Annotated in this window: 105 protein-coding genes and 1 tRNA gene; 18 read left to right on the top strand and 88 right to left on the bottom strand. The window is 39.9% G+C overall.

Going from position 1 to position 104,510, the window contains the following annotated elements:
• Positions 1 to 244 precede the first annotated feature (244 nt).
• From AC1Z3S_RS11760 to AC1Z3S_RS11740, 5 genes are all read right to left on the bottom strand, one after another.
• Positions 245 to 469 (bottom strand): hypothetical protein, encoded by a 225-nt coding sequence (locus tag AC1Z3S_RS11760; RefSeq protein ID WP_461740521.1) that lies wholly within the window; start codon positions 467 to 469, stop codon positions 245 to 247.
• A 54-nt stretch (positions 470 to 523) separates the two neighbouring features.
• Positions 524 to 703: a hypothetical protein gene (locus tag AC1Z3S_RS11755; RefSeq protein ID WP_461740520.1), complete on the bottom strand. Its 180-nt coding sequence runs from the start codon at positions 701 to 703 to the stop codon at positions 524 to 526.
• Between the two features lie 218 nt (positions 704 to 921).
• On the bottom strand, positions 922 to 1,089 hold the full coding sequence (locus AC1Z3S_RS11750; RefSeq protein WP_461738474.1) for a hypothetical protein: 168 nt from the start codon (positions 1,087 to 1,089) through the stop codon (positions 922 to 924).
• A gap of 21 nt (positions 1,090 to 1,110) precedes the next feature.
• Complete coding sequence (locus AC1Z3S_RS11745; RefSeq protein WP_461740519.1) at positions 1,111 to 1,449, bottom strand: MarR family transcriptional regulator; 339 nt, start codon at positions 1,447 to 1,449, stop codon at positions 1,111 to 1,113.
• 11 nt (positions 1,450 to 1,460) lie between these two features.
• Entirely contained in the window at positions 1,461 to 1,724 is a 264-nt protein-coding gene (locus AC1Z3S_RS11740) for a helix-turn-helix transcriptional regulator (protein ID WP_461740518.1), read from the bottom strand.
• 138 nt (positions 1,725 to 1,862) lie between these two features.
• Here AC1Z3S_RS11740 and AC1Z3S_RS11735 point away from each other — a divergent pair, with 138 nt between their 5' ends.
• The 3 genes from AC1Z3S_RS11735 (at position 1,863) to AC1Z3S_RS11725 (ending at position 4,264) form a co-directional block, all read left to right on the top strand.
• Complete coding sequence (locus tag AC1Z3S_RS11735) at positions 1,863 to 2,543, top strand: LexA family protein (RefSeq protein WP_461740517.1); 681 nt, start codon at positions 1,863 to 1,865, stop codon at positions 2,541 to 2,543.
• A 90-nt stretch (positions 2,544 to 2,633) separates the two neighbouring features.
• Entirely contained in the window at positions 2,634 to 3,035 is a 402-nt protein-coding gene (locus tag AC1Z3S_RS11730; RefSeq protein ID WP_461740516.1) for a lipoprotein, read from the top strand.
• A 92-nt stretch (positions 3,036 to 3,127) separates the two neighbouring features.
• Positions 3,128 to 4,264 carry a site-specific integrase gene (locus AC1Z3S_RS11725; protein WP_461740515.1) on the top strand — a complete coding sequence of 379 codons (1,137 nt, stop codon included), beginning with the start codon at positions 3,128 to 3,130 and terminating at the stop codon, positions 4,262 to 4,264.
• Here the strand turns inward: AC1Z3S_RS11725 and AC1Z3S_RS11720 are convergent.
• The 3 genes from AC1Z3S_RS11720 to tuf form a co-directional block, all read right to left on the bottom strand.
• A complete protein-coding gene (locus AC1Z3S_RS11720) occupies positions 4,261 to 4,674 on the bottom strand; it encodes an RnfABCDGE type electron transport complex subunit D (RefSeq protein ID WP_461740514.1) in 414 nt (137 codons plus the stop codon). The genes AC1Z3S_RS11725 and AC1Z3S_RS11720 overlap by 4 nt on opposite strands.
• On the bottom strand, positions 4,671 to 5,996 hold the full coding sequence (gene rsxC / locus AC1Z3S_RS11715; protein WP_461740513.1) for an electron transport complex subunit RsxC: 1,326 nt from the start codon (positions 5,994 to 5,996) through the stop codon (positions 4,671 to 4,673). The genes AC1Z3S_RS11720 and rsxC overlap by 4 nt, the downstream gene beginning before the upstream one ends.
• 175 nt (positions 5,997 to 6,171) lie before the next feature.
• On the bottom strand, positions 6,172 to 7,359 hold the full coding sequence (gene tuf / locus AC1Z3S_RS11710) for an elongation factor Tu (protein WP_461738465.1): 1,188 nt from the start codon (positions 7,357 to 7,359) through the stop codon (positions 6,172 to 6,174).
• Between the two features lie 349 nt (positions 7,360 to 7,708).
• Between tuf and AC1Z3S_RS11705 the strand changes: the two genes are divergently transcribed.
• Entirely contained in the window at positions 7,709 to 8,062 is a 354-nt protein-coding gene (locus AC1Z3S_RS11705; RefSeq protein ID WP_461740512.1) for a YxeA family protein, read from the top strand.
• 43 nt (positions 8,063 to 8,105) lie between these two features.
• Here AC1Z3S_RS11705 and AC1Z3S_RS11700 read toward each other — a convergent pair whose 3' ends face one another.
• The 3 genes from AC1Z3S_RS11700 to AC1Z3S_RS11690 are packed head-to-tail and all read right to left on the bottom strand — an operon-like array spanning position 8,106 to position 10,635.
• Positions 8,106 to 8,906, bottom strand: coding sequence for a PTS system mannose/fructose/sorbose family transporter subunit IID (locus AC1Z3S_RS11700; RefSeq protein WP_461740511.1), 801 nt, complete (start codon positions 8,904 to 8,906; stop codon positions 8,106 to 8,108).
• Positions 8,899 to 9,699, bottom strand: coding sequence for a PTS mannose/fructose/sorbose/N-acetylgalactosamine transporter subunit IIC (locus AC1Z3S_RS11695; protein ID WP_461740510.1), 801 nt, complete (start codon positions 9,697 to 9,699; stop codon positions 8,899 to 8,901). Before AC1Z3S_RS11695 ends, AC1Z3S_RS11700 begins: the two co-directional genes overlap by 8 nt.
• 12 nt (positions 9,700 to 9,711) lie before the next feature.
• Positions 9,712 to 10,635: a PTS sugar transporter subunit IIAB gene (locus AC1Z3S_RS11690; protein ID WP_461740509.1), complete on the bottom strand. Its 924-nt coding sequence runs from the start codon at positions 10,633 to 10,635 to the stop codon at positions 9,712 to 9,714.
• 231 nt (positions 10,636 to 10,866) lie between these two features.
• Here AC1Z3S_RS11690 and AC1Z3S_RS11685 point away from each other — a divergent pair, with 231 nt between their 5' ends.
• A complete protein-coding gene (locus tag AC1Z3S_RS11685) occupies positions 10,867 to 11,574 on the top strand; it encodes a GntR family transcriptional regulator (protein ID WP_461740508.1) in 708 nt (235 codons plus the stop codon).
• Between the two features lie 15 nt (positions 11,575 to 11,589).
• Here the strand turns inward: AC1Z3S_RS11685 and AC1Z3S_RS11680 are convergent, their stop codons facing one another.
• The 3 genes from AC1Z3S_RS11680 to AC1Z3S_RS11670 form a co-directional block, all read right to left on the bottom strand.
• Entirely contained in the window at positions 11,590 to 13,368 is a 1,779-nt protein-coding gene (locus AC1Z3S_RS11680; protein ID WP_461740507.1) for a glycoside hydrolase family 35 protein, read from the bottom strand.
• Between the two features lie 26 nt (positions 13,369 to 13,394).
• A complete protein-coding gene (locus AC1Z3S_RS11675) occupies positions 13,395 to 14,555 on the bottom strand; it encodes a glycoside hydrolase family 88 protein (RefSeq protein ID WP_461740506.1) in 1,161 nt (386 codons plus the stop codon).
• Between the two features lie 266 nt (positions 14,556 to 14,821).
• Positions 14,822 to 15,826 (bottom strand): nucleoid-associated protein, encoded by a 1,005-nt coding sequence (locus tag AC1Z3S_RS11670; RefSeq protein ID WP_461740505.1) that lies wholly within the window; start codon positions 15,824 to 15,826, stop codon positions 14,822 to 14,824.
• A gap of 125 nt (positions 15,827 to 15,951) precedes the next feature.
• On the opposite strand from AC1Z3S_RS11670, the gene AC1Z3S_RS11665 reads away from it, so the two are divergent.
• Positions 15,952 to 16,191 carry a hypothetical protein gene (locus AC1Z3S_RS11665; RefSeq protein WP_461740504.1) on the top strand — a complete coding sequence of 80 codons (240 nt, stop codon included), beginning with the start codon at positions 15,952 to 15,954 and terminating at the stop codon, positions 16,189 to 16,191.
• Positions 16,192 to 16,303: 112 nt separating this feature from the next.
• On the opposite strand, the gene AC1Z3S_RS11660 is transcribed toward AC1Z3S_RS11665, so the two are convergent.
• Both AC1Z3S_RS11660 and AC1Z3S_RS11655 read right to left on the bottom strand, forming a co-directional pair.
• Positions 16,304 to 16,927 (bottom strand): response regulator, encoded by a 624-nt coding sequence (locus AC1Z3S_RS11660; RefSeq protein ID WP_461740503.1) that lies wholly within the window; start codon positions 16,925 to 16,927, stop codon positions 16,304 to 16,306.
• Entirely contained in the window at positions 16,924 to 18,042 is a 1,119-nt protein-coding gene (locus AC1Z3S_RS11655) for a sensor histidine kinase (protein ID WP_461740502.1), read from the bottom strand. The genes AC1Z3S_RS11660 and AC1Z3S_RS11655 overlap by 4 nt, the downstream gene beginning before the upstream one ends.
• Positions 18,043 to 18,153: 111 nt before the next feature.
• On the opposite strand from AC1Z3S_RS11655, the gene AC1Z3S_RS11650 reads away from it, so the two are divergent.
• From AC1Z3S_RS11650 to AC1Z3S_RS11625, 6 genes are all read left to right on the top strand, one after another.
• Positions 18,154 to 19,086, top strand: a complete 933-nt coding sequence (locus AC1Z3S_RS11650; protein ID WP_461740501.1) for an ABC transporter ATP-binding protein — start codon at positions 18,154 to 18,156, stop codon at positions 19,084 to 19,086.
• A 12-nt stretch (positions 19,087 to 19,098) separates the two neighbouring features.
• On the top strand, positions 19,099 to 20,232 hold the full coding sequence (locus AC1Z3S_RS11645) for an ABC transporter permease (RefSeq protein WP_461740500.1): 1,134 nt from the start codon (positions 19,099 to 19,101) through the stop codon (positions 20,230 to 20,232).
• Complete coding sequence (locus AC1Z3S_RS11640) at positions 20,219 to 21,403, top strand: ABC transporter permease (protein ID WP_461740499.1); 1,185 nt, start codon at positions 20,219 to 20,221, stop codon at positions 21,401 to 21,403. Before AC1Z3S_RS11645 ends, AC1Z3S_RS11640 begins: the two co-directional genes overlap by 14 nt.
• 392 nt (positions 21,404 to 21,795) lie before the next feature.
• Positions 21,796 to 21,927 (top strand): hypothetical protein, encoded by a 132-nt coding sequence (locus AC1Z3S_RS11635; RefSeq protein WP_461738455.1) that lies wholly within the window; start codon positions 21,796 to 21,798, stop codon positions 21,925 to 21,927.
• A 207-nt stretch (positions 21,928 to 22,134) separates the two neighbouring features.
• The gene (locus tag AC1Z3S_RS11630) at positions 22,135 to 23,445 is read left to right on the top strand and encodes a serine hydrolase (protein WP_461740498.1); all 1,311 of its coding nucleotides are present in this window, start codon (positions 22,135 to 22,137) and stop codon (positions 23,443 to 23,445) included.
• Positions 23,446 to 23,818: 373 nt separating this feature from the next.
• The gene (locus AC1Z3S_RS11625) at positions 23,819 to 25,021 is read left to right on the top strand and encodes a YdcF family protein (protein ID WP_461740497.1); all 1,203 of its coding nucleotides are present in this window, start codon (positions 23,819 to 23,821) and stop codon (positions 25,019 to 25,021) included.
• A 66-nt stretch (positions 25,022 to 25,087) separates the two neighbouring features.
• Here AC1Z3S_RS11625 and AC1Z3S_RS11620 read toward each other — a convergent pair whose 3' ends face one another.
• The 4 genes from AC1Z3S_RS11620 to AC1Z3S_RS11605 all read right to left on the bottom strand — a co-directional run bounded on the left by AC1Z3S_RS11620 (position 25,088) and on the right by AC1Z3S_RS11605 (position 27,453).
• Positions 25,088 to 25,441 carry a fluoride efflux transporter FluC gene (locus AC1Z3S_RS11620; RefSeq protein ID WP_461740496.1) on the bottom strand — a complete coding sequence of 118 codons (354 nt, stop codon included), beginning with the start codon at positions 25,439 to 25,441 and terminating at the stop codon, positions 25,088 to 25,090.
• On the bottom strand, positions 25,438 to 25,824 hold the full coding sequence (locus AC1Z3S_RS11615) for a fluoride efflux transporter FluC (RefSeq protein WP_461740495.1): 387 nt from the start codon (positions 25,822 to 25,824) through the stop codon (positions 25,438 to 25,440). Before AC1Z3S_RS11615 ends, AC1Z3S_RS11620 begins: the two co-directional genes overlap by 4 nt.
• A gap of 123 nt (positions 25,825 to 25,947) precedes the next feature.
• Positions 25,948 to 26,442: an HD domain-containing protein gene (locus AC1Z3S_RS11610; RefSeq protein ID WP_461738450.1), complete on the bottom strand. Its 495-nt coding sequence runs from the start codon at positions 26,440 to 26,442 to the stop codon at positions 25,948 to 25,950.
• 240 nt (positions 26,443 to 26,682) lie between these two features.
• Entirely contained in the window at positions 26,683 to 27,453 is a 771-nt protein-coding gene (locus AC1Z3S_RS11605; protein ID WP_461740494.1) for a TrmH family RNA methyltransferase, read from the bottom strand.
• Positions 27,454 to 27,597: 144 nt separating this feature from the next.
• Here AC1Z3S_RS11605 and AC1Z3S_RS11600 point away from each other — a divergent pair, with 144 nt between their 5' ends.
• From AC1Z3S_RS11600 to AC1Z3S_RS11590, 3 genes are all read left to right on the top strand, one after another.
• Complete coding sequence (locus tag AC1Z3S_RS11600) at positions 27,598 to 27,876, top strand: acylphosphatase (protein WP_461740493.1); 279 nt, start codon at positions 27,598 to 27,600, stop codon at positions 27,874 to 27,876.
• Between the two features lie 378 nt (positions 27,877 to 28,254).
• Complete coding sequence (yidC, locus tag AC1Z3S_RS11595; RefSeq protein WP_461740492.1) at positions 28,255 to 29,187, top strand: membrane protein insertase YidC; 933 nt, start codon at positions 28,255 to 28,257, stop codon at positions 29,185 to 29,187.
• A 236-nt stretch (positions 29,188 to 29,423) separates the two neighbouring features.
• The gene (locus AC1Z3S_RS11590) at positions 29,424 to 30,365 is read left to right on the top strand and encodes an AEC family transporter (RefSeq protein WP_461740491.1); all 942 of its coding nucleotides are present in this window, start codon (positions 29,424 to 29,426) and stop codon (positions 30,363 to 30,365) included.
• 52 nt (positions 30,366 to 30,417) lie between these two features.
• Here the strand turns inward: AC1Z3S_RS11590 and yqeK are convergent, their stop codons facing one another.
• From yqeK to AC1Z3S_RS11510, 16 genes are all read right to left on the bottom strand, one after another.
• Entirely contained in the window at positions 30,418 to 31,017 is a 600-nt protein-coding gene (yqeK, locus tag AC1Z3S_RS11585) for a bis(5'-nucleosyl)-tetraphosphatase (symmetrical) YqeK (protein ID WP_461740490.1), read from the bottom strand.
• 252 nt (positions 31,018 to 31,269) lie between these two features.
• Complete coding sequence (locus AC1Z3S_RS11580; protein WP_461740489.1) at positions 31,270 to 32,241, bottom strand: hypothetical protein; 972 nt, start codon at positions 32,239 to 32,241, stop codon at positions 31,270 to 31,272.
• Positions 32,238 to 33,920: an Hsp70 family protein gene (locus AC1Z3S_RS11575; protein WP_461740488.1), complete on the bottom strand. Its 1,683-nt coding sequence runs from the start codon at positions 33,918 to 33,920 to the stop codon at positions 32,238 to 32,240. The genes AC1Z3S_RS11580 and AC1Z3S_RS11575 overlap by 4 nt, the downstream gene beginning before the upstream one ends.
• A 214-nt stretch (positions 33,921 to 34,134) precedes the next feature.
• Positions 34,135 to 37,272, bottom strand: coding sequence for an ABC transporter ATP-binding protein/permease (locus AC1Z3S_RS11570; protein ID WP_461740487.1), 3,138 nt, complete (start codon positions 37,270 to 37,272; stop codon positions 34,135 to 34,137).
• Positions 37,273 to 37,561: 289 nt separating this feature from the next.
• A complete protein-coding gene (locus AC1Z3S_RS11565) occupies positions 37,562 to 37,831 on the bottom strand; it encodes a hypothetical protein (protein ID WP_461740486.1) in 270 nt (89 codons plus the stop codon).
• A 306-nt stretch (positions 37,832 to 38,137) separates the two neighbouring features.
• Positions 38,138 to 40,210 (bottom strand): glycine--tRNA ligase subunit beta, encoded by a 2,073-nt coding sequence (gene glyS, locus AC1Z3S_RS11560; RefSeq protein ID WP_461740485.1) that lies wholly within the window; start codon positions 40,208 to 40,210, stop codon positions 38,138 to 38,140.
• Position 40,211: 1 nt separating this feature from the next.
• A complete protein-coding gene (gene glyQ / locus AC1Z3S_RS11555; protein ID WP_461740484.1) occupies positions 40,212 to 41,132 on the bottom strand; it encodes a glycine--tRNA ligase subunit alpha in 921 nt (306 codons plus the stop codon).
• 316 nt (positions 41,133 to 41,448) lie between these two features.
• A complete protein-coding gene (recO, locus tag AC1Z3S_RS11550; protein WP_461740483.1) occupies positions 41,449 to 42,303 on the bottom strand; it encodes a DNA repair protein RecO in 855 nt (284 codons plus the stop codon).
• Positions 42,304 to 42,373: 70 nt separating this feature from the next.
• Entirely contained in the window at positions 42,374 to 43,273 is a 900-nt protein-coding gene (era, locus tag AC1Z3S_RS11545) for a GTPase Era (protein WP_461740482.1), read from the bottom strand.
• 28 nt (positions 43,274 to 43,301) lie between these two features.
• Positions 43,302 to 43,715 (bottom strand): diacylglycerol kinase family protein, encoded by a 414-nt coding sequence (locus tag AC1Z3S_RS11540; protein ID WP_461740527.1) that lies wholly within the window; start codon positions 43,713 to 43,715, stop codon positions 43,302 to 43,304.
• A gap of 79 nt (positions 43,716 to 43,794) precedes the next feature.
• Positions 43,795 to 44,274: an rRNA maturation RNase YbeY gene (gene ybeY, locus AC1Z3S_RS11535; protein ID WP_461740481.1), complete on the bottom strand. Its 480-nt coding sequence runs from the start codon at positions 44,272 to 44,274 to the stop codon at positions 43,795 to 43,797.
• Positions 44,275 to 46,473 (bottom strand): HD family phosphohydrolase, encoded by a 2,199-nt coding sequence (locus tag AC1Z3S_RS11530; RefSeq protein WP_461740480.1) that lies wholly within the window; start codon positions 46,471 to 46,473, stop codon positions 44,275 to 44,277.
• Positions 46,474 to 46,494: 21 nt separating this feature from the next.
• On the bottom strand, positions 46,495 to 47,472 hold the full coding sequence (locus AC1Z3S_RS11525; RefSeq protein ID WP_461737749.1) for a PhoH family protein: 978 nt from the start codon (positions 47,470 to 47,472) through the stop codon (positions 46,495 to 46,497).
• Positions 47,473 to 47,673: 201 nt separating this feature from the next.
• On the bottom strand, positions 47,674 to 48,120 hold the full coding sequence (locus tag AC1Z3S_RS11520) for a GatB/YqeY domain-containing protein (protein WP_461737750.1): 447 nt from the start codon (positions 48,118 to 48,120) through the stop codon (positions 47,674 to 47,676).
• Between the two features lie 21 nt (positions 48,121 to 48,141).
• Positions 48,142 to 48,318, bottom strand: coding sequence for a 30S ribosomal protein S21 (gene rpsU, locus AC1Z3S_RS11515; RefSeq protein WP_002356740.1), 177 nt, complete (start codon positions 48,316 to 48,318; stop codon positions 48,142 to 48,144).
• A 153-nt stretch (positions 48,319 to 48,471) separates the two neighbouring features.
• Positions 48,472 to 48,903 (bottom strand): Fur family transcriptional regulator, encoded by a 432-nt coding sequence (locus tag AC1Z3S_RS11510; protein ID WP_265459064.1) that lies wholly within the window; start codon positions 48,901 to 48,903, stop codon positions 48,472 to 48,474.
• 120 nt (positions 48,904 to 49,023) lie between these two features.
• Between AC1Z3S_RS11510 and AC1Z3S_RS11505 the strand changes: the two genes are divergently transcribed.
• Positions 49,024 to 49,866 (top strand): pyruvate, water dikinase regulatory protein, encoded by an 843-nt coding sequence (locus AC1Z3S_RS11505; protein ID WP_461740479.1) that lies wholly within the window; start codon positions 49,024 to 49,026, stop codon positions 49,864 to 49,866.
• Positions 49,867 to 49,933: 67 nt separating this feature from the next.
• Here the strand turns inward: AC1Z3S_RS11505 and AC1Z3S_RS11500 are convergent, their stop codons facing one another.
• From AC1Z3S_RS11500 to AC1Z3S_RS11245, 52 genes are all read right to left on the bottom strand, one after another.
• Positions 49,934 to 51,097, bottom strand: a complete 1,164-nt coding sequence (locus tag AC1Z3S_RS11500) for an MFS transporter (protein WP_461740478.1) — start codon at positions 51,095 to 51,097, stop codon at positions 49,934 to 49,936.
• A complete protein-coding gene (locus AC1Z3S_RS11495) occupies positions 51,098 to 53,350 on the bottom strand; it encodes an alpha-galactosidase (RefSeq protein WP_461740477.1) in 2,253 nt (750 codons plus the stop codon).
• Between the two features lie 100 nt (positions 53,351 to 53,450).
• Entirely contained in the window at positions 53,451 to 54,281 is an 831-nt protein-coding gene (locus AC1Z3S_RS11490; RefSeq protein WP_461740476.1) for an AraC family transcriptional regulator, read from the bottom strand.
• Between the two features lie 103 nt (positions 54,282 to 54,384).
• Positions 54,385 to 55,248: a homoserine kinase gene (gene thrB, locus AC1Z3S_RS11485; RefSeq protein ID WP_265459062.1), complete on the bottom strand. Its 864-nt coding sequence runs from the start codon at positions 55,246 to 55,248 to the stop codon at positions 54,385 to 54,387.
• Positions 55,245 to 56,303 carry a threonine synthase gene (gene thrC, locus AC1Z3S_RS11480; protein WP_461740475.1) on the bottom strand — a complete coding sequence of 353 codons (1,059 nt, stop codon included), beginning with the start codon at positions 56,301 to 56,303 and terminating at the stop codon, positions 55,245 to 55,247. The genes thrB and thrC overlap by 4 nt, the downstream gene beginning before the upstream one ends.
• 2 nt (positions 56,304 to 56,305) lie before the next feature.
• Positions 56,306 to 57,604 carry a homoserine dehydrogenase gene (locus AC1Z3S_RS11475; RefSeq protein ID WP_461740474.1) on the bottom strand — a complete coding sequence of 433 codons (1,299 nt, stop codon included), beginning with the start codon at positions 57,602 to 57,604 and terminating at the stop codon, positions 56,306 to 56,308.
• Positions 57,605 to 57,756: 152 nt separating this feature from the next.
• Positions 57,757 to 58,041, bottom strand: coding sequence for an ArsR/SmtB family transcription factor (locus tag AC1Z3S_RS11470; protein WP_265459059.1), 285 nt, complete (start codon positions 58,039 to 58,041; stop codon positions 57,757 to 57,759).
• Between the two features lie 18 nt (positions 58,042 to 58,059).
• Complete coding sequence (locus AC1Z3S_RS11465) at positions 58,060 to 59,787, bottom strand: phospho-sugar mutase (protein WP_461740473.1); 1,728 nt, start codon at positions 59,785 to 59,787, stop codon at positions 58,060 to 58,062.
• A gap of 255 nt (positions 59,788 to 60,042) precedes the next feature.
• The gene (gene trxB / locus AC1Z3S_RS11460) at positions 60,043 to 60,978 is read right to left on the bottom strand and encodes a thioredoxin-disulfide reductase (protein ID WP_461740472.1); all 936 of its coding nucleotides are present in this window, start codon (positions 60,976 to 60,978) and stop codon (positions 60,043 to 60,045) included.
• Between the two features lie 71 nt (positions 60,979 to 61,049).
• A complete protein-coding gene (locus tag AC1Z3S_RS11455) occupies positions 61,050 to 62,429 on the bottom strand; it encodes a hypothetical protein (RefSeq protein WP_461740471.1) in 1,380 nt (459 codons plus the stop codon).
• A 165-nt stretch (positions 62,430 to 62,594) separates the two neighbouring features.
• Positions 62,595 to 63,350 (bottom strand): DUF4811 domain-containing protein, encoded by a 756-nt coding sequence (locus AC1Z3S_RS11450; RefSeq protein ID WP_461740470.1) that lies wholly within the window; start codon positions 63,348 to 63,350, stop codon positions 62,595 to 62,597.
• Between the two features lies 1 nt (position 63,351).
• Complete coding sequence (locus AC1Z3S_RS11445; protein WP_461740469.1) at positions 63,352 to 64,863, bottom strand: MDR family MFS transporter; 1,512 nt, start codon at positions 64,861 to 64,863, stop codon at positions 63,352 to 63,354.
• Positions 64,864 to 65,116: 253 nt separating this feature from the next.
• A complete protein-coding gene (gene yidD, locus AC1Z3S_RS11440; RefSeq protein ID WP_461737761.1) occupies positions 65,117 to 65,392 on the bottom strand; it encodes a membrane protein insertion efficiency factor YidD in 276 nt (91 codons plus the stop codon).
• A 141-nt stretch (positions 65,393 to 65,533) separates the two neighbouring features.
• Positions 65,534 to 65,707, bottom strand: a complete 174-nt coding sequence (locus AC1Z3S_RS11435; protein ID WP_265459052.1) for a DNA-directed RNA polymerase subunit beta — start codon at positions 65,705 to 65,707, stop codon at positions 65,534 to 65,536.
• 15 nt (positions 65,708 to 65,722) lie between these two features.
• Positions 65,723 to 67,021: a UDP-N-acetylglucosamine 1-carboxyvinyltransferase gene (murA, locus tag AC1Z3S_RS11430; RefSeq protein WP_461740468.1), complete on the bottom strand. Its 1,299-nt coding sequence runs from the start codon at positions 67,019 to 67,021 to the stop codon at positions 65,723 to 65,725.
• Positions 67,022 to 67,081: 60 nt separating this feature from the next.
• Positions 67,082 to 67,318 (bottom strand): DUF1146 family protein, encoded by a 237-nt coding sequence (locus AC1Z3S_RS11425; RefSeq protein WP_461737936.1) that lies wholly within the window; start codon positions 67,316 to 67,318, stop codon positions 67,082 to 67,084.
• Positions 67,319 to 67,678: 360 nt separating this feature from the next.
• Positions 67,679 to 68,398: an MIP/aquaporin family protein gene (locus tag AC1Z3S_RS11420; RefSeq protein WP_461737763.1), complete on the bottom strand. Its 720-nt coding sequence runs from the start codon at positions 68,396 to 68,398 to the stop codon at positions 67,679 to 67,681.
• A gap of 597 nt (positions 68,399 to 68,995) precedes the next feature.
• A complete protein-coding gene (locus AC1Z3S_RS11415; RefSeq protein WP_461737764.1) occupies positions 68,996 to 69,421 on the bottom strand; it encodes a F0F1 ATP synthase subunit epsilon in 426 nt (141 codons plus the stop codon).
• A gap of 13 nt (positions 69,422 to 69,434) precedes the next feature.
• Positions 69,435 to 70,841: a F0F1 ATP synthase subunit beta gene (gene atpD / locus AC1Z3S_RS11410; RefSeq protein ID WP_461737765.1), complete on the bottom strand. Its 1,407-nt coding sequence runs from the start codon at positions 70,839 to 70,841 to the stop codon at positions 69,435 to 69,437.
• A gap of 22 nt (positions 70,842 to 70,863) precedes the next feature.
• Complete coding sequence (locus tag AC1Z3S_RS11405; RefSeq protein ID WP_461737766.1) at positions 70,864 to 71,754, bottom strand: F0F1 ATP synthase subunit gamma; 891 nt, start codon at positions 71,752 to 71,754, stop codon at positions 70,864 to 70,866.
• Positions 71,755 to 71,768: 14 nt separating this feature from the next.
• Complete coding sequence (gene atpA / locus AC1Z3S_RS11400; RefSeq protein WP_461740467.1) at positions 71,769 to 73,325, bottom strand: F0F1 ATP synthase subunit alpha; 1,557 nt, start codon at positions 73,323 to 73,325, stop codon at positions 71,769 to 71,771.
• A 17-nt stretch (positions 73,326 to 73,342) separates the two neighbouring features.
• Positions 73,343 to 73,885 carry an ATP synthase F1 subunit delta gene (gene atpH / locus AC1Z3S_RS11395; RefSeq protein WP_461737768.1) on the bottom strand — a complete coding sequence of 181 codons (543 nt, stop codon included), beginning with the start codon at positions 73,883 to 73,885 and terminating at the stop codon, positions 73,343 to 73,345.
• Positions 73,872 to 74,396 (bottom strand): F0F1 ATP synthase subunit B, encoded by a 525-nt coding sequence (atpF, locus tag AC1Z3S_RS11390; protein ID WP_461740466.1) that lies wholly within the window; start codon positions 74,394 to 74,396, stop codon positions 73,872 to 73,874. The genes atpH and atpF overlap by 14 nt, the downstream gene beginning before the upstream one ends.
• 106 nt (positions 74,397 to 74,502) lie before the next feature.
• Complete coding sequence (atpE, locus tag AC1Z3S_RS11385) at positions 74,503 to 74,727, bottom strand: ATP synthase F0 subunit C (RefSeq protein ID WP_265459043.1); 225 nt, start codon at positions 74,725 to 74,727, stop codon at positions 74,503 to 74,505.
• A 32-nt stretch (positions 74,728 to 74,759) separates the two neighbouring features.
• The gene (gene atpB / locus AC1Z3S_RS11380) at positions 74,760 to 75,479 is read right to left on the bottom strand and encodes a F0F1 ATP synthase subunit A (protein WP_265459042.1); all 720 of its coding nucleotides are present in this window, start codon (positions 75,477 to 75,479) and stop codon (positions 74,760 to 74,762) included.
• Positions 75,480 to 75,801: 322 nt separating this feature from the next.
• Positions 75,802 to 76,266 (bottom strand): SsrA-binding protein SmpB, encoded by a 465-nt coding sequence (gene smpB / locus AC1Z3S_RS11375; RefSeq protein WP_461737769.1) that lies wholly within the window; start codon positions 76,264 to 76,266, stop codon positions 75,802 to 75,804.
• Between the two features lie 194 nt (positions 76,267 to 76,460).
• Positions 76,461 to 78,857, bottom strand: a complete 2,397-nt coding sequence (gene rnr / locus AC1Z3S_RS11370) for a ribonuclease R (protein ID WP_461740465.1) — start codon at positions 78,855 to 78,857, stop codon at positions 76,461 to 76,463.
• On the bottom strand, positions 78,858 to 79,613 hold the full coding sequence (locus AC1Z3S_RS11365; RefSeq protein WP_461740464.1) for an alpha/beta hydrolase: 756 nt from the start codon (positions 79,611 to 79,613) through the stop codon (positions 78,858 to 78,860).
• Between the two features lie 131 nt (positions 79,614 to 79,744).
• Positions 79,745 to 79,981, bottom strand: coding sequence for a preprotein translocase subunit SecG (gene secG, locus AC1Z3S_RS11360; protein ID WP_265459232.1), 237 nt, complete (start codon positions 79,979 to 79,981; stop codon positions 79,745 to 79,747).
• A 272-nt stretch (positions 79,982 to 80,253) separates the two neighbouring features.
• Positions 80,254 to 80,526, bottom strand: a complete 273-nt coding sequence (locus AC1Z3S_RS11355) for a GNAT family N-acetyltransferase (RefSeq protein ID WP_265459035.1) — start codon at positions 80,524 to 80,526, stop codon at positions 80,254 to 80,256.
• A 1-nt stretch (position 80,527) separates the two neighbouring features.
• Positions 80,528 to 80,800 carry a (4Fe-4S)-binding protein gene (locus AC1Z3S_RS11350; RefSeq protein WP_265459034.1) on the bottom strand — a complete coding sequence of 91 codons (273 nt, stop codon included), beginning with the start codon at positions 80,798 to 80,800 and terminating at the stop codon, positions 80,528 to 80,530.
• Positions 80,801 to 81,050: 250 nt separating this feature from the next.
• Complete coding sequence (locus tag AC1Z3S_RS11345; protein ID WP_461740463.1) at positions 81,051 to 82,016, bottom strand: alpha/beta hydrolase; 966 nt, start codon at positions 82,014 to 82,016, stop codon at positions 81,051 to 81,053.
• Entirely contained in the window at positions 82,006 to 82,383 is a 378-nt protein-coding gene (locus AC1Z3S_RS11340) for a hypothetical protein (protein ID WP_461740462.1), read from the bottom strand. Before AC1Z3S_RS11340 ends, AC1Z3S_RS11345 begins: the two co-directional genes overlap by 11 nt.
• A gap of 288 nt (positions 82,384 to 82,671) precedes the next feature.
• Positions 82,672 to 82,890 (bottom strand): hypothetical protein, encoded by a 219-nt coding sequence (locus AC1Z3S_RS11335; RefSeq protein ID WP_461740461.1) that lies wholly within the window; start codon positions 82,888 to 82,890, stop codon positions 82,672 to 82,674.
• Complete coding sequence (locus AC1Z3S_RS11330) at positions 82,887 to 83,480, bottom strand: DUF1700 domain-containing protein (RefSeq protein ID WP_461737777.1); 594 nt, start codon at positions 83,478 to 83,480, stop codon at positions 82,887 to 82,889. Before AC1Z3S_RS11330 ends, AC1Z3S_RS11335 begins: the two co-directional genes overlap by 4 nt.
• 29 nt (positions 83,481 to 83,509) lie before the next feature.
• Positions 83,510 to 83,824, bottom strand: coding sequence for a PadR family transcriptional regulator (locus AC1Z3S_RS11325; RefSeq protein WP_265459029.1), 315 nt, complete (start codon positions 83,822 to 83,824; stop codon positions 83,510 to 83,512).
• Between the two features lie 186 nt (positions 83,825 to 84,010).
• Positions 84,011 to 84,604: a TVP38/TMEM64 family protein gene (locus AC1Z3S_RS11320; protein ID WP_461740460.1), complete on the bottom strand. Its 594-nt coding sequence runs from the start codon at positions 84,602 to 84,604 to the stop codon at positions 84,011 to 84,013.
• A gap of 171 nt (positions 84,605 to 84,775) precedes the next feature.
• Complete coding sequence (locus AC1Z3S_RS11315; protein ID WP_461740459.1) at positions 84,776 to 86,101, bottom strand: alpha-L-fucosidase; 1,326 nt, start codon at positions 86,099 to 86,101, stop codon at positions 84,776 to 84,778.
• A complete protein-coding gene (locus tag AC1Z3S_RS11310) occupies positions 86,098 to 87,480 on the bottom strand; it encodes a glycoside hydrolase family 1 protein (protein WP_461740458.1) in 1,383 nt (460 codons plus the stop codon). Before AC1Z3S_RS11310 ends, AC1Z3S_RS11315 begins: the two co-directional genes overlap by 4 nt.
• 262 nt (positions 87,481 to 87,742) lie before the next feature.
• Positions 87,743 to 88,765 (bottom strand): family 20 glycosylhydrolase, encoded by a 1,023-nt coding sequence (locus tag AC1Z3S_RS11305; protein ID WP_461740457.1) that lies wholly within the window; start codon positions 88,763 to 88,765, stop codon positions 87,743 to 87,745.
• An 88-nt stretch (positions 88,766 to 88,853) separates the two neighbouring features.
• Positions 88,854 to 90,506 (bottom strand): extracellular solute-binding protein, encoded by a 1,653-nt coding sequence (locus AC1Z3S_RS11300; protein ID WP_461740456.1) that lies wholly within the window; start codon positions 90,504 to 90,506, stop codon positions 88,854 to 88,856.
• A 26-nt stretch (positions 90,507 to 90,532) separates the two neighbouring features.
• Positions 90,533 to 91,450, bottom strand: coding sequence for a carbohydrate ABC transporter permease (locus AC1Z3S_RS11295; RefSeq protein ID WP_461740455.1), 918 nt, complete (start codon positions 91,448 to 91,450; stop codon positions 90,533 to 90,535).
• A gap of 18 nt (positions 91,451 to 91,468) precedes the next feature.
• Positions 91,469 to 92,422, bottom strand: coding sequence for an ABC transporter permease (locus AC1Z3S_RS11290; RefSeq protein WP_461740454.1), 954 nt, complete (start codon positions 92,420 to 92,422; stop codon positions 91,469 to 91,471).
• Between the two features lie 437 nt (positions 92,423 to 92,859).
• Positions 92,860 to 93,342 carry a hypothetical protein gene (locus AC1Z3S_RS11285; protein ID WP_461740453.1) on the bottom strand — a complete coding sequence of 161 codons (483 nt, stop codon included), beginning with the start codon at positions 93,340 to 93,342 and terminating at the stop codon, positions 92,860 to 92,862.
• On the bottom strand, positions 93,339 to 95,504 hold the full coding sequence (locus AC1Z3S_RS11280) for a helix-turn-helix domain-containing protein (RefSeq protein WP_461740452.1): 2,166 nt from the start codon (positions 95,502 to 95,504) through the stop codon (positions 93,339 to 93,341). The genes AC1Z3S_RS11285 and AC1Z3S_RS11280 overlap by 4 nt, the downstream gene beginning before the upstream one ends.
• A 65-nt stretch (positions 95,505 to 95,569) precedes the next feature.
• Positions 95,570 to 96,187: a YesL family protein gene (locus AC1Z3S_RS11275; RefSeq protein ID WP_461740451.1), complete on the bottom strand. Its 618-nt coding sequence runs from the start codon at positions 96,185 to 96,187 to the stop codon at positions 95,570 to 95,572.
• A 324-nt stretch (positions 96,188 to 96,511) separates the two neighbouring features.
• Entirely contained in the window at positions 96,512 to 97,810 is a 1,299-nt protein-coding gene (eno, locus tag AC1Z3S_RS11270) for a phosphopyruvate hydratase (protein ID WP_265459026.1), read from the bottom strand.
• Between the two features lie 134 nt (positions 97,811 to 97,944).
• Positions 97,945 to 98,700, bottom strand: a complete 756-nt coding sequence (gene tpiA, locus AC1Z3S_RS11265; RefSeq protein WP_461737799.1) for a triose-phosphate isomerase — start codon at positions 98,698 to 98,700, stop codon at positions 97,945 to 97,947.
• A gap of 54 nt (positions 98,701 to 98,754) precedes the next feature.
• Entirely contained in the window at positions 98,755 to 99,945 is a 1,191-nt protein-coding gene (locus AC1Z3S_RS11260; RefSeq protein ID WP_461740450.1) for a phosphoglycerate kinase, read from the bottom strand.
• 116 nt (positions 99,946 to 100,061) lie between these two features.
• On the bottom strand, positions 100,062 to 101,063 hold the full coding sequence (gene gap, locus AC1Z3S_RS11255) for a type I glyceraldehyde-3-phosphate dehydrogenase (protein ID WP_461737801.1): 1,002 nt from the start codon (positions 101,061 to 101,063) through the stop codon (positions 100,062 to 100,064).
• 40 nt (positions 101,064 to 101,103) lie between these two features.
• Positions 101,104 to 102,141: a sugar-binding transcriptional regulator gene (locus tag AC1Z3S_RS11250; RefSeq protein WP_461740449.1), complete on the bottom strand. Its 1,038-nt coding sequence runs from the start codon at positions 102,139 to 102,141 to the stop codon at positions 101,104 to 101,106.
• Positions 102,142 to 102,487: 346 nt separating this feature from the next.
• Positions 102,488 to 102,559: transfer RNA gene (locus AC1Z3S_RS11245), tRNA-Arg, on the bottom strand.
• Positions 102,560 to 102,617: 58 nt separating this feature from the next.
• Between AC1Z3S_RS11245 and rpoN the strand changes: the two genes are divergently transcribed.
• Both rpoN and AC1Z3S_RS11235 read left to right on the top strand, forming a co-directional pair.
• Positions 102,618 to 103,934, top strand: a complete 1,317-nt coding sequence (gene rpoN, locus AC1Z3S_RS11240) for an RNA polymerase factor sigma-54 (RefSeq protein ID WP_461740448.1) — start codon at positions 102,618 to 102,620, stop codon at positions 103,932 to 103,934.
• Positions 103,935 to 103,993: 59 nt separating this feature from the next.
• Positions 103,994 to 104,332 carry a hypothetical protein gene (locus AC1Z3S_RS11235; RefSeq protein ID WP_461737804.1) on the top strand — a complete coding sequence of 113 codons (339 nt, stop codon included), beginning with the start codon at positions 103,994 to 103,996 and terminating at the stop codon, positions 104,330 to 104,332.
• The last annotated feature ends 178 nt before the right edge of the window (positions 104,333 to 104,510 follow it).

The following is a 104,510-nucleotide window of genomic DNA, read 5'->3' as shown; positions in this document are numbered from 1 at the left end:
ATAGCTTCTATACGCTGTTAAATCAAGCATGCTGGGCCCCCTGCGCGACTATTGATTACATTATATAATCAATACTAACCTAAACACCCTAGAAACATTGTTGTAGCAAGGTTTACAGGCGTTTTTTGAAGATTGATTATTTCACTGTTTTTAGTCGTTTCTTTTTTGTTATTTATATGGTAAAATACATACAAATTTACATTTCATTGGACACAACTATGCTTGCAGGCGGTTGTGTCTTTTTTTAGTAGACATTTCCATAATCCCAACTTAAAATCACTTCATCATCAATGTGTTTTACTTCTATCCCAGCATCCATTAATTCATCTTCAAAATCAGCATCAAAACCAATTTCAGATAATGTCAGATGTTTCTTTGTATCTAATGCCGCTTGTAAAATTTGACCTCTTACTTTTCGTTGGTACCCTTTTTTCATGTTTGTTTGGATTAATTCATTCGTTAACATCATTTAGTAAAACTCCCTTCTTCTAATACAATTTGGTTGTACATTTTAAGCCATTCTCTATAAGCTTTTAGCATCTTTACCCTCCGTGTCTTCAATGTCATAGGCAGACCATAAAATACTTGCTAAAGCAGCTAATAGGGCAAGAATCACTCCAATAATCTGTAGTTTGAGCATTTGGCCTAGTGATAATCCAGATAAAATTAAAATCATGAATAAAGCTATTTGTCGTTTTTCCATGTAGCCGGATTCCTCCTTTGGTATAATTTCCTTATCAGCAAGTGGTCTGCTGAAATAACTGATAAAGAGGTGAAACTATATGCCTAAAACTGATAAAGAACTAGCTGTTGATATTGTCAAAGCTTGCATTGAAGCTAATTCCGTTAAACTGGAAATTGCTTCTAATAATGTTAAGCACCAAACTGCACCTATGTCTCTTGAATCAATTAACACCGTTATTAAATCGGTTTATAAAACTCTTCAAGGTTTACCGGAGGAACAATAGCTAAATTCAACTGTATTAAATACGTTTCGTTTAGAACTTCTAGGTCGGCTAGGAGTTCTTTTGCTTTTTCGAAACTGTCAACTTCTTTGGTAATATGAATTGGTGATTTTGGTTCGTTCATGTTGTGCCTCCTTATGTTGATTTATGCCATAGCCCTAGCCCGCCATGAAACTTCATGCTGGTACAAACTAGCGCTATCATGTTCCTGTTTGGCTTCAATCGCTTGTTTAAGCAAAAACTCGTGTTTCTTGCCACGTTTCCCACACGGCTTCACGTTAGAAGCCTCTAAAATCCTGCTTACTGTGCCAATGGAACAATCCCATTTTTCAGCAAGTTCAGCTTTTGTAAATAGGGTTTGTTTTGACTTAGCGAAGAAAGTTTCTTCAACCGCCTTTAGCTGTTGATCGTTGTTCGCTTCAATCATTGCTCTAAGGCTGAAAAGTAGCATTTTCTCATGTTCCGTTACTTCGATTGTCGGCATGGCTACACCTCCTAAGTTGGTTGCCTGTTTTTAAATTTTAGAACAATTTTTTCTTTCTTATTTTTCAAATGTACGAAATTTTCGTATTCGTTTCCTAAAAAAATATCATCATACTTTACATCAAATGCCTCTATATATTTTTTTAAGAGACTATCTTTTATATTTGAAGAATCTCTTTCCATGTTTTGAATCGTTCGTGAAGTAACTCCAAATAAATCAGCTATTTCCTCTTGGGTCAAATTATAACTGATACGTAATTCCTTTAAGGTCTTCATGCTACCACCTCCCGTCTATACAATAACTATAATACGATTTTTTCGTACTGTCAACAACATAATTCGATTTTTTCGTATTTTTATATTTACAAGTTATCGTTTTTTTCGTATAATACGAAATATACAGGAGGTGTTAAAATGGATAATTTAGAAAGGAATAAAATAATAGCGGCTAACATCAAGAGTTTTTTACACGATAGAAATACAACACAGAAAGCTTTAGCTTTAGCAATTGGAATATCACCTTCTACTATGAGTGATTACATGAATTTACGTTCAAATCCCTCTCATGGAGTCATACAAAAAATTGCAGATTATTTTAATGTTGGTAAAAGCGATATCGATACAACTTATAAAGAAATTGATGATATAACATTCATCTATAATCAATTAGAACCACCTCGGCAAGCGAAAGTCTACTCTTTTGCTGAAGCTCAACTAAAACAGCAAAATAACAAAGTCGTTCCTTTATATGGAACAACAGCGGCCAACCCGACAGAACTTGCTTATGGCGACATAGATTTAGATACAACAGTTGAAACTAGCGTTCCGGATAAAGCTGATTGCGCATTGGTGGTCAAAGGTAACTCGATGGAGCCTGAGTATCAAGACGGTGATATCGTCTTTTATAAAGCACAGCCGACTGTTGAAAATGGTGAAATGGCTATCGTTGAGATTGAGGGAACTGGCGTGACATTGAAAAAGGTGTATATGAACTATGACGATAACATGGTTATCTTACGTTCGCTAAATGGTGACTACGACGATAGAGAGTTAGAACCTGAAAAGGTTCGTATTCTTGGTAAAGTCGTGAAATAAAAATACCCCAACCGAAGTTGCACCTTCGGTTAGGGTTACTCATCTCTGAGATTGAGTAAATTAATTATATCAGAGAAATGGGGAATGAAAATGAAAAAAGTACTTTTTTTGTTGGGTATATTACTAATGTTTACAGGTTGTTCCAATAATATATCGCCTGAAGACGTATCGAAAATTTCTTTGGGAATGTCTCCTGAAAAAGTAAAGACCATACTTGGCGAACCAACTAAAGCGACAACCGATAGAAAAGAATTAACTACAGAGTATTTTACCATAGCAACACTGTATGCTGTAGACATAGAATTTGATGAGAATGAAGAGGATAAGTATAGAGGATATGATGAATATTCAGAAGTCCATCAAGCTTTGGACAACAAGGAGAATGTAGAACTATTCGAGTATAAAACAAACGAAGAATCGCGCAACATCTATATTTATTTCGTTAACGATGAAGTGTCTTTCTTTTTTGATTATAATCTCTCGAATGAATAAAAAACACGCCCCACGTGCGACAGTAGGAGCGTGCAATGTAAACAAATGGATAGACTCATTTACATTTCTATTGTATCAAAGGAGTGAATACAATGGCAAACATAAAAAAGTACACAAAAAAAGACGGTTCATCCGCCTACCAGTTTAACGCCTATTTAGGCGTTGACCCGTTGACGGGAAAGTCTAAACGCACTACCCGCAGAGGGTTTAAAACTCAAAAGGAAGCCAAATTGGCGCTGGCACAGTTACAATTGGAAGTTGAAGCAAAAGGGTTTCAAACTCAGACTTTCGCTACTTTTCAAGAACTATACGATTTCTGGTTTCTCCAGTATTCAAACACAGTCAAAAAAAGTACAGCAAACAGAGTAATGTATCTTTTTAAGAATCAAATTTTACCAACTATGGGAGATTGGCGGTTAAATAAAATTTCAATTCAAGCTTGCCAATCGGCCATGAATGATTGGGCTAGTAAATTCCCAGCGACATACAGATCGATGAAATCTTATTCGCAAAGATTATTGAATTACGCCATAGAGATACAACTAATCCAATTTAATCCTATGGAAAAAGTTATATTGCCTAAAATAAAGCGTAAAAGCAAATTAGATAATAAAGGGTACTTAGACAAAGATGAACTGATAAAATTCTTAGAAGAAGTTCAGCAAAATGAGGAATTTTCTGTTTACGCCATATTTCGGATGTTGGCTTTTACTGGGATGAGAAAAGGCGAGCTTTTCGCACTAACGTGGAGTGATTTAGATTTCAAGGAACAGACCATTTCAATATCTAAAACAGCTAGTTACTTAGAGCGTTCTAAAATCTTGACTGACACTAAAACAGAAGGTTCAGAAAGAATAATATCAATTGACGAGGTTACTTTATCTATATTGAAAAAATGGAAATTAGAACAAAAGAAATTACTATTATCTAGAGGGCTAAGAATTGAGTCTGATTTAAATCAGCTAGTATTCAGTAATGATAAAAACGAATTATATTATAATGCATTCCTCAACGGTATATTAAGACGTTACAATGCATACAATATAACTCCACACAGTTTCAGGCATACCCATGCAAGTTTACTATTCGAATCTGGAGCAACTATTAAACAGGTACAAGACCGTCTAGGTCATACTGAGGTCACAACCACATTAAACATCTATACGCATGTCACAAAAACCGCAGAAAAGAATACAGCCATTAATTTCTTGAAATTCATGGAATCTTAAATTTGGTATTCAACGTGGTATTCACTACCTCCAAAAACCTTCTGAAAGCCCATTAAATCAATATATATAAGAAAACTAAATTGTTTAACAATCACAATTGCAATCACACCGCCTAACGCTGCCATCCACAAGGGCAAGCTAACCGGCAGATTTAAAGCTAATAAAATCCCCGTAATGACCGCCGTCAAATCTCTGATAGAATTACTGCGTTTTAAAATTTTACGACTGAGATATTCGCTAATCACACAGGCAGCAACAGTCACAGCGACAAGTAATAATGCCCGTGGCCCAAAAATAATTCCGCTGGCAATAATAGCTGGTACGAGAGCAATCACGACATCCCGCATAATTTTCGGGGTCGAACTGCCATTATGAATATGGGGTGATGCTGACACTTGCAACTGACTCATTTGACCGCCTCCCTTTGCACTAATTTTCCTTGACGCATGTATTGGACTAATTTGCGATTGGAAGGACATACAAACGAACAGCAACCGCACTCCATACAATTTGCAACCTGTAATTTTTCCAAATCAGGAGCGTCCTTGAGCTTGACAGCCCGTTCAATTTGCATTGGTAAAAGAGAAAGTGGACAAGCTTGCCCGCAACGTCCGCAGCGAATACATGGGTATTCCTCTGGCAGTGCAGCGGATTTTTCTTTGAAAGCTAACAAGGCGTTATTTTGCTTGGTAATTGGCAACTCCAAGGAATATTGAGCAATTCCCATCATTGGTCCGCCGAGAATTACTTTGCCTTCTGCTTCTAACATACCTCCGCAGTCTTCGATGATATCGGCAAGCTTCATTCCAATAGGCACTAACACATTTTGTTGCTTTTTAATATTATCACCGGCAATCGTCAAACGCTTGCTAGTTAATGGCTGACTGGTTTCTAAATAATGTTGAAACTGAGAAATCGTGGAAACATTTAAAACGAGACAGCCGGCATGAGAAGGCAGCTTGCCCATCGGTACTTTGCGGCCAGTCGTTGCGTAGATTAGCATTTTTTCAGCCCCTTGGGGATAGCGGCTTGGTAAAGCCATCACCGAAATATTTTTGGCTCCTGTTAAATCAATTGCCGCCTGCAACTCCTCAAGGGCCTGCGGTTTATTTTTTTCAATACCGATAATTGCTTGGTGAATTTCAAGAAATTTCAATACCGTTTTAATGCCGCGAATAATTTGCTTTGGTTCCTCCACCATCTCCCGAAAATCTGAAGTAATAAATGGCTCACACTCGGCTCCATTAATCACTAAAAAATCAATTTGCTGCTCTTTAGGAATTGTTAATTTGGCATGAAGAGGAAAACCAGCCCCGCCAATACCAACTATGCCGCTGTTACGGGACGCAGTGAGTAGCTCAGTTAAGTTTGTGATTTTTTGTGGTTGTTCAGGAGTAAAAAGAGTATTTTCGCCATCGTTTTCGATGTAAATGGCGTCACAGGTCTGACCGTTGGCTAATAAAATCGGTTTAATTTGTTTAACTTTTCCCGAAATAGATGCATGAATTGGTGCCGAAATCATTGCCGAACTTTGGGCGATGACTTGTCCGATTGCTACGATATCTTTTTTCTTGACGATTGCTTCACAAGTCGCACCAATATGCTGCTGTAACGGAAGAATGATCATCTCCGGTGCCGCAATTTTACGAGTTGAAAACTCGGCAGTTTCTTTATGGTGGGGAACCGCTGCCCCGCCCTTAAAAATCTTCAGAGTATTTAATATACTAACCATCTTAAAACCCCTTTCAAACATTTTTTAAAAGAGTAAACGCTTTTATTTTATTATATCCTTATGATTTCTGATTTAGTAGTAAAATTTAAAATTAATTTCACAAATTTTGCAGTACATTTGTTACTTTTTAGCAAAAAAAAATCCTGACTCCATTAAGGAGTCAGGATAAAAATGTTTATTTTTCGATTGAAGTAACGATACCTGAACCAACTGTCCGGCCGCCTTCACGAATTGAGAAGGTCGTTCCGTTTTCAACAGCGATTGGGTGAATTAATTCAACATCAATTGTAACGTTATCGCCTGGCATAACCATTTCAGTGCCTTCAGGTAAAATAATGTTACCTGTTACGTCAGTTGTCCGGAAGTAGAATTGTGGACGGTAGTTGTTAAAGAATGGAGTATGACGTCCGCCTTCTTCTTTGGTCAATACGTAAATTTCTGCAGAAAATTTCGTATGCGGTGTAATTGAACCTGGTTTTGCAATAACTTGACCACGTTGAATTTCATCCCGTTGAATACCACGGAGTAAGATCCCAACGTTATCACCGGCTTCACCGTAATCCAAAGTTTTACGGAACATTTCCACACCAGTTACAACTGCTTTTTTAGTTTCAGGAGCAATCCCTACGATTTCAATTTCGTCACCAGTTTTAACCACACCACGGTCGATACGACCTGAAGCAACTGTACCACGACCAGTGATTGAGAAAACATCTTCGACTGGTAATAATAAAGGCTTGTCAGTGTCACGTTCTGGAGTTGGAATGTAATCATCCACAATATCCATTAAGTCATAGATAATTTTTTCGTAATCGGCATCGCCTTCAAGAGCTTTCAAAGCAGAGCCTTTCACAACTGGAATATCGTCGCCTGGGAAACCATATTCAGTTAATAATTCACGAACTTCCATTTCAACCAAGTCAATCAATTCTTCGTCATCTACTAAATCGATTTTGTTTAAGAAAACGATTAAGTACTTAACGCCAACTTGACGAGAAAGCAAAATGTGTTCACGAGTTTGTGGCATTGGGCCATCTGTTGCGGATACCACTAAGATAGCTCCATCCATTTGGGCTGCCCCAGTAATCATATTTTTAACGTAGTCCGCGTGTCCTGGTGCATCAATATGCGCGTAGTGACGTTTGTCAGTTTCGTACTCAACGTGGGCAGTGTTAATAGTAATTCCACGTTCACGTTCTTCAGGAGCGGCATCAATACTTGCGTAATCTTGTGCGCTGGCTAAACCTTTTTTAGCTAAAGCGTTAGTGATGGCTGCTGTTAAAGTTGTTTTACCGTGGTCAACGTGTCCAATTGTACCAATGTTAACGTGTGGTTTACTTCTATCATAATGTTCTTTTGCCATGATCTAAAATACCTCCTATAAATTGATTCCTTCAAGAATCAGGGTTGGCTTCTCTCCGTAAAATGAAGCTTATGATGTTATTATAGGTCAAAACTAGTCAGAGTCAATTAAAACGACTTTTCAGCAGAAGCTGCCGGCGATTTTGTTTCTTTTACAACCTCAAAGCTACATTAGAAGATTACAGTCCATAGTTTAGCACAAAGCCGCTAATCTACAAACTAAAGACCTTCGTCATAAGAGAATCTAAACAATTTAGTTATTTTCATCTAACAAAATTGTTAGCCAAAAATAGGCTGAGAAGATGGCATTTCGATAGGCTTTGTTTATAATAGTCTACGAGGTGAAGAATGTGAAAAAAATAATTGGCTTTATCGCTATTTTGGCAGTCTTTATTGGCGGCAGCTATTTTGCTTATAATTACTACTACGGCGGCGATACTTATTATACGAAAATTGTGACAGATGGTGAAAGATCAACAGAGACCAGCGACAGCGGCGAAACGTTTACCTTTTATGATTATGATCAAGCGGCTTACGACCAAGATGGTGCTGAAAAAGATGTGACCCTTCATGAAAGCCGGGAAAATCCGTTAAGAAAAGATGCCTACCTGAAATTATTAGTCAATGAACGCAAAGGCGTTATCAGCTGGGAAGAAGTCAGCCAAGATGATGTGCCGGATCAAGCTTTGACACAATTGAATTAGACAAAAAAGCACGCCTTCAAAAAACTGAGAAGGCGTGTTTTCATTATCCTAAAATACCGACTGCACTTAAAACAATCGAAAGTAATAAAATAATCCAGATAACTCTTGTGGAGTTCAATTTCTTTTGCCCCAACATCCAGTAAGTCAGTAAAACCAATAGCACTGGAACTAAAGAAGGCATAATAGCATCTAAAGTATCTTGAATAACTAACTCAACACCGTTATGGGTATAGACAAATGGTACATTGGCTTTAACGACAGAAGGGATTAATGCGCCGATCACAACAACCCCTAAAACGGTTGCGGCATTGGTGAAAGCAGAAAGCTTATCTTTTAAGGTAGTTACCAGTTTAACCCCTTGCTTATAACCAAGCGGCAAAAGGTAAGAGCGCCCCACCATCAAAGCAATATTGGCAATAATCCAAATAATACAACCAACAGTCGAGCCGTTTTGAGCTAAGGTACCGGCCACTGAACCAAACACTGTCCCCCAGATAACGTGAAACAACGAATCTCCAACCCCAGCTAATGAGCCCATCAAGGCCGTCTTTAGAGCGATGATGGTTTCTTTTGCTTTAAAACCATCTTGTTCTTCAATCGCTAAATCAATTCCCAAAATAAGATTTCCAAAATTGGCATTCGTGTTGAAAAATTGGTTATGTGTATGCATCATATCCTTCAACTGGTCAGGGTTATCACCGTAAAATTTATTTAAAGCTGGCAACATAGCATATAGGTAGCCTGAGCTCATCATCCGCTCATAATTCCAGTTCAGTTGGCTACCTAGAATATAGCGCCAGCTGATGGCAGTCAATTCTTGTTTTGTTAATTTTTTACTACTCATCTCCATCAAAGCCTCCTTCAAAGGTTGTGTTGCTATCTGCTTGAGCTGCTACAACAGTATTAGCTTTATCACTGTCTCGTTTGAAGATTAATAATGCACAAACAAGACCGACAATGGTAACCCCCAGCATTGGTACTTGCAGATAAGCTGCAAAGAAAAATCCCAACATTAGAAATGGAATAAACTGTTTTGTTGGCAAGTAGCGTAAGAGAATCCCGACCCCGACAACTGGTAGAACCCCGCCAGCAGTTTTCAGTCCGGTCATCAACCATTCAGGAATATTATTTGTTAAAGCAGTGACAGCTGCATCCCCGACTAACAACATGATTAGAATTGGTACCGCACGGGTTAAGCCCCAAAGAATTGATCCGGAAAGTACCAGTTTGGGGATTTTTTTAATTTTCATAGCATCAATTGCTTTATCAATTTTGTGGAGTAAAAAAACATTACAAAAACGAGCAACTACATCCAATTGCAGCATCAGTAATGAAACAGGAACTGCTAAACCAATCCCATACTCCGCTCCTTCACCCGAGATAATCGCAAAGGCTGTCCCCAGTACAGCTCCGGTAAAATAATCAGGAACGGAAGCACCACCAAATGCTGCAATTCCCAGGCGCATCAATTGAAGAGTTCCCCCTACCATTAAACCAGTTGTCAGATCTCCCATAATCAAACCAGAAATCATACCGGCAATGGCTGGTTGTGTTAGCGTGTTGGAAATCAATGAGTCATTAATTGCAATAAATGCATAAACTGTAATTAAAATAATTTGATAAATTTCTAAATGCATTTTTAGTTCCTCCTAGCCCTTCATTTTCTCAATAAAATTAACAATTGGATCATTTGGCACAAGCTGAGCTGTAATATTAGTACCCTTTTCATGAAGTTGGATAAATACCATTTCTTCTTCTGGCATTACTTGAATACTTTTGGTTACTTCCCGTGCACCCTCTTTATAACTCATATTCCCGACATTTAGATTTGGCAAAGGACCACCAAACTCTAAAAAGCGTAGAGCATCACTTGGATTTTTAAATAAAAGAAACAGCCGTTGTTTGCCATACTTGCCACCAGCAATATTTTTTGCAGCTTCTTCAACGGGCAAAACGGATAAACGCATCGAAGTAGGCGCTGCCATTCTTAGCGATGACTTTTGAAGCGAATCACTGGCAGCTTCATCATTTGCAACAATAATTCGTTGCGTATCCAAGCTGGTCGACCAAATTCCAGCAACTTGCCCATGAATTAAACGCTCATCAATGCGGGCGTTAACAATATTGGCTGAACCAGCGTATTCTTGATATTGCCTCAGATCAATTTTAGTTGCAGTTGCTGCCTGACCTTCAGTTTCAGACAACTTATTTTTAACATCAATAGTGCTACTCCGTGCAATTTCAACTAAATCTTGGGAACTTGCTTCTGGATTCATGACTGCCTCAATTGCTAGGGGCAAAGACAAACCAGCAATGATATCAACATCAGGTGACTCTGAGAATAATTTCACTGCAACATTTGCCGGGGTACCTCCTAATAAATCAGCAATGATTAAAGTTTGTCCGTTAAGGGCTTTCATTTTATCCAATAAATCATGTTCAAACTGGCGATTATCTCCATCAGGCTTTAAAGAAACGACTGTCAGGTGACTTTGTTTACCGATAATCATTTCTAAACTATTTCTGACACCGGCTGCCATTTCCCCGTGGCTGACTAACAAAATGTTTTTCATCGGATTACCTCCTTGTAAAAATTGACCAAGCTAAACAAATTCAACTTAGTATGTTATCTCTCTTGACATAATATATCATGTTTCTGGTTTCTTGTAAACCTAATATTTTAATATATTAAGTTTGTAAGCGAAATTTTTCTTCTTGAAGAGATTATTTTGCTTTCTTACTACAATTGAGAAAAATATGTTAACATGTTATGATGGAGAAAATTAGTAGAAAGGGTCGTTTTGATGATTCCTAAATATGAAAAAATAAAAATTGAATTGCTTGAGGAAATTAAAAATCATAAATTTATTCCTGGAGATAAGTTTTATTCAGAAGCAGATTTAAAAAAGAAATTTTCGGTCAGCTCAATCACGGCTGTGAAAGCCCTAAATGAATTGACCAATGCGGGTTACCTCTATCGCATACAAGGTAAAGGGACCTTCGTTTCAAAAGCAAGAGTCTCAAAAACCGTTAAATTTTCCGATATCGAGCTTCATGCACTGGACACTGAAAAAGTTAAAGTTTTATCAGTTCTCAAAAAAAATGAACCAGAAATATTAGTCAAGTTAGGCCTCCTTCCTCAAGAGAATTATTTTGAGATTAAACGTCTGCGTTACTCTGATGAAACCCCCTTTTTATTTCATCTTTCTTACTTACCGGAAAAATTAGTTAAAGAGCCTTTGCCAAAAGACTTGAATGCTTTTTCAAGTATCTATGAAAAAATCCGTAAAGACTTTGGTATCGATTTATTCTCTGTTTCCTCTGTGGAAACAGATGAGATCACTTTTCCTGAAGATAACGAAATTTTGAGCAGCCTACATTTGAGTTTCAGAGAACCTGCTGTAAAACAGGTAAAAACCTCTTTCTTACCTGATAAAAGTGTTGCAGAATACGTAATTAGTTACAAGCACTGGAAATATTTTAAAACAAAAATAGAAGTAGCAGCTGATTAGCTGCTACTTCTATTTTTATAGATACACCGGTTGGTCACTAAAGTTTAATTTTTCAATTTTTACTCCCTCAGTTTCAAAAATAACAATGTCATTTTTTCCTTGATGCAAGAATTCTTTTGGACAGTAAAGATAACCAGTTGGTCCGATATTCCAATAGCGACCAAGATTGATTCCATTCACAATGATGACACCTTTTCCGTATAGAGAACAATCGATAAAAGTAGCCTCGGGAGCAGCTAATTGGATCTCAAAATGATAAAAGGAAGGCTGCTTCTCATCAACATCAGCTGAGTAATCAATTTTCGCAATTTGCGCAGCTGAAAAATCCAGCGCATACTGACTGAAGCCTTGATGAAAATGAATATCATGCATTAGGCCACCGCGAATGCCTTTACTTTGGCTTGGGGCATTTAGTTTAAAGCCGTAATTCACCCGTCCTAAATTTTCCACTAAAATATCCACTTGGGTCAATTCGTTTAGAGGATTATCCTGATAAGTTATTTCCTGTCCGTTAGTTTCTTGATATTGCGTCGTATGGTGTTTTCCGTTAATAAATATCTGCGAACGATCACTGGTTTCAACTAATTGCAGTCGATTCTCCTTAAGATAATTTTTCAAATCAGCACTATACAATAAATATCCATAACCACTGCCAGCACTTTCAAACGTGAGCGGATAAGCGGTCTCAATTTTTTCAGCAATCTTGTCAACAGTCTGAAACAAGGAAACACTCTCTTTCACTGAATAGCTGCCTAAATTCACTAGAGTTTTATGACGAGGCTGTCCTTGCCAAACATCTGGGCAAACTTCTTTGATTGCTCGCTGAACTGCAAAATATTTTTCAGTCGGTGCCCCCCATTCTGTCAGCAACGCATCGTAGTCATAACTGGTGACCTGTGGCAGATCTTTTTCAACCCTAGCGGAACACCCGTTATAAAACCCGAAGTTTGTTCCACCGTGAAACATATACAAATTAATTGAACCAATCTCTAGCATATCCTTCACTTCAGCAGCTAAATCCTCAGCATCCCGCCGAATAATAGCTTCACCCCAACGATTAAACCAGCCATCCCAAAATTCCATACACATCAAAGGCCATTTTTTATGGTGATGCTCCATAAATTTACGAATTTTAGCGCCATTTTCTTTCGAGTGACTGCCAAAATTACCAGTGACGAAAACATCTTCTTCAATCAAACTACCAGCGTCCAAAACCTCCTGCCAGTCCCCATCCGCTGTGAACAGAGGCACGGTAACGCCACCGTCTTCCATAATTTTTTTCGTTTGCTTCAAGTATTCTTTTTCCATACCATAGGAGCCATACTCATTTTCAAGCTGCATCATAATGACAGGGCCACCTTCAGTAATCTGCAAAGGTAGCAATTTAGGTAGTAGAACTGCAAAAAAATTTTTGACTTTTTCCATAAATATTGCATCGGTTGAACGCAATCGGATATTAGGATAATTTAAGAGCCAAGCTGGTAAACCACCAAAATCCCACTCTGCACATATATAAGCTGAAGGCCGCAAAATAACTAACAAATCCATTTTTTGAGCCAGTCTAACGAAAGCTACAATATCCTTAATACCAGAAAAATCAAAGTTGCCTTCCGTTGGTTCATGAAGATTCCAAGGAATATAAGTTTCAACTGTATTTGCTCCTAAAGCCTTCAAATTATATAGACTATCTTCCCATTGAGCTGGTGTCATACGAAAATAATGGATTGCCCCACTAATAATTTTTAGTGGCTGTCCATCTAATAGGAAGTCTTGTTTTATTTCAAATGTCGCCATAATCTTCTCCTCATTAACTATATTTTTTACCAATAAGGCTGCCACTCTTTGTTTGACAAGCGCATCAAGGATTCAAAATAGAAATAGTCTCCCCATAGGTTAGGCTCATCAATTCCCTTGCCTTGATGATATGCGTAAACCCCATGCAATAGAATTCCCTCATTTTCGGGAAAATTTTCAGCTGTATAATGTTCACCTAGCTGATAAACCATCCCCTTAGCTATGGCCAAAGCATCAGAGTAGGCGTTTAGCTTTTCTGCTTCTAGCAAACCAACAGCGGCAATTGCCAAGGCGGAACTATCTTTTTCAGCCGGCAGTTGATCAGTAAAATCAAAGTCCCAATAAGGAATTAAATCAGCTGGCAGATTTTCCAAAAAAGCATCAACAATTTTAGAATAAATTTGTGGGAATGGCTGCGATTCTCTGAAATTTTCATTCAATGGTATTCCTAAAACACCCCAGCTTTGGCCCCGCGCCCAAATCGAATCATCTTGATTGCCTTGATGGGTAGCACCATAAGTTGGCTGACCTGTTTTTGGATCAAAATAATAAGTGTGATAAGTCGTACCATCGGGCTTAATAACGGTGTTCAACAGTGTCTGATAATGTTTTTCAGCAATTTCTGCATATTGAGAATTTCCTGAAATCTGACTAGCTTCAAAAAGCAACGGTAAATTAATCAGTGAGTCAATAATCAGTCGATATTCATCAGCTTCGCCGTATCTACCCCAAGCTTGAATAAAATTACCCTTTGGCTGAAAACGCTGCGCCAAAACATCAGCCGCTTCTAAGAAAATCTTTTTTGCCCGTGGATCTCCGGTAATTTTGTAGTCTGCTCCCGCTGATAAACTATATAGGAAACCAATGTCATGATGATCTAAAACAAAATGATCTGCCAATCGTTGCTGAAAGCTGATTAGATTTTGTTTGGCTAGTAGATAAAATTTTTTATCAGTGGTCAGCTGATAACTTAACCACAACATGCCAGTCCAAAACCCGTTCGTCCAATCGTCATTCTCTTTTATTCGATAAATACCATTCGTTGCAGATGCCGAGGGAAACTTTTCCTTAAAACGAAGCATATTTTTTTCGGTTTGCGTCACACAATAGGCCAATTTGTCTTCTAGCCAAGCTGCTTCGACATTTTTGCCAAGAGCGATTAATTTTTCCTTGTTTGTTTCCAGCATATCGCCAGCCCCTTAATCTGTTAATATATTAACTTAGATAAGTATAACGAAAAATTGTGCAACAAGCAAGAAAGAAAAAACTTCATTTGTCAGACTATGACAAATAGCGGACAAATTTGTAAAATCCTGAATAAAAAATTTATTTTGCTTACTAGGATGGCCGTCCTTTGTGGACTTCCGCTAATCACAAAATTAATTTATCTTCCAGAAAGAAAATCCGTTCGCTTTGTCAATTTATTCCAATCATTGTTGTTTTTCGATAATTATTACAAACGATTAATAACCTCATCCACATTTTTAATCATGACAGAAACCGTTCCGTCTGGATTATTCATAAATTCAATGAAATCTGGATTGCGGTAAACATCCACTGGCACAATCAATTCAATTCCATTGGAGAGTTTGAATTTTTGTTTGCCAAAGCGCTTTTCGGAAATTTCCTGAATCTCTTTGACCGGCTGTAATTCTTCAACAAAGCCAGCCTCTTTAACCTCTTCTTTGAAGGCCATTTGGGCGGAGATATTATCCTTGAAAACTTTTTGGGCGATTTTTTCGGCTTCAACAAAGCCGGTTTCCTCGATGCTGTCATACATCGCCTCTTTAACATCGGCTAAGATTTCAAATTCATCTTCATCAAATTTTTTACCGATTTGCTTGGCAACTTTTTTTATGACTTTGGTATTTTCCTCAAGGGAAGGCGCTGGTTGCGTTTCAATCACAGATTCAGAAAAATAGGCTTTTTTCTCGCCGGAAAAGGTGTAGCGTTTTTCAATCAGCTCAAAACTTAAATTGCTGACGTTGACAATCAGCGCTTCATCCGCCTTTTGAGTTTTAGAACCCAAAATGCCGCGATTTAAAATCAATTTATTCTCAATCGCCCCAGTCTCGCTATCGACATAATGGGTATAAGCTTCGTGATAGTTGGCCTTTAAGAAAGCCAAATAAAGCTGAGTGTCTTCTTCATAGAGCACGACAAAAATATCGGCACTGGGGCCATCTTCACTCTGTCCATAAAAGCCAAACCAGCGCTCCGTCAATTTTTCGCTGACACTGATAAAATCCTCAGAGACAGTTTGCAATAATTCTGCAACTGAACTGTCTTCTGCTAAAATCCCAGTTTTGGTCTGGGCAGAAGAAACCTTAGTAATTTTTTTCGTTAAAAAATCCCGAATATATTCGGTGGTCAAGTCTAATTCAACTTGAGAAAACACGGGTAAATTACTTTCTCTATCGATTAAATGCATAATTGCTTTTTTTAAATAAATATCCAAAATGAACGACCTTCTTTTCTGTTTTTTACCTAAGAGCTAGTGTACCGAAAAAAGGCTCAATTGTCAGCAAAATTTGTGCAAGAACCAAAAATATCCGTTAAAATAGACTGAGATGGAGGTGTCCAATGCAAGCCAATTATTTAGAAAAATTACCTGAGGCAGTTGCCATTGCCTTAAACCATGACTTTGTTTTTGTTATCAGCGAAAATTTAGTCCAACATTATCCGGCCCGCCAATGGACCGACCAAGAAATTTTGAGCGATTTAAAAAGGCGCTTTGGTGTGGAAGGTCATTTTGTCCAAAAGGAAAATTACCGGATTGTGGAATTGCCGGGAGTCAAGACTGTCAAAATTATTGTTCCCTAACAAGTAAACACCTCAGAAATTACAACGCTGTTACGTGTCTTCAATCAACTAGAATCTTAATCTAACTGTTGAAATCATGTCAGCTGGCTTGTAAAATTTCCGAGGTGTTTTTTTATTTGCTGTATTCTCGATAGTAAAAAACAGCCAGCTGCGTGCGATCCCGCAAGTCCAATTTATCCAATAGACGGCTGATATAATTGCGAACGGTCCCTTCACTGAGAAATAAGGCAGCGGCTATTTCTTTATTATTCAGTCCGTTGGCCACTTGAATTAAAATTGTTTCCTCCTGTTCAGATAAAGAAAAATCAGGATTAGCCGCTGCCGGTTTTAAAATACTCGGCAGCTTTTCGACAATCTGACTGCCAAAGACAACCTGCTGATTGACCACCGCTAAAATTGCCGGCACAATTGCCGACAAATCTTGTTTAATTAAATAGCCCTTGACACCAATTTCTAAAGCTTTTTGTATATATTCCTCATCAGAAAAAGTCGTCAATAATAAAATTTTTGCCTGCTGATTGGCAGTCAAAATATTTTCAGCAGCTTGAATCCCACTGCCTTCTGCCATCCGAATATCCAATAAAAGGACATCTGGTTGCCATTTTTGATAAAGCGCCTCCGCCTCTTGTCCAGAATGGCCGCTGGCAACCACCTGAATCTTGCCCTCAGCCTCAACTATCGTTTTTAAAGAAGTAGTGACTAGATAATCATCGTCAACGACCACAATTTGTATCATTCAACTTCCTCCTCATCTTCTTTGGGTTTATCCAGCTTCGGCAAGATAACCTGTAACGAAAATCCTTTTTCACTGGCGTGAGTATGCAGTTGCCCGGCAAAATCTTCCAAGCGTTTTTGAATACTCAAAAATCCAATGCCCTGTGACTGACTCGTTTTCTGTAAGCTTCCATTATCTTGAATCGTGCATTTGTAAAACGCTGGCAGCTGACTAAACTCAATCGTCACTGTGTCAGCGTTGCTATGCTTCATAACATTCGCTAGAGCTTCTTTAATAATCATTAGCAAAGGCTGAGCATACTCTTGCGGAAAATCGCGATAATTACCGCTAACTTTCACCTCAGCTCCATAAAAATCCTGCAGGAGTAACTGCAAACCGTCAGCTAATGTGACAGAAATTTGATAGGTATTATGTACGCTGTTGCGAATGCTAGACATGCCCTGATTGACTGTGTCGTTCAATAATGACAAGGGCTCTTGTAAATTTTTTTGTTGATTTAAAGTCTGAATAGCTCCCAATTGCAGAAGCGCACTGGATAATAGATGCCCGACATTGTCATGGATGTCTCTAGCAATACGGTTGCGCTCTTTAGTGATTTCCAATTCAATCAATTGTTCTTGGGTGGCCAGCAGCTGGCTATTTTTTTCTGTTAAGATATGCTGTTGCTCCCAACTATCATCTTTTAACCGCAAATAATTTTGCTGAATGTTGGTTTGCAACAGGCGGCGCCAAGTCAAATAGCTACTGGCTACCATCAATAATAAAACTAAAATTTTCAATTGACTGGACAAGTCGGCCAACAAAACTGTCCCGGTCATCAGGACAAGACTGATTTGTTGCCAATTTTTTTGCGGCGTGACGGTTAGATAAAAACCGGTCACCGTTGGTAAAAAAACGATTAATAGCGGATAAAATAATCCCACTGCCAGAAAAAAAGTAACGAGAATTTCTTTTAGAAAGTTCACAGGCTTTAAATAAATCAGTCCACAAAGAATCAGGGTTGCTAATAAGCACAGAACAATGATTCCTGCGGCAACTTGTCCGACTAATAGAAAGACTGCAAAGAGCAGAAAAAAACTATTTTCCCAAATATTTTGATAGGGTAACTGCTTCATAGGGCTCCTTAATGTGACAATTGTCACCTGCTGTTTGGCCTGCAGACACTAGGTTAGCATGATTTTATTTATTATAGTCATAGTAACAAGAAAAAGAAAAGAGGTAGCTGAATGATTATTGAAGTTGAGAATCTCGTGAAACGGTATGGCTCTTTGATGGCTTTAAACCATTTTAACTTGAAGGTCAAAAAAGGAGAACGCCTTGGCCTATTAGGGCCAAACGGCAGTGGTAAAAGTACGGCCATCAACTGCATGCTTTCGCTTTTAAGCTACGACAAGGGTTCGATAAAATTATTTGGCGAAGAGATGGCCCCTGATAAATATGATTTAAAACGGCGTATTGGCGTGGTTCCCCAAGAAGTCGCTGTCTTTTTAGAGCTGACCGCCGAGCAAAATATCGATTACTACTGCGGACTCTATATTGCTGATAAAGCAACTCGTAAACGGCATGTAGCTGAAGTCATCGAGTTAGTCGGCTTAGAGGAATTTCGTAATTTTGTTCCCGCTAAGCTTAGCGGCGGTTTGAAGCGCCGCTTAAATATTGCCTGTGGCATTGTGCATAAACCAGAATTAATTTTTTTAGATGAACCGACTGTCGCTGTCGACCCGCAAAGCCGCAATAAAATTCTCGAAAGCATTCGGATTTTAAATGAGCAAGGTGCGACCATCGTCTACACGACTCATTATATGGAGGAAGTCGAGAGTCTCTGCAATCATATTGTGATTCTTGATCAAGGGGAAGTTATTGCTGAAGGTAGCAAAGAAGAGCTGAAGCAAATGATTCGCACCACGGAAAAATTAGTGATTGAGCTACCTTTTTTCAGCGATTCCTTGAAAAAATATTTAGCTGCCCAACCCGATATTATCGAAACAGAATACGACCAGATTTTTCTGACGTTACACACCACTCATTTAAAGAAAACTTTATTGGAACTGCTGAGTTTTTTCAGCACTCAGCAGCTTGATTTTGGCAGTATTCATACCCAAGAAGTTACTTTAAACGATGTCTTTTTAGAAATTACCGGCAAAGCCTTGCGGGATTAAAGGGGGGATTGGATGTTTCAGCACTTATATCGCTTTCGTTTAAAAATTTTACTGCAACGACGTGACCTACTGTTTTGGACTCTGATGTTTCCGTTGATTCTCGGTTGGTTTTTCCAAGCGGCCTTTGGCAATATTGACAATGCTGAAGTCGTAACTGCTAGTGATGTCGCTTTTGTCGGTCAAGTTACTCCTGAAGAAAGCCCATTTGCAAAAGCCCTCAGCAGCATCGACAATCAAGGGACGGCATTGTTCAAGCCGGTTTCCATGAGCGAAAAAGCTGCACAACAAGCGTTAGAAGAAGGCGAAGTCAGCGGGATTTATTATTTTTCTGATCAGGATATTTCTCTGCAAATTAATTCCGATCAAACGCCACAAAAATTGCTGCAAGCTTTTTTAGATCAATTTTTGCAGCAACAAAATTTGCTGGCACAAATTACTGCAACTGGTCAAACAGTTTCTGATGAACAGTTGGCTAAGTTTTTGGAGCCGACAAATTATTTGCAACCAGATAGAGAACTTTCGGCCAACGATCAAAAAAGTTTTTACTTTTTCACTTTGATTGGCATGGCCTGCATGTTTGGCTTTCTCTGGGGCTTGAAAAATAGCGTGGATGAGCAGGCCGATAAATCAGCTAGCGGCATTCGCTTTTCGCTGATTCCTGCCAATAAGCTTTTGGTCAATACCGCCAACACTTGTGCTGCCTTTACCATATTTTTTGTAGAAATTCTTTTGGTCATTGGCTTTTTCAATCTGGTCTATCAAGTCAACTTTGGTTCCCGTTGGCAATGGATTTTAGTGGTTGCCGCTCTCGGTTCATACAATGCGCTCGTTTTAGGGGCCTTTCTTGCTAATCGTTTGAAGATTCCCCTCCTTCAACAAGAAAATGTCGGCTTAGCCTTCACAATGCTTATGAGCTTATTTGCCGGTATGTTCGGTTCTTATCCACGGGATTTAATTGCCGAATATCTGCCGTTTTTAAACTATTTAAATCCTGTTAATCTAATCAGCGAAAGTTTTTATCAGCTCCTTTACTATCAATCGTTGGATTCCTTTTATGTGAATCTCTTTTGTCTCATCGCTTTGGCAGCCCTGCTCTCCCTCAGCGAATTTCTCTTTAAAAGGCGGGCACAGTATGAGTATCTTTAAAGCCATGCTCTATATCATCAAAAAAAATCGCTGGAGTCTGCTGCTGATTGTTTTAATCAATGTGGTAATCTCCGGTTTTAATGCAAGAAATTTTACGGACAACCCTACCCTGGATTTAACCAATTCAAAAATTACCATCTATAACCACGATCAAGGAGACATCGGCCAAAGCTTATCAGATTATCTGGCGAGCCAGAGCACGCTAGTTACTTTGGCGGATAATCAAAAAGCCCGTGATGACGCGTTATATTTTGGAAAAACAGATTACATTTTAACGATTCCAGTTAACTTTAGTGAAAATTTTCTGCTGGGAAATACGAATGCAACACTAGCAGTCCAAACGCAACCAGGTAGTTTTGGAACAAGCTTTTTAGAAACGCGAGTCAATCAATATCTCAATACTTTGCAGACTTTAAATGAAGTACAGCCAGAGGAGACACTCCCTGTTTTATTAAGACAAACAGCTGAGAATCTGAAAATTACCGGAACACTGGTCAGCGATTCGACTTATGCTGAGAACAACTGGCGCCAAACAGCTGCCAATATCTATAATCTTTTGGCTTATGGACTTTTTGCCACAATCTTTTCCGGGATTGCTACGATTTATTTAAGTTTTAACCGCCCAGAAATCCGTGAACGGAATCGGTTGGCTCCGCTCTCCGCTAAAAATTTTAATGGACAGTTGGGAAAAGGCCTCTTGCTCTTTAGCTTGATTACCCTGTTGGTCTTTTTAACTTATAATTTTGTGATTACTGGTATGGTATTTTCCTTCACTACCTTGCTTTTTTGTCTAAGCAGCGGCCTGTTCTTTTTGACAGCAGTCGCCTTCTCACAATTAATTGCTCAGCTTTCTAAAAGAGACATGGTGATTACCATCGTCAACAACATCTATATTCTGGGCAGCTGTTTTATTAGCGGTGTCTTAGTTCCAGTGGAATACTTGCCGGGCTTTGTTAAAAATATTGCGATGTTCACCCCGACCTACTGGTTTGTTGATTTAAACAGTCAGATTGCCGAAACCAGTCAGTATGATTCTAGTTTTTATCAAGGTGCTGCCGTCAATGCCCTAATTTTAACCACTTTTGCAATTGCCTTTGTCGTCATCAGCCGTGTGTTGCAAAAGGAAAAAAATCAGCAGCTTTGGTCCACTCTAAAGAATAAAGTCGCCTGATTCTACCATTTTTCAAAAATGAAAAATTCACGTTAGATTTTGGCGAAAAGTTGTCATTACAAATTTTTTTCAAATTATTTTTAAGCAACTAACTTATTTTAAGTTTCATTTAAGCTACTTGTTTTATTCTTTTGACATAGGTAATCCCAACCTAATCCAATTATCTTTTTTCATTTTCCTTTGAGGCTAGCACCCATCCTATCGCTAGCCTCTTTAATATCTCTTTCGTAACAATTATTTTCTAAGACGGATTCTTAACATTTTATTAAAACGCTTTTTTCTTCATAAATTACGGGCAAATTCATGTAGAGTTAACAAAAGTCATGTTATAATGTATTTAAGAAATGAAGGACTAGTGAACATTCACTGGAAGATAGAAAGTAGGGAAAGTTATGGAAATTATTTTTAGTGTCTTAAGTTTAGTTGTATTAAGCGGCCTGTCACTTTTCGGACTTGTGCTGTATACCAATCAAGAAAGTCAACGTCAAAAAGTACCTGTTAGAATTAAAAAAGATGACCGTTAAAACGAAAAATAAATAAAAATCTGCAAATGCGGCTTGACTCGTATTTGCAGATTTTTTTGCGTTTTTCCCTAATCTTCTCAAACTTTTTTATTAAGTTTGTTCTCACGGCTTGCCTAGCCCTGTCAGCTTTGATACACTTAAAAACGGTATTTTAAAATAAGTATGTTGTCTGAAAAAAATGGCACGATTCATCTAAGGAGTTTGGAAATGGCCCATAAAAAAATAAAAATTATTGCTTGGTTACTAGCCTTTGTTACGGTATTGTTTGTCAGTCCGCTTGCGGTCAAAGCAGAGGAAAGCGACTTTTCTGTCAATGCTGGCGCTGCGTTTGCTATCGATGCCGAAACCGGCAAAATTTTATATGATCAAAATGGTGAAACCCCAGTGGGCATCGCCTCTGTCACAAAAATTTTAAGCACCTATTTAATTTTAGAGAGTGTGAACAATGGCACGATTTCTTGGGAAGATCAGGTGCCCATTTCTGAATACACCGGCGCCTTGAGTTTAAATTGGGAGCTGTCAAATGTTCCTTTATATACCAATCAGACTTATTCCGTTCAAGAACTTTATCAAGCAGGCTTAATCGCTTCGGCCAATGCCGCAGTTGCCGCAATGGGTGTATATATCGCCGGCAGTGAGTCAAATTTTGTCGATATGATGAAGGCCAAATTAACAGAATGGGGCATTGACGATGCAAAAATCGTCAACAGCTCAGGTCTGAATAATTCTTATCTTGGGGAAAATATTTATCCCGGCAGTGCTGCCGATGATGAAAATATGATGTCCGCTAAAGATGTGGCGATTGTTGCTCAGCATTTAATTAATGATTTTCCGGAAGTCTTAGAAACCACCTCGGTAACTTCAATGGTTTTTTCGGCCGGCACGGCTTCTGAAACAGAAATGACCAATTGGAATTGGATGCTGCCGGGCTTTTTATATGAAAAAGCCGGCGTCGATGGCTTAAAAACCGGCACAACTGATTTTGCCGGCGAATGTTTTGTCGGCACCATGGAACAAAATGGCACTCGTGTTATCACCGTCATTTTAAATGCTGGTGGCACTGATACAGATACCGGCGCCCGTTTTACTCAAACGGGACTGCTGATGGATTATTGCTACAACACCTGGTCCCGTCAGGAAATAAGTCTTGATGATGCAACAGTTCCCGACTTAGAAACTTTGGCTGTACCTGATGGCGAAGAAATGACTGTGCCGATTACCGTTGAAGGTAGCGTAACTTTATGGGTAAAAAATGGCGCCGATTCAAGTAACGTTGCCTATGATGTTAGCTTAGATGACTCATTAGTCACTGACAATGAATTAGCGGCTCCAGTCAGTAACGGCCTGACTGTCGGCACCGCTACTGTCACCAACCCCGATGACACCCTTGGTTATCTCAATGAAGCGGACAATGTCCAAACAGTTGAACTAGTCACCACTCAAGAAGTGCTTAAGGCGAATTTTTTCATCAGAATCGCCCGTAGCCTTACAAACTGGCTCAATGATTTAATTGGTTAAAAGAACTAAACTTAAGCTTTTACACATAGAAAGCAGATGGCAAGCTTGATTGATAAGCTGCTATCTGCTTTTTGTTTGTATGTAAAAATTGAATACTTCACAGAGGATTTTCTTAAACTGACCGTTGGAATCAAAATCCTAAGTCTAGCCTACTGAAAATTTAATCAGGCAATTTTTTTCTAAATTAATCAAATAGCATTAAAAGATGCTCCTAAGAATTTTAGCAACAAAAATGACGAAAAAATATTTTGGCTAAGACATCTGGAAAAAGTCTTGTAGTACACCATTTTTTTATTGTTTCAAAGATTTTTTTGCTATACTATAAAGCAGACAGAGATTTACTTGTCAGTTCATTGAGTACAGGAGCTTGGTTATGAATTTTAATTTAGAAATTATTTTTTTTATCGGATACCTATTGGGTGTCATTGGCATTTATTTTTGGCAGCGAAAGAAACTGATAAATAGCAGCTTCTTTTATATTCTGCTTTTTTCAGGCTTATCGTTGCTGGCTTACACCTTATTTTTGGAATTTCGTGAAGGCAGCTATTATTTCTTGCTGCCGTCAGTTTTTTTCAGCATCTTTGCCTTGAGCTATTTTAGGGAAAAGCGGCGGCTAGTGAATGGCTTACTTTTCAATTTTTTCTTAATGAGTTTTGGTAGCTACCTGCTGTTTGTCATGTTTGAGGCCCAAAGTATTTTTCTCGGCGGGTTGCTGTCAGTGATTGGTCTGGCCATTTTATTTACCTTGGCCTTTGGCATTTACGCCCTGATTCTCTTTTTATATTGGAACAGTTATCTCGTCTTAAAAAAAGAATCCTTTTCTCTAGCGAATCTGCTGACGCTGCTTTTAGGCATTGGTCTGACGGTTTTTCTTTTAATTGAACTCTTTGTCCTCTCCCATCTGCCGGATTGGGTAGCAATTTTATTTTTCATTGTGCCATTGATGCTGGGCTATTTCTTTGTCGTCTTTTACAATTTCCTGACAATATCAGTCCTTTATCAGTTTAACCGCCCAAAATACAATCAAGATTATATTATTGTTTTAGGAGCCGGTTTGATTGATGGTAAAACCGTTACTCCGTTGTTAGCGAAGCGAATTGATAAGGCGATTCAGTTTTATAAAGCCCAAAAGCGGGCGACCATGAAGACCCCGATGATTTTAATGTCTGGTGGTAAAGGTAGCGATGAAAGTGTTTCAGAAGCTGAAGCGATGCGGACCTATGCCATTGAACAAGGGATTGCCGCTGAGGATATCTTGATGGAAACCAACTCACGAACCACCTTGGAAAATATGAAGTTCTCCAAAGAAATTATGGACGCCGGTTCCCAACAACCCTACAATGCAATTTTTACGTCGAATAATTTCCATATTTTTCGGGCGGGCTTATTTGCTCGCCAAGCCCAAATCAAAGCAGACGGCATTGGTGCCAAAACGGCCGGCTATTATCTACCCAATGCTTTTTTGCGGGAGTTTGTCGCCATTGTCGCTTTAAATAAAAAGCGCCATATCGCCGTGTTTTTATTTTTCTTAGTTTTCGTAATACTTTTTGCTTTAATCAGTCTACTCTTTTCATAAAAAAATCCCAGTCCTTATCAAGAATCTGATAAGCGCTGGGATTAATTTTTTTAAATTTTTCAAATGTTAGGCTAAGACTTTTCCAACAACTAAACCGGCGAAACAAAAGACAATTCCCACCACATACGTAATCGTAAAATACCAATAAAATAATTTGCGATTTTCCTTTAATAAAATAAACAGCTCAAAATTTAGCGTCGAAAAAGTTGTGTAGCCCCCCATCAAACCCGTTCCCAATAATAAATATAAGCTATTAGATAAATTCATTCCTGCAAAAATGCCTAATAAAAAGGCCCCGCTAAGGTTAATGATTTGGGTAGCAAAGGGGTAAGGATGCGGCAGCTTTTCAAATAGTAAATTAATACTGTAGCGAATCAAAGCCCCCATCGCAGCGCCAGTGCCGACTAAAAGAAAGTTCATTGGGCTAGCCTCCTTGGTGAGTACATATATTCACCGAGAAATGCCATCAACAATCCCCCAAAAATTGAAGCCACTAAATAAATCACAGCTAACAAATAATGATTTCCCGACAATAATTGTGCTGCATCTAAAGCGAAGGAAGAAAAAGTTGTCAAAGCTCCGCAAAAACCAGTGCCGACGCCAAGAATTAACCGGCCATTCCAATCCCGGTCCACCATAATATGTTTTACCAGCCAGCTAAACAGAAAACAGCCAACAAGATTGACCATCAATGTGCCGATTGGAAAATCACCAATTTTTGGGAAAATAAAGCCGACTAAGTAGCGCACATTTCCGCCAATAAAGGCAAAGGCAGCCACAATTAAATAATTAAGCTCCACCATAATTCCTCCAAACTTTTGAATTCTCCGTCATCTTAAGCTTATTTGTCGAAATTTTCAAGGAAGAATTCTCCAATTAGAACAAAAAAAGAAGAAAATCTCATTCGATTTTCCTCGGTAAACTTTTTAATTTCGGGCAAAAATGTGTTGCCACTTGCTCCGCATATTTTGCGTGAAGGGCTCGGAAGCTTCCTTAATTGCACAGTATTTATCAACCATTGTTACAATATAGCTTTCCTTATAACGAGGCGGTGCAATCGTTGCTCCCCACATGTGTTTCACAATAATGTCTCTTTCTAACGGAGACAATTCTGTGATTTTTTCAGCATTTTTAACGGCAATCCGTGGATGCATATAGGCATGAGAGCCTTCATCAAATTTGGTTGTCCGCCAATCATAATAAAATAAATCGTGCAGTAAACCTGCCCGTGCAGTTGCTCGAGCATCGCCATGCCAGCGTTTAGCCAATTTATAACTATAATAAGAGACACTTAAAGAGTGTTCTAAACGAGTTGAATTCACATGTTGTTTGTAAGTTGCCAGTTTTTGCACTTCGTCAGTTGCTAACAAATCTTCCACATAGGACATATATTCTTTATCATCTTGCCAAGCTAAAGTCATTCACAAAGGCCACCTTTAATTTTGAAATCATTCTAACACTTACTCAGTATAGCACGCCCCCAATGAAATTACTTCTAACGGTCTTGATTGTTAAGATTCCTTAATCTTTTTAAGAAAAATGTAAAGAAAATCCTTCTGCAAATAGAACTAAATTTTTTGAAAAGAGCTTTAGATCAGCGAAATTTTAGCTGATAACTGAAATTTTTTTACAGCTCTATTTCAACAGTCTTTTCACAAAAATTAATTATTCAGTGCTAAGGCATACATTAAAATGCCAGCTGCAACTGCTACATTTAAAGATTCCGCTTGACCCAAAATCGGAATATAAATGTTTTGATCGGTCTGATTTAAGATTTCTTGAGGAAGACCTTGTCCTTCATTGCCCATGATTAAAGCTGCATTTTCTAAAGGTTTGACTTCGGTCATACTGACAGCCGCTTCATTTAACTCAGTTCCATAGACTGGACTGCCAGCTGACTTGAACAGCTCGATGGCTTCTAAAATTGGTTTTTCAACAATCGGCAAATGAAAATTGCTCCCCTGCATACTCCGTAAAACTTTGGTGCTGTATATATCAGCGGTGCCTTCCCCTAAAATCACTCCAGAAAAACCAGCAGCATCCGCGGTACGAATCATCGTGCCGACATTACCGGGATCTTGCACCTCTGCTAATAATAACCAACGCCCACTAAAATCAGTCGTCTGATTGTCGGTTAATTCCATCACCGCTAAAATTCCTTGCGGCGTAGGTAATTCTGATAAACTATTCATCACGGCATCACTGACAAAATAAAGTTTCTCAGGCGGAAATTCCGCCAGCCAAGCTTGCCATTCCTGCAAGCCCCGCTGATTGACTAGGACGGCAGATATTTCCTGTTGATTTTTCTGCGCTTCTTCAATTAGATGAAAGCCCTCCAGCAGATATTTTCCTTCTGTTTGGCGCACTTTTTTCTTTTGATATTTTTTTAATTCTTTAATCCAAGTATTCTTCGTAGATAAAATTTCCTTCATGAACGTCACCTCGCGTTATTATAGCATGGGAGCCCTATCAGAAAAAAGCAGATTATTTTCTAAGCTACCTTTTAAAAAACTTGAAATCGGCGCCCTTTTTTTTCATAATAGAAACAAGAAAACGATTTAAGAAAGAGGTGCCCCATGAAAAAATTGAGAATTAATATTAAAGGTCGCGTGCAAGGTGTCGGCTTTCGCTATACCACCAAAATGGTCGCCGATGAATTAGGCGTGACTGGTGCCGTTTGGAACGAAGATGACGGCTCCGTTTCAATCGAAGCCGTGGCAGACGACGCTGTGATGGAGCTCTTTTTGCAGCGCCTAAAAGCTTCCCCCTCCCCTAGTGGCAAGGTTGCTGAAATGACCATGGAAGAAGCCCCTGAGTTGAAAGAAGGAAAGAAGTTTAATGTTTCTTATCGATAAATTTTAGATAGAAGCAGTCTAAATTTTGAGGAATTTTCTTTTTCACAACTAATAACGGGATTTGCTTTGGATAGTTGGATAAGTTATTTGTGGCAAGAAAAGCTATCGCTTGTTTAAATAGACAATAAATTTTTTAGACACTATTCTATCCAATCAAACCTGTTTTAAACACAATAAATATGTAATCACCCACGATTTTTAGCAAGTCAAAGTAAAATCCTAATTAACCTACCGCATTTTTTCACAGATAAAACCTGTATCACCTCCACTCTTAGAAAAACCTAAGACTTTCGCCTGATTTTTTAATGTTGAATTGAAATCAGGCGACTTTTTTAGTATAGTTAAAAAGTGTGAAATTTAAGGTAGAGGAAGAAACTAATGAATCGAATTAAAAATGTCTTACTTGGCTCCGGGATGGTCACTTTACTACTTGCTTTGTCTGGCTGTGTTGGCACAGACTCAAACGGAAATCCCGATACAAGCGGTATAATTTATCGCTTCTTAGTCCGTCCGATGGGCAGCTTGATGCAGTACTTAGCCAACGATTTTGGTTGGGGCTTTGGCTGGGCGGTAATTTTTATCACGATTATCGTGCGAATTATCATCATGCCATTAGGAATCAATCAGTCCCGTAAATCATTGATTCAGTCTGAAAAAATGCAAGCAATCAAACCACAAATGGATGCGATTAACGCCAAAGTTAAAGCGGCAACCTCGCAAGAAGAACAATTGGAAGCCAATCGTGAAATGCAGGAATTGTATAAAGCCAACAACATGAGCATGTTTGGCGGTATCGGCTGTTTACCATTGCTTATTCAAATGCCGATTTTCTCTGCGTTATATTTTGCGGCTCGTTATACAGAAGGCATCAGCGGTTCTGTTTTCTTCGGTATTAATTTAGGTGATGTTAGTTACGTCTTAGCGGCGATTGCTGGACTTTCTTATCTAGCCCAAAGCTTTATCTCGATGATTGGCTTGCCGGAGGAACAAAAGAAAACCATGCGTTCAATGATGATTGTTTCGCCATTAATGATTGGTTTTATGTCCATCAGCGCACCAGCCGGCGTTACTTTATACTGGGTAGTCGGTGGGGTCTTCAGTTGTATCCAATCTTTTATTACCAATGTTATGATGCGTCCAAAAATCAAAGCCCAAATTCAAGAAGAATTAAAGAAAAATCCGCCAAAACAAGTTGTCACACCTAGAAAAGATGTCACACCAACACCAGCAGAACCGATTCAAAATCGCAATGCAGGCGGTAGTGATAAGAACGGCCGTGGCAGAAATGCTGGCAAGCAGCAGCGGAAGTAAAAACCTATATTCATAAACAAACTGTAAAAGCGTCGGTGACTTACTGTCATCGGTGCTTTTTTAGTAGCAAATAAAATCACTTTTAACAATTCTTTCACTGAGTTTATCGACCTCTTCATCATCTTTATGCTATTTTTATTAGTATTCATTAGTCAGCTAAAAAACCGGTTTTCCCTTGTCTCCCTCCCCATTTTCCGCTAAACTAAAATCAGTTTGGTAGAAAAGGGTTGAAAATTTTGGTTAGTGCATATGTTAATATCTTGATTATTTTTGCTTTGATGTTTATCGGCTATCTTTTGTCCTATAAACAATGGTTTAACAATCAAACGGCGGATGTCTTTTCTAAATTGATTTTAAATATCGGCCTGCCCTGCAATATGTTTTTAAATATTACGAGTAGTTTTTCCCGAGAAGAGTTCCTCCATCTATTTTCGGGGATGGTGATTCCAATTTTTTCAATGCTTCTTACCTATGGCTTTAGCTTGCTTTATGCCAAAGTAATGAAGGTTGAGAAAAAACACTTTGGAACATTTTCGACAATGTTCACCTGCTCCAATACAATTTTTATCGGTTTGCCAATCAATTTGGCAATTTTCGGGGAAGCCTCAGTGCCTTATGTTTTACTTTATTACATTGTCAATACGACGATTTTTTGGACAATCGGGGTGTTTATGATTGCTAAAGACAATCCACAAATCGAAGCCGCGACAGTTTCTTTTCACCCGACGGCCGCTTTAAAAAAGATTTTCACGCCACCGTTAATGGGTTTTCTGATTGGCTTACTCTGGATTTTCTTAGAGTGGCCGGTGCCGCAAATGGCGACGACTTTTTTTAGTTATCTGGGTAATTTGACGACTCCGTTATCGATGTTTTTTATCGGAATCATTATTTTCTTCACCGGTATTAAAAATATTCGCCTCACTAAAGATACCTTTGGCGTTTTAATCGGTCGTTTTGTTATCTCACCTCTGCTGGTCATTTTATTAGGACATTTTATCCAAGTGCCAGCATTGATGCTCTCAGTTTTCATTGTGCAGTCTTCCATGCCAGTGCAAAATTCTGTACCAATTTTAGCCCGCAGTTATGGCGGCGATACAGAGTTCGCTGCCAGTAGCATGACCTGGAGTGTCTTGATTTACTTGTTTTATATCCCAATTTTATTGGCAATTATTTTATAAAAAAACAGCTAGCTCTCTGCACTTTTAGGTTTGCAGAAAGCTAGCTATTCTTTTAGGCTTTTATCAATTCTTCTTTGGCGGCCTTGAGCCACGGATGTTCAATTTTCAAATCATTTGCATAAAGCCAGTCTAGATAAACTATGCAAGCAGCATCTAAGGACTTTTTAAGAGCCGCTTCAAGCTCAGTCAAATAAGGCGGCGGCTGCGGACGATCCCACTTGATTTTGTCTGCGATAAAAAGACATTTATCAAATGGAGTTGCTGAAGGTTTCAAGGTGGTATGACAGGCAATCGCATTGAGAATTGCAGGATTACTTATATTAAAAAAAGCTTTTGCCAAATAACTGGATTGTTTTTGATGGAGCAGCATCGGTAAGGTCTTTTCTGCTGGGAGAATAGTATAACTAAGTGCGTTTTCAATCTGAAGTCGCTTTTCATTTGGAATCACACCACTTATATCGTGGAGCAGCCCTGCTTCAAAGGCGGCTGTAGGATTCAAATTAAAGTCTGCGGCAATAGCTTTAGCAGCTTCTGCCACTTCAAGAGAGTGCTCAAAGATTTCTTGTTTATTATACTCAAAAAAATAATTTTCAACCGTCTGAATCAGGTTTGGAAAAATTTCTTTTGGTTGATACTCATTAAGTGTCGCCACAAATTTGCTCCATTTCTTTATTTTATAGAAACCAAAAAATAACGAACAGAAGAAGGAGCACACCAAAGAACAGGAAGGGATGACCTTTTTTAAACTGTTCTGGTAGTATTCGTTCACTAACTCCCGTAAGGTGTTTGCCGCCTTCTAGATAAGACAATTCATATTTGGTTAAGACTGGTGGGTCATAATCTTTAAAAGGTGTAAGATAGGCAACTGCCCGCTGACGGTCATCACTCTCAAAAGCAACACTGCCTAAATAAGCTCATAAATAGTTTTTGGCAGCTCCTCTGTGCCTGGCTGAAAAAAAGCCCTCGTTTGTTTTTCTCGTTCCTGCCGGCTGACATCTTGAGCAGCCCCGTGATACTGGTATCGAATGTAGTCAACAATTAGTCTGCGACCGGGAAAATCCGGCAAGCTTCTTAAATGATGATAGACTTTATCAAATGTACTTTTTTTAAAAAAGCTGTGGTCTTCAAAAAGTAATAAATAGCATTGATAGACCTCTAATAGATAGTCAGAAGCATAAATTTCTCGGCACTCAGCAAGTAGTTGGACAATCTCAGCCAGCCGATTTTCTTTTGAAAATAGCAAATAAATCTGGTTGCGATTTTTAACATATAAATATCGCTGACTTTTAGGTATTTCAGCAAAAAAAGAGAAATCAAAATCAGGAAAGTACAGAATCTCCTGCTTCCATTGAAGTTCAGCCTGCTTGTTCTTCTTCACGGATACATCTTGACACAGGTCCAATAAAAATCTTCTAATAGGTAGCGATAGGACCAAGTATTCGCTTGCCAAAAATTTTTTTAAATACTCGAGAACTTTTGAAATCGCGGCTAATTCCTGCGGCATATTTTTTTTAATAAAAACTTGCCAAAGAATAACCTTATGGTAATAATTTTCATTGCCTTTAAACCTTCGAAAAGCGACTCGGAAATTTTCAAACTCACTCAAAGAAATGTTGGGAGCGTTCTCAGGTACTTCAAAATTCTCAACAGTAAACTCAATTATTTCAGTCTGTTTGTCGATAAATTCTTCATCGAGTTCTTTAGTCGGGTTATACGTGCGGGCAGCATCAAAAGCTGCCTTCAGCTCTTGAAACTCGACTGGGTTTTCCTCGACATTGATTGCTTTCAATTTTTTCGCATAAGCTTTCTTGATAGTTCTCTCGTCTGTGGTAGCGGCAATCTCAAGAATTTGCCAGCAATCTTTACGACCGGTCATAGAAAACTTCTTCCTTCCCACTCTTCGACAATTTTGCTGATTTTTCGATAAAGATTGCGAATAGTGGTCGGATTTTGCCCAATCAATGCACTATCAAAATCCAACAGCATCTGCTGAACAAAGTGGCGCTCATCACCTAAACTTTCACTATACCAACGCTCGAGCCGAGCCACTAGCAAACGATTTTCTGCTTTGTCCTGTGGCAAAATTTTGAGTTCAGTAAATTTTTTCAATGATTTTTGAATGTCAGCCTCACTAAGTTTCCCGGGATTTTGCTCAATTACTGTCGTGACTTCTCGCCCCGTTGCTGGATCTTGGGCGACAACCTCTAAAACGCCATTGTTGTCATAAGTAAAACGGCAAGTCACCAAATAATCCTCCCTCGTACCTTTTGGCAACGGAATCGTTAGCTCGCCGATTTTTAAATTTTCACTGGCTTTGGGACTCTCCCCTTGATAAATTCCAAAACGAATGGTCTTTTGGTTTTCCCGTAAGGTACCAAAAGGATGTTGAATGCTAACGGGTATCGTGGTATTTCTTTCAATGATTGGAAAGAAAATATCATGGATATAGCCGGTTGCCGTCTGCTGGGAAGTCTCGACGCCTAAGGAATGGGCGCTGACATCTGTTAAAATCAGCTCTTCTTTAAAGGTTTGGTCTTTAATTCCACCATGAATCGCAGCTCCGATGGAAACAACTTCATCGGGATTAATCTCACTGAAGGGAAACTGTTTTAAAATTTTGGCAAAATATTGCCGCACCATATCGCTGCGGGTAGCTCCGCCAACTAAAATAACCTGATCCAAATCACTTAACTTAATGCCGCCGTCCTTTAAGACCCGCATAATCGGCAAGTTTAAGCGATTGAACAAATGCTCAGAGAGTTTTTGGAAACCAGCTGGCGTTTGCTGGTAAAGATATTCTTCTTCCCCGAATTGAAAAACAGTTGAAAAATCACTGTTACTGCTGAGCAATTTTTTGCCTGCTTCCATGCGGCGATAAAGAACGCCCCGCTCTGTCGGAGTTAAAGCTAAATTAGGATGCCCCTGCAGAAAATCTTTGATTAACAGCTCAGTAAAATCTTCACCGCCTAAATAATTATCTCCTGAAATCGCCTCGACCTGCATGATTCCATCAAATAAATCCAGCAAGGAGACATCAAAGGTGCCGCCGCCTAAATCCAAAACCAAAATCATTTTATCTGTCGTCTGCTGTCCATAGGCTACTGCTGCCGCTGTTGGCTCACTGATTAGCTGCTTGACATTGAGATGAGCCAATTTTGCAGCCTCCATCGTGGCTTCCCGCTGAATATTATTGAAATAGGCCGGCACAGAAATAATCGCTTCTTCACAGGGTTCATGCAAATAGGCCTCCGCTGAAGCCTTTAATGAACGCAGGATTAAAGCCGACAGCTCGACGGGGCTAAATTCTTTTTCCCCCAGCAGATATTTTTTTTGCGTTCCTATAAATCGTTTAAAGGCTGCTGCTGTCTGCATGGGATGGGTAATCAAACGCTCTTTTGCAATCGCCCCCACCAAGACTTCACCATTTTCATCAATGCTGACAACAGAAGGCGTTAAGACTTCGCCGTGCTGATTGGGGACAATTTGTACTTTTTCTCCATCCCAAAAACTGATTAAACTATTAGACGTTCCCAAATCAATGCCAAAAACTGCCATTTCCCCACCCCATTATTCAAATTTAAATACTTTTTTTAGATTTTCCAGTTATTGTTCTACAAAAAAAGTATAACATTGTTTTTTCAAACAAAAAATAATTTTTCAGCGCAAAAAATCAGACCTCAACTTTTTCAGTCGCTGCTGGTAAAATCTAGCAGCTACCCAGAAAAAGTTGAGGCCTGAAAAAAATTTTTTGGCTGTCTTGAAAGGTGAGCTATTCGCTTCTTAAAGCCTCCACCGGATCTTTGCGGGCAGCCGCTGATGATGGGAATAAACCGGAGATAAAGGCCAGCAACATACTGATGCCGATTAAAATCAGGGCAGCTTCAATCGGCAGCTGGGCAATATTTTCAATCCCCATACGCTCATAGACAATCAGATTGGCGACAATGCTTAAAAGATAAGTGACCGTCACACCAATTAATCCAGCGATAAAACCGATAATCAGCGTTTCGGCATTAAAGACCCGCCGAATATCCCGTTTGCTAGCACCAATTGCCCGTAGGATGCCGATTTCTTTTTTCCGTTCTAATACAGAAATATAAGTAATCACACCAATCATAATTGAGGAAACGACCAATGAAATCGAAACAAAAGCCACTAATGCATAGCTAATTGTATCCACAATATCTGTCACAGAAGACATCATGGTCCCGACTAAATCAGTGTAACGAATAACTTTTTCTTTCTCGTCATCCGCCTCCACCTGACGATTATAAGTTTGCAAAAAGTTTTCGACTTCAGCTTTGGCATTAAAATCCAAAGAATATAGATTGATTTGTGCTGGTGCTGTTGGATCGGCATAGCCAAGTCGCTGCAAATTTTGCTCATAGGTACTTTGAATTGGATTCATAATTGTGTTCATTAATTCTAAAATATCGTCTTCTGACATGTTCAACTGAAAGGCTGAAGCAATCGCCGTTTGGTCAATCGTAATAGCATTTTGGATTTGCTGAGGCAATTGTGCCAGTAGATTGGCCGTCTGGTTTTGAATCTGCGTGGTTAGCTGTGTTTGTAAACTACTCATCACCTGTGTCACATAACTGGATAAAGTCGTTTGGATATAACTTTGCAGAGCCGTATTAATTTGGTTGTTCAATTGGCTTACATCTAAAATTTGATTCAGGTTTTCAGTAATCGTGCTCTGAACATCTTCCCGAGCTAAATAGGCCGGCAAGTCTTGAGCCATTTGCTCGAAGTCAGTCACACCATTGGCAATTTCTTCTGCTAAAAAATTCTGTAAAACAGTCACTATCACCCCCGTCAACTGATCTGTCGGAATCGAAATCTGTCCCTCCAGCGATTGGGTCAACTGAGTTAAATCAATTTGAGGTGCTGCAATACTGTTTAAATCAACGGAAAAAGCCCCTAAGTTAGAAAAATCTAAATTAATTTTGGAGCTATCAATATTGAAGGCCTCTTGAATTTTACTTTCATCCACTGTAATAAAGTCGCTAAATTCTATAGCCGCATTTTGACTCTCCTCATTTTCTTCGACAAAGGTCTTGCCGGAAAAAACATTGACTTCAGGATTGGCCATCTGTTGTTGAATAATAGGCTCTTTGGCTGCATCCTCCATCAATTGGGTAATCAGTTCCGGCATGTAATTGATCCCCATCGACAAAGAAGTTGCGCTGGCATCTTGCTGGGCTCTGACAACACCGACAATTTTTAAATCCATGCTGTCGTTAAGTAGCTCCTTCATGTAGTCGGCATTTTCCGAACGGTCCAGCCAAATATTGTAGGTTTCATCGTGAACATAGCGGGCAGCAGGATTGACCACTTTTAATTTTGCCGCCATTAAATCCTGATAGTCAAAGGGACCCGCCTCTTCAATATCGATATCAGCGTCTGGTTCGTTGGCAAAAATTTCCAGCATTCGTTTCAATTCATCGCGATTTCGCAAACCTAACGTGTATAAAATGTAATCGGAGATCTGATCGTTACGACCGACAACTAAAACAGCTTCATCTGCGGCTTGGGGCCAACGACCGGCTCGCACGTCATATTGGTCGCTAAACATATCAATCTCGCCCGGCATTTCATGAAAAACATTCATGCCAGAGCCGGAGCCAAAACCAAACATTGAACTGAGATTGCTGCTGGTGCCGAGAAAACTATTTAATAAAGTATCCGGATTGACTTGATTGACACCAGCTTGCGTATCTGCTAAATAAATCTGCGGCGTGATATTGTAAATATATTGCACATTTTTTACATAGTCTGTAAGCTGACTCTGATGGTCATCCAGATAGGTTTTTAACGAAGCTAAATCATTTTGACTGCGATAGTTGAATAAGGTCTCGACAATTTTTTGTTCCCGCAGTCCTTCGCTTGAAGCTTCTGTACTGCTCTCAGCCGTTGAGTCCACTGTTACTGCTGCAGTCTCATCACCATCCCCTAGAAAACTGGAAAAATCTAAACCGGTTTCTTGGATGGTCAAAGGATAGATGCTCATCGTTTCTTCTTCCGTATTTTTGATATACGCATTGATACCGCTTGCCAATGCCAAAATAGCGGCAATCCCAATAATCCCAATCGAACCCGCTAAAGAAATCACGAAGGTGCGGCCTTTTTTTGTCAGCAGATTACTCAAAGACAAAGCCACTGCTGTGAAAAATGACATGCTGACTTTTCGGGCCGCTCGTCCGCTCCGCTGTTCTTCTTTTTCAGGATCAAATGGATTGGTGTCGGTTTGAATCTGTCCATCTTTAAGTTCAATAATTCGGTTAGCATAATCCTCCGCCAATTCATTATTATGGGTCACCATTATCACCAGACGGTCTTTGGCAATTTTAGTTAATAAGTCCATCACCTGTTCACTGGTGGTCGTATCTAACGCTCCTGTTGGTTCGTCGGCTAATAAAATTTCCGGATCATTAATTAATGCCCGGGCAATCGCTACCCGCTGCATTTGTCCGCCACTTAGCTGGCTGGGAAGTTTGCGAATATGATCTGCCAGACCGACATCCGCCAGTGCCTTTTTTGCTCGCTCCTCCCGCTGACTGCGGGAAACACCGCTTAACGTCAAAGCCAATTCGACATTGGCTAAAACCGTTTGATGGGGAATTAAATTATAGCTTTGAAAAACAAAGCCAATCCGATTATTGCGATAAGTATCCCAGTCTGAATCCTTGTATTGTTTAGTGGAAATACCGTCAATTTCTAAATCGCCGTCATCATAGTGATCGAGACCACCGATAATATTTAATAAAGTTGTTTTACCTGAGCCGGATGGTCCCAAAATCGCCGCAAATTCGTTATCACGAAAAGTCACTGAGACACCGTCTAAGGCAGTTTGCGTAAAATCAACTGTCTTATAAGCTTTCCGCACATCTGTTAGCTTTAACATCAGCCTTCCCCCTTTTTCCACTCCCTTAAAAACTTTCACAGGGTTCTCTTTATTATATCAGTTTCTAATTTGGCTGGGGGCGCTTTCCTTAAAGATTATCTGTATATAAAAAAAGCTGTAACATTCGTTAAAACAGAACTGGTTTTTCCGAAAAATATCTGGCAAGCACTACCAAATATTGAGAATTTACGACGAGGCCCCACTGGACCGCAGTCAAAAAATAAATATAATTCGGGATTCCATCTGTTCACAAGACTAATGTCACAGCCACTTGTAAAAATTTGTTTCTCTATTGCCAACGTTGCGCTTCATAATCATTGATTAAAGTCGTAATAAAATCGGCAGCGCCACTTTGGTTTTTGTGATTGAGAACATCCTCGGCATTCTCTAAGGCATAATTACCGTGGAAGGTATCAATAACTTCCCCTTCTGGATTGAGCACTTCAACAGTATTGGCATCCTCAGCAAAGCGCAGTGTGTAGCTGCCTTTTTCACTATCTAGGTTAGCCTGCTTGCCACCGCCAGCCAAAGCCGCCTGCACATCTTTTAAATGAATCATCTCGCCACTTCCTTTTTCGTTTGATAGCTCTAGTATACTTAGATGCTGGAAAAAGTCTTGCGAAAGCTCTTTCAAAATGAAAAATGATTACAAAAAAAGAAGCTGTGACATTCGTTAAAACAGAGGCAAACTTAACAAACAATTTCTAGCAAAAAATACTAAAGACTGTCAATTTGCGATTCGGACCTACTGGACCACAGAAGCAAATGTACTTTCTGTCTTGCGGAACCACTGAGCCACAACGACAAAATATAATAAGTTTGGGGTTTTATCTGTTAAAAAGACTAATGTCACAGCCTCTAAAATTTATTTTACGACTAATTTATCAAGACTTCCTAAGGCTAAGGTCATCTCAGCAATTTGTCCTAGCTGATTTAATCGATTGCGGCGGACAGCTGGATCTTCTGCCATAACCATCGTCTGATCAAAATAAGTTTCAATTAGTGGCCGTAAATTTCGCAATGTTTCATAATTTTCCGCCATCGTTTGATTTGCGAATTTTTCTTTGGCTTGTTGAACAGCTTGGAATAAATCATCCTCTGCACCATTTTCAAATAAGTCTGGACTAACTTCGGTCAACTCGGCAGCTTCTGCTTTATTGGCAAGATTTAAGACCCGAGTTAAAGCTTCAATGGCCGGCCGGAAATCAACATCCTGCATATGCTCCTTCAAAATTTTCGCAGAGCCGAATAAGCGGGTTAAATCAGCTTGGTTCGCCCCTAAAACGGCATCAATCACATCATGACGCACATCTTTTGTTAACAAGAACTGGCGTACACGACCTTTAATAAAGTCGACCGCTTCCTTTTGACCTTCGACTAACGACAGACCAAATTTTTGCTTGTCCGCATTAATCGCCTGATCAGCGGCTGCTTGTAAATCAACCAATGGAAAACTCCAGCCTTGCGCTTCGACAATCCGCACCACGCCGTAAGCTTGTCGGCGTAAAGCGTACGGATCATTAGAACCACTTGGAATCATGCCGACTGCAAAGAAACTGAAGATGCTATCCAATTTGTCAGCCACAGCTAAAACTGCCCCGACGGCTGTTTTAGGCAGCTCGCCTTCACTACTGATTGGCAGATAATGTTCCCGAATAGCTGTCGCAACAGCAGGTTTTTCTCCCTGCAACAAGGCATATTTTTCTCCCATGATTCCTTGCAATTCAGGAAATTCACCCACCATGTTGGTGACTAAATCAAATTTATAAATCTCAGAAGCTCGCTTTAAATCAGCTAATTCTTCTGCTGATAAGCCAACTTGTTTGCCTAAAAGTTGAGCAATTAATGCCACTCGCTGCATTTTTTCGTAAATGCTACCGATTTTTTCATGGAAGGTGACTTGTTTTAGTTTTTCAACACAGCTGGCAATCGTTAATTTTTTATCTTCATTGTAGAAAAATTCAGCGTCCTCTAAACGGGCAACTAAAACTTTTTCATTGCCGTGAATCACATTGTCGATTTTTACGCTGTCACCATTACGCACGGAAATAAAATGCGGTAATAGCTGATTATCTTGATTCCGTACATCAAAATAACGTTGATGTTCTTTCATCGAGGTCACTAGAACTTCTTCTGGAACGGCCAAATATTTTTCGGCGAAGTTGCCGACAAAAGCGGTGGGATACTCCACCAAATTATTGACTTCTTCTAATAACTCTTCATCCAGCTCAACCACAAAATTATTTTTTTCAGCTAAGGCTTGAATTTGTTGGCGTATTAAATTTTTACGTTTCGTTGAATCAACAATAACAAATTGTTCCGCAAGTTTTTCTTCATATTCGTCGACGTGCTTAATCGTCACATTTTCCCCTAAGAAACGGTGTCCGCGAGTTGTTTTACCTGTTTCAATATCTAAAATCTTGAAGGGCACCACTTCTTCTCCTAACAACGCAATCAACCAGTGAATAGGGCGAATATAAGCTAAATCATAATCTGCCCAATGCATTGTCACCGGGAAAGTCAAACTCAAAATAACCGATGCCAAGTTGCTCAGGACTTCTTTGGTTGTCTTGCCGGCCAGCTGTTTTGTGACGTGAACGTACTCAACGCCTTTAATTTCTTTAAAAGTGATAGCATCAGTTGTCAGTCCTTGACCGCGGACAAATCCTTCGGCAGCTTTTGACCAGTTGCCCTCAGCATCTTGCGCAATCTTTTTGGCTGGACCTTTGACTTCTTCTTCGATGTCCTCTTGTTTTTCCGGCAGACCGAGGACTTTGACCGTTAAACGGCGAGGCGTGCCATAGGCTAAAACAGAATCGTAATTTAAGCGATTGTCATCAAGAAATGCTGTGACTTTTGCTTGCAGTTGTTGGATACTTGGTGTCACCACATGGGCTGGCATTTCTTCTAAGCCAACCTCTAATAAAAAATCTGTCATTTTATTTGTCCCCCTTTGCTGCTAATAAAGCCTCAGCTTTTTTGCGGTCTAATAATGGATAGCCTAATTTTTCCCGCTCCGCTACGAAAATTTTGGCAACCGCTTTGGCCATATTGCGAATGCGGGCCAGATAACCAGCTCGTTCAGTAACCGAAACGGCTCCTCTTGCATCTAATAAATTAAATGTGTGGCTGCATTTCAAAATGTAATCATATGCCGGATGAACTAAGTTATCAGCGATACAGCGCTTCGCTTCTTTTTCAAAACGCTCAAAGTTGCCTAAAAGCAACTCCTGGTCACTGATTTCAAAGGAATATTTTGAATGCTCATACTCCGGCTGTTTGAAAATTTCGCCGTATTTAACGCCCGCCGACCATTCTAAATCATAAACACTTTCGACTTCTTGGATGTAAGAAGCCAAACGTTCCAAGCCATAAGTTATTTCTGAGGTCACTGGTTTACAAGGCAAACCGCCAACTTGTTGGAAATAAGTAAATTGCGTAATTTCCATCCCATCTAACCAAACTTCCCAGCCTAGACCTGCACAGCCCATCGAAGGATTTTCCCAGTTATCCTCAACAAAACGAATATCATGTTCCAACGGATTAATGCCTAAAAGCTGCAAGCTTTCCAAATATAACTCTTGAATATTTTCCGGTGAAGGTTTCATCACCACTTGAAACTGATGATGCTGATACAAACGGTTTGGATTTTCACCGTAACGGCCATCAGCAGGGCGGCGGGAAGGCTCCACGTAAGCTGCATTCCACGGCTCAGGTCCAATCGCTCTTAAAAAAGTGTAAGGGCTCATCGTTCCGGCCCCTTTTTCTGTATCATAGGCCTGCATTAATAAGCAGCCGTTGTCTGACCAAAATTTTTGCAAGGTTAAAATCATTTCTTGAATCGTTAATTTTTTTGACATCTGTCAAACTCCCTTCGATTTTAAAAAATAAAACAAAAAAGCCCTATGCCATCACTAAGACGACATAGGGACGAATAAGTTCGCGGTTCCACCCTACTTCCGGAAATCTCCGGCAGCTTCATTTATGTATACTTGCAAGTGCCCCTTCAAAAATTGCTGGTATCTGACTTCCACTGCCTCAGACTCGCTTTAACTGCGCTATTTTTTACTGTGCTTGCTCAAACGTATGATTCGATTAGCTATATGATAGTCTGAAACAAAAGAAAAGTCAAACTTCTTTCTGCAAAAAGAAAAATTTTTTCAAACAAGCCAGCACTTAAGACTCTGGTGAATCCTCGTCCTTTTCGATTGCATCTGCACTTGCATCTTGTGCTAAATCTGAAGACATTTCCGCTGGCTTTCTCTCAGGAATTTTTAGCAGATCCTCCCAGCTTTTCATCTGGTCGATAAACTTCTTACTCTTTAAATGAATGCCGACATATTCCTCGTAAAGCTGATCAAGCAATTGCCTGATGGCCGCCTTAGTCTCTGCTTTGATCGAAATATTCTCAATCTGTTTAACATCAATCGCTGAAAACATCCGGGCAAAATGAACCGCTCGGGGATCAGCATGATAACGCCGCTCGTCTTTGTACCAGTGCTTTTCACAGAGGACACCATTATAAGCCGAAGAGAAATCAAATTTCCCTTGGGTTTGACCGCAGATAACACAATGGTCCCAAATCAGGGAAATCCCAAAGCGATGAAGCAGCTGAATTTCAAAAATATTGGTGATGATTTCTGGATCATAGCCTTCCTCTAGCATCGTTAAGGACTGTTCCAGAAAACGATACAAGTTTGGATCATACACTCGATCATCAATCGCCGCATCCACCAAACTTAAAATATAGGTGCCGTATGCGCTGATAAAAATATCTTCGCGAATTTTACGAAAGGCGCGGACTTCTTTGACACTGTTTAAAAAAGACAGTCCGTCACTTTTAAATTGACCGATATAGACTGCTTCGGTAAAAGGTTGAATCGCTGGTGTCAGAGGATTGTTTTGCCGATGGGCCCCTTTGACATAAAACATCATCTTCCCAGCTGATTCCGTAAAAATTTTAACTAGCTTATCCTTTTCCTTGTAATCTCTGGCAAAAAGAATCAAGCCTTTAGACTCCGCAATCGCCATCTGGACACCTCCTCAAGAAAAAAGAGCAACAGTAGCTGTCACTCTCACCTTTATTTTGATACTCGTTATTTTAATACTCGTCCTTACGATAACCGTAATCCTGCAGGTAGGTTTGTTTATCCCGCCAATCTTTTTGGACCTTTACCCAAAGCTCTAGGAAAACTTTGTCGCCTAAAAGATTTTCAATATCTTTGCGGGCCTGAGTACCGATATTTTTCAGCATCTTGCCGCCTTTACCGATAATAATTCCCTTTTGACTATCCCGCTCAACGATAATTGTCGCTTGGATATGGACCTTGTCGTTTTCATTTCGCTTCATGGAATCAATTACCACAGCTACGGAATGGGGCACTTCATCGCGGGTCATAAACAAAACTTTTTCGCGAATTAATTCAGAGACAATAAAATATTCTGGGTGATCGGTCACCTGATCATCTGGAAAATACTGAGGGCCTTCTGGCATATGACTGATTAAGGCTGTCATCAGGTTGTCAAAGTTATTGCCCTCAGTCGCAGAAATGGGCACCACTTCAGTGAAGTCCATTTGCTTGGCATAATCATCAATAATTGCCAATAATTCATCCGGATGAATTTTATCAATCTTATTAATTACTAAAAAAACGGGCGCTTTTGTTTGGCGCAGGCGTTCGATAATCATATCGTCCCCTTTGCCCCGCTTTTGATCTGCACTCACCATAAATAAAATGGCATCGACTTCCCGCAGCGCACTGTAGGCGGTCTCCACCATAAAATCCCCGAGACGGCTTTTCGGCTTGTGAATTCCCGGTGTATCAATAAAAATCAATTGGACATCTGGTGTTGTATAAACCCCTTGAATTTTATTGCGGGTGGTTTGCGCCTTGTCACTCATGATTGCAATTTTTTGACCGACGATGCGATTTAAGAGGGTTGATTTGCCGACGTTAGGCCGGCCGATAATCGCAATGAAACCTGATTTATGTTCAGACATAGCTAAATCCTTTCAAGATAAAATTAATTTAGAAAAACCATGCTTGCAAAAGCTGCCAAATTCTTGGCAGGAAAATAAAAGCCCCGATGATTACCGCAAAGCTTGCCGTAATTAAAACTGCACCGGCGGCCATATCTTTGATTCGTTTACCAATGGGATGAAAATGAAAATCGGTAACCATATCCACCACATTTTCAAAGGCGGTATTAATTATTTCTACAATAATTACCAGAAAAATAACCAGCAACAGCCAGCGCCACTCGCTGGCATTCAAGCGAAAGATAATTCCCGCTAAAATAGCTACGGCGCCTAATAAAGTATGCTTGCGCATATTCGCTTCTTCTTTATAGACGGTCCGAATTCCTTGAAGCGCAAATTCTAGCGAAGAAATAAATTGTCGGTTTTTTTTAATGTTGGGCTCATCAGAGTCGTTAGCCGGCAAATTCTTAGTCGCTGGATCAAAGACCTTTAAGTTATCCTGCTCTGCTTTTTTTGCTGGGCTTTTTTTAGTTAGCTCTTGCTTATCTTTTAAGTCCATAGGCATCCAGTATCTCTTTCTGTAGACCAAACATTTCCTTTTCATCCTCAGGCGTCATGTGATCATAGCCATTGATATGCAAAAATCCATGAACCGCCAAAAAGCCTAGCTCGCGATCGTAGGTGTGACCGTATTCGGCAGCCTGTTCTTTGGCTCTTTCCGTTGAAATCATGATGTCACCAAGCATTCTCGGAAAATCAGCCAGCTCTTCATCGTCAAAGACTACCGGAATTTCATCGGCCCCTTCTTCTTCGAGGGCAAAACTAATGACATCCGTAGGAGCATCCTTGCCTCGGTAATCCCGATTGATAATTTGAATGGCAGCATTCTCCATAAACGTCACAGACATTTCAGTATTCTCCGGCAGTTTTAAAAAATCAGCCGCAAACTGCAGCAGGTCATCAATCTCCTGAATTTTTTCAGGAGTGACAGCCGCTGTCTCATCGATAAAGGTAATATCCATCTACTCTGCTCTTCTTTCTTGTTCTTCTTTCATCTTTTCAGCCTCCGAGCGCATCTTCGGATATTTAATCCGAGAATGGAAGGTGCTGGCTAAACCGTTAATTAACGATTGTTCCACCATGCGAATTTCGCCCAAAGTTAGACCGCTTTCGTCTAGCTGTCCATCACTAATACGTGTTTCAATCAGATTATGAACAAACTCACGAATTTTTTCATTGGTGGGATTATCCATCGCCCGCACCGCTGCTTCACAGCTGTCGGCAATATTTACCACGCCGGCTTCTTTAGTTTGGGGCCGGGGACCAGGATAGCGGAAATCGGCTTCTTTAACATCCGGATTTCTTTCCTCAGCCTTCATATAAAAATAACTCATTAATGTCGTACCGTGATGCTGCTGGCAAATATCAATAATCATTTGCGGCATCTTAGCTTCTGTTAAAATTCTAACTCCGTCAATAACATGCCCAAAAATAATTTGGCAGCTATCTTCTGGCAACAGGAAATTATGGGGATTTTCAGCCCCTTCTGGTAAATTTTCCACGAAAAAGTTAGCGTGCTTAATTTTCCCGATATCATGATAATAACAAGCTACTCGGGTCAACAAACTGCGTCCGCCAATTTCAGCAACGGCATTGGCCGAAAGATTCGCGACCATCATACTGTGATGATAAGTTCCCGGTGCCTCTTCTAACAATTGTTTCAACAACGGATGATTCGGATTGCTCAATTCATTTAAAACAATTGCGCTGTCATCAGTAAATAATTGTTCGATGTAAGGATGCAGACCAACCGACAATAGGTAAGCCAAAGCACAACTGAAAAAAGCACAGGATAGCGTCATCCAAGTTGCCCCTTCAGTGAAACTCATCCCTTGATAGACAACTAAAGTCAACATTAAAAGCATTGGAAAAACGATTAGCCAGATAGTTGCAGGCAGTCCTTGTTCAGAAACTCGGGTCCGTTTAACAACGGTACCCAAGAGACCGCTGAAAGCATAAAACAGTAAAACAATTGTTAAACTATTGGTGCCGGCAGAATCATAATAAATCAGAAGAGTAAAAATCACTTGAAAAATGGCGCTGATAATTCCCGCCCGTCGATTAAAGAAGAAACTCATCAACAACGGTGTAAAACTCGCTGGGAAAAACAGCGGAATGTAAGTCAAATCCCCCATGTCAAACAGCTGGAACAATTTAATCATCAAGACGCTCATCAGCATCGTAAAGGAATAGAAAATAATAAAATTCGTTTTGATGGGCTCTGCCAGCTGGCGGCTAAAATAAACTAGCACAATAATCTGCAATAAAATCCCCATCGCCAAGGCAATGATTGGAAAAATCGAAGTTGAAGAGCTAGTCATCCCTAATAAATCAAGTTTTTCAATCGCTTCGGCATCAATTTGATTGCCTTCACGAACAATAATTTCCCCTTGATAAATGATTACCGGCTGAACTGCTGCTTCGGCTTCTGCCTGCAATTGCTCAGTCCGTCGCTCGTTTAAAAATTCATTGGCAACGATGCCTTCATTAATCAGATAAGTGATGGCTTGCTGCTGACTAGTGGTGATATCCAGATAAGTTAACTGGCTGATAGCTTCTTCTCTAGTGGTATCCACATCATCATCACGAATTCGTGAGTTCATGGCTCCTTCGATACTTTCAACCGCTTGGTCACGAACTGCTAGAATTTCATCGCTGGTCATAGCAAAAATACTTTCATAAAACCGTGAAGGCAAATCTTGATAAAAAGTCAGCTGATCATCTGTAGCTGACTCAAATTTGGTTTTTAAAGCTGCCACCCGTTCGTCAATCGTTGGCTGTGGGATGGTTTCCCCTTCAGCCGCCGCAGCTTTTTCTTTTTGATACTGCTGGTCGATTTCAGTGTTCGTCTGAGTAATTAAGGTGAATAATTGAGTGACGGTGTCGACTTGTTCAGTCACTAAGTCTTCTTGATAAGTATATTCCGGTGTCACCGCTTCAGCAGCTAATTGCTTTCGCTGATTGGTGGCCGTTGTGTTTTCAACTGTCTTATTAGCCCGGATATTTTCCTCAGCCACTTGTCCTTCTTGGTAATCGACAGATTGCTGTTGCACACTAGAAAAAATAATCCCAAAGACCGCTAAGCCAAAAACACCAAAAATTACAGGGAAAAAGAACTTCCCTAAAACATCTCTAAACTGTGTGAGCCATTTACTGAGCATTTCTTTCCTCCCAATTCAAAATTAAGTGTCGCTCCGTAAAGAATCCTTTTCATAGGCATCAATAATTTCCGCTACAACTGGGTGGCGGACTACATCACTGGAATCAAAATTAATAAAATCAATTTTTTTGATATTCCGTAAAGTGCGTTCTGCGTGCATTAAGCCACTAGTCACGCCGCGAGGTAAATCGACTTGTGACGTATCGCCGTTAATAATCATTTTGGAATTAAAACCTAAACGGGTCAAAAACATTTTCATTTGGGCGATGGTGGTATTTTGCGCTTCATCTAAAATAACAAAGGCATCATCTAAAGTCCGTCCCCGCATATAGGCTAACGGTGCAATTTCAATCACGCCCCGCTCCATTAAGCGATTCGTGTGATCCGTACCAAAAATTTGATAGAGGGCATCGTATACTGGCCGTAAATAAGGATCAACTTTTTCCTTTAAATCTCCCGGTAAGAAGCCGAGATTTTCACCAGCTTCGACTGCCGGACGAGTCAAGATAATCCGTTGCACTTCGCCTTTTTTCAAGGCAGCAATCGCCATCACAACAGCCAAGAAAGTTTTCCCTGTGCCGGCTGGTCCAATGCCAAAGACAACATCATGATGCTTCACCGCTTCAAGATACCGTTTTTGGCCAAGATTTTTGATACGAATGGCTTTGCCGTTGCGATCTTTGACAATTTCTTCGCTGTACATATCCGTTAAGTATTCCAAATTACCGTTACGGGCCATTTTTAAAGCGGTCACCACATCCGGCGTATTAATTTTAATCCCGCGGGCAATTAAAGCCTGCAGCATTTTGATAACAGAGACCACCAATTCTGCTTCTTCGGCGTCTCCAATGACTTGAATAATTTCACCCCGAGAACGGATTTCCGTGTGGGTGTTATCTTCTAAAAATTTAATATGTTTATCATGGGCGCCGAGTAAAGCACTGGCGTCATCTGTTTCCGTCAATTTTATTTCAATTGAGGTTGTTTCGTTATCTGGCAAAAGCTGCGCACTCCTTCAGTATTTCATTCATTGTATTTTACCATACTATCAGTAAAAGGAAAAATTAGGCACATTATGTAAAGCGACCGTCGCAGGAAGTAAATTGTTACGGTCAGAAAATTAGTTTTTTGTTTTTTTACAAACAAAAAACTGTAGCCGATTTCCCATGGGAAAACCAACTACAGTTCAATTTTCAAAATATTAATCAGCTAAAAGTTCTTTTACGATGGCATTGACTTGATTGCCGTCAGCTTTGCCTTTGACAGCAGGCATCACAGCCCCCATCACTTTACCAAATTCACTTTTGGAAGTGGCTCCGGTCTTGGCAATCGCTCCTTGAACAATCTCGCGGATTTCTGCTTCCGACAGCTGAGTCGGCATGTATTTTTCCACGACAGCAATTTCACCTTGAACTTTTGTGACTAAGTCATCGCGATTAGCCTTTTCAAATTCTGCCAAAGAATCACGGCGCTGTTTCATCTCACGAGCTAAAACAGTCAATTCTTCTTCGTCATTTAATTCATGGCCAACTTTGATTTGTTCATTTTGAATAGATGCTTTTAACATGCGAATTACAGTTAAGGACTCCTTGTCTTTCGCCTTCATCGCCGTTTTCATGTCATCATTCAGCGTATTCAGTAGTGACACGCTATCAGCTCCTCAAAAGTACTAGAATTTTTTACGTTTTCTAGCTGCTTCAGATTTTTTCTTACGCTTCACGCTTGGTTTTTCGTAGAATTCACGCTTGCGAGATTCTTGCAAAGTACCCGCTTTTGACACGGAACGTTTAAAGCGACGAAGAGCATCATCAAGAGATTCGTTTTTACGAACGACTGTTTTTGACATTATAATTCCCCTCCCTCCGAGCATTAAAAGTAACCGTTTCGCCAATTGACTATACATCAAAAAACAACACTGTCCATATGTCATTATATCGAAAGGAAAAATCATCGTCAAGCTGTTCTAGAAAAAAATCTGAAAACTCCCGATTTTTCTTTGTTATTTTTGACAATCTTCACAACGACCCAAAATTTCAAAGCGATGGCCTTCAATCGAACACCCCTGTAACTGTCCTTCAAAAAAATCCATTGGGCACATGTGAATTTCTTTGGTTTTACCGCAGACCGTACAAATAAAATGATGATGATGCTCGTGAGCGCCATGTCCACAATGAATGCGGAACTTCATTTCACCATTTAAATCAGTTTCCTCTAAAATTTCAAAGTCGCTGAAATCATGCAGATTACGATAAACTGTATCATAACTGACACCAGGAAATTCCTGATTCATAAATTCGTGCACTTCTCGGGCCGAGACATAACGATTCTTTTTGGCTAGAAACTCAATAATCGTCGCCCGCTTTTTGGTATATTTAAAACCATTTTCTTTTAATGTTTGCAGGGCTTCTTCAATGACAGATTGTTTGGCCAACTGACACACCTCTTTTTTTAACGTTTCAACTAGCTTTTTGTAAATCAGAAACATTACGATTTTTAAATTCTTTTTTATGGTATAATAATTTACAAAAATAAGCAAGTGAGGTTTTTTAAAATGAGTGAAGAAAAACAAATTGTCACCATTTTTGTGATTTCCGATTCCGCTGGTGAAACAGCGTCAAAACTAGCTCAGGCGACGATGGCTCAGTTTCCAAGTGTGGAATTTTGTATCTTCCGACGCACCTTCGTCAATGATGAAGATACGTTAAAGAAAGCTCTGGCGGATGCCAAGCTAGAAGACGCCTTGATTCTCCATACTCTCATCAATAAAGATTTGGCGAAATTAACCGATCAATATTGCCATGAAAATGATTTGTTTAATATGGACTTATTAAATCCGCCAGTGCGAGAAATCTCCCGCAGAACTGGGATTGATCCAACACTGGAACCGGGTGCTTTACATCATTTAAATGAAAATTATTTCCAAAGAATTAAAGCGATGGAATTCGCTGTGAAATACGATGACGGTAAAGACCCTCGCGGCTTTTTAGAGGCCGACATTGTCTTATTAGGGGTTTCCCGCACATCAAAAACGCCTTTAAGTCTTTTTCTGGCCAACAAGAATTTTAAAGTTGCCAATTTACCTTTAATTCCTCAGGCTCATATTCCAAAACAAATTTTTGAAGTGGACCCGAAAAAAATCGTCGGTCTGACCAATGACCCGGAAATTTTAAACAATATCCGCAAAGAACGGATGCGGGCCTACGGAATGAATCCCGACACTGCCTACTCAGACATTGATAAAATTAAAGAAGAATTGACCTTTGCCAATGACCTTTATGAAAAACTTGGCTGTGTCGTAATCAACGTTGCCTCTTTATCGATTGAAGAAACAGCTTCGATGATTTTCGATGCCTTGGATTTAGTTGATCATAGTTATTTTACTCCAGTAGAGTAATTTAAAAAAATAAGTCAGTGAAAACCAGATAATTAAAACCTATCTGGCTGTCACTGACTTTTATTGTTTAACTGGTTTTCTCAAGTGACGAAAAGTTTTTTCTGCGATCACCGACCATAACAATTATTAAAACGAAACCAAATAAAATCGCAAAAATAAAGAATGGGGCTGTTAAACTACTTGAGCCCGTCAATAATTGAATTACTTGCATAGCGACAGGAGCTAAGAAGTTGCCAATATTGCAGCCAATAAAAATCAATGAAGTTGCAAATGCTACTGTGTTTTTTGTTGTAACGTGATCCAAATTGTTAAAAATATACGGGAAACACCAAGCTCCCGGGATACTTGAGATAAATAACCCGGCTAGTAACAAAGTCAAACTGTTTCCAGAAAAGCCAATACACAGATTAGATAAAATAAAACAGGCAATTCCCACGTACATTGTTTTACTTCCCAAAACTTTATTAACTGAGCCAAAGACGAGCCCAGCCACAATACCAAGAATTGGCATCAAGGCCAAAAAGTTGCTTGCATTAAAGTCCATGCCACGAATTTCCGTTGCGATAGAAGAAAAGCGAACTGAAATAGCGATGCTGTTCATGACTAATAAAATTGCCAAAAGCATCAAAGCAAAGACTTGCGGATTCATTTTTTCTTTTTTACCGATGTAGTCTTCGGCGATTTTTAAATCTGGTACCTTCAAATAAAATAGCAGCGCAATCGGAAATGCTAAGGCATAGACAGCAAATGACCAAGTCCAACTGATATTTAATAAGACACCCGCTATGAATATCAAGACTGTTTGTCCGATAGCCTCCATCGAATTACGGAAACCCAAAAGATTAGCTCTGGTGTCACCATCATACAGACCAGTGATATAACTAACCGCTAATGAATTATAGAGACCAAGTCCAGCACCTAAAATGATTCTACTAGCTAAGATAACAGAAAAATTACTGATAAATACTGGCATTAGACCACCGACACCAGCTAGTAATAGGCCGATGATGACAGTTTTCTTCATACCAATTTTTTTGGCAACATAACTAGAAAGCAAAATGCAAATTACTACAGAAATACTTGGTGCTGTCCCTAATAGTTCACTTTGACTCTGACTAATTCCCAAAGCATTTCGCATTTGGGGAATGACTCCATTAATTGCCTGAGAGCTAGTCAGCATTAATGATATTAATAAAACACTCAGCTTTGTTAAAGAATTGGTCTTTCCCATCTAAATCTCTCCTTTTTTTGTTAATACCCAGATTCGAGAATCAAAATCATACGTCTCAGGTAAATTATTCTGTTGGTTAATTTGACCGCTCGAGCTATCACTTGTCAAAAAGCCAATATTCATTAATTCACTACCTGAATATTCTTTTCCATTAATTTCATATAAAAAGTTTTCCTTTAACCCATGAAGAATGATTCGGTCATAACTTTTATTGACTTCATTCAAAATTTTATAAACAGCTAGCACTGCTTTTTCTTGATCTTGATCAACAACCATCCAACTAACTTGATTTTGATTGTCAGAAAATGGTGAACTTAATCGATAAAACATGCCATTGTGCAATAACTTTTGATACTTCTTATAAAACTTAATTTGTTCTTTTACTTCTGCTAACTCTTTTTCTGACAATCTGTTTAAATCCAACTCGTATCCAAAAGCTCCAAAGAAGGCGACATTCCCTCGGGTATGCAACGGTGTTTTCCGATTGGTTTGATGATTTGGTGTAATTGAAACATGTGCTCCCATTGAAGACAAAGGATACAACAGGCTAGTTCCATATTGGATTTTCAAGCGTTCAATTGCATCCGAATCATCACTAGTCCAAGCTTGAGGAGCGTAATAAAGCATTCCTGCATCAAAACGACCTCCTCCTGATGAGCAAGATTCAAACAAAACATTGGGATACTTTGTTGTCAGCATCTCGTATAATTTATAAACACCCAAAACAAAACGGTGGAAGACTTCTCCCTGCTGATTGTCTGACAAGTTCAGCGCATAAACATCTGTCAGGGGCCGATTCATATCCCATTTAATATAATCGAGTTTTGATTCCTCAATAATTTTACTCATTTGTTCAAAGATGTTTTCAACGACTTGATCGTTTGCATAATTCAAGACATATTGATTACGGCCATGTTGAAGAGCACGTTCAGGTGTTTGAATCACCCAGTCCGGATGGTTGCGGTAGAGATCACTTGCTTTGTTCACCATTTCGGGTTCAAACCACAACCCAAACTTCAGTCCCAGCTGGCGAATCTTTTCAGATAAACTGCCAATACCTTGAGGCAATCTTTCTCGATTCACAAACCAATCTCCCAAACCGCCATGATCATCATTTCGTTCACCAAACCAACCATCATCCAAAACAAACAAATCAATATCAACTGCTTTGGCTTTTTCTGCGATTGCCACCAGTTTTTCTTCATTAAAATCAAAATAAGTCGCTTCCCAATTGTTTAACAATACTGGCCGCTCTCTATCCCGCCATTCACCACGAGCCAAACGATTTCTAAAAAGCTGATGGAAAGCTTGACTCATACCATTCAATCCTTGAGATGAGTAAACTAAAACTGCCTCTGGTGATTGAAATTCGGATTGTGGCATCAATTGCCATTCAAAACCAAAAGGATTAATGCCTACCTGCAAGCGAGTAACATCCCAAGTATCAACCTCAGCTTGAATTAAAAAGTTTCCTGAATAAATTAAAGATACTCCAATAGCTTCCCCGCTGGATTCATTTGTCTCACGACGTTTCAACGCTACAAAAGGATTATGTTGATGACTTGAAACACCTCTGGTTGACTCAACCGATGTGATTCCTTGTTCTAATCGCCGTTCCTTGATAAAACGTTCTCTTCCCCAAGCGCCTGATAATTGTAACCATTCATAATCTGAATCTGAAAAATCTAGCGATAAACTATCAAGCTTTTCCAAAGCGACTTTTTCCGTCCCTTTATTTACAATCTTTTGGCTACGAGTTATCACTGGGTAATCTTTGAAAATTGTAAAAAGTAATTTAACTTCCACATGTGTCAAGGAATCTACCAGCGTTATAACTAAAGTGCTTGCCTCGGCTTCCTGCTCTACATAAGTCGCAGGTAAATCTTTCAATTTCGATTTTCCTTTAAGAATCTGATACTCTTTAAAAATAAAATCTGAAATCAGCGATCCATTAGCTTGCTTTATTTGGATAGCTGGATGGCGAAAGTCTGTTGCACCGTATTCTGGTAATTCTTGTTGAACGTGCTCTAGCGAGTATAATAAGTCACCTTCATTCCGGTAAGTTGTCATTGGTCGATGTTGTAATTCAATTAAATATGAGTAGTTTCTATCCATTGGGACTTGCTTACCATAGTGCAAGTGTAATAATTTTCCATCTTTTGAAATCTTAAAAATGTAACTTATCAGCTGATTCCTCAAATGAAATTGTTTTGTCTCCGGTAAATATTCAATTAATGTCTGATGATTGCTCATCTTGCCACCTCCTAAGAATTAACTCAATTATAAAAAGCCCTTACAAAAATCGTAAGCGCTCTTTAGGAGGAATATTTGTCAATACTTGATACCTTTGAATTTAGTTCTCTCTACCTAAACCATCGCGCATCTTTCGATAAGCGCTAGGAGTTAAGCCATTTCGCTTTTTAAAGGCTTTAGAGAATGCTTGAAGACTGGCAAAGCCTAATAACTCACTAATTTCTTGAACCGAACGCTTAGTTGTGCTCAATAAGTCATTGCCAACAGATAACCGCAATTCTGTAATATATTCTTTAATTGAAATACCAATATCTTTTTTAAAAAGACGTGAGAGATGGCTTGGATGAACAGCTAATGTATCAGCAATTTCACTAACCGCTATAGTATAGAAAGCATCTTGATTGATAATCTCAAGCGCTTGAGATACATAAGAATTCATTTTCTTAGTTTCAAGTTTTTGCGTCTTTAGATGGCTTGCTCTAAACATCATTTCTAAAAATTGATAAGCTGTCTGTTGTAAAGCTAACTCATTGGCGATTGTATCCTGTTCATAGGCCAAAGCTTTAAAAACAGTGGCTGAAAAATCACTGACATTATTAGTCTGAAAAGACAAATGATCAGAAGTAAAACCCATTTTTTCCATATAATGTTGCACTTGGCTCCCACCAATCCCCATCCAAATATAGGTCCAAGGTTTCTCGCTATCTGCTTGATAGAAAGTTGGCACTCCTGGAGGAATGATAAAGCCGTCCCCTGCTTTCAAAAAATATTTTGTTTCATTAAATGTGTAATAGCCAGCACCAGACAAGATGACATGGACTAAATAAACATCTCTAACTGCAGGACCAAAGCTATGTTTGGGATAAGTTTTAGCATGTCCGCAAAAAGCAAAATACAAATCTTGAAAGTTTGTTTTTAAATCTTTAATCAAGTAGATACTTTCTTCCATCAAATTTTCCTCCAGATCAAATTTTGACACATTTTTCTTAAAAAAAAGCAAATGCAGTTATTTATGCATTTGCTAATCATGTATTCTAAAAAAACTGGACCCCTTCTTGATCGACACTCAACAGATCCACCCGAGCCTGATGGTTATATTCTTTTAGGCGGGCGACCATACTGTCGGTAACGTCAGCTGGTGTTAAAATCAAAACTGTTGGTCCGGCGCCGCTAAGATAGACACCATAGACGCCTTCCTCATGACCAATTGTTCGAATTTGATCCAGATGAGGAACGAGACTGCGGCGATATTTTTCATGCCACTTGTCTTTTTCCATCATTTTGCCGGCCAATGGTAAATTGCCATTTAAAATAGCGGCAATCAAAACATTAGCTAAGGCACTGGCCTCCACCGCCTCCCGAAAAGGAATCGTCTCTGGCAACACACTGCGGCTTTTTGTTGTCAGTAATTCTTCATTAGGGATGTAAGCAATCACATCGCACTCAGGAAAATGGTGCTTGACATAACGGACATCGCCGTCAACATAACTAGCGACGACAAAGTCACCGCAAATCGCCGGTGCGACATTATCGGGATGGCCTTCAATTTCTGTGGCAATTTGCACACGGTCCCGTAAAGATAAATTTAAATTGCCTAACCGATTGGCCAGCTCAATGCCTGCCACCACAACAGATGACGAACTACCTAAACCACGGGCTAAAGGAATGTCAGAAGTCATTTTCAAAACCTTAGGCGTCAGCTTTGGTGCTATTTTTAAAGCGGTCTGCAATAATAAATTGCTTTCGTCTTTAGGAATATCTTCTCCGAGATTGTGATTAATGACCCACTGATCGCTGTCTTTGATGACTTCAATATACAAATACTGAGACAAAGCAATACCACAAGAGTCAAATCCCGGTCCTAAGTTGGCACTAGTCGCAGGCACTCTTATTTTCATAATTTTGCCACTCCTTCACGCAGATGTAAACGCATGGCTTCAAGGTCACTCATTTTAGAAATTTGCACATCACTCTCATTAATGGCTGTATCAGGATCTTTTAATCCATTGCCAGTGAAGACTGTGACAACTGTTTCTCCTGGTTTAATTTTGCCAGCTTTAACGTGTTGAATAACGCCGGCCAACGATGCGGCTGAGCCGGGTTCAACAAAGACACCATCTTGAGCGGCAATCTTTTTATAGGCATTTAAAATTTCAGCATCGGTCACCGAATCAATGTAGCCTTTGGATTCATCCCGGGCGGCTTCAGCTAATTTCCAAGAAGCAGGATTGCCAATCCGAATCGCTGTCGCAATTGTTTCTGGTTGTTCAATCACTTCGCCCCGCACAATCGCAGCAGCTCCCTCGGCTTCAAAGCCATGCATTCTTGGCAATAGCGTTCCTTTGACATCATGCCATTCTTTAAAGCCTTTCCAATAAGCGGAAATATTGCCGGCATTGCCCACTGGAATTGCTAAAACATCCGGTGCTTTACCTAACTGCTCGCAAACTTCAAAAGCGGCGGTTTTTTGCCCTTCTAAACGATAAGGATTCACTGAGTTGACTAAAGCAACGGCTTCCGTTTTAGCGATGTCCCGCACAGCTTTTAAAGCTTCGTCAAAATTTCCCGGAATTGAAATAATATCTGCCCCATACATAATCGCTTGGGCTAATTTTCCCATCGCAATTTTGCCATCAGGAATCACCACGTAGGCTTTCACGCCCGCCCGTGTTGCGTACGCCGCAGCTGAAGCGCTAGTATTTCCAGTTGATGCGCAGACAATTGCCTTGGCGCCTTCTTCGACAGCTTTGGCAACCGCCATTACCATGCCGCGATCTTTAAAGGAACCGGTAGGATTTAAGCCTTCATATTTTCCGTATAATTCAATGCCTAATTCCTTTGATAAATTATATAAAGGAATTAACGGTGTGTTGCCTTCTGCCAAACCTAGCTTTGGCGTTTTGTCGGTAATTGGTAAATATTCTTTATATTGTTTTAATAAGCCTTCGTACATGTTTAATCCCCCAATACTTTCATTACATTTAATAGTTTGAAACCACTTGTTGCTTTAATATTTTTAATCACTTCGGCCATCTGTTCCTTTGAAACAGTATGGGTAATCACGACAATTCGCGCTGTCTGGGATTCATTTTTTTCTTGATTTTGGACTAATTGATCAAAACCAACATTTGCGTCTGTCATAATTTGGGCCAATTTCAAAAATTGCCCTTCTTGGTCAGCTGCTTCTAATGAAAGATAGTATTTAGCCATCACTTGATTATCTGGTGTAATTTTTGTTTTATGTTTATAAGAATTAAACATATGTCCAGTAGTGCCTAAGCGTAAATTTTTGGCAATGGTAATAATATCGCTAACAACACTGGTGGCTGTCGGCTTGGCTCCAGCACCAGGACCGTAATACATGGATTCTCCTACGCCGGAGCTGTCGATAAAGACTGCATTAAATTCATCACGCACGGCTGCCAATGGATGCTCTCGTTTGACTAACATCGGACCGACTTCAGTATAAATTGAATCACCTTGTTTTTCTGCCGAACCGATTAATTTGATTTCATAACCTAAGCGGGCGGCCATCTTAACGTCTTCAATCGGCAGCCCCCGTATCCCTTTGATGGTAACCATATCCAAATTGATATTCATCCCAAAACCAAATTGACTCAAAATAATCATCTTATAAGCTGCATCAATTCCATCGACATCATTAGTGGGATCAGATTCCGCAAAGCCTAGCGCTTGAGCCTGCGCCAAAGCAGTCTCATAACTCAATCCTTCAGAAACCATTTTGGTCAACATGTAGTTCGTGGTCCCGTTGACAATTCCTAAAATTTTATTGATATTGTCAGCGGCTAAACTATTGGCAATCGTCCGCAAAATCGGAATTCCACCGGCAACACTCGCCTCATAATATAAATCACAATGATTTTCTTGAGCCAATTTGACAAGTTTACCGCCATGCTGCGCCAATAAATCTTTATTGGCGGTGACCACATGTTTGCCCCGTTTCAAAGCTTCTTCAATGTAGGTTTTAGCCGGCTCGACTTTTCCCATCAACTCAACAACAACTTGAATTTCGACATCGTTTAAAATATCATCAATATCCGTTGTTAATTCAATATCAAATTTTTCCGCTTGGCGGGCTTTTTCATTCTCATCCCGCACCAAAGCAGTTTTAACAGAGATATCCATTCCGGTAACCTGAGCAATTTTTTCTGCGTGTTCCTTTAAAATCATCGGCACGCCAGAGCCAACAACTCCGAGCCCCAGCAAACCAATTTTTAGCTTATCTTCTTCCATGACGCCCTCCAAAAAATAATATAAAGATTAAATCCGTTTCATTTTATTTTAATAATGTCCCTAGTATAACGAAAAACAACAAAAAAAACTAGAACTTTCTGGTAGTTTCCCAAAAAGTTCTAGCTTTATTTTAATCTTTTTATCATTAAATACTAACGATGTTCAACGTGTTGGAAGGTTTGCTCCAAAATATCCAAAATATGATGGTCATCCAAACTATAAAAGACGATTTTACCCTCTTTGCGGGATTTGACAATTTTATTCTCCCGCAAAAGCTTTAATTGATGACTGACAGCCGATTGCTCCATCCCTAAGTTTTCAATCAGGGTAGAAACATTTTTTTCGCCGTCTTTTAAAAGCAGTAGAATTTTTAAGCGGTTTGGGTCACTCAAAACTTTAAAAATTTGACTGACAGCCTTTATTTCCTGCGCTTCCATCGAATTCCCCCTGCCAGTTTACTCGTTGACAATTGCATTGATGCTGTTTTCATAATCAACGACCTTTTGATTCGCTGCTTCTTGGCTTTCAGCCTTAACTGCAATATAAAACTTAATTTTCGGTTCTGTTCCCGATGGCCGAATCGCAATCCAACTTTCATCTGCCAGCTGGTATTTCAAGACATCAGATGGCGGGGTTGTTAATTTTTCCAAGTGGCCATCTAAGCCAACACGGGTCAGAAGTTTGAAGTCTTCCGTTTGCACGACAGCTTCACCGGCAAATTCAGAGGGGGCTTCTTCACGGAATTTTTTCATTAAGGCCGCAATTTTACCAGCGCCTTCGATGCCGCTCATTGTCACAGAAATTGTTTTTTCAGTATAATAGCCAAATTCTGCAAAAATATCCTGCAGACCATCATACAAAGTTTTATCCTGTTGTTTATAATAAGCCGCCACCTCAGCCAATAAAACTAACGCTTGGATGGCATCTTTGTCCCTTACAAAAGGCTTCACTAAATAGCCATAGCTTTCTTCAAAGCCAAACATAAAGGTTTTAGAATGATCTTCTTCATACTGCTGAATTTTTTCAGCAATAAATTTGAAGCCAGTCAGAACACTGACCATATCGGTGTTAAATTTTTTAGCAATCGCAGTTGACAATTCACTGGAAACAATTGATTTTAACACGGTAGCATTGGCTGGCAAGGTCCCAGCTGTTTGATGGGCGGTTAAAATATATTGAATCATCAAGGCACCTAATTGATTGCCTGTCAGCACTTGATATGTGCCATCCGGCAAACGTACAGCTGCCCCTAAGCGATCGGCATCCGGATCTGTGGCGATTAATAAATCCGCGCCTTCTTTTTCCCCTAAGCGAATCGCATATTCAAAGGCTGAATGTTCCTCTGGGTTAGGAGATTTCACCGTGGTAAAATCCGGGTCGGGAATCGCTTGTTCCGGAACCAAGACGAATTGTTCAAAACCGGCTTGTTTTAAAGCCCGTTCCCCTAACATTTTTCCAGTGCCGTGTAATGGCGTATAAACCAGTTTTAAGTCCTTGCCCATTTGATCAATCAAGGCTTGGTTGATGGTTACTGATTTGACATTTTTTAAATATTCGCTATCAATTTCTTCGCCGATGATATTGATTAAGCCGCTGTGTTCAACTTCTTCCTCGGATAGAACTTCGACTTTTAGAGGATTTTCAACTGAACGAACAAATTTAGTTAAAGCATCTGCATCCGCTGGTGGCATTTGCCCGCCATCTTCTCCGTATACTTTATAGCCATTATATTCAGCTGGATTGTGGGAAGCCGTAATCATAATCCCAGTGAAGGCTTTTAAATAGCGGACCGCAAAGGAAAGCTCTGGTGTCGGCCGTAGACTTTCGAAAACAAAGGCCGGAATATTATGTTTTGCCAAGGTTTTGGCTGCTTCCATCGCAAATTCTGGTGACATATGTCGAGAATCATAAGCAATTGCCACACCGCGACGTTTGGTCTCAGGATCCTGCTGGTCCATAAAGCGGGCCAGACCTTCTGTTGCTTGACGGATTGTGTAGATATTCATCCGATTGATGCCTGGTCCTAAAATTCCCCGCATGCCGGCTGTGCCGAATTCCAATTGCGTGTAGAAGGCATCTTCCAGCTCTTCAGGATTTTGTTTTAAAATTTGTAATTGTGCTTTTAAGGCTTCATCTAGATTTTCTTCGTTATTCCATAACTCATAGACTTGTTCCCAAGACATAATTAGCCACCTCTTTTTCGAAATTTGTACTTTATTAGTATATCATTCTTAGTTTTTTTATAAAAGGCAGACTGGTAAAAGTCTCAAGCGAATCTTGAAAAAAAAATAAAAAAAGTGCCCGCAAGCGCTAAGGCAGCTGAATCCAAAAATAAAATGAAATCTTGCTAACTAAAATCACAAACTAGCTCACTCATAAAACTTGGATAAACAGCTGCCAAATCACTTTTGGCACACTTTTTTTTACTTTGACACCGTCTAAACAGTCGGTGCTTCGGTTAAATTATTTTCCTCTAAATAAAGATAGACTTGTTGGCCGGCAATTCCGCCTTCGCCGACAGCCGTAGTAATTTGGCGTAATGTTTTCTCCCGCAAATCTCCTACTGCAAAGACACCGGGCATTGAAGTCCGCATATCATTATCTGTTTCCACCCAGCCGGCTGCATTGGTTAAGCCAGCCTTTTTGAAGGGTTCGCTTAACGGATCCAAGCCAACATAGATAAAGACACCGCCTGCTTCGACTTCTGATACTTCATCGGTTTTAACATTGCGCACCTTAGCGCCGGTCACTGCCATTTCATTGCCGGTGATTTCTTCTAAGACAGAATCCCATAAGAAAGAAATTTTTTCATTGGCAAATGCCCGATCTTGGATAATTTTTTGGGCCCGCAATTCGTCTCTGCGGTGAACAATCACAACTTCTGAAGCAAAGCGAGTTAAGTAAATCGCTTCTTCAACTGCTGAGTCGCCGCCACCGACAACTAATAATTTTTTATTGCGGAAAAAGGCACCATCACAAACGGCACAATAAGAGACTCCTCGACCGGAGAATTCTTCTTCACCTTTGACACCTAATTTACGATGGACACAGCCGGTTGCTAAAACAACAGTTTTTCCTTCGTAAGATTTATCTTCACAGACGACTTCTTTGTGCGTCCCGTGATCGATAATATCTGTGACAATCCCGTATGCATTTTCGGTCCCAAATTTTGTGACACCTTCAAACATTTTATAAGCCAGTTCAGGTCCCATAATCGTTTCAAAACCAGGGTAATTTTCTACCTCAGCGGTGTTATTCATTTGGCCACCAGGAGCTCCCCGTTCAATCATTAATACAGATAAATTTGAACGAGATGCGTATAAAGCTGCTGTCATGCCAGCAGGACCTGCACCAATTACGATTACATCATACATAGTCTTTCCTCCATCATTTTATCAAGTGACTTTACTTTACAGCGAAACTTGCGCAAAGTCTATCTTTCTGCCTAAGTTTTAGTTTTTGGTAAAGGATTTTTGCGCCACAAAACCCAAGCTGCTGCCAAGCAAACAAATAGCAGACCGACTAAAACTAGCAGGCAATCATTTAAAATTTGCTGAGCACTACTCGACACTCCCTGACTCGACAAAATTCTTAAAAAAAGGCGATTATCTCCGTGAAAACCAAAAACTAAAATGGCTAATACACCCATTATAATAAATTGCGCCGTCAAGCTGCCTTTATTTTGCAATGAAAACTTTGCCAATACACCGCTGCCAACAGGAGTGCTGATTTTTTGATAATACTGCTGATTCAGCCATGAGCTGGTGGTACTTTTAAAAAAGCTCAGCAGCGCAAAGCCCAGCAGAAAAGTAGTCGGCCAGATAATCAGCAGTAAACTGAGGCCTAGGCCAAAAATCAGTTTACTAACCGGAGCCACTTTCGTCAAGCGCTGCAAATAAAGTGGTCCTAAGACCATCGCTGCTACCATTCCCAGCACATAAGGAAGATAAACTTGACTGGCAACCGCCCCAATCCCTTTGGTGCCACTGACGTACAAAGAAATAAAGAGAAACAAAAAATTGCCAATCATACCGTTAACAAAATTCAACCAGTTCAGCCAAAGAGGCAATTGTGAACTTGTTTTTTTGCGACTCAACAGCCAAATGGCAATGGTAAAAACCAGAATAAAGCCAATTAAAGCAATGTCGATCTCCCCACTATCAAACAAGAGACGGCCGCTGCGTAATAAAAGCAGCAGCAAAAAGAAAATAGCGAACATTATCAGCTCACGATAGGCGATAAAGTTTTTTGAGGTGCTGGCAAAATTTATTTCAAAATGCGGATAATGCCGCACCGTATGATAGGCGGCTACGAAAAACAGCCCATATAAAGCTAAGACTAGGCTCACTGTAACTGAAGCGGGGAAATCTTGATTGATCAGCCAAAATAATCCCAGCAGGCCAAGCAAAGCAAAGGGATATTTTTTAGCATTCATATTGTGAAAGCCCTGTTGCGCTTCTTGAAAATTGACCGTGATATTGGCCGGTGTGAGCCAACTTGCACTTAAGCCTAATAAAATTGCCGCTAACGGATAAGCTCCAGGAAAAATCATCCCCAAAAAACCACTGACGCTGCCGAGGCCGCCTACTAAAAGGGCGGCCATTAACAAAGTAAAGCTTTCAAGCTGAGTATTGAGACCACGAATTAAAAAGAGCCCCGTGAAGCGAAATGTATAAAATAAAACAAAGGGCAACACGCTTTGCCAAGTAGTACCGTCGCTTAATTGTAGAAAAAGCAAGTAAGGCACAATAATTAAGGTGTTGCTTAAAATAAACGGGGCCGTCGTAGTAAAGTTTTTTAAGAAATTTTTTATGGTGGTCAACATGCTACTTACCTTCTGTAAATTGTTTTTTTTAGAACCCTAAGTATACAAAAAAATTTCAGTTTCTGCATGTCTAAACCGTTACAATTTTTAACAAGTCGGCTGAAATTAATCGCAGCAAAAAAACTTTAAGAAATAAGGGCCGCTTATTCCTTAAAGTTTTTGAGGTTACGCGTTTGCTAGCTGTGCTTTGATTGCTTGAACAGCCACTTCAGCAGTTGCTTCTGTTGTAAAATTTTGAATATCTTCTTGGCTCGCAGAAGGATTTTCCAGCAGATAATTGCTGACAGCAGTCTGAACGGCTGCCTGCAGATTAGCTTGCGCTGCTGCTTGTTCCTCAGCTGTTAAGGAACTTTGGCTGTCTTGCAATTGTTGCGCCTGGTCACTGGTTAAGACAACCCAAGTTTTTTCTGGCACCGTTACGATTACTTTTTCAGCAATAATTTCATCTGCTTGATTTTCAAAGCTGAATAAAGTCTTGTAAAAATTAGAGCTAAAATCCCATTTGGTTGTTTTAGTTTCAGCGACCGCTTCAGTAGTATCCGCTGTTTGATAACTAGCTGTCAGTTTAACAGCGTTCACGATATCTGACTCATCGGGAACAAAATGCGTTTCACTTGCCTCAGCGTCAGGGCTATCGCGATAAACCATCGCATAATTGTCAGAAGCTGTGCCAATTTCCGAAACAATCAAAAGATTGGCAGGTGAAGCTGTATCACCGGCCGTGTAGATTTCATTTTCGGTTGTAGTGGTTACTTTTTCCATGCCCAAATGATTATACAGATGCAAGGCAACCAAGACAATTGTTGCCACGAGCAACAAACTGCTGACAGCCCCGGCAATCCGCCTCATCGTCTGACCTTTAATCAAGAGCCAGCTGCCAAAGACCATTAAGGTAAAGACCACTAATAAAACTAAAATCATATTAATTTGCCTCCTTGGTGATTTTACCTGGTTTATTGTGCAGGAAGATTGCAAAAAGCACCCCTGCCACTGCAAAACTCAGACCGATAGCAAAGGATGCCCGGAAACCGTCCATTGAAGCGGCAATAATTTTACTGCCATAAGCTAAGGGATTTTCCGTTTGCAAACTAGCAGCCGGTGTATTGGTATTAATAATATTTTGTGTCACAGAAGTTAGTAAGGCCACCACAACTGAAGAAGAAATTTGGCGAACGGTATTATTCGCCGCTGTCCCGTGGGTCACTTCATCTAATGGAATCGCCGACATGGCACTGGTGGTTAATGGCATCATCGTTAAGGCAATCCCGAACATGCGAATGGCATACAGCACCACAATTAATGCCGTTGGCGTTGTTTCAGTAATAAATACAAAAGGCACTGTTCCTAATAACAGAACTGAAAAACCGACAAGAGCTAATGAACGGATGCCCACACGATTATATAAAACACCGGCAATCGGTGACATAATTCCCATCATCAAAGCCCCTGGCAAGAGAGTCAGCCCAGATGATAATGTCGAATCGCCATGAACGTTTTGCAAATAAGTCGGCAACATCATTTCCACGCCGAACATCGCCATCGTTACTAAAATAATCGCAATTGAAGGAATCGTAAAATCGCGATTTTTAAAGACGCGAATATTTAAAAACGGTTCGTCTAATTTTAATTGACGCAGACCAAAAATAATAATCACCAATAAACCAATGCCAATTGGCAATAATACATTAGTGAAATCAGTCCAACCATCGCCAGCAACATTGGTAAAGCCCCATAAAAATAAACCAAAACCGACGACAGATAAAATTAAAGACAAAATATCCAATTTGATTTTTTTATTGGGAATAATATCCTTCATCACAAAGGGCGTCAAAATAAAAGCAATCACAATAACAATCAGTGGTACAATAAAGATTGTCCGCCAAGAACTAGAAATCGTTAAGCCGAGAATTGTATGATCTCGGTCTAAAATCCAGCCGGACAAAGTCGGTCCAATAGCTGGTGCCATTCCGACGACTAAACCACTTAAGCCCATCGCAACAGAGCGTTCTGATTTTTTAAACATATTTAAAATCACAATTTGCATCAACGGCAGCATGATACCCACAGCGATTGCCGCCAATACCCGACCGGCAATAAACATCACCCACATATTTTTTTCAGCTGGCGTCACAGCCGTTAAAATTAAGCCTGCCATCAAAATTCCATAGGAAATAAAATGCAGCCACTTGGTTGACATTTTAGTTGCTAAATAAGCCGATAGTGGCACCATCATCCCATTTGCGAGTAAAAACCAAGTCGTTGCCTGTTGAGCTGTGCTCAAGTTAATATCAAAATCCTGCATCAGAGTCGGCAACGCCGTCCCCAATGATGTTTGCATCAATACCCCGGAAAATGTCGCAAATAAAATCAAGGCAAGAATAATGCCTCTGCGATACGGTTTTCCATGAATATCTAAATTAAGATCTGAACTCAAAATTATTCCTTCTTTCACTTTTCCTCGATAAAGTCACAAATGAAAATATATCATACTCTTTCTGAAAATAAAAACCTAAGAGCTTATTATAACTAACGTTATTTTAAAAAGGCTTTTGTGCTTATTTACTGCTGCCAAAATGGTGAGTTTCTATTTTGTATCCACCACCTTCAAATGATTTCTTTTCAAAAAAAGTTTCAAAAACTTCTATAAAAAAAATGACAAAAAAACTCTCTGCGACTTTCGCAGAGAGTTAATGATTGTGTTGATGATAATCTGGGCGTTCCCGATCAACAAGATTTTGTTTAAGGGAAAATTTTTGCGGAACATAATCAAAACCCGCCTTATGGAAAGGGTGGCACCGCAGAATCCGTGACATTCCCATCAAAAATCCTTTAAAAGCGCCGTGGACCTGGACCGCTTCAATCATATAATTAGAGCAGGTCGGATAGTATCGACAGCTAGGCGGCGTTAGCGGCGAGATAAACCGCTGATAGCCATGAACTAAAGCAATTAAGATTTTTTTCATTGCAATCCCTTCTTCATAAAAAAACTGCAGCCACCTGTAACTGATTTTCAAAAATGGTAATCATGCTCTTCTAATTAGTATAGAAGAAGATTTACCATTTGAAACCAGTTTGTCAGGGGACCGCAGACAGTTAAAAGTCGCTTAGAAAAAAGCTAGGATGTGGTTCCATAAGTCCCCACTGAAGACTCCTGTCGCATTTCTGCCGCCGATAGGCCCGAAACCAATCATGGCGCCAATTGCGAAAAAGACAGCCATCAAAACAATCACTAAGATAATTTTCAATAGCGTTGAGATGATATATCCTCTAACTTTCATGTGATACTCCTATTCTTAGACGGTAACAGTTGTTTTCGTTGTTGCCGGTGCATCTAAATCCACCCGTTCAACATTGGCACCTAATTTTTGTAATTTTTCGTGGAATTTATAATAACCCCGGTCCAAATAGTTTAAATTGCGCACACGAGTTACACCAGTAGCCCGCAGACCAGCTAAAATCAAAGCCGCAGCAGCTCTTAAATCAGTGGCAGCAACTTCGGCCCCTTGCAGTTGATGTCCGCCAGTAATCATGGCTGAATTGCCATCAAATTGCACATGAGCGTTCATGCGTTGCAATTCTTCTAAGTGTTGGAAACGATTTTCAAAAACAGTTTCTGTGACTGTGCTGACACCTTCAGCAACTAATTGGATTGCTGTCATCTGTGCTTGCATATCAGTTGGGAAACCAGGGTGAGGCATTGTTTTTACATCCGTCGCTTTAATAATTTTTGGTCCAATGACCCGTAAGCCATCTTCTTCTTCGGTAATTGAAGCGCCCATTTCAGTTAATTTTGAAATCAGTGGACGATTATGCTCAGAAATTGCGCCTTCAATTAAGACGTTGCCTTCTGTCATTGCCGCAGCAACCATAAACGTACCCGCTTCAATTCGATCTTGCACGATTGAATGTTGAACTGCGTGCAAATGTTCCACGCCTTCAATTCGCATTGTCTCCGTACCTGCGCCGTAAACGCGAGCGCCCATTTTATTTAAAACATTCGCTAAATCAACAATTTCTGGTTCTCTAGCGACATTTTCAATGATTGTCGTGCCTTTGGCTTTGATAGCGGCCATCATAATGTTTTGTGTGGCGCCGACACTTGGAAAATCTAAATAGATTGAATTGCCGATTAATTGATCGGCAATGGCTTCGATGTAACCATTCTTTTGAACAATTTTTGCTCCTAGTGCTTGAAATCCCTTCAAGTGTAAATCAATTGGTCGTTTGCCGATGGCGCAACCACCAGGCATGGCAACTTTGGCATGGCCGTTTCTAGCTAATAAAGGTCCCATCACAACGATTGATGCCCGCATTTGGCTGACATATTCGTAGGGTGCTTCAATTTCTAATTGACGGCTGGCATCAATAATCACTTCATTGTCAGCTTCATTAAAGTCAACATCAACGTTTAAATGACGAATCACTTGGTTCATGGTAAAAACATCTGAAAGAATTGGTACATTTCTTAAAGTCGTTTGGCCTTCTTCTGCTAATAAAGTTGCCGCTAGAATTGGCAACACGGCATTTTTTGCTCCCTCAATTTTCACGTTACCTTTTAATTGATTTCCACCTTGAACAAAAATTTGTTCCATCTAAATTCCCTCCAAAGAGACTCATCACTGAATCTAAGCCATTTCTGGCAACAAATTTAATTAACTTAGTCCACTCAAAAAAATATTACGGCACAATGCGATGACCTCTAGAAAAAAGGAACTCGCTTGGTAGCCGATGACAATTGAAAAAAGAACAATTACCATTCTAACTTGAGTGGTTTGGTAAGCCTTAAAAAATTGATCGATTCTCAGTGAACCTAATGCCCAAAAAGTCAGGTAAATAAATGCGATATGGGAAATTATTCTCACTAGCGCATCAATCCCGTACACCTGCAACATCGACTCACCTCAATCTCTTTTAAAAAACTTTAACATTAGCATAATAACATAAATTGAAAAAAAATAAAATTGTTTCTTCTCCTGATAGTTTCCACTATAATTCAATACATTATTCACAAATCTTTTAATAATTGTGATAATAGAAGCGGTATTTTGTTTTTTCTGCATTTTTTTACGATAAATTTTTGAAGAACCTTTGTGAAGAGTTAAACTAAATTTTAGACTTTCTTATGAAAAATAAAAAGCCCTTAGTTAAAAGGGCTCATAAAACAAATGATCTTTGCCGATTCCGTGGTGAGCATTCTTGCTTAATACCACTGGTAATCCGCATTCTTATTTTTTACTTATCAATCTCAACTAACTTAGTGCAGCAATCAATAGTGTCGCTAAACAGGCACCCACAATTGGACCCACAATTGGAATCCAAGCATAGCCCCAATTAGCGCCGCCTTTATTAGGAATTGGCATCAGGGCATACATTAACCGTGGACCAAAGTCACGAGCTGGGTTAATGGCATAGCCGGTCGTGGTACCTAATGACAGAGCGATTGCGACTAAGACAAAGACTAATACAAGTGGTTGCAGTCCCACTGGCATATCGCTAGCAGGTAACACTTGAATACTTAATACAAAGGCAAAGGTTGCGATAATTTCACTCAGTAAATTAAATAAAGTATTAGGAATTGCAGGGCCAGTTGCAAAAATACCGACACTGTTGCCTTCATCTGTTTTGGTTTCTTTAAAGTGTGGCCAGAATTGAATCGCTGCCAGTAGGGCACCAACAAAAGCACCAGCAACTTGAGCTAAAATAAATGGTACTACTTGTCCCCACTCAAACGTTCCATTAACAGCAAAGCCGATTGTTACTGCCGGATTTAAATGACCAGGCGAGCCGAAGAAGCCACTGGTGTAAACCCCCAACATAACGGCAACCCCCCAGCCAAATGCCACATACAGCCAATCATGGCCAGCACCTTTTGCCAAGGTTTTCTTTAAAGATGTGGAAGCTCCGACGCCTGACCCAAATAAAATCAGGACAAAGGTTCCAATAAATTCACCAAATACAGGACTATTCATAAATATAACCTCCTCAATTAAATAATATTTCAATCAAAAAATTACCTAAAAAGTCCGTTACGAATATTTTGCTGCAAGCCTCCCCCATTTGAAAATTCGGAAAACACCCATTGAAAAATGGCAATTTACTTTTCCCTTTCCTCCTTTTTAACTGCAAATCCAATTACCTGCTTGATGGATGAGATTTCCTTTAGTCTTTCATCAGTCCTTACCAGAATATTATAGCATTGATTCCGCTCCTTTGAAAACGTTTACAGTTCATTTGTTTAAAAAAAACAGTCTTTTTCTAATTTTCAGAGGACTGTTTTTTTCAAAATCAAGCTTTGTTCCCCGCTAAATCCCCATTCTACAGCTATTTCCTTTCAGGAAATTTTTTTGAAGGCTGTAAATTATCTCAGAGATTGATCTAAAAATTATTTTATTTGAGAAGATAAGATAACAGTTTAGGAGTTTATTATTTCTAACAAAAAAATGCTGCAGCAGCCTTCGAAAATAAAATTTTGGCAAGTCCAGCTTAATGCCAGAAGTCAAACTCTCCAGCAAGCAGAGAAGCCCAATTTTATTTTAAAAAAGCTGATGCAGCAGTTTTATTGAATATTAACTATGTTTTGAAACATTGATTCGATTAATCGCACGATGCAAGGCAACAGTCGCTCGGCGGAGTTCATCGACGTTTTCATGAGCCTTAGCCTCTTCAATGAGCTTCTCAGCCCGCTGACGAGCCCGTTCAGCCCGTGACACATCAATGTCCCGCTCCCGCTCGGCACTATCGGCCACAATTGAGAGAACATTGTCGCGGAATTCTAAAATTCCGCCATTGACAGCAATCCAGTCCACATGACTATCAGAGTCCGTCCGTTTCACCCGCACTTCGTCAATCGCTAAAGGAGCGATAATCGGAACGTGGTTCGGCAAAATACCCAGTTCCCCTTCAGTAGTTCTGGCAACAACAATAACAGCGTGATGGTCATAGACGATGCCGTTTGGGGTTACCACATTGACGGTTAAAAAATTGTCACTCATGGGGCACCTCTTTCTAGTAGCCTAAAGTTTTGGCTTTTTCAACAACATCTTCAATTTTACCGACGCTACGGAAAGCTTCTTCAGGCAGATCATCATATTGTCCATCCAAAATTGCTTTGAAGCCTTTGACTGTTTCAGCAACCGGCACGTAAGAGCCGGGTTGACCGGTAAATTGTTCTGCCACGTTAAAGTTTTGTGATAAGAAAAATTGAATCCGACGAGCTCTGGCAACTAAAACTTTTTCATCATCGGATAATTCATCCATCCCTAAGATGGCAATAATATCTTGTAGTTCACGATAACGTTGTAAAACCCGTTGGACTTCGGTCGCTGTTTGGTAATGTTCATCGCCGACAATTTCTGGTGCCAAGGCACTAGAGGATGAAGCCAATGGATCAACGGCTGGATAAATCCCTTGTTCAGTTAATTTACGTTCCAAGTTCGTCGTTGCATCTAGATGGGCGAAGGCTGTTGCCGGCGCCGGGTCAGTATAGTCATCGGCCGGTACATAAATCGCTTGAATTGAGGTAATCGAACCTTTTTTAGTTGAAGTAATCCGTTCTTGCAATTGACCCATTTCAGTTGCCAAGGTTGGTTGATACCCAACGGCTGACGGCATCCGACCTAATAAGGCCGATACTTCGGAACCCGCTTGCGTGAAGCGGAAAATATTGTCGATAAATAAAAGCACATCCTGGCCTTCAACATCACGGAAATATTCAGCAATTGTTAAACCGGTTAAAGCAACCCGCATCCGGGCACCAGGTGGTTCATTCATTTGACCAAAAACCATGGCTGTTTTTTCAATTACGCCAGAGTCTTTCATTTCATAATACAAGTCATTTCCTTCACGAGTCCGTTCACCAACACCGGTAAATACGGAAATTCCGCCGTGTTCTTGAGCAATATTATGAATGAGTTCTTGAATTAAAACGGTTTTACCAACACCGGCACCACCGAATAACCCAACCTTCCCACCTTTTAAATAAGGTGCTAAGAGATCGATTACTTTAATCCCAGTTTCTAAAACTTCGCTACTGGTACTTAATTCTTCAAAAGTCGGCGCCGTTTTGTGAATGCCATCTCGTTTTGCATCTGCTGGAAAAGGTTCCTGCAGGTCAATGGTTTCACCTAGAACGTTAAAGACGCGGCCTAAAGTATCTTCCCCCACTGGCACAGTAATTGATTTTCCTGTGTCAATTACTTCCATCCCCCGCTGCAATCCATCAGTGGACTCCATGGCGATGGAACGAATCACACCGTCACCTAGTTCTAGGGCAACTTCTAGGACAACTTTTTGTTTATTTGCATCATTTTTATAGACCACAAGGGCATTGTTAATATCTGGTAAAGATTGATCCAAAGAAAATTCCACGTCTACAACGGGGCCGATTACTTGGACAATTTTTCCTGAGCTCATGACTCATCCTCCATTCCAAACGTTATTCTAAGGCAGCCGCACCAGCAACAATCTCAGTAATTTCTTGCGTGATTGCTGTTTGTCGGGCACGGTTATAGGAAATTGTTAAATCACCAATAATATTTGAGGCATTATCAGTAGCGGTTTTCATCGCCGTCATGCCGGCCGCATGTTCAGCGGTCTTAGCATCGACAATTGCCCCGTAAATTAAACTTTCCGCATACTGCGGTAGCAATTCTTCTAAAATGGCAATTTTTGAAGGTTCAAAAATATATTCTTGCTCATATTTTTGCGCTTCCCCCGGGTCCAAATCGGAAATCGGCAGCATTTTTTCAACACGAAATTGACTGGTCAAAGAATTGATGTGGTGGTTGTAACAGACATATAATTCATCGAAAACTTCACTTTGATACATGCTGGTTGCCATTGAGACAATTTTACGCACTTCTTCAAAGCTTGGTTGATCGGTTAGATTCCGTAATTCGTAAGCTAAGTTGTAGCCGCGAGCTTTGAAAAAATCAGCACCGGTTCCGCCGATGGCAATCAAAACGTACTCATCCTGTGAGTCATGATCGTCATTTAGCATCGTCATCGTTTGCTTCAAAATTGAACTATTATAGCCACCCACAAGACCACCGTCAGAAGTGATGACAATGTAGCCGGTCTTTTTAACCGGCCGAGCATTGAGCATCGCATTTACAGTGTCACTGGAGGTGTCCCCTAAATCGGTCAATGCTTGTGCAGATAAATGGGTCACAATTTCCCGCACCTTAGAAGCATACTCTTGAAACTTTTGCGAAGAGGCTTCCGACTTGGTTAACTTAGCCGCCGAAACCATTTGCATGGCTCTGGTAATTTGGCTGGTTTTTTTAGTAGAAGCAATTCGCTGTTTAATTTCATTTAATGAGGCCATTTGTTTTCACCTCTCTATGAATTTTGAATTGATTTCAATTTGTCTTCAGCTGTCTGCGTCTTCGTATTAGAAGCGGTGAAGATATCCCGATATTCTTTAATCGCTGCATCCAACTGGGCTTCGTCTGGCAGATCCTTGGTTTCGCGAATTGTCGTAAATAAATCTGCATGATTGGCATCAAAGTATTCAAATAAAGCTGATTCAAACTCTAAAATTTTATTGACTGGAATACTGTCTAAAAAGCCGTGGGTCAAAGCGTATAAAATGACCACTTGTTTTTCAACAGGCAGTGGCGCATGCAATTTTTGTTTCAAAATTTCCACAGTCCGCCGACCACGATTTAATTTTGCTTGAGTTGCTGCATCCAAATCAGAACCAAATTGCGTAAAGGCTTCTAATTCCCGATAGCTGGCTAAATCCAAACGTAAAGTACCGGCAACTTTTTTCATTGCCTTAATTTGTGCTGAACCACCAACCCGTGAAACAGAAAGTCCCGCATCAACGGCCGGTCTAGTCCCAGAATAGAACAAATCGTTTTCTAAAAAGATTTGCCCGTCAGTAATCGAAATTACATTGGTTGGAATATAAGCCGAAATATCACCGGCTTGAGTTTCAACGAAAGGTAGAGCAGTCATCGAACCGCCACCTAGTTCATCACTTAATTTAGCAGCCCGTTCTAATAGACGAGAATGCAAGTAGAAAACATCCCCTGGATAAGCTTCCCGACCTGGTGGCCGTCTCAATAGTAATGAAAGTTCCCGATAGGCAACCGCTTGTTTGGATAAATCATCAAAGACGATTAAAACGTGTTTGCCGTTATACATAAATTCTTCCCCCATCGCAGTGCCTGCGTATGGAGCGATATAAAGTAATGGTGCTGGTTGAGATGCGCTGGCTGTCACAACGATGGTGTAATCTAGTGCACCATATTTGCGCAGTGTTTCTACTTGCGAACGGACAGTTGATTCTTTTTGGCCGATGGCAACATAGATACAAATCACATCTTGACCTTGTTGGTTGATGATTGTATCGATAGCAATTGAAGTTTTCCCGGTCTTCCGGTCACCGATAACTAATTCCCGTTGGCCACGACCAATTGGAACTAAAGCATCAATCGCTTTTAAACCTGTTTGCATTGGTTCATTAACGGATTTCCGTTGCATAACCCCTGGTGCTAAGGCTTCCACTGGCCGAGTCCGGTCAGATTTAATTTCCCCCAAGCCGTCAACTGGCTGTCCTAATGGATTTACTACCCGGCCGATTAACCCATCGCCGACTGGTACTTCCATAATTTTACCTGTTCGTTTGACTTTATCGCCTTCACGAATGGTTTCAAAATCGCCAAGAATAATAATTCCGACGTCATTTGTTTCTAAGTTTTGTGCCATGCCGTAACTTCCATTTGAAAACTCAAGAAGTTCGCCACTCATGGCATTTTCCAAACCGTGGGCACGGGCAATCCCATCACCAACATAGGTGACAGTGCCGACTTCCTCCACTGACAGTTCGTGCTGATAGTTTTGAATCTGCTCTTTTATTAAGGCACTGATTTCTTCAGCTTTGATGGCCATTTCTTTCACCTCTGTGTCTATTTTCTTAATAGGTTCTTGATGTTTTCCAATCTCGTTTGAATACTGCCATCAATTACTTTGTGTTCAGCTTCAACGACAACGCCGCCTAAGATGCTGGGATTCACGATGGCGGTTAATTCCGCCTTTTGATAGCCTAAAATCGTCGCAATTTTCGTTTCAATTTTGACTTTATCCGCATCATTTAAGGGAACAGCAGTAGTTACCGTTCCTAAAATCACGCCCTGCATCTCATCATAGCGTCTCTCAAACTCATCAATCATTAAGGGTAAATCATTCATCCGATTGTAGTTATAGACTACTTCCAAAAAATTATAAATAGTTCCGGAGAAATTATTCACCAGCGAATCCATAATTTTTCTTTTTTCGTCAGGCTCCAAGCGGGCATCGCTTAAAATATTGCCGACATCCGGCAGAATTTCGTAGACTTTGCGTAACTCAAGCAAGTCCTGATAAATTGCTTCTACAGCATTTTGTTCTGTCGCCAATTCGAACAAGGCTTTGCCATAGCGTTTGCCAACTGTAAATTTATCTAGTTTCATTTGCTGAGCCTAGGCCTTCGATATATTGGGAAATCAAGGCTTCATGTGCTTCCGGCGACAATTCTTTTTCCAGAATTTTCGAAGCTAACTGAAGGGAAAGATCGGCGACTTCATCTTTGACATTCGCTAAGGCCGTTTCTCTTTCTTGCGTAATGTCGCTTTCGGCTTTTTCTTTTAAGCGGCTAACTTCCGCTTTGGTTTCTTTTAAAATATTCTGGCGGCTTAACTCACCGTTTTCTTTGGCATTTTTAATAATATCTGCTGCATCAGAGCGCGAATTATTTAATTGCGTTTCTCTTTCTTTTTCCAGCTGGGCTGCAGAAAGGCGGGATTGTTCGGCAGAATCTAAGTCATTGGCGATTTTATCTTCCCGTTGTTTCATAATGTTGACAATCGAACCCCATGCAAATTTCTTTAAAAGAAGCATTAGGATCAAGAATGATAATGAAACCACCAAGATATTGCCGAAGGTTGCGTTAGGCGTCGCAGATAATAATACAAAATTCAACATCCTTCTCTTCCTCTCTGTTTTTCATCCATTTTCATTTGACAAAGTAAGAAAAGCAGTCATGCCGGGTGGTTTTACCAGACAGCTGCCTTTCTTCAAAGTTCTGCAATTAAACGGCGAAAACTAGAATTAAGGCAATAACGACACCCAAAATTGGCACCGCTTCGACTAGGCCTACACCGATAAACATTGTTGAACGCAATTGGCCGGCCATTTCTGGTTGGCGTGCCATTGATTCGATTGTTTTAGAAATAACTTGTCCATTACCATAACCGGCACCGATTGCGGCACCTACGATTGCGATTGCTGCTGCGATATAATTTAATCCATCCATTTTTTGTTCCTCCTGAATTCTCTGTTTATTTTTTACTCTTCTGCTTCAATCTTATGACTAATATAAACCATTGCTAAAGTGACAAAGACATAGGCTTGAATCGCACCGATAAAGATTGAAAAGGCGATCCAAATCATTTCCAGCGGTACTGCTAAAGGAAGACTTAACCAGCCAAGACTGAGAAACATCTTCGCAATTAGGGTTAACAGTACTTCACCAGCGTAAATATTTCCGTAAAGCCGCAAGCCCAATGTGATGACATTGGTAAATTCCTCCAGAATCTTCACCGGAAAAAGAAAAGCAACTGGTTTAAAATAACTGTTTTTAATGTAACCTTTAAATCCAAAACGTTCAGTCCCTAAGAAATTCGATAGTACAATAACTATAAGTGCTAAGGTCAATGTGACATAAGGATCTGCCGTGGGACTCTTCCAAACGGAAATATCGCCTGGTAAGACAATTTTGGTCATCAGCCCGATAATATTTGCCACAAAGACAAACATGAAAAAAGTGAAGGCTAATAAATGTAGGTTTGTGATTTCTTTGCTGGGCATATTATCGGAAATAATATTGCGGACAAAGTCAATCACCCACTCGATGGCATTTTGCTTGCCCTTTGGTTTCAGTTCCAACTTTCTAGTAAAAAAGAAAACCGTGAAAAAGACAATTGCACAGGTCAAAAGAACCATTAAGGTGACCGTACCATCAAACCAAATTCCCATAAATTTAAAGGTTAGTGATTTTTCTTCCAACTCATTTCACCTCTTTCCCTCTTAAGGCTTCTATAAAGCAAGAAGTCGTTGTTGATCAAGCTTATTTACTTTTTTTCTCACCACTTGATAACCACTGGCTATAATACCACTGTCAAAAATAAATTTCAAAATATTTTCATGAAAAAAGACAGTTTTTTTACAGTTGTCTCCAAGTGTCAAAAAAATGCTGAGAAAGCCTATGAAAACAGCTTGTGAAAATGTTAGAAAACATTCCAAGATAACTGTATGCTAGCAAATTTTTGAAAAAAGGTTAAGCATTTTCTAAAAAATATGCGAAAAAGAATATTCGCAGCAATTAAGCTTAACGACCGTAGTTTTTCAATGTGCGGCTGATTTCACGATTGATATCTTTTCGCTTCAAATCTTCCCGTTTATCATATTGTTTTTTACCCTTGGCAATCCCAATCAAAACTTTTGCAAAGCCATTTTTTAAATAGACTTTTAACGGAACTAAGGTTACCCCGGTATTTTTGGTTTCCCCGATTAAACGGTCGATTTGTTTGCGGTGCATCAAAAGCTTTCTAGTTCTTAAGGGATCATGATTAAAAATATTTCCCTGTTCATAAGGGCTAATGTGGACATTTAACAGATAGACTTCTCCATTGCGCACGCGGGCAAAGCCATCTTTTAAATTAATCCGACCGTTGCGGATGGATTTGATTTCCGTTCCCTGCAGGACAATCCCTGCTTCTATCGTATCAATAATACTATAGTCATGTCTTGCTTTTTTATTCTGGGCAATCAGCTTGCCTTCTCCTTTTGGCATTTCACTTCACATCCTTGCTTTTTTAACTTATTGATTTCAAAATTATATATTGTCATTCAACTAACAAAAAAATCCTATAAAACAGCTAATCTCTTTTTATTTTGGCCGCTTCTCAGCGGAAAGCTCTCCTCTAAAAAGAGAGCTTTTCTAAAAAAATTTAGATGGATTCGATTTTTTTAGCAACTCTGACAGTCTTAGTTCTTTTTTTTCTTACCTTTTGCAACTTTGGAATAGAAGGGAGATTTTTTCCCCTTCTTGCCTTTGCCGCCCTTAGGGTCATTTTTCTTGCCCTGCTGATTTTTGCCAGCCGAGGCTTTAGCATTTTTACTTTTATTCTTTTTATTCCGTTGTTTTGAACCTGATTTTTCCCGCCGATCATCTTGGCGCCGCTGCCGGCGATTTTGCCCACCTTTAGGAATGGCGACAGCCTCGACTTCTTCAGCTGAGACCAATTCAAAATCAATTTCCCGAGTCTCAGGATCTGACTTGGTGACTTTGATTTTCACCTGCTGACCAATCTTAAAGGTCTGGCGTGTGCGCTCACCGACTAAGGCCAAATGATTTTCAATAAAGACATAGTAATCATCTTTTAAAGCGTTGATATGAATCAAGCCTTCAATGGTGTTAGGTAGTTCGACAAATAGACCAAACTTAGTGACCGAGCTGATAACTCCGTCAAATTCTTCACCAACGTGTTCCGCCATAAATTCGGCCTTCTTCAAAGCGTCAACTTCCCGTTCAGCGTCGACTGCTCGCCGTTCCATTTTAGAAGACTGATTAGCAATTTCCGGTAGCATTTCTGCCCACTTAGCTTGTGTCGCTTCATCAGTTGTTTGACTGTAAACACGAATCAAGCGATGGACGATTAAATCAGGATAACGGCGAATTGGAGATGTAAAATGCGTATAATAAGTCGCCGCTAACCCGTAATGGCCCAAATTATCTTCTGAATAACGGGCTTGTTGCATACTTCTTAAGAGCATCATATTGATAACTGCCGCTTCTGGTTTTTCGGCGACCTCATCAATTACCTTTTGCAAAGCCTTCGGAGTAATATCTTCTTTATTACCTTTAACTAAAATGCCAAAAGCCGAAGCAAACTCGAAGAAACGCTGCATTTTTTCTTCCTTGGGCTGTTCGTGTACCCGATAAATAAATGGCAGCTTAAGGCTGGCAAAATGCTGGGCGACTGTTTCATTAGCCGCCAGCATGAAAGATTCAATCAGCCGTTCGCCAACGCCCCGAGAGCGTAACACGATATCCAACGGACGACCATTTTCATCCACTAAAACTTTGGCTTCATTATCATCAAAGGCAATCGCCCCACGCTTGACGCGCATCGCTTCTAAAAGCTGATGCAGCTCTGCCATTTCTTGAAACATCGGCACCAAGGCTTGATATTCTGTCATCGTTTCAGGATTTTGTTCTTCTAAAATTTCATTGACCGCCGCATAAGTCATGCGGGCGGTAGTTTGAATCACGCTTTGGAAAATTTCGTGATGAACAACCTGCCCTTCCGGATTAATTTCCATTTCACAGCTTAAAGTCAGCCGTGGCACTTGGGGATTTAAAGAACAAATGCCGTTGGACAACCGCTGAGGAATCATCGGAATCACTCGGTCGGTTAAATACACGCTGGTGCCTCGTTCAAAGGCTTCAGCATTTAATTGGCTGCCTTCTGTCACATAATAAGAAACGTCTGCGATATGCACACCCAAAAAGAAATTGCCGTTGGCTAACTTTTTCACAGTTACGGCATCATCTAAATCTTTGGCGTCGGCTCCGTCAATCGTGACAATCGTTTGATCCCGCAAATCTTTGCGACCAACTAAATCTGTCTCACTAATTTGATTAGGTACGGCATCAGCTTCAGCTAGCACCTCATCGGGAAATTTTGTCGGTATCCCGTTGGCAACGATAATCGCCATAATATCCATCCCTGGATCATTTTTATGACCGACAACTGATTTTACAATGCCCTCCAAACTGCTGGCATACCCTTTTTCTGGGAAGTGACTGATTTCGACAATCACAATGCTGCCATCAGCCGGCTGAATTCCTTCAGCAGCGATATAGACTTTAAAGCCCTGCATTTTTTTATCTTTAGGCAGGACCACGCCGTATAAATCCGTCTCATCAATTTCATTTTGATTGTAGGCAACAAACTCGCCGACAAGTTGTTGCGCTGCCCGCTGCCGAATTTCTACGACCTTACCTTCAGCTCCTCGCCCTTCTAATTGATTGGCGGTTTTGATAATATCAATGGCCACTGTGTCGCCATCCATTGCATAGCCGGTGCTTTCCTTTGAAATATAAACATCGTCTTCTTCGGGATCAATCGTTACAAAACCGAAGCCTCGTTCATTTCTGCGAAAAGTTCCTTCTATTAAAATAGGTGCAATTGGTAAGCGCAATTTTCCTTTTTTTGTAAATTCAATCGTGCCTTCTCGTTCCATAGAAGCAATCGTTTGCACTAAGAGTTTGTAATCTTGGCTTTTTTGCAGCTGTAAGCCTTCAGCTAATTGCTCCATGGAAAAGCTGCTTTTCTTTTGCTCTGCCATGTAGCCGATAATTCTTTCCTTAATTGTCATTTATTCCTCTTTCCAACTTAATTTATTAATAAAGTTTAAAACATCCACTTCTAATTTTCGCCGATCCGGGCCAACAGTAATCACATGGCCGCTCTCTGGATACCACTGTAATTCATAGCGTTTATCAGTCAAGGCTGCCGCTGTTTTAAACACGCCAGTGGCATCAATCATTTCATCTTGACCTGCTTGAGCCATAAAAAGCGGCTGTTGAATTTTGTCCAGTTCGCTAGCTGCTACCTGCGACATTTCTTCGATGGCTTGCAACTGTTGACTAATTAGAGGTTGATATTCAGTTAATTTTTGATTTCTTTCTGAGCTCGATAGTCCAGCCCGTCGTAAAACATTTTCTGCGTATACTAAAAAATTTTCCGGTATCGTGGTCTTGACTGGGAAAATTGGTGAACAGAAAAATCCGCCCCCGATAATGCTCTCATCAGACCATTCTAACGCTCTGGTGGCAAAGACGCCTCCCATCGACAGTCCAAAAATGGCAATTTTTTGGTAGCCTTTACTTTCCAAAAATTCAAGAGCTTTACGGGTATCTTCTTCCCATGCTGCCACAGATTGATTTAAAATATCCAACGGGTCCAATGTGGCATGACCAGAAAAAATTGGCGAATAAACTGTATAATCGGCATTTTCTAAAAAGCGGCTCAGCATCCGAACGTCATTTGAGCTGCCTGAGTATGCATGTAATAAAATTACCGCCCGGGAACCTTTCGGGCTAAATAGTGGTTTGGGTAAGCCTAACTTCATGAGATAAATTGCCACCTTTCAAACAAACATTCTATCATACTTCAGCAAAAATCAGGCAGAAAACGCTAGCTTTCAAGCGAAAAAAAAGGACCAGCAGCCTAGACTACTGAATCCTCAGAAAAAAGTTTACTTTAATTGGAAGATAAGTACACTAAAACAAAAAGTAAAATCAACCAGATTGCTCCTAAAACAGCTGTTGTCCGCTGCATGACAGCTTCAAAGCCTCGAGCTTTTTGTTTACCAAAAAGTTGATCCGCACCGCCGGTAAAAGCACTGGCTGCACTATTTTGTTTACTTGGCTGCATCATAACTGTGATAATAATAATCACCGATAGCACCAAGACGACCCCTAAAATAAAATTATACAGACTCAAGTGACTAGCCTCCCTCTCTCAGAATTCATCTAGTATACTTTAGCATAAACTTATTTAAATTACCAGCTTTCAAAAAAATTGCAAAAAATCAAGGCATTCAATATCAATTGTTTTTTTGAAATTATCAATTAGACCATATAAAAGTATTGCTAACATCTCAGATAGTTCTGTGACTGTTCAAAATTGACAGTAGCTCCTTTTTATCTCTTCCAATAAAAAAAGCCAGCAACTTTAAAAGTTGCTGGCGCAAATTACTATTGAACTACTTATTTACGGACATCTGCGTATTCAGGTTTAGTATCAAATTCTTTTTTAGCAAATGGGCAAAGGGGAATGATTTTTTTATTGTCACGGCGAGCTTTTTCAACGCCGTTTAAAACTAATTTTTCAGCTAATTTTTGACCACGGTAAGTTGGGTCAACGAAGGTGTGATCGATAATCATAATGTCTTCGCCAGCATCTGACCAAGTCATTTCTCCGATTTCTTCATTGTTGTCATTGTAAAGAGCGAAACGATTTTTTTCTTCTTTGATTTCCATTTTATTTAACTTCCTTTCGAATGTATTTTAAAGCACCGCTGGGACAAGTATTAATGACTTCAATATCATTTTCAACGCTGCCATTATCAGCAATAATCCACGGCCGGCGACCAACTTCAAAAACCTCGCCATTGCCCCGCACACAGTTGCCGATGTGGGCACAAACATCCTTGTTATAAAAAATGTCGATACCTTCGCCGCTATACTTGCGATAGCCTTGTGCCAATAATTCTGTTTCAGTAACTGGCTTGTCATTCAATTTGCTTCCGTCCATTGACTCCACTCCTTCAAGTTGATCTGTTCTGGCAGACAGTCCTCTTCAATAAGCTGCGCTTGATGGAGCGCTGGGCCAAGAACCATTCGCTGAATCAGAAAATTGTCCAAAAGTAACAAGTTAGATACATCACAATTAAACAACTTAGTGTTATTTTAGCAACTTCTGGAGAATCAAGCAAATAATATGTGTTTCTAGAAAATAATTAGTCTTATTTGCGTTTTACTCTCACAAAAAAGTGGTTATTTTTCTATTTCTGGTAATTTTTGATAAAGGTAAAAATAGTCTGCCAATATTTTGTTGGCGCCACCGTCATACCGGTCAAATGACTGGCCTCAGGGATAGCTAAAAATTGACTGGGACCGGCACTGGCGCGAATTATTTCACCGGCCGCTTCAATCGGCACAAATTTATCAGCTTCTCCGTGAATCACCAGTAAAGGCAGATGATTGCTGCCTAATTGTTTAACGGCTGAGGCTTGAATCAACGAATAGCCGGCCATTTTTTTGGCAATCCGATTGGCTGAGGGTAAGAGAAATCTTTGGGGCAGCCGCAAATTTTCCTGTAAGACATGTCGAAATTCTTGATAGACTGAAGCATAGCCACTGTCGGCAATCAGCAGTTCAACATTTTCCGGCAGTCGTTCGCCACTGGCCATTAAAATCGTGCTGGCCCCCATTGAACCACCGTGTAAAATAATTTTACTATTGGGAAATTTTTCGGTAATCCAGGCAATCCATTGCAATAAATCTAATCGATCCAGCCAACCCATGCCAATATAATGACCTTCACTTTCGCCGTGGGCCCGCAAATCCGGAACTAAGACACTGTAGCCTTCTTTGGCATAACGAGAAGCCACATAAGCCATGTCCCTTTTGCCGGTGGCTCGATAGCCGTGAACAGCAATCACCCAGCGATTGGGATTTTCATTAAAGGCTTTGCCGACTAAGGTTAAGCCATCACGACTTTTCACAGAAATCTTTTTACCGCTTTCCCAAAAGCTATCACCCAGGCGTTTTTCTAAATGTTCCTCTTCAGTTAGCGCTTCAGCTTTAGTAAAGGCATCCTGATTCATTTGCCGGTGACCAATTCCTTGATACCAGGTGTTTTCTCTGATTAAGGCAATCTGTACTAATTTTTTAGCAATTACATGGACTAAAACAAATAACGCAATCAGCAGAATCACTAAAATGGCCAAAGAAATTTTAATCCACATAATCGGCCGCTGCCTTGTATATTGCTTTTAAATCCTGCCCAAAGCCTTGAGCATCAGCTAAGCTTGAAAAACTAAAAACAATTTCATCCGCATCGCTTTTGAGTGTGACTTCAAAAGTGTCAGCAACAGCTTTGATTGCCAAAAGCTGCCATTGACTATTGGCAGTTTTTACAGCTGAAAAATTATCAAAATCCAAATCCGGCGTCACCTGATACGTATCTGTCTCAGTAATCATAATCGGCTGACCAGTTTTATCTTCCATTAAAATAAAGCTCATCAGCTCCGCTTCAGTTAAAACTTTATCCGCATAGGCTTGAATCAGCATAAATTGTTGCGCCTTTGTAAGAGTTTCCGTAAATAATGACATCCTCTAGCTCCCATCTCAGTTTCTTAAATGAAACTATTGTGATTTTTGGCAAGTAGTTCCAGACAAAGATTGAAAGAATAAAACTTGCGTCCTTGACATCCATTTTAGCACTTCTCTTTGAAAAAAAAGCCGTTAAGTTCTTTTCCTACTCGATAAAAAAGAATTTCTTATAAAAAAACTTTGTCCCGACAAAAAAAACCACTTGAACTTCTTTTTGACATGGTGGTAATTGTCAAAAATTAGGTAAAGTTCAAGTAGTAAAATGTAACTTGTTTATTAATGAAAGCTCTAGTCGTCGTCTGAAATACTCACTGTGGCATCATTGGTTGCAAAAAAGCCAAAGCCTTTATCTTGATTAATGTGAATCGTTTGATACCACGGGCTTTCAAAATTATCCTCAGTATTCCAAGAAAAACCATTTAAGGTCCAACCCGCTATACAAATGGCAACGCCCATGGCAATTGCTGCAAAACTAAATTGAATTAGACTTCTTTTATTGACTCTCATACCCGCACCACCTTTGTTGTTCTTTTAAATAGTATGTTTTTCAAAACAATGAATGTTTTACGGGTAACTCTTAAGAAGAAACCGCTCATCAGATAGGTCGCTACCAAACTCAAAAGACCCAGTCCGAAAAATAGGACGCCCGTTCCCAATTGGATCACTCCAACACCAAGGCTGCCAATCATTACCAAAGGGCTGCTTAAAGCTGAGAGGAAGCCGGCAAAGGTGCCAGCAAATCCGAAAATAGCTGTCATAAACGGCACACACCACAGGACAATGTAAAAACTTAGAACTAGCATCAAAGCGGCAAATAGTAAGCTGCCCCATAGCGGAAACCCAATAATCAATAAAATAATAACAAGTGGACTAAATCTCATTGGCAGGTTGACTTCAATTTCTTTTTCACCGGTCGCTTCTAAAGCTAGCTTGCGGGGAGAGCCTAGCTTGGCCACCGCCTGTTCTTCAGAGAACCCTTCCTCCATTAGGTCTTCAATTATTTCGTCATAGTACTGAATAATTTGATGCAATTCGCTTGGCCGCACTTGGTAAGCTAATTCCTCAGCCAAAGCTTTGATAAAATTTACTCGATTCATCTTTCTTCCTCCTGTCATATAGGGTTCTTTTAAACGTTTTGCTCTGCGATAAACTCTTTAATCAACTCGAGTTGCGGCCAGTCAGCAGTTAAAAATTTTCTGACGCTGGCTTGTCCCTCCTGCGTAATCCGATAATATTTACGCTGACGACCATTATGGGCTTTGGCGTAAATTTCAACTTTTCCGGCAGCTTCTAATCTTCGTAAAATTGGATACAGTGTCGATTCTGAAATAGTTAATAATGGATTGATTTCTTTGACAATCTGATAGCCGTAAGAATCATTTTTATTTAAAAAGGCCAAAATACAATATTCTAAGAGGCCTTTCTTTAGTTGACTATCCATCGCCTCACCCCTTACAAGTAATACTATACTTTACATAGTATTAAAAAAAATCAGTCTCAGGTCCTAAAAATAAAAAAATGTGAAGATATCTCCACATTTTGATTAGCGCTTCATTAATTATTGATTTTTTTCTCCATGGCGAGTTTGTCATCATCTATCTACTACATGCTAACTTCTGGTTTAGCTTTAGCCGGTAAACAAATTATGTTCAAAAAGATAGACCAAAATATAGCTATAAACTGCAATCGACCAGGGCTTTAATAGAATAATAATCTTCAAATAGTCTTTAAAAGAAATAGCCGACATCCCTGCTACTAAACAAACTAGGTCATCTGGAGCAAAGGGAATCAGTAAAGTCACAATCAAGAGCTTCTTGATACCGCGATTGTTTTCCTGATGGGTCAGTTTTTCAAAGGATTGGTACTTCTTATCTGATAAAATCAGTCGCACAAAAGGATGACCATAACGGCGAACCAGCACAAAAACTAAAATTTCGCCAATCACTAAGCCAATATAACTATATAATAAGCCCCATAGGTTTCCAAAAAGCAGCATGCCGGCTACTGAAGAAATACCACCCGGTAAAATTGGAATAATAACCTGCACAATTTGCAAAAAGATAAACAGTAAAATGCCCCAATCACCAAATTGCCCGATATAATTTTGTAAGAGCGCTGGTGATTTAAAAATGCCTAAATGAAGGCCGTAAAAAACCAGCCCAATTAGAAGTAAAATTCCGACTAGCGGAAGGAATTTCAGACTTTGTTTGACAGCTTTCACTCGATCATTCCTTTCCTACAAGTTTTAACGTTATGATTATCCTACCATAAACGAGCAGAAGTATTCGCTTCTAGCCCCTTGAAATTGTTAGCAAACTTAGTATCCATTTTAAAAAGCAGCCTAGAAGAAATCAAAAAAAGATTACTTCTAGACTTCTTAGCTTGTATTTTTTTAGTTCGCTGACTCTGACAAAGAAAATTTAAGTGCTATGACTTCTTGTTGATTGGAAAAGGAGAGGTGGGGATTTTTAAAATCAATTTTTACGCCAGTTTTTAAATGTTCTGCCTCTGTTACACAAAATAACTCTTTTAGATAGCTAGTATCTAGTGTGACTGTTTGCTTTTCTGGAACCAGTGAAAAAGCATAAATTGCCTGCGCTTTTTTTGTGAAATACCAGCCTTCAACAACTAAGTTTGGAACAGCTCTAGTACCATAAATCCCTTCACCATACTCATTTAAAAAGCTGCCAAGCTGGTCCATTAATATTTCAGCTGGCTTAGGTAGTGTGCCATCGGGTTTCGGTCCTACCCCAAAAATGACATTGCCGCCAAGACTAACAATTTTTAACAGAGTCTCTAAAATTTCTGAAAAAGGCTTATATACGTCATTAGGAACATAGCCCCAATTTTTAGCAAACGGAATATTGCTTTCCCACGCCTTCAGTGGCGCAACCTCAGGAATTTTCCTTTCTGGTGTGACGTAATTTTCAAATTCGCCACCAATCGTCCGGTCAACGACTAGCATATCTGGTTGCCTTTTCCGCAACTCTGCAACAATTTTTTTCATGTTCAACTGTTCTTGACCGCTATTTACCCAGCCGGCATCCAACCACAGAATCTCGATTGGACCATAGTTCGTGCAAATTTCCTGCAATTGACGGCCAACAAAAGTTTCAAAGCGCTGCCACATTGCTGGATTTTCCTTCGGCGAATAGCTGGCTTGGCGCCCTGCCGCAACTTCACCCGGCACCCAATAAAATGGACAGTGCCAATCCGCCTTAGAATAATAGGCCCCTGTCGCAATGCCGGCCTTTTGGAAACTTTCCATAACGGCTCCAAAAATATCGGCATTTTCATTTTGATAAAAAGGAGAGCTGTCCGCCGTAATTTTATATTCGCTTTCCTGTGTGTCATACATATTGAAACCATCGTGATGCTTCGTAGTAAAGAGCACATAACGGAAACCCGCTGCCCGGCATTTTTCAGCCCAGTCCTGAGGATTAAAATTTATTGGATTGAACACTTGATTTAATCCCCAATAATCTTCCCTCAAAGTTTTTAAATCCTTGCGCCATGGTTTTTTGCGGGCCCAATCATCCGCTTGAGAGAGCTGCCAGCTTTCAACAATGCCCGCTTCGCTATAAAGTCCCCAATGGAAAATTACGCCAACTTTTTGGTCTTGAAACCAAGCTAGTTTTTTTCGAATAGTTTCTGGTAATTGCTGATAGTCCTCTTGGGCGGTTTGCAGATTTTCTTCGATATCCGCTCTGATTGTCATAACAAGCCTCCATTGTTTTCAATTATTTGGTGGAACCATTCGCCACTTTTTTTCAGGCTGCGTTGACCGTCGTTTTCTAGGTCAACCCGATAAAAGCCATACCGATTGCGATAGCCATTGAGCCAACTCCAACAATCGACAAAAGTCCACATATGATAGCCGAAGCAATTACTGCCAGCGGCAATTCCTTTATGCAGCTGCGCCAAATGCTCTTTCAAAAAATCAATTCGATAATCGTCTTGAATTTGCCCTGCTTCGTTGATAAACCTTTCTTCTTCAGCAACCCCCATCCCGTTCTCAGAAACATACCAAGGGATATTTAAATATTTTTCCTTCATTAAAATTGCTACATCATAGAGGGCTTCCGGATAAATTTCCCAACCACGATAAGTATTCATCCGTCTGTTAGGCCACAGATATGAATTGTAAAAATCACTGCGATCTTGAGCCGGAAAACGTGGCTTGACAGCCGCTTGGACCCGCAACGGTTGATAATAATTCATCCCAACAAAATCAACAGTAAAATCGGCAATGGCTTTTTCATCGCCAGCTAAACTAACTGGCAATAAATTATGTTCTCTGAGCATATCCTTTAACTTAGTCGGCACTGTCCCTAAAACAGCGGGATCTAGAAAACTAAAAATATTCAAGTTGTCAGCAAATTCCTTGGCTGCTAAATCCTCAGGCGCATCACTCTTTGGATAGGCCGGTGAAATATTTAGAATTATCCCGATTTGCCCAGCTTCAATTTGAGCAGCCCGAAACGCTTTAACAGCATAAACATGGGCCATCAATGTATGATAGCCAACCTGAACCGCTAGTTTGAAATTACTTTTTCCGGGGTAGTGATGCTGCCCTAGATAGCCGCATTCAATATGAACAATCGGCTCATTAAAGGTGGTCCACTTTTCAACAAGATCACCAAATTCTGAAAAAGTGGTCTTGGCATAGAAAGCGAAAGCCTCTACCGATTCACGATTTTCCCAGCCACCTTTTTCCATTAGCCACCAGGGTAAATCAAAATGAAATAAGTTAACAATTGGCTCAACGCCGGCTGCTTTCATTTTTGTAAAATAATCTCGATAAAAGGCTACCGCTTTAGGATTAATTGTTTTACCATCAGGCAACAGGCGAGTCCAAGCAATCGAAGTGCGGTAAGAGTTCATTCCGATTGCCTTCATCAATAAAATATCTTCTTCATAGCGATGATAAACATCACTGGTAATTGAGGGACCTTGATTCTGATTGAAACGTGCTGGTTCTAGTTCAAACCATTTATCCCAAGTTGAGGGGCTCTTTCCTGCGAGTAAAGCTGCTCCTTCAGTTTGTGGCGCACTCGCCGCTGCTCCCCATAAAAAATTTTCCGGAAAAATTTTCACAGATTCTACCTCTTTACTTTATTTTTATTGCTTTAAGATTAGTATAGGCTATCGCTTTAAAATTACTATATGTTGAAATTTAAACATAAAAAAACTTCCCGTCGCTTTTTTGCAAACAGGAAGTAATGGGCTGATATTCGTTTTATTAATGCTCCAAAGGTTATTCCAACACCCGCTGCACATACGGCTTCTCAAAAATATTAGAAAACCTCTTTTTTAAATAGACCGTGCATAAACTCTGACACTAATAAAAACTTGAAGCTCAGCTATCCGCCTTTAATTTTTGCTGCATCGCCGCTAAAATCGGCTCAACTTTTGCTAATACCTCATCACAACTTAAAGCTGACGGAATATCTGCCCAAATCGAAAAATAAGTTCCTAAGACTTGTTTTTTATCGCTCTCATCAATCACTTGATCAGAAGCAAAGGTTTCAATCTGCCAATTGGTTTGGATTTTTTCAGCGGTGGGATAAGTATAGTTTGCAGCCTCACCAAAAACAAAATAGAAATAATTATCATTGAAATTCAACACCCGGTACCCTTTTTTTAACCAAGTTTCCAACGGTGCCATCCCCTGATGCCAGCGGGTCCAATAGGTCACCTCGACATCAGCTGTCAGCTCAATTAAAGAATGGCGGTCCAATCGATAAAAACCGTCATTCCAAATTCTAGCAGTTTTTCCGTGTTCTTTTATCAAAGCCGCCAGACGATTAACATAATCGACATAAATTTCTAAACCGCTGGCTTCCTCTCCATAACGAGCTTTGGCTGTCTCCGCCAGCTGAGGATATAAGTCCACCTGAGAAAAATCAATAAATTCATCGGCACCAATGTGAAAGTACCGGCTTTTAGAAAACAAGCCTAAATACTCCTGATAAATTGTAAAAGCAAAAGCAATCGCGGTTTCATTGGTAATATCTAACGCCCAGATATCTGGTTCTAAACCGGCAGCCGTTTTTTTCTTTAAAGCCAAATTAGGAAAATCCTTTAAAACTTGATTCAAATGTCCCGGAGTATCAAAATCCGGCACAATCTCAATGCCCTTTTCTGTCGCTGCGGCGATAATCTCTTCGACCTCCAGCCGCGTCAAATATTCTTCTGAAACAATTTGTGGAAATTGTTTACTTTCAATGCGAAAACCAAGATTATCTGAAAAATGTAGCTGCAGCATATTGAAGCCATTTTGTTCCATCATTTTCAATAGCGCTAAAATTTTAGCTTTTGGCCAAAATTTGCGTCCCATATCTAATAAGACGCCCCGCTCGGCCTGTTGGTAATTTGTCATTTATTGCCCTTCTTTCAAAAATCCACGAGGCTTAATCCTACTTAAAAGCAGATTAAGCTCGTGGATTCTTTTGTTTTAAGTAACGATTTTATTGGTCATTCCAACGGTCGTAGGCTCTTTGATGGACATCAACAAATTTTTCTACACCAATTGAAGACAAGGTGTCTAAATAATTTTGCCAGCTGGCATCATTTAAGGTCTCTTGACCGGTGATAAATTTTGCTTCCATTTGTTCAACATAGGATAATAAATCTGCCTGTAAAGAAGACCCTAACTCATCTTGCTCTTCTTTGGAAATATAAAGTGTTGGCCAACCGACTACTTCGTAAGGGCCGGTTTTTTCAGCCGTTTCTTGATTGACAAACTGCTGAAAAGCATCCGCTTCATTGGAATCATTTTTATCCCCTAAAACAACTGCCGGTGCCGAAGCGACTTTCGGTGGTACGGTGCCGTAATCGGGGGTCACTTTAGAGCGCTCTTCTTCGGCGTTGTCGGCGGTAATCCCTTCATTGCGCACACGAACTTCTTCGCCGCTGTCATTTGTCTCCCAATGCCAGTAACCACCTTTTTCTTCATCTGGACCAGTATTTAAGTACCGGCTGCCTTCATCACTATAAAAATAATCTACCCAGCGAATCGCTGCTTCTGGATTAGCTGCTTGACTTGTGATGGCGAAGGCTCCTGTTGAAACACCATCAGTCGTCGACACGACGGTTTCTGGAGATTCCGGAGAGGTTAACGGTTGAAACATCGGATCATTGACGGCATCTTCCTGTGTGCGATTTGTGGTAAAGAAACTAAACCAATCCGTGAAGGCCCCCAATTGATTATTGTTGCCTTTAGCCTTTTTCTGGTCATCTGATTGAGAAAATACTTCGGCGTCTAATAAGTTGTCTGAGTATAATTTGTTCATATATTCTAAGTAAGCACGATAATTTTCAGTAGCAGCGCCATAACTCACTTGATCGTCAATAACTTGTTGTTCCTGCTGTAAGACACCAAAGGCCCACATCATCCACGGTCTTAAAGAGGTGATTTTTGATGACGACAGCGGAACTTCATCCTGTTGACCATTACCGTTGGGATCTTCATCCCGGAAACGAACTAATAAGTCATAAAACTCGTCGGTGGTTTTCGGCAGCTCTGTCACTCCTAAATTATCCAGCCACTCGCCATTGTACCAGATTGGACCGCTTGGGAAAACTGATTGGCTAGCAAATTCTGCATCTTCTATATTATATTTCCCTGACAGCATTGGCAATGAATAAATGTGGCCATCTGGTGTTGTCAAAGAATTTCTTAATTCAGGGAAAGCATCTAAAATCTTCTTGATATTTGGCGCATAGCCACCATCAATATACTCATCCAACGGCAACAAGGTATTGCCGCCATATTGAATTTCCTGAACCTTCGTTAATTTTGAAGCAAATAAAACATCTTGAATATCGCCAGAGGCAAAAGCCAAATTGAGCTTTGTGGCTAAATCGGCATCTGGCGGTGTTGTGTAAGTCCAAAAAACATTACTCATATCAGAGTAATCGGTCATCAGCGCCATTTTGTCAAAAGAACTAGAACCAACATTCGGCGCAAAAAAACTCATCTCTAATTTTTCATCGACAATCGGAAAGCCTTCTTTAGCAACGGTTAAATCCGAACCTGTTGCTGCCTCCTCGCCGCCATTACAGGCCCCCATACTAAATAATGCTAAGACCATGCCACAAACTAAAACTACTTTTTTCATTGAGCTGTTTCCCTTCTCTTTTAATTTTATCCCTTTAATGAGCCAACCATGACTCCTTTAACAAAATAACGTTGTAAAAATGGGTAGACAATAATCACAGGCAAGGTGGACACAATCATCACACCATATTTAATAATCGCAACTAACTGTTGTTTTCGATACAAAGCTTCAAGGGTACTTTGCTGAGCTTCTCCACCGGCCACTTGATTTGAAGACAAATCTTGTAAAATTAATAGTTCCCGTAAAATCATCTGCAATGGATATTTGCCACGATCAGATAAATAAATTAAGGAATCATAAAAACCATTCCAGCGAGCTACACCAACGAATAAAGCCATAACAGCGATAATTGGAGCTGACAGCGGGATTACAATTTGAAAGAAAATCCGAAAATCATTACAGCCGTCGACAATCGCCGCCTCTTCAATTTCTCTAGGAATATTGGATTGGAAAAAGGAACGGGCGACAACAATATTGTAAACTGACGCCGCTGACGGAATAATCAGCGCCCACATAGTATTGATCATCCCTAAAGATTTTACTAGCAGATATGTCGGAATCATTCCGCCGGAAACAAACATTGTCACCATAATAAATTTGACAAAAAAGTTTTTCCCAAATAATTCAGGGCGACTTAGGGCATAGGCACACGGCAATGTCACACATAAATTGACAATCACACTCAAGACGGTATAAATAATAGTATTTTTATAACCCATCCAAATATCTTGGTTGTTAAAAATTTTCTGATAGCCTTCTAATGTAAATCCCTTCGGCAAGAGCCACATCTCCCCGGCATTAACGGCTGCCGGGTCACTGACTGACGCACTGATGATATAAACTAGGGGATATAAGACGATTAAAGTCGCTATTATCACAAACAAGTAGTTGAAGGCTACAAAAACGCGATCGCCGGTCCCCATTTTGATAGTTTTAGTATTCATTGACTTTCCCCCTTCGCTTTACCATAATGAATGCTCCGTCAGACGCTTAGTAATACTATTTACCGTGATTAAAATCAGCGCATTAATCACCGAATTGAAAACTCCGACTGCTGTCGCAAAACTATATTGACCGTTTAATAAACCGGCCCGATAGACGAAGGTTGAAATTACATCGCTTGATGTCATATTTAAAGGATTTTGCATCAAAATGATTTTTTCAAACCCAACACTTAATAAATTTCCCATACTCATGATTAACAGAATGATTATCGTTGGTAAAATGGTCGGCAAGTTTATGTGCCAAGCCCGCTGAATTCGTGATGCACCATCAATGGTGGCCGCTTCATGTAATTGTGTATCGACACCAGAGAGAGCCGCCATGTAAATCACTGAGCTCCAGCCAGTCGTTTGCCAGACATTACTTAAAACATACATAGTCTTAAACCATTTAGGGTCCTCCATAAAGTGAACCCCTTCAATCCCTAAGAACTCTAAGAAGTGAACCAAAATACCTGTTGACGGTGACAAAAAGGCGAACATCATCCCGACGATTACCACAACAGAAATGAAATTAGGTGCGTAGGTAACTGTTTGGGCAAACTTTTTCCCAAAGCCGTCCTTCATCTCATTTAAGGATAGCGCTAAAATAATTGGCAGTGGAAAACCAACAATTAAACTATAGACACTGATTCCTAAAGTATTTTTGATTAAATCCCAGAAGAAATAAGAATCAAAAAATTGTTGAAAGTATTTCCAACCGACCCAAGGACTGCCAAGAATCCCCAATGCTGGTTGATAATCTTTCCAGGCAATAATAATGCCATACATCGGACCGTAACAAAAAATAAGAAAGAACAAAAATGCTGGAATTAAAAAGACATAGAGCTGCCAACTATTTTTTAGATGGGCCCAGGTTAGTCTCTTTTTAGTTTTAACACTTTTCTTTTGTCTTGTTTTACTAACAGCCTGCATAAAACCTCCCCCTTATATTACACATTAAAATAAAGTACTGAAAATCTTGACCGGTGTTAATCAGTGACCTCAGTGTAAGCCCTTTATTTAAAAAAAGAAATATGTGAGTTTTTTGAAGGATTTTATTGAAAACGCTTTTAAATAAAGGCTTTTACTCCATGAAATTCCCCTAAAAATTTTTACATAGCGGAACATAACGCTTTTCTTAGACCTTTTTCCAATACTTTCTCTTACTTCCTTTGTTTATTGGTAGGTTAGTCAAACAAAAAAAAGGTCCGGACATCATTTTATTAAAATAGTAGACTTGGATTGACTAGACTGTTGCCCCGCTCTTTTCTACCATTAAAAAATCAATAGCGGGAAAACAGTTACCAAGTCAGCTACTTTTGCTAAAATTATGTCAGACCTTTTCTCAATGCAAGAGGAAACTTTTATACTTAATTTAGAAAATCTGTTTCAATCATCACTGCCTGTTGAATGAGCCATTGGCCATCTACAAAAACAAAGGTTTGATTGGCAGTCGCTAGATGGTTCCGATAGTCCTTTTGCTGAGGATCTTGGTTAATTGATTTAATCTTGGTTTCAACCAGCATATGATTGTCTGCTAGTTTCAACATTTCAAAGGATTGCAATGTGTTTTCAACATCATATTCAGCAAAAAAAGTTGTCATTTCAGCTGTTGTTGCCGTTCGGGCCTCAGGAACTAATGTTTGAACATAACCTGCTACATCTTTTTGATTCGCACATTCAAGATTTTTTAATAACAGTTCTTGAGCCGCCTGCGCTGCCGGATTCGCCTGCTCTGTCAGCTGACTGGTGGTTTTTCCAGCGACAATTTCGGTAGACTTCTCAGTGTAAGCCATAATTAATGGTATGAGCATGATTAACGCAAGTAGAAATAAGCCGTATTTTTTTTTCACGGGGAGACCTCCATTTGATCAGTTTTTTTTTCAAATATTTTCCTAAATTGGCCCGGAGGCACACCGACTTCTTCCCTAAATTTACGGGTGAAATTCGCAATATCGTGGTAACCGACATCTGTGATGATTTCTTTTACAGGTTTTGAAGTCTCCAATAATTCTTGCTTCACTCGTTCAATCCGCAGAGCCTGCACATATTTGCTAAAGCTGACCTTGGCTTCATTTTTGACCATGATGCTCATCTTAGATAGCGAGACTCCAAATTTGATTGCCAGTTCCTCCAATGAAAAGCTAGGCCGCATAAAGTTTTCATGAATCGTCTGCAGAATTTCTTGATCAACAGCTTTTTCATAGGCTGCAACCTCTTTAGCAAAGCCGTTACTCAGCTCCAATGCGACAAGCGACAGCTCTTTTTCAATCGTCGCAAGCTCAATCGTCGCATTTTGATAATAGAAATCACCGGATAGCTGTGCCTCTTCCTTCATTAAAAGCAATTGGCGCAGGACATAGTGATAATAGGACTGACGCATGAAAAAAGAAATTTGCATGGACTTCTCATTTTGAACAATATCAGCAATGATTTTTTTAATTGCTGCGCTATTGCCAACTTTGATGGCTTGTTTTAAAGTTAGCACGGCTTGTTCGGGATAGGCGAAATGACTATTTTGATCAAGAGTAGCTGATTGATTAAGCTCTTGTTGATGCTCAATTTGCGCCATTAAAGAAATATAATTCAGGTTTAGTCCTTCAATTTTGGTAGCTTGATTGCTAAAGGTCAATGACAAAGTCGTATTCAGCTCTTTATTTAAAACTTGACGAAAGTCCTCTTTAACCTCTTCCAGTGACGACTCCGTTTTCTCAGAAGAATTCAGTTCTATAATAAAAACAAATTGCTTGAGATGAGTTAACTCAATACATTCCGCCTGATACATCACATCTGTATAAGGAAAGAGATTTGTCAGTAGGGATTTTGTCTGAAGATTGATGTCCGCTTTTTTAGAAAAGTCAGTCGACGTGATTCCTAGAAGATAGGCATGTTCGAGATCAATTTTTTTTCCAATCAACTTGAGCTCTTTTTGGATAGCTCCTAAGTCTGGCAAGTCACCTTTTAAAATCTGTTTCCAAAAGCTCTCATCGCGGATTTGCTGGATTTCTTTTTTTGTTGCATCCACCAAGATCGACTGCTGAAAGAGAAAATCGCCTACCTCATCAAACTGAATTTCTTTTTCCTCAGTTTGATTGTATTTGGCAATATAACGGTATAATCTATTCAAACGATATACCGGTTCATATTGGCGGTGACCATAATAAATCACCACCCCAATGCCGCTCAAAAATAAAATCAGCAAGCAGGCGATGACCAGTAGCACGACCTTCCACACCTCCCGGTTAAAAACTGCTTCAGGCACCAATGATTCAATCTGCAAACCAACATCTGCCAATGTTTTTGACTGAGAAAAATAAGCACCGCTTACTGTTTCAGACTCGGTAAAAGTTGTCGAAATTGTTTGCTTATTCAAAGTCATCAAATAGTTTTGCTCTGGTTTTTGAAAGGGCGCTAAGACCCGTTGACTGAGGCCGGTTGTTGGGATGGCAAACACAATTTTTCCTATTTTGACACCGTTAAAAACAAAAGGAACAAAATAATAAAGATTTTGCGGCTCACTGGCAAAAGCCTCCAGAACAGGCTCCTCAGAGACTAAATTTTTCCTGAAGGCCAAGCTGTCAATTTCCTGATTTTTTAACCGCTGAGAAAGTAATGTGCTAATCTCCATTGTTCCAACATTTGAGAAAACCTTCTCCTGATTGTCGTAGGTGATGTAAATATCCTCTGCAATATCTGAAAAAAGCACATACCGTTGCAGTTCCTCTTCATAAGCCATCGCTTCTAAAGGCTGCAACTCAGTTTTTTTACTCACGCTGGGATTAATCGACATATCTAAAGAAATTGTATTTAACTTTTTAAAATGCTCCTCAAGACTGGCATAGACCTGAGTCAAGCCCTCATTATTTGTGCTTTCAATTTTCAACTTCGTCTGAGAAACTACCTGCCAGATTAAAATTCCTGACAAAATTAAAAAAGGAAACAAAAAAACTGTTATGTAGGAGAGTAAAAATTTTTTATTTAACTTTGAATAAATCATCTGCAAGCTTGCGCGCATGTGCATTCCCCGCCTTCACTTTTTCTCCCAGCTGAGTAACTAACTTAGCCAGCCAATGGTACTCCTTATGTTGCTTGACTCTGTTTTTCTAAACGTAGCATGGCTTGATGACTGAACCAAGCGGTTGGTAACATCAACATTGGCACTGGCGCTAGAGAAAAGACAGGAAACATCATAAACAGCATGATGATTAAAGTTGAGCCTAAAAAAATCGCGAAAGAATTAGGAATACTGCAAAGCATTAAAAAGAAAGCCTGCTTGAAATAATCCTTTAAAGGCATTTGATAGCGAACATAACAAGGCAGCAGATAAATCAACGTCATCACAACTAAACTGACAAATATGAAGAGGGCTATCTGAAAAAAGCGATTTTCAATAAAGACACTGCTGATGCGCCAATCAAGATATAAAATTAAGCCTATCAAGACACTGATAAAACCTAAATAATTTGCGCCTTTAAAATGGCCTTTGCTCACGGCAAAAAAAGCCTTCTCCTTGAGAATAGCTACGGCCTCCAAATCCCTAAAGCCTTTGTAAAAGTATTCTAAAACCGCAGCGGTGCTAGGAAATATCCCCGTGATAATTCCCAAGCGCAGGACACTCACCACCCAAAATAATTGTAACTTTGCGACAAACAAAATCAATTCCCCTATGCGCACGCTACCTCTCGCTAAATTTTCCATCTGACAATCCCTCTTTTCTAAAACATTCAATCGATACCTGTTTTTAACTTAACTATCCAAAAAAGAAAACGCTCTTATTTTAATTTTCCGCAAAAACGCTTCCATTTAAAATAACAATTTATAAATTTTTATTAGCAACAATATACTAGCAAATATTTAACTAAATTGCACTATGTAATTCTGCTCTAAGTATGTTTTTTTCTAAAACCATTGGTTAAGTTCGCTCGTTTTTTTTGATTGCAGGCAAGACTAGTATTTTTCTAAACAAATAAAAAAATCCCTGCTGACTCATCAGCAGGGATTTAAATAACAGTTAATTAGAAATTATTTGTTTTTTAAGTTGTAGAAAGATTTCAAACCTTTGTATTCAGCAACGTCACCTAATTGGTCTTCGATGCGTAATAATTGGTTGTATTTAGCAATCCGGTCAGTTCTTGACAATGAACCAGTTTTGATTTGACCAGCGTTTGTTGCAACAGCGATGTCAGAGATTGTAGAATCTTCTGTTTCACCAGAACGGTGAGAAACTACTGCAGTGTAGCCAGCTTCTTTCGCCATTTCGATTGCTTCAAAAGTTTCAGTCAAAGTACCGATTTGGTTAACTTTGATTAGGATTGAGTTAGCGATACCTTTTTCGATACCTTCAGCTAATTTAGTTGTGTTTGTTACGAACAAGTCGTCACCAACTAATTGAACTTTATCGCCTAAAGCGTCAGTCATTTTCTTGAAGCCATCCCAGTCGTTTTCATCCAAACCATCTTCAATAGAGATAATTGGATATTTCGCAACTAAGTCAGTGTACAATTGAATCATTTCGTCAGTTGTTTTTTCGCCTTCGCCTGAATCAGCTAATACGTAAACGCCTTTTTCTTTGTCATAGAATTCTGAAGCAGCTGCATCCATTGCAAGAACGATATCTTTGCCAGGAACATAGCCAGCTTTTTCAATAGCTTCGATGATTACTTCAAAGCCTTCTTCGTTTGAACCAAGGTTAGGAGCGAAGCCACCTTCGTCACCAACTGAAGTTGCTAAACCTTTTGATTTTAAGATTCCAGCTAAAGCGTGGAATACTTCTGCACCATAACGTAAAGCTTCTTTGAAAGTAGGAGCGCCAACTGGCATGATCATAAATTCTTGGAAGTCAATTGAGTTATCAGCATGTGAACCACCATTGATGATATTCATCATAGGAGTAGGCAATACTTTAGTATTGAATCCGCCTAAGTAGTGGTATAAAGGTACTTCTAAATAATCGGCAGCTGCACGAGCTACAGCGATTGAAACGCCAAGAATTGCGTTGGCACCTAATTTACCTTTGTTAGGAGTTCCATCTAATTCGATCATAGCTTTATCAATTGCCATTTGATCGCGTACGTCATAGCCGATGATTGCTTCAGCAATCACGTTGTTTACGTTGTCAACAGCTTTAGTAACGCCTTTGCCGCCGTAACGGTTTTTGTCGCCATCACGTAATTCAACGGCTTCGTATTCACCAGTTGAAGCTCCAGAAGGAACCATTCCCCGTCCAAAAGCACCAGATTCTGTGTAAACTTCGACTTCGATTGTTGGGTTACCACGAGAATCTAAGACTTCGCGTGCGTAAACATCAGTAATAATTGACATAACTTGTCTCTCCTTTGAGTTTGTTTTATCTAAAGGGCGTACCCTTATGAACACTATTTATTGTAGAGAATATTTCTCTTTTCTGCAAATAAAAATCGTTTTTGAAAGCGAATTATTAAAAGCTTTAGCAATTCTTATTTAACAAAGTCTAACAAAGCTAGGAATGAATCAGCTTCTAAGCTGGCACCGCCGACTAAAGCTCCGTCAACATTTTCCTTGGCCATATATTCGGCAATGTTTTCTGGTTTCACTGAACCGCCGTATTGGATGCGGACAGCTTCAGAAACTTCTTTACCGTACAATTTTTCTACTGTTTGACGAACAACGCCACAAATTTCATCAGCGATTTGCGCATCAGCAGATTTGCCAGTACCGATTGCCCAGATTGGTTCATAAGCAATCACTAAGTTACTCACTTGTTCCGCTGTTAAATCAGCTAAACCAGCGTTGATTTGGCCTTCAATCCATTCAGCTGTTTTGCCAGCTTCATAGGTTTCTAAAGATTCGCCACAGCAAAGAATTGGTGTCATTTTGTTAGCAAAAATAGCTTTGGCTTTTTTGTTGATATCTTGATCTGTTTCGTGGAAATATTCCCGACGTTCAGAGTGACCGATAATCACATATTGCACACCTAGGTCAGCTAAAGCGGCTGGTGAAGTTTCACCAGTATAAGCTCCAGCATTTTCCCAGAAGCAGTTTTGCGCTGAAATTTTTAATTCAGTGCCTGCGCTGACGTTCATCAAAGTTTCTAAGAATAAGGCTGGTGAGCCAATCACTGTATCAACTTTGTCATTTGCAGGAATCTTAGTCTTAACAGCTTCTGCAAAAGCTTTTGCTTCTGAAGCTGTTTTATTCATTTTCCAGTTACCGGCGATAATTGGTTTACGCATGTTTTTCGCTCCGTTTCTTTATTAAGCTGTTGATTTTTTCTTAAAAAAGCAAGCTTATTTGTCGTTGATAGCAGCTAAGCCAGGTAATTCTTTACCTTCTAATAATTCTAAGCTTGCACCGCCACCAGTAGAGATGTGGGTAAATTTGTCAGCGAAACCTAATTGTTCAGCGGCTGCAGCAGAATCGCCACCACCGATAATGGTTGTTGCGCCTTCTAAGTTAGCAATGGCTTCACAAACGCCGATGGTCCCACGGGCAAAGTTTGACATTTCAAAAACGCCCATTGGTCCGTTCCAAACAACTGTTTTCGCACCCGCTAAAGTTTGGGCAAAAAAAGCAATTGTTTCAGGTCCAATATCTAGTCCCATTTGGCCAACTGGTACATCACCTGCGTGCTCTTCGGTCGGTACATCATTTGAAAATTCAGCAGCCGTGATTGAATCTACTGGTAAAACTAATTTGTCGCCAGCTTTTTCAATTAAAGACTTAGCCAAGTCAACTTTGTCTTCTTCGACTAAAGAGTTGCCGATTTCCATACCTTTAGCTTTGTAGAAAGTATACGTCATGCCGCCGCCGATTAAAATTTTATCCGCTTTAGGAATTAAGTTTTCAATCACGCCGATTTTATCAGAAACTTTGGCGCCACCTAAGATAGCGATCATTGGACGTTTTGGATCTTCAACGGCTTCACCGATAAATTTAATTTCTTTTTCCATTAAGAAGCCAGCAACAGTTGGAATACCTGTTGAAGCAATCCCAACGTTTGAAGCATGAGCCCGGTGAGCTGTACCGAAGGCGTCGTTTACAAAAACATCGCCTAATGAAGCCCAGTATTTGCCTAATTCAGGATCGTTTTTGCTTTCTTTTTTGCCGTCAACATCTTCAAAACGTGTGTTTTCAAAAACTAAAACGTCGCCGTCTTTCATGTTATTGATAGCATCTTCTAATTCTTTGCCGCGAGTTTCAGGAACGAAGGTAACTTCTTTGCCTAATAATTCGCCTAAGCGTTTGGCAACTGGTGCTAAAGATTTGCCAGCTTTGTCTTCTTCAGTTTTAACACGACCTAAGTGGGAGAACAAAATTGCTTTGCCGCCTTGATCGATAACATATTGGATGGTTGGCAATGCCGCTTTAATTCGAGTATCATCACCAATTACACCATCTTTTAAGGGAACATTAAAGTCTACCCGTACTAAGACTTTTTTATCTTTTAAATCAATATCTTTAACAGTCTTCTTTGCCATTTGGAGGACCTCCTGATTAATTTGTGCGTTCTTTCATTTATTCTAAATAAAAAGCGGAGAAGCGCGTCGCTTCCCCGCTTTATTAGACAATCGTCTTCAATTAGCCTTCTTAAATCTTAAAGATTTGCGAAGTATTCTAAAGTACGAACTAATTGAGCTGTGTATGACATTTCGTTATCGTACCAAGCAACAGTTTTCACCAATTGTTTGTCGCCAACAGTCATCACACGAGTTTGAGTTGCGTCAAATAATGAACCAAAAGTCATACCAACGATATCAGAAGAAACGATTTCGTCAGTGTTGTAACCATAAGATTCGTTTGCAGCATGAGCCATTGCTTCGTTAACAGAATCAACAGTAACAGGTTTGTCTAAAACAGTTACTAATTCAGTTAATGAACCAGTTGGAACAGGCACACGTTGAGCAGCTCCATCTAATTTACCGTTTAATTCAGGAATTACCAAGCCGATTGCTTTAGCCGCACCAGTTGAGTTAGGCACGATGTTTGCTGCAGCAGCACGGGCACGACGGAAGTCACCTTTAGGATGAGGTCCATCTAAAGTCATTTGGTCGCCAGTGTAAGCGTGGATAGTTGTCATCAAGCCTTCAACAACACCAAATTCGTCGTTTAATACTTTAGCCATAGGAGCTAAACAGTTAGTAGTACAAGAAGCACCAGAGATAACTGTTTCTTTACCAGTTAATGTTTCATGGTTTACGTTGTAAACGATTGTTGGCACGTCATTTCCACCAGGAGCAGAGATTACAACACGTTTAGCGCCAGCAGTTAAATGTTTTTCAGCAGCAGCTTTTGAAGTGAAGAAACCAGTACATTCTAAAACGATATCAACGCCTAGTTCACCCCAAGGTAATTCTTCAGGATTGCGGTTAGCAAGAACTTTAACTTCTTTGCCGTTTACGTTGAAAGAACCTTCATGAACTTCAACAGTTCCGTTGAAACGTCCTTGAGTAGTATCATATTTTAACAAGTGAGCTAACATTTTAGCGTCTGTTAAATCATTGATTGCTACTACTTCGATTCCTGCTACATCTTGGATACGACGGAATGCTAAGCGTCCAATACGTCCAAATCCATTAATACCTACTTTAACTGTCATTTAAGATTTCCTCCTTATGAAAATCACAAATTAATTTATTTTAAAGGGAGAACCCTTTTAAAATCTCGTTTGCCGCAGCTTCATCCGTGATGAGCCACGTTTGTTGTGGAGCATTTTCTAAATAGGCACGAATCGCCTTGCCTTTTGATTTTCCGCCAGCGATGGCATAAATCAAAGGAACTTTTTCTAAATCCCGCAGCTGAATACCGACTCGGGGAACTTTGTAAACCACTTCGCCATTTTCATTGAAAAAATAACCGAAGGATTCTGCAACCGCATGTTTTTGACGCAGCATCACTAATTCTGCTTCACTCATCTTGCGGCGGGCTGCCATGTGCAACGCACGACCAATACTGTGAATCACGCAATTGGCTTGGCTGATTAATCCCAGTACACCATGAATTGATGGTTCTTGCAACAATGATTCATAGGTTTGCCGACTCAACTGCTCCGGCACATAAAGTGCACGGTGTTCGCCGCCAGAATTTGCTGCCATCACAGCACTGACAGAGTTGGCTTGAACCGACAATGCTTCGCCGATACCACCTCTAGCCGGTACAAAAATATTGTGTCGCTGACTGGTTTCCAAGTTTTTCAAATGTTGGGCAACTTTTGCCATCGTCGTACCACCCATGACTGCGATAATATTTTCGCCTATGGGTAAGTTAACATTTAATACATCCGACAAAGCAGAACCAAATTCCGAAATAATTTCTTCATGGAGATCACTATCTCCTTCAAGAATTAGACAACGTTCAATTGAAAATTGCTTGGCGATTTGCTGCTCTAGCTGATCCATGCCCTTCAAGTTGTTCATCAACTTTTCCAGCTGGCGAAAAACTTTTTGACCTTTTTTGGTTAAGGACATGCCGCTTTTCGAACTGTGGATTAACTCAAGCTCTTTTAATTCATCGGTCTCGGTACGCAATACCCGCTCTGTCATTCCTAAATTATCGGCGAGACTTCGCCGGCCAATCGGTTGTTGCCAGTAGATAGCTCTCAGGACTTGCACGCGTTCTTGTAGAAGTTTAATCATTTCCGGAGCCACTGCTTCAATCAATTTCAAATCATCAAGCATTGTTTTCTCCTTAGTAGGACAATTTTTGTCCATAGTAGACCAAAAACGACCCATAGACCTCAAAAAAATTCGGATGGGAAAAATTTTAAACTTTTTCTTCCTCATTCCTACAAAAATTATTCTACCAGTTTGCCTCAAAAAAAACAACCGAAAGCCTATGTTTTTTTGTGAAAGAGTTGTAAAGTTTTTATGAAGCGAATTGTCAGAAAATTGCGAACTGTTTTATGGGAAATAATTCGCTAAAATTTTTTATGCAGCTGTTTCCTAACTACTTCTAAATACAAAAAAGAACCCGCAGAAAAGATTGACTTTTCTGCGGATTCAAGACAAAATGAATTTAGCTTTACGCGCCCTGAGGGAATCGAACCCCCGTCTCAAGAACCGGAATCTTACGTGATATCCACTACACTAAGGGCGCGGCACGAGTTATAGTTTATCCGACTTAGCAAAAAAAAACAAGAGGAAATTTTAAAAATATGAAATTTGAACAAAATTTTTCACAACAACAGCGGCAAACCCAAAAGCTGGCAATGACTCAGCAGCTTCAGCAATCCTTGCAGGTCCTGCAATTTAATACTGAAGAACTGGTAGATTACTTGGATAATATGGCCTTAGAAAATCCTTTGATTGAAGTGATCGAGCCAAGCTTTGTGGCAGATTATGGCCGCGGTTCTGGTGCCAGTCAAGCAGGCTTAGACATTATTAATCTGGTGTCCCAAGACCGGATTTCTCTTTTTGAATATTTGATTCAGCAAATCCATTTAAATTATCGGGATACGTTTTTACGAAGTCTTGTTTTATATTTAGTAGAATATATTGATTTGAATGGCTATTTGAAAATTTCTTTGGAAGAAGCTGCGGAACAAACCGGTGCCGGTGCTATTGAGCTTTTGGATGCATTGACCTTGATTCAGCAATTAGAACCCGCTGGTGTGGGGGCCCGTGATTTGCAGGAGTGCCTGATGCTGCAGACAGAGCGGGATGACTATGCCCCAGCCCTAGCTTATATTATTTTAGAGGAAAATTTTGAAGACTTGGTTGCCCGGCGCTGGGAAAAAATCGCCAAAAAATTTGCGATTGAATTGAAGGATATTCAACAAATTTTTGACTATCTGCAAACCTTGACCCCTTCTCCCGGCAGTGGCTTTAGCCAAGAAACCGAACAATATGTCGTGCCTGATTTATCCGTCAAAGTTGTTGAAGGCCAAATTAAAATCAGTTCCAACCGCAAAGGTCAACCAGAAATAAAATTTCAGGAAAAATATTTTTTACGGATGCAGGCTAAAGCGGATGATGAAACGCTGGCCTATTTAAAAGGCAAGCAACAGGAATACCAAACGATGAAAAAAATGATGCAACAGCGGGGAGATACTATTTTACGGGTCGGTACCGTCATTGCCCAAGTTCAACAGCAATTCTTTTTAGATGACAGGCGTCCTTTGCGACCATTAACGATGAAGGAAGTCGCTGAAGAACTTGAGATTCACGAATCAACCGTTAGTCGCTCAGTTAATGGCAAATATCTAGAGACCGATTTTGGCATTTTTGAATTAAAAAATTTCTTTACCAATCGGATTAATGAAGCCGGCAGCGATGACCAAAGTGCAGACAGTGCCAAGCAGGCCATTGCCCAATTAGTCGCTGAAGAAAATAAGCAAAAACCTTTATCGGATCAAAAAATTGTTGATTTATTAAAGGAAAAAGAGATTCAAATTTCCCGCCGAACAGTCACTAAATATCGGGAAGCATTAGGCATTCAAAGCTCCTCCAAGCGCAAAAGATTTGATGCCTAAAAGATATTGCCGGACTGTTACCACGTATTTTTTAAATAATTTCAATTTTAAGGAGTTCTATGACTATCTTCTTTGCAATCTGTATCGGTCTATCCATCGGCGTCATCGTTGGTTTTTTCAGCGGCGTGATTACCCGGAAACAAAAAAGTAAAGCACAAAAGACCAATAAACTCTTAAGCTTAATGCCACAACTAAAAAAAGCCAATCCCTATATCATTATGGCTGCTTTTCTACTTTTAGGCATTGGTCTTATTTGGACTGTTTATTACCTCGTTTTAGGCATTCTAGATCCAGCGCAAACCGGTTATGCCACGAATGTTTCCCAGCTAATTGTTTCAGTTCTAACTGTCTTCTCAATTATTGTCGCCTTCATTCAATTTCTGACCGAGAAAAAATAAACTGGTATCACTTGATGAACCCAACTTTTTTCTAAACTCTTTCATTAACTATTAGTTTATTTTCAGACAGCTGGTCTGGCCTTCATTTTGAAGTGACTGCCAAAAGTTAGCTTTTTGGTTCGACTTTTGACAGTCGCTTTATGCAATTGAAGTCCAGTAGCTGTCTTTTTTTAGATAA

The sequence above is a fragment of the Enterococcus sp. LJL90 genome, from assembly GCF_056924355.1.
The sequence above is the reverse complement of the archived record's forward strand: the minus strand, read 5'-3'. Positions and strand labels throughout refer to the sequence as shown.

What these genes read in the sequence shown, in the direction of transcription:
- atpF (WP_461740466.1), bottom strand. Translation starts at nt 74,396, where the DNA reads ATGTTGAATTTTGTATTATTATCTGCGACGCCTAACGCAACCTTCGGC.
- AC1Z3S_RS11690 (WP_461740509.1), bottom strand. Translation starts at nt 10,635, where the DNA reads ATGAAAAACATTTTGTTAGTCAGCCACGGGGAAATGGCAGCCGGTGTC.
- AC1Z3S_RS11660 (WP_461740503.1), bottom strand. Translation starts at nt 16,927, where the DNA reads ATGATACAAATTGTGGTCGTTGACGATGATTATCTAGTCACTACTTCT.
- yidD (WP_461737761.1), bottom strand. Translation starts at nt 65,392, where the DNA reads ATGAAAAAAATCTTAATTGCTTTAGTTCATGGCTATCAGCGGTTTATC.
- rnr (WP_461740465.1), bottom strand. Translation starts at nt 78,857, where the DNA reads ATGACAATTAAGGAAAGAATTATCGGCTACATGGCAGAGCAAAAGAAA.
- AC1Z3S_RS11600 (WP_461740493.1), top strand. Translation starts at nt 27,598, where the DNA reads ATGAAAAAATTGAGAATTAATATTAAAGGTCGCGTGCAAGGTGTCGGC.
- AC1Z3S_RS11505 (WP_461740479.1), top strand. Translation starts at nt 49,024, where the DNA reads ATGAGTGAAGAAAAACAAATTGTCACCATTTTTGTGATTTCCGATTCC.
- AC1Z3S_RS11455 (WP_461740471.1), bottom strand. Translation starts at nt 62,429, where the DNA reads ATGTTGACCACCATAAAAAATTTCTTAAAAAACTTTACTACGACGGCC.
- AC1Z3S_RS11580 (WP_461740489.1), bottom strand. Translation starts at nt 32,241, where the DNA reads ATGACCGGTCGTAAAGATTGCTGGCAAATTCTTGAGATTGCCGCTACC.
- AC1Z3S_RS11435 (WP_265459052.1), bottom strand. Translation starts at nt 65,707, where the DNA reads ATGAAAGTTAGAGGATATATCATCTCAACGCTATTGAAAATTATCTTA.
- tpiA (WP_461737799.1), bottom strand. Translation starts at nt 98,700, where the DNA reads ATGCGTAAACCAATTATCGCCGGTAACTGGAAAATGAATAAAACAGCT.
- glyQ (WP_461740484.1), bottom strand. Translation starts at nt 41,132, where the DNA reads ATGTCAAAAAAATTAACGATTCAAGAAATGATTTTAACCTTGCAAAAA.
- AC1Z3S_RS11300 (WP_461740456.1), bottom strand. Translation starts at nt 90,506, where the DNA reads ATGAAAAAAGTAGTTTTAGTTTGTGGCATGGTCTTAGCATTATTTAGT.
- AC1Z3S_RS11720 (WP_461740514.1), bottom strand. Translation starts at nt 4,674, where the DNA reads ATGAGTCAGTTGCAAGTGTCAGCATCACCCCATATTCATAATGGCAGT.
- era (WP_461740482.1), bottom strand. Translation starts at nt 43,273, where the DNA reads ATGTCTGAACATAAATCAGGTTTCATTGCGATTATCGGCCGGCCTAAC.
- AC1Z3S_RS11645 (WP_461740500.1), top strand. Translation starts at nt 19,099, where the DNA reads ATGTTTCAGCACTTATATCGCTTTCGTTTAAAAATTTTACTGCAACGA.
- AC1Z3S_RS11575 (WP_461740488.1), bottom strand. Translation starts at nt 33,920, where the DNA reads ATGGCAGTTTTTGGCATTGATTTGGGAACGTCTAATAGTTTAATCAGT.
- murA (WP_461740468.1), bottom strand. Translation starts at nt 67,021, where the DNA reads ATGGAACAAATTTTTGTTCAAGGTGGAAATCAATTAAAAGGTAACGTG.
- glyS (WP_461740485.1), bottom strand. Translation starts at nt 40,210, where the DNA reads ATGACAGATTTTTTATTAGAGGTTGGCTTAGAAGAAATGCCAGCCCAT.
- AC1Z3S_RS11745 (WP_461740519.1), bottom strand. Translation starts at nt 1,449, where the DNA reads ATGCCGACAATCGAAGTAACGGAACATGAGAAAATGCTACTTTTCAGC.
- AC1Z3S_RS11315 (WP_461740459.1), bottom strand. Translation starts at nt 86,101, where the DNA reads ATGACAATCAGAGCGGATATCGAAGAAAATCTGCAAACCGCCCAAGAG.
- rpsU (WP_002356740.1), bottom strand. Translation starts at nt 48,318, where the DNA reads ATGTCAAAAACAGTCGTTCGTAAAAACGAATCTCTTGATGATGCTCTT.
- ybeY (WP_461740481.1), bottom strand. Translation starts at nt 44,274, where the DNA reads ATGGATATTACCTTTATCGATGAGACAGCGGCTGTCACTCCTGAAAAA.
- AC1Z3S_RS11730 (WP_461740516.1), top strand. Translation starts at nt 2,634, where the DNA reads ATGAAAAAAGTACTTTTTTTGTTGGGTATATTACTAATGTTTACAGGT.
- AC1Z3S_RS11630 (WP_461740498.1), top strand. Translation starts at nt 22,135, where the DNA reads ATGGCCCATAAAAAAATAAAAATTATTGCTTGGTTACTAGCCTTTGTT.
- recO (WP_461740483.1), bottom strand. Translation starts at nt 42,303, where the DNA reads ATGGCGATTGCGGAGTCTAAAGGCTTGATTCTTTTTGCCAGAGATTAC.
- AC1Z3S_RS11345 (WP_461740463.1), bottom strand. Translation starts at nt 82,016, where the DNA reads ATGTGGATTAAAATTTCTTTGGCCATTTTAGTGATTCTGCTGATTGCG.
- AC1Z3S_RS11640 (WP_461740499.1), top strand. Translation starts at nt 20,219, where the DNA reads ATGAGTATCTTTAAAGCCATGCTCTATATCATCAAAAAAAATCGCTGG.
- AC1Z3S_RS11465 (WP_461740473.1), bottom strand. Translation starts at nt 59,787, where the DNA reads ATGTCTTGGGAACAAGTCTATGAGTTATGGAATAACGAAGAAAATCTA.
- AC1Z3S_RS11470 (WP_265459059.1), bottom strand. Translation starts at nt 58,041, where the DNA reads ATGGAAGCGCAGGAAATAAAGGCTGTCAGTCAAATTTTTAAAGTTTTG.
- AC1Z3S_RS11500 (WP_461740478.1), bottom strand. Translation starts at nt 51,097, where the DNA reads ATGGGAAAGACCAATTCTTTAACAAAGCTGAGTGTTTTATTAATATCA.
- AC1Z3S_RS11325 (WP_265459029.1), bottom strand. Translation starts at nt 83,824, where the DNA reads ATGGATAGTCAACTAAAGAAAGGCCTCTTAGAATATTGTATTTTGGCC.
- AC1Z3S_RS11635 (WP_461738455.1), top strand. Translation starts at nt 21,796, where the DNA reads ATGGAAATTATTTTTAGTGTCTTAAGTTTAGTTGTATTAAGCGGCCTG.
- atpA (WP_461740467.1), bottom strand. Translation starts at nt 73,325, where the DNA reads ATGGCCATCAAAGCTGAAGAAATCAGTGCCTTAATAAAAGAGCAGATT.
- AC1Z3S_RS11350 (WP_265459034.1), bottom strand. Translation starts at nt 80,800, where the DNA reads ATGGACGGAAGCAAATTGAATGACAAGCCAGTTACTGAAACAGAATTA.
- AC1Z3S_RS11330 (WP_461737777.1), bottom strand. Translation starts at nt 83,480, where the DNA reads ATGAATCGAGTAAATTTTATCAAAGCTTTGGCTGAGGAATTAGCTTAC.
- AC1Z3S_RS11275 (WP_461740451.1), bottom strand. Translation starts at nt 96,187, where the DNA reads ATGGAAAATTTAGCGAGAGGTAGCGTGCGCATAGGGGAATTGATTTTG.
- AC1Z3S_RS11305 (WP_461740457.1), bottom strand. Translation starts at nt 88,765, where the DNA reads ATGACAAATTACCAACAGGCCGAGCGGGGCGTCTTATTAGATATGGGA.
- AC1Z3S_RS11420 (WP_461737763.1), bottom strand. Translation starts at nt 68,398, where the DNA reads ATGAATAGTCCTGTATTTGGTGAATTTATTGGAACCTTTGTCCTGATT.
- atpH (WP_461737768.1), bottom strand. Translation starts at nt 73,885, where the DNA reads ATGAAACTAGATAAATTTACAGTTGGCAAACGCTATGGCAAAGCCTTG.
- AC1Z3S_RS11335 (WP_461740461.1), bottom strand. Translation starts at nt 82,890, where the DNA reads ATGAGAGTCAATAAAAGAAGTCTAATTCAATTTAGTTTTGCAGCAATT.
- AC1Z3S_RS11700 (WP_461740511.1), bottom strand. Translation starts at nt 8,906, where the DNA reads ATGAGTAGTAAAAAATTAACAAAACAAGAATTGACTGCCATCAGCTGG.
- AC1Z3S_RS11290 (WP_461740454.1), bottom strand. Translation starts at nt 92,422, where the DNA reads ATGCAGGCTGTTAGTAAAACAAGACAAAAGAAAAGTGTTAAAACTAAA.
- AC1Z3S_RS11665 (WP_461740504.1), top strand. Translation starts at nt 15,952, where the DNA reads ATGCAAGCCAATTATTTAGAAAAATTACCTGAGGCAGTTGCCATTGCC.
- AC1Z3S_RS11365 (WP_461740464.1), bottom strand. Translation starts at nt 79,613, where the DNA reads ATGAAGTTAGGCTTACCCAAACCACTATTTAGCCCGAAAGGTTCCCGG.
- AC1Z3S_RS11605 (WP_461740494.1), bottom strand. Translation starts at nt 27,453, where the DNA reads ATGAAGGAAATTTTATCTACGAAGAATACTTGGATTAAAGAATTAAAA.
- tuf (WP_461738465.1), bottom strand. Translation starts at nt 7,359, where the DNA reads ATGGCAAAAGAACATTATGATAGAAGTAAACCACACGTTAACATTGGT.
- AC1Z3S_RS11610 (WP_461738450.1), bottom strand. Translation starts at nt 26,442, where the DNA reads ATGACTTTAGCTTGGCAAGATGATAAAGAATATATGTCCTATGTGGAA.
- AC1Z3S_RS11260 (WP_461740450.1), bottom strand. Translation starts at nt 99,945, where the DNA reads ATGGCAAAGAAGACTGTTAAAGATATTGATTTAAAAGATAAAAAAGTC.
- AC1Z3S_RS11735 (WP_461740517.1), top strand. Translation starts at nt 1,863, where the DNA reads ATGGATAATTTAGAAAGGAATAAAATAATAGCGGCTAACATCAAGAGT.
- eno (WP_265459026.1), bottom strand. Translation starts at nt 97,810, where the DNA reads ATGTCAATTATTACTGATGTTTACGCACGCGAAGTCTTAGATTCTCGT.
- smpB (WP_461737769.1), bottom strand. Translation starts at nt 76,266, where the DNA reads ATGCCAAAAGGAGAAGGCAAGCTGATTGCCCAGAATAAAAAAGCAAGA.
- AC1Z3S_RS11340 (WP_461740462.1), bottom strand. Translation starts at nt 82,383, where the DNA reads ATGTCATTATTTACGGAAACTCTTACAAAGGCGCAACAATTTATGCTG.
- AC1Z3S_RS11405 (WP_461737766.1), bottom strand. Translation starts at nt 71,754, where the DNA reads ATGGCCTCATTAAATGAAATTAAACAGCGAATTGCTTCTACTAAAAAA.
- AC1Z3S_RS11615 (WP_461740495.1), bottom strand. Translation starts at nt 25,824, where the DNA reads ATGGTGGAGCTTAATTATTTAATTGTGGCTGCCTTTGCCTTTATTGGC.
- AC1Z3S_RS11250 (WP_461740449.1), bottom strand. Translation starts at nt 102,141, where the DNA reads ATGCTTGATGATTTGAAATTGATTGAAGCAGTGGCTCCGGAAATGATT.
- AC1Z3S_RS11570 (WP_461740487.1), bottom strand. Translation starts at nt 37,272, where the DNA reads ATGTTAAAGCTAACAGATGTGCGGAAAGCTTATAAGACAGTTGATTTT.
- AC1Z3S_RS11755 (WP_461740520.1), bottom strand. Translation starts at nt 703, where the DNA reads ATGGAAAAACGACAAATAGCTTTATTCATGATTTTAATTTTATCTGGA.
- yidC (WP_461740492.1), top strand. Translation starts at nt 28,255, where the DNA reads ATGAATCGAATTAAAAATGTCTTACTTGGCTCCGGGATGGTCACTTTA.
- AC1Z3S_RS11655 (WP_461740502.1), bottom strand. Translation starts at nt 18,042, where the DNA reads ATGAAGCAGTTACCCTATCAAAATATTTGGGAAAATAGTTTTTTTCTG.
- AC1Z3S_RS11280 (WP_461740452.1), bottom strand. Translation starts at nt 95,504, where the DNA reads ATGCGCGCAAGCTTGCAGATGATTTATTCAAAGTTAAATAAAAAATTT.
- AC1Z3S_RS11295 (WP_461740455.1), bottom strand. Translation starts at nt 91,450, where the DNA reads ATGAATACTAAAACTATCAAAATGGGGACCGGCGATCGCGTTTTTGTA.
- atpD (WP_461737765.1), bottom strand. Translation starts at nt 70,841, where the DNA reads ATGAGCTCAGGAAAAATTGTCCAAGTAATCGGCCCCGTTGTAGACGTG.
- AC1Z3S_RS11695 (WP_461740510.1), bottom strand. Translation starts at nt 9,699, where the DNA reads ATGCATTTAGAAATTTATCAAATTATTTTAATTACAGTTTATGCATTT.
- AC1Z3S_RS11675 (WP_461740506.1), bottom strand. Translation starts at nt 14,555, where the DNA reads ATGCTGGAAACAAACAAGGAAAAATTAATCGCTCTTGGCAAAAATGTC.
- AC1Z3S_RS11725 (WP_461740515.1), top strand. Translation starts at nt 3,128, where the DNA reads ATGGCAAACATAAAAAAGTACACAAAAAAAGACGGTTCATCCGCCTAC.
- AC1Z3S_RS11235 (WP_461737804.1), top strand. Translation starts at nt 103,994, where the DNA reads ATGACTATCTTCTTTGCAATCTGTATCGGTCTATCCATCGGCGTCATC.
- AC1Z3S_RS11750 (WP_461738474.1), bottom strand. Translation starts at nt 1,089, where the DNA reads ATGAACGAACCAAAATCACCAATTCATATTACCAAAGAAGTTGACAGT.
- AC1Z3S_RS11740 (WP_461740518.1), bottom strand. Translation starts at nt 1,724, where the DNA reads ATGAAGACCTTAAAGGAATTACGTATCAGTTATAATTTGACCCAAGAG.
- trxB (WP_461740472.1), bottom strand. Translation starts at nt 60,978, where the DNA reads ATGTATGATGTAATCGTAATTGGTGCAGGTCCTGCTGGCATGACAGCA.
- AC1Z3S_RS11620 (WP_461740496.1), bottom strand. Translation starts at nt 25,441, where the DNA reads ATGAACTTTCTTTTAGTCGGCACTGGCGCTGCGATGGGGGCTTTGATT.
- AC1Z3S_RS11625 (WP_461740497.1), top strand. Translation starts at nt 23,819, where the DNA reads ATGAATTTTAATTTAGAAATTATTTTTTTTATCGGATACCTATTGGGT.
- AC1Z3S_RS11685 (WP_461740508.1), top strand. Translation starts at nt 10,867, where the DNA reads ATGATTCCTAAATATGAAAAAATAAAAATTGAATTGCTTGAGGAAATT.
- AC1Z3S_RS11415 (WP_461737764.1), bottom strand. Translation starts at nt 69,421, where the DNA reads ATGAGTGACAATTTTTTAACCGTCAATGTGGTAACCCCAAACGGCATC.
- AC1Z3S_RS11495 (WP_461740477.1), bottom strand. Translation starts at nt 53,350, where the DNA reads ATGAGCAATCATCAGACATTAATTGAATATTTACCGGAGACAAAACAA.
- AC1Z3S_RS11760 (WP_461740521.1), bottom strand. Translation starts at nt 469, where the DNA reads ATGATGTTAACGAATGAATTAATCCAAACAAACATGAAAAAAGGGTAC.
- AC1Z3S_RS11450 (WP_461740470.1), bottom strand. Translation starts at nt 63,350, where the DNA reads ATGATTTTAGTTTTATTAGTGGTCTTTACCTTAATGGTCTTTGGCAGC.
- AC1Z3S_RS11355 (WP_265459035.1), bottom strand. Translation starts at nt 80,526, where the DNA reads ATGGAAATCAAAGAAGAAAAAAATCGTTTCGCTCTTTACAATGACAAC.
- AC1Z3S_RS11565 (WP_461740486.1), bottom strand. Translation starts at nt 37,831, where the DNA reads ATGATTCATTTAAAAGATGTGCAGGCGGCTTTGGCTGGCGGTGGCAAG.
- gap (WP_461737801.1), bottom strand. Translation starts at nt 101,063, where the DNA reads ATGACAGTTAAAGTAGGTATTAATGGATTTGGACGTATTGGACGCTTA.
- AC1Z3S_RS11475 (WP_461740474.1), bottom strand. Translation starts at nt 57,604, where the DNA reads ATGGAAGAAGATAAGCTAAAAATTGGTTTGCTGGGGCTCGGAGTTGTT.
- atpE (WP_265459043.1), bottom strand. Translation starts at nt 74,727, where the DNA reads ATGGATGGATTAAATTATATCGCAGCAGCAATCGCAATCGTAGGTGCC.
- AC1Z3S_RS11650 (WP_461740501.1), top strand. Translation starts at nt 18,154, where the DNA reads ATGATTATTGAAGTTGAGAATCTCGTGAAACGGTATGGCTCTTTGATG.
- AC1Z3S_RS11680 (WP_461740507.1), bottom strand. Translation starts at nt 13,368, where the DNA reads ATGGCGACATTTGAAATAAAACAAGACTTCCTATTAGATGGACAGCCA.
- rsxC (WP_461740513.1), bottom strand. Translation starts at nt 5,996, where the DNA reads ATGGTTAGTATATTAAATACTCTGAAGATTTTTAAGGGCGGGGCAGCG.
- thrB (WP_265459062.1), bottom strand. Translation starts at nt 55,248, where the DNA reads ATGAAAATAAGAGTGCCTGCGACTAGTGCCAACTTAGGACCGGGATTT.
- AC1Z3S_RS11530 (WP_461740480.1), bottom strand. Translation starts at nt 46,473, where the DNA reads ATGCTCAGTAAATGGCTCACACAGTTTAGAGATGTTTTAGGGAAGTTC.
- rpoN (WP_461740448.1), top strand. Translation starts at nt 102,618, where the DNA reads ATGAAATTTGAACAAAATTTTTCACAACAACAGCGGCAAACCCAAAAG.
- thrC (WP_461740475.1), bottom strand. Translation starts at nt 56,303, where the DNA reads ATGTACGAAGGCTTATTAAAACAATATAAAGAATATTTACCAATTACC.